The sequence below is a fragment of the Bradyrhizobium glycinis genome, assembly GCF_016031655.1.
Taxonomy (GTDB): Bacteria; Pseudomonadota; Alphaproteobacteria; order Rhizobiales; family Xanthobacteraceae; genus Bradyrhizobium; species Bradyrhizobium glycinis.
The window spans coordinates 56776-170300 of record NZ_JACCHQ010000009.1 but is presented as its reverse complement, the minus strand read 5'-3'; the positions used below and the strand labels follow the sequence as shown (position 1 = coordinate 170300).

At 65.6% G+C, this 113525-nt stretch carries 105 protein-coding genes (2 of these 105 only partly in view); 53 read left to right on the top strand and 52 right to left on the bottom strand.

The features are described from left to right. The 4 genes from HZZ16_RS16135 to HZZ16_RS16120 form a co-directional block, all read right to left on the bottom strand. Positions 1–361, bottom strand: partial view of a hydroxyacid dehydrogenase gene (locus tag HZZ16_RS16135; RefSeq protein WP_197949422.1) — the start only. 617 nt of this gene lie to the left of the window's left edge; 361 of the gene's 978 nt are visible here — the first part of the coding sequence; the start codon lies at positions 359–361; its stop codon lies beyond the left edge, outside the window. A gap of 12 nt (positions 362–373) precedes the next feature. Beyond that, positions 374–2227 carry a TRAP transporter large permease gene (locus HZZ16_RS16130; RefSeq protein ID WP_197949494.1) on the bottom strand — a complete coding sequence of 618 codons (1854 nt, stop codon included), beginning with the start codon at positions 2225–2227 and terminating at the stop codon, positions 374–376. Positions 2228–2234: 7 nt separating this feature from the next. Next, positions 2235–3266 (bottom strand): TRAP transporter substrate-binding protein, encoded by a 1032-nt coding sequence (locus tag HZZ16_RS16125; protein WP_197949421.1) that lies wholly within the window; start codon positions 3264–3266, stop codon positions 2235–2237. A 354-nt stretch (positions 3267–3620) separates the two neighbouring features. Beyond that, entirely contained in the window at positions 3621–4064 is a 444-nt protein-coding gene (locus HZZ16_RS16120; RefSeq protein WP_197949420.1) for a DoxX family protein, read from the bottom strand. Positions 4065–4161: 97 nt separating this feature from the next. Here HZZ16_RS16120 and HZZ16_RS16115 point away from each other — a divergent pair, with 97 nt between their 5' ends. Further along, complete coding sequence (locus tag HZZ16_RS16115) at positions 4162–5082, top strand: LysR family transcriptional regulator (RefSeq protein WP_197949492.1); 921 nt, start codon at positions 4162–4164, stop codon at positions 5080–5082. 147 nt (positions 5083–5229) lie between these two features. Further along, complete coding sequence (locus HZZ16_RS16110; RefSeq protein WP_197949419.1) at positions 5230–6723, top strand: caspase family protein; 1494 nt, start codon at positions 5230–5232, stop codon at positions 6721–6723. Between the two features lie 50 nt (positions 6724–6773). Here the strand turns inward: HZZ16_RS16110 and HZZ16_RS16105 are convergent, their stop codons facing one another. From HZZ16_RS16105 to HZZ16_RS16095, 3 genes are all read right to left on the bottom strand, one after another. Further along, positions 6774–7139 carry a hypothetical protein gene (locus HZZ16_RS16105; RefSeq protein WP_197949418.1) on the bottom strand — a complete coding sequence of 122 codons (366 nt, stop codon included), beginning with the start codon at positions 7137–7139 and terminating at the stop codon, positions 6774–6776. A 34-nt stretch (positions 7140–7173) separates the two neighbouring features. Then, positions 7174–8469, bottom strand: coding sequence for a Spy/CpxP family protein refolding chaperone (locus HZZ16_RS16100; RefSeq protein ID WP_197949417.1), 1296 nt, complete (start codon positions 8467–8469; stop codon positions 7174–7176). A 101-nt stretch (positions 8470–8570) separates the two neighbouring features. Further along, positions 8571–9995: an FAD-binding oxidoreductase gene (locus HZZ16_RS16095; protein WP_197949416.1), complete on the bottom strand. Its 1425-nt coding sequence runs from the start codon at positions 9993–9995 to the stop codon at positions 8571–8573. Positions 9996–10080: 85 nt separating this feature from the next. Here HZZ16_RS16095 and HZZ16_RS16090 point away from each other — a divergent pair, with 85 nt between their 5' ends. Next, positions 10081–10587 (top strand): thioesterase family protein, encoded by a 507-nt coding sequence (locus HZZ16_RS16090; protein ID WP_197949415.1) that lies wholly within the window; start codon positions 10081–10083, stop codon positions 10585–10587. Positions 10588–10760: 173 nt separating this feature from the next. On the opposite strand, the gene HZZ16_RS16085 is transcribed toward HZZ16_RS16090, so the two are convergent. Next, positions 10761–10931 (bottom strand): DUF1328 domain-containing protein, encoded by a 171-nt coding sequence (locus HZZ16_RS16085; protein ID WP_197949414.1) that lies wholly within the window; start codon positions 10929–10931, stop codon positions 10761–10763. 235 nt (positions 10932–11166) lie between these two features. Here HZZ16_RS16085 and HZZ16_RS16080 point away from each other — a divergent pair, with 235 nt between their 5' ends. The 9 genes from HZZ16_RS16080 to HZZ16_RS16040 all read left to right on the top strand — a co-directional run bounded on the left by HZZ16_RS16080 (position 11167) and on the right by HZZ16_RS16040 (position 19530). Then, positions 11167–13761 carry an ATP-dependent helicase gene (locus HZZ16_RS16080; RefSeq protein ID WP_197949413.1) on the top strand — a complete coding sequence of 865 codons (2595 nt, stop codon included), beginning with the start codon at positions 11167–11169 and terminating at the stop codon, positions 13759–13761. A gap of 8 nt (positions 13762–13769) precedes the next feature. After that, entirely contained in the window at positions 13770–14057 is a 288-nt protein-coding gene (locus HZZ16_RS16075; RefSeq protein ID WP_197949412.1) for a type II toxin-antitoxin system HicB family antitoxin, read from the top strand. A gap of 88 nt (positions 14058–14145) precedes the next feature. Further along, positions 14146–14562 (top strand): hypothetical protein, encoded by a 417-nt coding sequence (locus tag HZZ16_RS16070; protein WP_197949411.1) that lies wholly within the window; start codon positions 14146–14148, stop codon positions 14560–14562. Beyond that, positions 14562–15230, top strand: a complete 669-nt coding sequence (locus HZZ16_RS16065) for an OmpA family protein (protein WP_197949410.1) — start codon at positions 14562–14564, stop codon at positions 15228–15230. Before HZZ16_RS16070 ends, HZZ16_RS16065 begins: the two co-directional genes overlap by 1 nt. Positions 15231–15401: 171 nt before the next feature. Next, entirely contained in the window at positions 15402–15920 is a 519-nt protein-coding gene (locus tag HZZ16_RS16060; protein ID WP_197949490.1) for an Mpo1 family 2-hydroxy fatty acid dioxygenase, read from the top strand. A gap of 28 nt (positions 15921–15948) precedes the next feature. Next, entirely contained in the window at positions 15949–16980 is a 1032-nt protein-coding gene (locus tag HZZ16_RS16055; protein WP_197949409.1) for an NAD-dependent epimerase/dehydratase family protein, read from the top strand. 29 nt (positions 16981–17009) lie between these two features. Beyond that, complete coding sequence (locus HZZ16_RS16050) at positions 17010–17636, top strand: methyltransferase family protein (protein WP_197949408.1); 627 nt, start codon at positions 17010–17012, stop codon at positions 17634–17636. A gap of 242 nt (positions 17637–17878) precedes the next feature. Continuing rightward, the gene (locus HZZ16_RS16045; protein WP_025038081.1) at positions 17879–18088 is read left to right on the top strand and encodes a hypothetical protein; all 210 of its coding nucleotides are present in this window, start codon (positions 17879–17881) and stop codon (positions 18086–18088) included. A gap of 137 nt (positions 18089–18225) precedes the next feature. Beyond that, on the top strand, positions 18226–19530 hold the full coding sequence (locus HZZ16_RS16040) for a PQQ-dependent sugar dehydrogenase (RefSeq protein WP_197949407.1): 1305 nt from the start codon (positions 18226–18228) through the stop codon (positions 19528–19530). Positions 19531–19714: 184 nt separating this feature from the next. Here the strand turns inward: HZZ16_RS16040 and HZZ16_RS16035 are convergent, their stop codons facing one another. Next, positions 19715–20539 (bottom strand): aspartate dehydrogenase, encoded by an 825-nt coding sequence (locus tag HZZ16_RS16035; protein ID WP_197949488.1) that lies wholly within the window; start codon positions 20537–20539, stop codon positions 19715–19717. A 35-nt stretch (positions 20540–20574) separates the two neighbouring features. After that, positions 20575–21492: a LysR family transcriptional regulator gene (locus HZZ16_RS16030; protein WP_197949406.1), complete on the bottom strand. Its 918-nt coding sequence runs from the start codon at positions 21490–21492 to the stop codon at positions 20575–20577. 149 nt (positions 21493–21641) lie between these two features. Between HZZ16_RS16030 and HZZ16_RS16025 the strand changes: the two genes are divergently transcribed. Further along, positions 21642–22715 (top strand): tartrate dehydrogenase, encoded by a 1074-nt coding sequence (locus tag HZZ16_RS16025; protein WP_197949405.1) that lies wholly within the window; start codon positions 21642–21644, stop codon positions 22713–22715. A gap of 41 nt (positions 22716–22756) precedes the next feature. On the opposite strand, the gene HZZ16_RS16020 is transcribed toward HZZ16_RS16025, so the two are convergent. Both HZZ16_RS16020 and HZZ16_RS16015 read right to left on the bottom strand, forming a co-directional pair. Next, positions 22757–23698, bottom strand: a complete 942-nt coding sequence (locus HZZ16_RS16020) for a LysM peptidoglycan-binding domain-containing protein (RefSeq protein ID WP_197949404.1) — start codon at positions 23696–23698, stop codon at positions 22757–22759. A 113-nt stretch (positions 23699–23811) separates the two neighbouring features. After that, positions 23812–24531, bottom strand: coding sequence for a hypothetical protein (locus HZZ16_RS16015; protein ID WP_197949403.1), 720 nt, complete (start codon positions 24529–24531; stop codon positions 23812–23814). 286 nt (positions 24532–24817) lie between these two features. Here HZZ16_RS16015 and HZZ16_RS16010 point away from each other — a divergent pair, with 286 nt between their 5' ends. The 4 genes from HZZ16_RS16010 to HZZ16_RS15995 all read left to right on the top strand — a co-directional run bounded on the left by HZZ16_RS16010 (position 24818) and on the right by HZZ16_RS15995 (position 28499). Continuing rightward, on the top strand, positions 24818–25741 hold the full coding sequence (locus HZZ16_RS16010; RefSeq protein WP_197949402.1) for an ABC transporter ATP-binding protein: 924 nt from the start codon (positions 24818–24820) through the stop codon (positions 25739–25741). Continuing rightward, entirely contained in the window at positions 25738–26499 is a 762-nt protein-coding gene (locus tag HZZ16_RS16005; RefSeq protein ID WP_197949401.1) for an ABC transporter permease, read from the top strand. Before HZZ16_RS16010 ends, HZZ16_RS16005 begins: the two co-directional genes overlap by 4 nt. Before the next feature lie 189 nt (positions 26500–26688). Continuing rightward, positions 26689–27465 carry a L,D-transpeptidase gene (locus HZZ16_RS16000; protein ID WP_376707571.1) on the top strand — a complete coding sequence of 259 codons (777 nt, stop codon included), beginning with the start codon at positions 26689–26691 and terminating at the stop codon, positions 27463–27465. 98 nt (positions 27466–27563) lie between these two features. Further along, a complete protein-coding gene (locus tag HZZ16_RS15995) occupies positions 27564–28499 on the top strand; it encodes a glycerophosphodiester phosphodiesterase (RefSeq protein ID WP_246510155.1) in 936 nt (311 codons plus the stop codon). A 170-nt stretch (positions 28500–28669) separates the two neighbouring features. On the opposite strand, the gene HZZ16_RS15990 is transcribed toward HZZ16_RS15995, so the two are convergent. Continuing rightward, positions 28670–30949 carry a fused MFS/spermidine synthase gene (locus HZZ16_RS15990; RefSeq protein WP_197949398.1) on the bottom strand — a complete coding sequence of 760 codons (2280 nt, stop codon included), beginning with the start codon at positions 30947–30949 and terminating at the stop codon, positions 28670–28672. 210 nt (positions 30950–31159) lie between these two features. On the opposite strand from HZZ16_RS15990, the gene HZZ16_RS15985 reads away from it, so the two are divergent. After that, positions 31160–32770 (top strand): phytoene desaturase family protein, encoded by a 1611-nt coding sequence (locus HZZ16_RS15985; protein WP_197949397.1) that lies wholly within the window; start codon positions 31160–31162, stop codon positions 32768–32770. 273 nt (positions 32771–33043) lie between these two features. Here HZZ16_RS15985 and HZZ16_RS15980 read toward each other — a convergent pair whose 3' ends face one another. After that, entirely contained in the window at positions 33044–33199 is a 156-nt protein-coding gene (locus HZZ16_RS15980; protein ID WP_376707572.1) for a Flp family type IVb pilin, read from the bottom strand. A gap of 163 nt (positions 33200–33362) precedes the next feature. Between HZZ16_RS15980 and HZZ16_RS15975 the strand changes: the two genes are divergently transcribed. Further along, a complete protein-coding gene (locus HZZ16_RS15975; protein ID WP_197949395.1) occupies positions 33363–34250 on the top strand; it encodes a 50S ribosomal protein L11 methyltransferase in 888 nt (295 codons plus the stop codon). A gap of 105 nt (positions 34251–34355) precedes the next feature. On the opposite strand, the gene HZZ16_RS15970 is transcribed toward HZZ16_RS15975, so the two are convergent. Continuing rightward, positions 34356–34535, bottom strand: a complete 180-nt coding sequence (locus tag HZZ16_RS15970) for a hypothetical protein (RefSeq protein WP_197949394.1) — start codon at positions 34533–34535, stop codon at positions 34356–34358. A gap of 186 nt (positions 34536–34721) precedes the next feature. Here HZZ16_RS15970 and HZZ16_RS15965 point away from each other — a divergent pair, with 186 nt between their 5' ends. Both HZZ16_RS15965 and HZZ16_RS15960 read left to right on the top strand, forming a co-directional pair. Next, positions 34722–36551 carry an aminopeptidase P family protein gene (locus HZZ16_RS15965; RefSeq protein WP_197949393.1) on the top strand — a complete coding sequence of 610 codons (1830 nt, stop codon included), beginning with the start codon at positions 34722–34724 and terminating at the stop codon, positions 36549–36551. 90 nt (positions 36552–36641) lie between these two features. Next, positions 36642–37916, top strand: coding sequence for a multidrug effflux MFS transporter (locus HZZ16_RS15960; RefSeq protein WP_197949392.1), 1275 nt, complete (start codon positions 36642–36644; stop codon positions 37914–37916). A gap of 98 nt (positions 37917–38014) precedes the next feature. Here the strand turns inward: HZZ16_RS15960 and ppdK are convergent, their stop codons facing one another. Next, positions 38015–40924, bottom strand: a complete 2910-nt coding sequence (gene ppdK / locus HZZ16_RS15955) for a pyruvate, phosphate dikinase (RefSeq protein WP_197949391.1) — start codon at positions 40922–40924, stop codon at positions 38015–38017. 96 nt (positions 40925–41020) lie between these two features. Next, positions 41021–41176 (bottom strand): DUF3096 domain-containing protein, encoded by a 156-nt coding sequence (locus tag HZZ16_RS15950; RefSeq protein ID WP_008562090.1) that lies wholly within the window; start codon positions 41174–41176, stop codon positions 41021–41023. 224 nt (positions 41177–41400) lie between these two features. On the opposite strand from HZZ16_RS15950, the gene HZZ16_RS15945 reads away from it, so the two are divergent. After that, positions 41401–41757: a DUF1236 domain-containing protein gene (locus tag HZZ16_RS15945; RefSeq protein ID WP_197949486.1), complete on the top strand. Its 357-nt coding sequence runs from the start codon at positions 41401–41403 to the stop codon at positions 41755–41757. 263 nt (positions 41758–42020) lie between these two features. Here the strand turns inward: HZZ16_RS15945 and glyS are convergent, their stop codons facing one another. The 6 genes from glyS to HZZ16_RS15915 all read right to left on the bottom strand — a co-directional run bounded on the left by glyS (position 42021) and on the right by HZZ16_RS15915 (position 47653). Beyond that, a complete protein-coding gene (gene glyS / locus HZZ16_RS15940) occupies positions 42021–44120 on the bottom strand; it encodes a glycine--tRNA ligase subunit beta (RefSeq protein WP_197949390.1) in 2100 nt (699 codons plus the stop codon). Further along, positions 44120–45055 carry a glycine--tRNA ligase subunit alpha gene (locus tag HZZ16_RS15935; protein WP_197949389.1) on the bottom strand — a complete coding sequence of 312 codons (936 nt, stop codon included), beginning with the start codon at positions 45053–45055 and terminating at the stop codon, positions 44120–44122. The genes glyS and HZZ16_RS15935 overlap by 1 nt, the downstream gene beginning before the upstream one ends. Before the next feature lie 192 nt (positions 45056–45247). Beyond that, positions 45248–45439, bottom strand: a complete 192-nt coding sequence (locus HZZ16_RS15930; RefSeq protein WP_061878481.1) for a hypothetical protein — start codon at positions 45437–45439, stop codon at positions 45248–45250. Between the two features lie 104 nt (positions 45440–45543). Continuing rightward, positions 45544–46452, bottom strand: a complete 909-nt coding sequence (locus HZZ16_RS15925) for a S49 family peptidase (protein ID WP_197949388.1) — start codon at positions 46450–46452, stop codon at positions 45544–45546. A 216-nt stretch (positions 46453–46668) separates the two neighbouring features. Then, a complete protein-coding gene (locus tag HZZ16_RS15920; RefSeq protein ID WP_197949387.1) occupies positions 46669–47433 on the bottom strand; it encodes a tRNA1(Val) (adenine(37)-N6)-methyltransferase in 765 nt (254 codons plus the stop codon). Further along, positions 47426–47653 (bottom strand): putative signal transducing protein, encoded by a 228-nt coding sequence (locus tag HZZ16_RS15915; protein WP_008562067.1) that lies wholly within the window; start codon positions 47651–47653, stop codon positions 47426–47428. Before HZZ16_RS15915 ends, HZZ16_RS15920 begins: the two co-directional genes overlap by 8 nt. A gap of 133 nt (positions 47654–47786) precedes the next feature. Between HZZ16_RS15915 and HZZ16_RS15910 the strand changes: the two genes are divergently transcribed. The 5 genes from HZZ16_RS15910 to HZZ16_RS15890 all read left to right on the top strand — a co-directional run bounded on the left by HZZ16_RS15910 (position 47787) and on the right by HZZ16_RS15890 (position 52556). After that, positions 47787–48794: a polyprenyl synthetase family protein gene (locus HZZ16_RS15910; RefSeq protein WP_036006386.1), complete on the top strand. Its 1008-nt coding sequence runs from the start codon at positions 47787–47789 to the stop codon at positions 48792–48794. 434 nt (positions 48795–49228) lie between these two features. Further along, entirely contained in the window at positions 49229–49744 is a 516-nt protein-coding gene (locus tag HZZ16_RS15905) for a winged helix-turn-helix transcriptional regulator (RefSeq protein WP_197949386.1), read from the top strand. Position 49745: 1 nt separating this feature from the next. Then, positions 49746–51008, top strand: a complete 1263-nt coding sequence (gene fabF / locus HZZ16_RS15900; protein WP_197949385.1) for a beta-ketoacyl-ACP synthase II — start codon at positions 49746–49748, stop codon at positions 51006–51008. A 44-nt stretch (positions 51009–51052) separates the two neighbouring features. Next, positions 51053–51685: a LysE family translocator gene (locus HZZ16_RS15895; RefSeq protein WP_197949384.1), complete on the top strand. Its 633-nt coding sequence runs from the start codon at positions 51053–51055 to the stop codon at positions 51683–51685. Continuing rightward, the gene (locus tag HZZ16_RS15890; RefSeq protein WP_197949383.1) at positions 51678–52556 is read left to right on the top strand and encodes an alpha/beta fold hydrolase; all 879 of its coding nucleotides are present in this window, start codon (positions 51678–51680) and stop codon (positions 52554–52556) included. Before HZZ16_RS15895 ends, HZZ16_RS15890 begins: the two co-directional genes overlap by 8 nt. Here the strand turns inward: HZZ16_RS15890 and HZZ16_RS15885 are convergent. The 3 genes from HZZ16_RS15885 to HZZ16_RS15875 form a co-directional block, all read right to left on the bottom strand. Then, complete coding sequence (locus tag HZZ16_RS15885; protein WP_197949382.1) at positions 52553–53437, bottom strand: 4-(cytidine 5'-diphospho)-2-C-methyl-D-erythritol kinase; 885 nt, start codon at positions 53435–53437, stop codon at positions 52553–52555. The two genes, HZZ16_RS15890 and HZZ16_RS15885, sit on opposite strands and share 4 nt — an antisense overlap. Before the next feature lie 86 nt (positions 53438–53523). After that, positions 53524–55320: a tetratricopeptide repeat protein gene (locus tag HZZ16_RS15880; RefSeq protein ID WP_197949381.1), complete on the bottom strand. Its 1797-nt coding sequence runs from the start codon at positions 55318–55320 to the stop codon at positions 53524–53526. 289 nt (positions 55321–55609) lie between these two features. Further along, positions 55610–57271: an electron transfer flavoprotein-ubiquinone oxidoreductase gene (locus HZZ16_RS15875; RefSeq protein WP_197949380.1), complete on the bottom strand. Its 1662-nt coding sequence runs from the start codon at positions 57269–57271 to the stop codon at positions 55610–55612. A 141-nt stretch (positions 57272–57412) separates the two neighbouring features. Here HZZ16_RS15875 and HZZ16_RS15870 point away from each other — a divergent pair, with 141 nt between their 5' ends. Beyond that, positions 57413–58228 carry a uracil-DNA glycosylase gene (locus HZZ16_RS15870; protein WP_197949379.1) on the top strand — a complete coding sequence of 272 codons (816 nt, stop codon included), beginning with the start codon at positions 57413–57415 and terminating at the stop codon, positions 58226–58228. Positions 58229–58350: 122 nt separating this feature from the next. On the opposite strand, the gene HZZ16_RS15865 is transcribed toward HZZ16_RS15870, so the two are convergent. The 3 genes from HZZ16_RS15865 to HZZ16_RS15855 form a co-directional block, all read right to left on the bottom strand. Beyond that, positions 58351–59859 (bottom strand): glycosyltransferase family 39 protein, encoded by a 1509-nt coding sequence (locus HZZ16_RS15865; protein WP_197949378.1) that lies wholly within the window; start codon positions 59857–59859, stop codon positions 58351–58353. A 208-nt stretch (positions 59860–60067) separates the two neighbouring features. Beyond that, positions 60068–60928, bottom strand: a complete 861-nt coding sequence (gene rnhB, locus HZZ16_RS15860; RefSeq protein ID WP_197949377.1) for a ribonuclease HII — start codon at positions 60926–60928, stop codon at positions 60068–60070. Positions 60929–61018: 90 nt separating this feature from the next. Then, positions 61019–62182 (bottom strand): PA0069 family radical SAM protein, encoded by a 1164-nt coding sequence (locus tag HZZ16_RS15855; protein WP_197949376.1) that lies wholly within the window; start codon positions 62180–62182, stop codon positions 61019–61021. Positions 62183–62392: 210 nt separating this feature from the next. Here HZZ16_RS15855 and HZZ16_RS15850 point away from each other — a divergent pair, with 210 nt between their 5' ends. Both HZZ16_RS15850 and HZZ16_RS15845 read left to right on the top strand, forming a co-directional pair. Next, positions 62393–64807, top strand: a complete 2415-nt coding sequence (locus HZZ16_RS15850) for a phosphoketolase family protein (protein WP_197949375.1) — start codon at positions 62393–62395, stop codon at positions 64805–64807. 2 nt (positions 64808–64809) lie between these two features. After that, positions 64810–66006 (top strand): acetate/propionate family kinase, encoded by a 1197-nt coding sequence (locus HZZ16_RS15845; RefSeq protein WP_197949374.1) that lies wholly within the window; start codon positions 64810–64812, stop codon positions 66004–66006. Positions 66007–66170: 164 nt separating this feature from the next. Here the strand turns inward: HZZ16_RS15845 and HZZ16_RS15840 are convergent, their stop codons facing one another. Continuing rightward, positions 66171–67010, bottom strand: a complete 840-nt coding sequence (locus HZZ16_RS15840) for an RMD1 family protein (RefSeq protein ID WP_197949373.1) — start codon at positions 67008–67010, stop codon at positions 66171–66173. 251 nt (positions 67011–67261) lie between these two features. Between HZZ16_RS15840 and HZZ16_RS15835 the strand changes: the two genes are divergently transcribed. Both HZZ16_RS15835 and HZZ16_RS15830 read left to right on the top strand, forming a co-directional pair. Next, positions 67262–67837: a glycosyltransferase family protein gene (locus tag HZZ16_RS15835; RefSeq protein ID WP_197949372.1), complete on the top strand. Its 576-nt coding sequence runs from the start codon at positions 67262–67264 to the stop codon at positions 67835–67837. A 63-nt stretch (positions 67838–67900) separates the two neighbouring features. Next, the gene (locus HZZ16_RS15830; RefSeq protein WP_197949371.1) at positions 67901–68860 is read left to right on the top strand and encodes a bifunctional helix-turn-helix transcriptional regulator/GNAT family N-acetyltransferase; all 960 of its coding nucleotides are present in this window, start codon (positions 67901–67903) and stop codon (positions 68858–68860) included. 238 nt (positions 68861–69098) lie between these two features. Here HZZ16_RS15830 and moaB read toward each other — a convergent pair whose 3' ends face one another. Both moaB and ypfJ read right to left on the bottom strand, forming a co-directional pair. Next, on the bottom strand, positions 69099–69662 hold the full coding sequence (gene moaB, locus HZZ16_RS15825) for a molybdenum cofactor biosynthesis protein B (RefSeq protein WP_197949370.1): 564 nt from the start codon (positions 69660–69662) through the stop codon (positions 69099–69101). Positions 69663–69767: 105 nt separating this feature from the next. Beyond that, positions 69768–70706 (bottom strand): KPN_02809 family neutral zinc metallopeptidase, encoded by a 939-nt coding sequence (gene ypfJ / locus HZZ16_RS15820; protein WP_197949369.1) that lies wholly within the window; start codon positions 70704–70706, stop codon positions 69768–69770. Positions 70707–71124: 418 nt separating this feature from the next. Here ypfJ and HZZ16_RS15815 point away from each other — a divergent pair, with 418 nt between their 5' ends. The 3 genes from HZZ16_RS15815 to HZZ16_RS15805 all read left to right on the top strand — a co-directional run bounded on the left by HZZ16_RS15815 (position 71125) and on the right by HZZ16_RS15805 (position 73616). Continuing rightward, positions 71125–72255, top strand: a complete 1131-nt coding sequence (locus tag HZZ16_RS15815; RefSeq protein WP_197949368.1) for a site-specific DNA-methyltransferase — start codon at positions 71125–71127, stop codon at positions 72253–72255. Between the two features lie 227 nt (positions 72256–72482). Continuing rightward, complete coding sequence (locus tag HZZ16_RS15810; RefSeq protein WP_197949367.1) at positions 72483–72809, top strand: hypothetical protein; 327 nt, start codon at positions 72483–72485, stop codon at positions 72807–72809. Positions 72810–72935: 126 nt separating this feature from the next. Continuing rightward, a complete protein-coding gene (locus tag HZZ16_RS15805) occupies positions 72936–73616 on the top strand; it encodes a glutathione S-transferase family protein (protein WP_197949366.1) in 681 nt (226 codons plus the stop codon). Between the two features lie 57 nt (positions 73617–73673). On the opposite strand, the gene HZZ16_RS15800 is transcribed toward HZZ16_RS15805, so the two are convergent. After that, a complete protein-coding gene (locus HZZ16_RS15800; protein ID WP_197949365.1) occupies positions 73674–75683 on the bottom strand; it encodes a methyl-accepting chemotaxis protein in 2010 nt (669 codons plus the stop codon). A 511-nt stretch (positions 75684–76194) separates the two neighbouring features. Beyond that, positions 76195–76638, bottom strand: a complete 444-nt coding sequence (locus HZZ16_RS15795; RefSeq protein WP_197949364.1) for a nuclear transport factor 2 family protein — start codon at positions 76636–76638, stop codon at positions 76195–76197. 91 nt (positions 76639–76729) lie between these two features. Between HZZ16_RS15795 and HZZ16_RS15790 the strand changes: the two genes are divergently transcribed. Next, positions 76730–77647 (top strand): LysR family transcriptional regulator, encoded by a 918-nt coding sequence (locus tag HZZ16_RS15790; RefSeq protein ID WP_197949363.1) that lies wholly within the window; start codon positions 76730–76732, stop codon positions 77645–77647. A gap of 200 nt (positions 77648–77847) precedes the next feature. On the opposite strand, the gene HZZ16_RS15785 is transcribed toward HZZ16_RS15790, so the two are convergent. Continuing rightward, entirely contained in the window at positions 77848–78468 is a 621-nt protein-coding gene (locus tag HZZ16_RS15785) for a glutathione S-transferase family protein (protein WP_197949362.1), read from the bottom strand. 127 nt (positions 78469–78595) lie between these two features. Between HZZ16_RS15785 and HZZ16_RS15780 the strand changes: the two genes are divergently transcribed. Beyond that, positions 78596–79873 carry a flavin-dependent oxidoreductase gene (locus HZZ16_RS15780; RefSeq protein WP_197949361.1) on the top strand — a complete coding sequence of 426 codons (1278 nt, stop codon included), beginning with the start codon at positions 78596–78598 and terminating at the stop codon, positions 79871–79873. 207 nt (positions 79874–80080) lie between these two features. Here the strand turns inward: HZZ16_RS15780 and HZZ16_RS15775 are convergent, their stop codons facing one another. Further along, complete coding sequence (locus tag HZZ16_RS15775) at positions 80081–80503, bottom strand: PaaI family thioesterase (RefSeq protein ID WP_197949360.1); 423 nt, start codon at positions 80501–80503, stop codon at positions 80081–80083. Between the two features lie 65 nt (positions 80504–80568). After that, positions 80569–81657, bottom strand: coding sequence for an A/G-specific adenine glycosylase (mutY, locus tag HZZ16_RS15770; protein ID WP_197949359.1), 1089 nt, complete (start codon positions 81655–81657; stop codon positions 80569–80571). 82 nt (positions 81658–81739) lie between these two features. Here mutY and HZZ16_RS15765 point away from each other — a divergent pair, with 82 nt between their 5' ends. The 10 genes from HZZ16_RS15765 (at position 81740) to HZZ16_RS15720 (ending at position 92126) form a co-directional block, all read left to right on the top strand. Beyond that, entirely contained in the window at positions 81740–82021 is a 282-nt protein-coding gene (locus HZZ16_RS15765) for a type II toxin-antitoxin system RelE/ParE family toxin (RefSeq protein WP_197949358.1), read from the top strand. Then, positions 81996–82316, top strand: coding sequence for a HigA family addiction module antitoxin (locus HZZ16_RS15760; RefSeq protein ID WP_036024868.1), 321 nt, complete (start codon positions 81996–81998; stop codon positions 82314–82316). Before HZZ16_RS15765 ends, HZZ16_RS15760 begins: the two co-directional genes overlap by 26 nt. Before the next feature lie 10 nt (positions 82317–82326). After that, complete coding sequence (locus HZZ16_RS15755) at positions 82327–82824, top strand: DUF721 domain-containing protein (RefSeq protein ID WP_197949357.1); 498 nt, start codon at positions 82327–82329, stop codon at positions 82822–82824. A gap of 127 nt (positions 82825–82951) precedes the next feature. Next, complete coding sequence (locus tag HZZ16_RS15750) at positions 82952–83608, top strand: DsbA family protein (RefSeq protein ID WP_197949356.1); 657 nt, start codon at positions 82952–82954, stop codon at positions 83606–83608. 217 nt (positions 83609–83825) lie between these two features. After that, a complete protein-coding gene (smc, locus tag HZZ16_RS15745) occupies positions 83826–87290 on the top strand; it encodes a chromosome segregation protein SMC (protein ID WP_197949355.1) in 3465 nt (1154 codons plus the stop codon). 112 nt (positions 87291–87402) lie between these two features. Continuing rightward, on the top strand, positions 87403–88380 hold the full coding sequence (locus tag HZZ16_RS15740) for a small ribosomal subunit Rsm22 family protein (RefSeq protein WP_197949354.1): 978 nt from the start codon (positions 87403–87405) through the stop codon (positions 88378–88380). Between the two features lie 138 nt (positions 88381–88518). Further along, complete coding sequence (locus tag HZZ16_RS15735; protein WP_197949353.1) at positions 88519–89079, top strand: LemA family protein; 561 nt, start codon at positions 88519–88521, stop codon at positions 89077–89079. Between the two features lie 146 nt (positions 89080–89225). After that, the gene (locus tag HZZ16_RS15730; protein ID WP_197949352.1) at positions 89226–90434 is read left to right on the top strand and encodes a M48 family metallopeptidase; all 1209 of its coding nucleotides are present in this window, start codon (positions 89226–89228) and stop codon (positions 90432–90434) included. 208 nt (positions 90435–90642) lie between these two features. Next, positions 90643–91395: a P-loop NTPase family protein gene (locus tag HZZ16_RS15725; protein ID WP_197949351.1), complete on the top strand. Its 753-nt coding sequence runs from the start codon at positions 90643–90645 to the stop codon at positions 91393–91395. Positions 91396–91457: 62 nt separating this feature from the next. Then, the gene (locus HZZ16_RS15720) at positions 91458–92126 is read left to right on the top strand and encodes a hypothetical protein (protein WP_197949350.1); all 669 of its coding nucleotides are present in this window, start codon (positions 91458–91460) and stop codon (positions 92124–92126) included. Positions 92127–92144: 18 nt separating this feature from the next. Here HZZ16_RS15720 and HZZ16_RS15715 read toward each other — a convergent pair whose 3' ends face one another. The 5 genes from HZZ16_RS15715 to petA form a co-directional block, all read right to left on the bottom strand. Next, positions 92145–92684 (bottom strand): adenine phosphoribosyltransferase, encoded by a 540-nt coding sequence (locus tag HZZ16_RS15715; RefSeq protein ID WP_197949349.1) that lies wholly within the window; start codon positions 92682–92684, stop codon positions 92145–92147. Positions 92685–92832: 148 nt separating this feature from the next. After that, positions 92833–94998 (bottom strand): anthranilate synthase component I, encoded by a 2166-nt coding sequence (locus HZZ16_RS15710; protein ID WP_197949348.1) that lies wholly within the window; start codon positions 94996–94998, stop codon positions 92833–92835. Between the two features lie 480 nt (positions 94999–95478). Next, the gene (locus HZZ16_RS15705) at positions 95479–96153 is read right to left on the bottom strand and encodes a dienelactone hydrolase family protein (protein WP_197949347.1); all 675 of its coding nucleotides are present in this window, start codon (positions 96151–96153) and stop codon (positions 95479–95481) included. A gap of 233 nt (positions 96154–96386) precedes the next feature. Then, complete coding sequence (gene fbcH / locus HZZ16_RS15700; RefSeq protein WP_197949346.1) at positions 96387–98459, bottom strand: cytochrome b/c1; 2073 nt, start codon at positions 98457–98459, stop codon at positions 96387–96389. Between the two features lie 63 nt (positions 98460–98522). Beyond that, positions 98523–99053 (bottom strand): ubiquinol-cytochrome c reductase iron-sulfur subunit, encoded by a 531-nt coding sequence (petA, locus tag HZZ16_RS15695; RefSeq protein WP_197949345.1) that lies wholly within the window; start codon positions 99051–99053, stop codon positions 98523–98525. Positions 99054–99332: 279 nt separating this feature from the next. On the opposite strand from petA, the gene HZZ16_RS15690 reads away from it, so the two are divergent. The 4 genes from HZZ16_RS15690 to HZZ16_RS15675 are packed head-to-tail and all read left to right on the top strand — an operon-like array spanning position 99333 to position 102091. Then, positions 99333–99800, top strand: coding sequence for a tRNA (cytidine(34)-2'-O)-methyltransferase (locus HZZ16_RS15690; RefSeq protein WP_197949344.1), 468 nt, complete (start codon positions 99333–99335; stop codon positions 99798–99800). 10 nt (positions 99801–99810) lie between these two features. Further along, positions 99811–100443, top strand: a complete 633-nt coding sequence (gene queE / locus HZZ16_RS15685) for a 7-carboxy-7-deazaguanine synthase (protein ID WP_197949343.1) — start codon at positions 99811–99813, stop codon at positions 100441–100443. Between the two features lie 20 nt (positions 100444–100463). Next, the gene (gene hemF / locus HZZ16_RS15680; RefSeq protein ID WP_197949484.1) at positions 100464–101351 is read left to right on the top strand and encodes an oxygen-dependent coproporphyrinogen oxidase; all 888 of its coding nucleotides are present in this window, start codon (positions 100464–100466) and stop codon (positions 101349–101351) included. Further along, complete coding sequence (locus HZZ16_RS15675) at positions 101348–102091, top strand: HAD family hydrolase (RefSeq protein WP_197949482.1); 744 nt, start codon at positions 101348–101350, stop codon at positions 102089–102091. The genes hemF and HZZ16_RS15675 overlap by 4 nt, the downstream gene beginning before the upstream one ends. Before the next feature lie 258 nt (positions 102092–102349). On the opposite strand, the gene HZZ16_RS15670 is transcribed toward HZZ16_RS15675, so the two are convergent. From HZZ16_RS15670 to HZZ16_RS15655, 4 genes are read right to left on the bottom strand one after another with little or no spacing between them, the layout of a single operon-like run. After that, positions 102350–102721 carry a hypothetical protein gene (locus tag HZZ16_RS15670; protein ID WP_246510153.1) on the bottom strand — a complete coding sequence of 124 codons (372 nt, stop codon included), beginning with the start codon at positions 102719–102721 and terminating at the stop codon, positions 102350–102352. A 28-nt stretch (positions 102722–102749) separates the two neighbouring features. After that, positions 102750–105869 carry an efflux RND transporter permease subunit gene (locus HZZ16_RS15665; RefSeq protein ID WP_197949342.1) on the bottom strand — a complete coding sequence of 1040 codons (3120 nt, stop codon included), beginning with the start codon at positions 105867–105869 and terminating at the stop codon, positions 102750–102752. Between the two features lie 6 nt (positions 105870–105875). Continuing rightward, positions 105876–107576 (bottom strand): efflux RND transporter periplasmic adaptor subunit, encoded by a 1701-nt coding sequence (locus tag HZZ16_RS15660; protein ID WP_246510152.1) that lies wholly within the window; start codon positions 107574–107576, stop codon positions 105876–105878. 51 nt (positions 107577–107627) lie between these two features. Continuing rightward, positions 107628–108011, bottom strand: a complete 384-nt coding sequence (locus HZZ16_RS15655; RefSeq protein ID WP_197949341.1) for a hypothetical protein — start codon at positions 108009–108011, stop codon at positions 107628–107630. A gap of 268 nt (positions 108012–108279) precedes the next feature. Between HZZ16_RS15655 and HZZ16_RS15650 the strand changes: the two genes are divergently transcribed. Continuing rightward, entirely contained in the window at positions 108280–109329 is a 1050-nt protein-coding gene (locus HZZ16_RS15650) for a hypothetical protein (RefSeq protein WP_197949340.1), read from the top strand. Between the two features lie 103 nt (positions 109330–109432). Then, positions 109433–109627 carry a YodC family protein gene (locus tag HZZ16_RS15645; protein WP_197949339.1) on the top strand — a complete coding sequence of 65 codons (195 nt, stop codon included), beginning with the start codon at positions 109433–109435 and terminating at the stop codon, positions 109625–109627. A 61-nt stretch (positions 109628–109688) separates the two neighbouring features. On the opposite strand, the gene HZZ16_RS15640 is transcribed toward HZZ16_RS15645, so the two are convergent. From HZZ16_RS15640 to HZZ16_RS15615, 6 genes are all read right to left on the bottom strand, one after another. Next, positions 109689–110042: a cupin domain-containing protein gene (locus tag HZZ16_RS15640; protein WP_197949338.1), complete on the bottom strand. Its 354-nt coding sequence runs from the start codon at positions 110040–110042 to the stop codon at positions 109689–109691. Positions 110043–110158: 116 nt separating this feature from the next. Beyond that, positions 110159–110929, bottom strand: a complete 771-nt coding sequence (locus HZZ16_RS15635; RefSeq protein ID WP_197949337.1) for a sulfite exporter TauE/SafE family protein — start codon at positions 110927–110929, stop codon at positions 110159–110161. After that, entirely contained in the window at positions 110926–112182 is a 1257-nt protein-coding gene (locus HZZ16_RS15630; RefSeq protein WP_197949336.1) for a CCA tRNA nucleotidyltransferase, read from the bottom strand. The genes HZZ16_RS15635 and HZZ16_RS15630 overlap by 4 nt, the downstream gene beginning before the upstream one ends. A gap of 10 nt (positions 112183–112192) precedes the next feature. Continuing rightward, positions 112193–112456: a DUF6111 family protein gene (locus HZZ16_RS15625; protein ID WP_197949335.1), complete on the bottom strand. Its 264-nt coding sequence runs from the start codon at positions 112454–112456 to the stop codon at positions 112193–112195. After that, on the bottom strand, positions 112453–113124 hold the full coding sequence (locus HZZ16_RS15620) for a CoA pyrophosphatase (protein WP_197949475.1): 672 nt from the start codon (positions 113122–113124) through the stop codon (positions 112453–112455). Before HZZ16_RS15620 ends, HZZ16_RS15625 begins: the two co-directional genes overlap by 4 nt. Before the next feature lie 2 nt (positions 113125–113126). Next, positions 113127–113525: the 3' portion of a DUF1285 domain-containing protein gene (locus tag HZZ16_RS15615; RefSeq protein ID WP_197949334.1), read on the bottom strand. The gene runs 213 nt beyond the window's last position; the window shows 399 of its 612 coding nt (coding positions 214–612); the start codon falls outside the window, past its right edge; its stop codon occupies positions 113127–113129.

Here is a 113525-nt window from a genome sequence, read left to right as displayed (position 1 = left end):
AGAGATCGACCATGAAGCCGAGCGCAAGCTCGGCCACGGCCTGCACGAAGCCGGGCCCGGCGCGGGTCACCAGCACACCGGCTTGCGAGGCGGCATCCACGTTGACGTTGCGGATGTCGACGGCGCAGCGGACGAAGGCCCGCAGACGCGGCAATTGCGCAAAGATCTCGCCGCGCCCTTCGGTCATGCGATCGGCGACGATGATGTCGGCATCCCTGGCGGCGCGCACCAGGCTGGCTGCGTCCAGCGGCTCATCCTTCTCGTGCAGGATCACCTCGGCGGCCGCGCGCAGGCCGTTCAGGCTGCGATCGCCGTAATAATTGCGCCGCATCTCCGGGGTGTGCGCGAGCAGGACCTTCACGGCAAGACTCCTTCAATAGCCGAATGCCCGCGGCAGCGCGGTCGAGAGCCATGGCACGAAGGCGATGACGAGCAGGCAGAGGAACAAGAGGCCAAGATAGCCGATGATCGGCTTCACCGTCTGCTCGATCGGCACGTTGCCGATCAGGCAGGCGCCGTAGAGGCCTAGCCCGAGCGGCGGCGCGAACAGGCCGATACCCATCGCGATGACGAGCACGACGCCGAAATGCAGGGGATCGACGCCGAGCTGCACCGCGACCGGCAGCAGCAGCGGCCCGAAGATGATCAGCGCGGCCGCGCCCTCCAGCACCGATCCCATCACGATCAGGACGGCGATCGCCAAGAGGATGAACAGCCAGACGCCGGAGGTTTTGGAGAGACCCAGCATGAAGTCGCCGACCGCATGCGGCACCTGCTGCAAAGTCAGCGTGAACGCCAGCGACTGCGCGGCTGCGACGATGAACAGCACCAGCCCCGCACGCGTCGCCGCCTGCACGAAGCTGTGCGCGGCGTTTTTGAACCCGAGCTCGCGGAACACCACGCTGCCGACGACCAGCGCATAGGCTACCGCGAAGGCCGAGATCTCCGTCGCCGTGGCAAAGCCGCTCTTGAAGCCGAAGAAGATCATGAAGATCAGACCGAAGGATGCGATCGCGCCGCTCCACAGCCCCGACACCGGCATCTGCGGCTCGACATCCTCGACCTTGTCCGGCCGCTTGCCGAAGATGATGGACACCGCGATCAGCACCAGCGCCATCAGCGCCGACGGTAGCAGCCCCGCGACGAACAGGCCGCCGATCGACAGGTTCGCAACGAAGCCGAGAATGATCAGGTTGATGCAGGGCGGGATCGTCTCCGCCATCACCGCGGAGGCTGCCAGCAGCGCCACCGCGCCGCCCGGGTTTTGCTTCGAGCGTCGCGCGGCTGGGATCAGCACCGAGCCGACCGCGGCGACGTCGGCCATCTTCGAGCCGGAGATCCCGGAGAACAGCACCATCGAGGCCACCATCACGACATTGAGGCCGCCGCGCATGCGGCCCACGGCGCGCTGCAACAACTCGATCAGGCGCACCGACATGCCGTTGGCTTCCATGAGATAGCCGACGAGGATGAAGAAGGGGATCGCAAGCAGGACGAAATTGTCGATGCCGCGTGCCATCTGCTGGGCGAAGATCACGCCGGGCAGCGCGCCTTCGACCCAGATGAAGATCAGCGCGGCCAGCGCCAGCGCAAAGCCGATCGGCAATCCGCCGAACAGCGTGGCGAAGAAGCCGATCAGCATCAGGGTGCCTGCCGACGGCACCGAGGACGGCGACAGATAATCCCAGGCGAGGTAGAGGCCCGTTACGACGAGGATCGCAATGAGTCCCCTGACAATATCGGGCAGCGGTCTCGCGCAGAGATGATGGATTGCGAACAACGTCATGAACAACGCGCCAATGCCCATGGGATAGAAGGTCAGCTCCAGCGGCAGACCGGAGCCGGTGGTCTGGCCGGCGGTGAGCGAGCCCAGCTTGATCGCGTTGTAGGCGACATAGCCGGAGATCAGCACGACCAGCAGCGCGCTGGCGGCATCGACCAGCGAGCGCAGCCGCACCGGCAAGAGATCGCGGAAGAAGGAGACGCCGACATTCTCGCCGCGCGCGAGCGCGCTCGCCGCGCCGAAGAAGGCCGAGCCGACCATCAGGCCGCGCGCGACGTCGTCGGACCATTCGACCGGCGCGTTGAAGAAGAAGCGCAGCAGCACGGAGGCGCAGACGACCACGAGATCGGCGGCGAGCAGGACGGCCGCGATCGCGTCGCTGACGCGAAGCAGCAACGTAATGCTGCCATGGCGGCCGCCCGAAAGGGGCACGGCGGCTGACATCGTCATTTCAAGCTTGGGTCGCGCGGATGACGTCGATGACGGCCTTGGACTCCGGCCGCGCCTTCATGAAGTTCTCGTGTTGCGGCGCGACGCGCTTCTTGAACGCCTCGCGGTCGCATTCGGCCACCGTCACGCCCTTCTCGGTCAAGGCCGCAAGCGCCTCCTTCTCGACCGCGAGCCCATGGGCACGGGTGTCGGCCGCGGCTTTCTTGGCGGCATCGAGGAAACCCTCGCGCAGCTTCGGATCCATGCGGTTGTAGGTCATGTCGCTGAAATAGATCGCGAGGGGGGAGAAATTGTGCTGCGTCAGCGCGTAGAATTTCGACGTTTCGAAGAACTTGCTGGCGAGGATCGTCGGCGGGTCGTGCTCCAGGCCATCCAGCACGCCGGCCTGCAAGGCCGTGTAGATTTCGCCGAACGCGAGCGGCGTCGCGGCGGCGCCCATCAGGCGCAGGCATTCGGTGATGACGGGATTGGGCAGCGTCCTAATCTTGAGGCCGGCGAGATCCTCCGGCGTCTTCACCGGCCTCTTCGCCAGCACGCTGCGCGAGCCGAAGTTATAGGCCCAGGCGATGATGCGGATGTTGCCGCCCTTGAGCAGCGCGTCCTCGATCGGCTTGGCGGCGCCCGCGTCGAACGCCTTGGTTTGCTGCGGGAAGCTCGAGAACAGGAAGCCGAGATCGAAGGTGCCGACCAGCGGCACCAGATTGGCCGAGATCGACGAGCCCGACACCATGAGGTCGATGACGCCCAGCTTCACCGAGTTGATGACGTCGATCTCCTGACCGAGCTGGTTGTCGGGGAAGAAAGCGACTTCGATCTGCTCGCCGAGGCCGTTACCCTTCAGGTTCTTGACCAGGTTGTCGCAGTAGACGCGGCCATTGGCGTATTTGGGATCGTTCGGCAGCGAGGAGGAGCATTTCAGCTTCAGCGTCGCAGCTTCGGCGCGGCCGATGATGGCGGGAGAGAGCACGATGCCGGCGGTGACCGCCGACGACGACTTGATGAACGCGCGACGGTTCACGGGCACGATGGTCATGGTGCGGTTTCTCCCCAACTATTCTTCTTGCGGCGCGATCATTGTCGCGTCGTGTTGGCTCAACTGTATGGCCAAAGCGACGACACAGGCAAGGGATGCGGTCGGGGGCGTCGCGACGGCGCGAGTGACAGGCGCTGTACGGAAACCGCGACGAAACGCCTTCATCTATCGGTGTTTTCGCGCATGCCCCACGGCAGCGACAGGCCCTGCCATGCAGGGTTGAGATGAATCGATCCAATTCAGGTATGGATCAATGCCGAACGCATATCGATTGGATTGCACAAAGCAGACGACGAACGAAAGCCGCGGGATCGTGATCCCGCGGCTCGCAACATTTGAGCGAATGCCGTGATGTCAGCGCGAATGCGCGCCGCTGAGCTGGCCGCCCGCCGCGGCGACATCACGCGAGGGACGCAGCGCGTAGGCGCCGTCGCCGAGCAGGGCCTGCGCGGCGAGCGCGATCGCCCAGAAGGCGGGGAATTCCCAGCCCCCCTTCGGATTGCTGAAGAAGAAGCCGGCCGCGCCGTGCACCGAGAAGATCGCGCCGAGCAGGATCGGAATGCCCGCGAGCGCCGCATAGCGGGTCCAGACGCCGAGGATCAGAGCGACGCCGCTAAGCACTTCCACGGTCATGATGAGATAGGCGAGCTCGGGCGGGAAGCCGAGGCTGCCGAAGAACTTTGCGGTGCCGGCCGGGGTGAATACGAACAGCTTCAGGCTGGCATGGGCGAGGAACAGCGCGCCCAGGGTCACGCGCAGCACCAGCGCGGCGTAAGGGGCGGTGCGGGAATCGATCATGGCGGGTCTCCTTTGCGGCGCACCATGATCTATTCTAAAATCGATGATAATCTGCTATTTTCGAAATATACTTCACACTAGCAGAGTGAGATTGACTTTGCTCGACCGTCTGACCAGCCTGGAGGTTTTCGCGAGGGTCGCCGCGGCCGGCAGCCTCTCTGGTGCGGCCCGGGCCATGGGCCTGTCGCAGACTATGGTGACCAAGCATGTCGCCTCGCTGGAGGCGCGGCTCGGCACAAAACTGTTCCACCGCACGACCCGCCGGCTCTCCATCACCGAGGCTGGACGAAGCTATCTGGAATCCGCCGAACGCATCCTCGCCGACATGGAGGCTGCCGACGCCGCCATCGCGCGCGAACGCATCGAGCCGCGGGGGCTGCTGCGTGTCAACGTCCCCGTCGTGTTCGGCACGAGGCAGATTGCGCCTGCGATCGCGGAGTTTTCGGCAGCCCATCCCGAGGTCACCGTCGAGCTCGGCCTCAACGATCGCCTCGTCGACCTCGCCGAGGAAGGCTGGGACCTTGCGATACGCATCGGCAGCCTGCGCGACTCCAGCATGGTGGCGCGAAAGCTCGCACCGAACCGCCTCGTGGTCTGTGCCGCACCTTCCTATCTTGCCAGGCACGGCACGCCGCGCAGCGTCGCCGACCTCGCCGGGCATAATTGCCTCGGCTACACGCTCTCGCAGCAGGCGAGCGCGACGGAATGGCTGTTCGGCGCCGAGGGCGAGATCCGCGTCCAGGTCAGCGGCACCTTGCGGGCCAACAATGGCGATGCGTTGCGCGCGGCGACGCTGGCCGGCCTTGGCCTTGCGCGGCAGCCCACCTTTATCATCGCCGACGATCTTCGCTCGGGCGCGCTCGTCGCGCTCCGGCTCGACCAGCCGGAGATCCAGACGTCGGCAGTGCATGCGGTCTATCTGCCCGACCGCCGCCCACCGGCCAAGGTGCGCGCCTTCATCGACTTTCTCGCCGCGCGCTTTGCGCCTGTGGCGCCATGGGACCGCGGACTGCCGTGACGGGGCACGGCCGGACGCGCGCCAGCTCGGGCAGAGCCACTGCCCGATTCTGTCGCACGCCCAACGTGAGCCAGCGCACAGACAGTGTCATGGCACAGACCTAAAAAAGGTGACATCATCGTGCGCATTGCCGTTGGAGGTGACATCATGCGCCGTCCAGTCTTTTCGAATTTGCTTCTTGCGTCCGGTCTTCTCACACTCACCCAGTTGATGACGCCGACGGATGCGGCCGCCGAAGCGCGGCTTGCGCTGGTGATCGGCCAATCGGCCTATCGCACCGTGCCGGAGCTGCCGAACGCCGCCAACGACGCCAAGGGCATGACGGAGCTGCTCGGCAGCGCCGGCTTCACCGTCACCACGGCGGCCAATCTGGCGCAGACCGAGATGCGCGCGGCGATCTCGGATTTCGCCGGCAAGGTCAGTGCCAGCGGCGCCGACACCGTCGCGCTGGTGTTCTATGCCGGCCACGGCCTTCAGATCGACGGCGAGAACTATCTGGTCCCTGTCGATCTCGACCCCAAGCGCGAGGCCGACATCCCGCTGCAGGGCGTGCGGCTGAACGACATGCTCAACACGCTCGGCGCGGTGCCGACGCGGGCCCGCATCTTCATGCTGGATGCCTGTCGCAACAACCCGTTCCCCGCGCTCAGCGGCGCCGGCCACGGACTTGCGATCGTCGACACCAAGGCCGGTGCGCCCGGCTCCTTCATCTCCTATTCGACCTCGCCCGGCGCCGAGGCCGAGGACGGCAACGGCATCGACAGCCCCTACACCACGGCTGCGCTGACCATTGCCAAGCAGCCGAACCTGCCGATCGAGGAAGTGTTCAAGCGCATCCGCGTCGCCGTGGCGCAATCGACCGATGGCCGGCAGATTCCCTGGGAAAGCTCCTCGCTGACCACCGATTTCAGGTTCTTCGGCGAGAGCAGCGGCAGCACGCCCGCTCTACCCGGCTCATCCGCCATGGCGCTTGCCGGGGGCACGCGCAGCGTCGAAGACTGGCGCAAGACGTTGCGGGGCAAGCCGGCCATGGTTGCCTATGAGCTCGTGATCACCGAGGACACCGTGGAGGCGTATCAGGCCTATATCGAGCTGTACGCCCAGGACACCCGCACCCCGCGCCTTCGCACGGTGCTGGAGCGGCGTCGCCAGATGCTGGCGTGGGAGCGTGCCACCGCCATCAATACCCGCGCCTCGTACGAGGCCTATCTCGCGAACTGGGACAACAGCGATCTCGCGGCAACCGCGCGCCGGCTGCTGCTGCGCGTGCAGAACCGCAACTACGCCGTGCCCGTCGCCGCCGCGACGACGCCCGTCGCGGTCGCGATGGCGCCGACCTGCCCGTGCTCGACGCCCGCGACCCCGGCAACGCCGGTCAACCCCTCGGTCCCGCCCGTGATCAAGAAGCGCGTCGAGGAGGCCCCGCCGAAGCGCAAGGTGGTCGAGACGCCGCCCAAGCGCCGACCGCCGTCCGAGCAAGTGGTCTACGAGCGCGCGCCGCCGGCGGATCGCGGCCCGCCGCCGGAGGCCGTGATGCAAGGCATCGGCATCGGCGTAGGGATCGGCCTCGGCATGGGAATGGGCGGTCGCGGCGGCGACCACAATAGCGGCGGGTACGGCGGCGGATACCGCAGGTACTGAGCCGGTCGGGCACAGCAGCATTCGGCTCGCGCCCATTGCGCGAGCCGAACTTATTGCGACAGGACCGGATGGTCCCGAAGCACGGCTTCTCGAATCCAGCCTGCCTGGATCGCACGCGACAAGATCTGCGCCGTCTTGATGTCCTCAGCCTTCATGCAGAGATCCACGATACGGCGCACCGCATCGTCGCGCATCAGATCGTCGGAGATCTTCATCGCGATCTCCATTGCGGTGCGGGCCGCGCGTTCATAGCGCTCGCGCGTGCTGGTCGGCGCCGAAGCTCCGGCGGCTTCGGCAATCGCCTGCGCAGCCTGGCAGATGTTGCGAATCCGGTCGGCTGCTTCGATGTCGCCGATCGGCGTCCCGATTGGCTCGTCCCAGACGTCTGCCGGCTCTCGCCTCGCGAACCACTTCATTGCCCAACCAATGGTCTTCAATTGCTCGCGGCGTTCAGGACATGCGGCGCGGGCCGATCGCCTCGAACTGCGCCTTCTGCTCGTCGTTGAGCGTGGCGTAAAAATCATCGAGCGCCGCCCGCACCGATTTGATCCCGTCCAGCATGACATCGAGCCGCTTGCGGATCGCGGCCATGCGGGCCGGCGGTGTCATCACCTCATTGGGCTCGCAGGCCGCCTTGAGAGACGTGCTGACTTTGGCGCTGGTGTCCTGGAGCACCTGGAGCGCCGCTCGCTGCGTGTCGTTGGGACGAAGCCTGTCCTCGATCGTGGCGCCGGGCCAATCGAACGCGGCGGGCGCAGCGCAAGTCTGCACCGACGATCCGCTCGCATTGTTCGATGCCGCGGCACGACGCTGATCGTCGGCGAGCGCATTGAAGCGCGCCTTCTGCTCGTCGTTAAGCGAACCATAGAACTGGTCCAGCGCAGGCTGGACCAGTTCGACGGCTTTCTGCATCGCCTCGACACGCTGCTGCATGGCGGCAAGCCGGCCGGGCGCCGTCGCTGCGGCCTGCGTCGGACAGGAGGTGCGGATCAGCGCCGCCGCGTCGATCGAGGCGTTGCCGAGCGCATCGAGAGCGGCGCCTTGCGCACCCGTCGGCTGCACCGCGGCCGCGATCTGATCGATCGGCAGGCCGACGATGGCGCGGCGATCGCTGCCGCAGAGCTGATCGAGCGGCGCACTGCGCGCCCGTCGCCGTCCCTGCGGCTGCTGCGGCAGATAGGCCGACAGACGATCATAGCCATAGGGGCCGAAAATGCCGGCATAGATGTCCGGATAGCCGTAGCCCCAGAAGCCGAGCCCGTCGCCCCAGATCGTGTAATCGTAGAGGTCGTTATAGGCGAACGGCCAGAACAGCGGCCCGACCCAGCCGTAGCCGCCGCCGGGATGTTGCCACCATCCGCTGCTTGCACCGCTCCAGCCGGCGAGTGCTGCCGCCGCGGCGATCTGCGCGCGGGCCGCCGGATTGCTGATCAGCCGGCCGTTGCGGAATGCGCTGGCGTTCCAGGCGTTGCGGAAGTTCGCCGGCCGTATCGCGGCATTGCGGATCTGACCGAAATTCGGACCGCCACGTCGGGCACTGGTTGTGAACCGCATCCCGCGATGATGCCCGCCGCCATGCGCGTGCCCGCCGTGGCCGCGGAAATGGCCGCCGCCATGATGGCCATGGCCGTGCCCGCCTCCGTGGCCGCCGCCATGTCCGCCACCGTGTCCGCCCTTGGCCAGCGCCGCACCCGCCAGCATGCAGGCAAAGGCCATTGCGGCAATTCCAACGACCGGTCGCACCATCGCACCCTCCCGCGCACAGCCCTGCCATTGAGGCATCGGAACTTGGCGGGAATTGGAACCGGCAACATTGCCGAAAGTTCCCGATTCCGGAGCGCGCGCCTTTACGCCTCCGGCACGATCTTGCCGGGATTGAAGATGTTGAGCGGATCGAGCGCCTTCTTCAGGGCCCGCATCGCATCGAGCGCCTCGGGGCCGAGCTCCGCCTTGAGATATTTCTGCTTGCCCTGGCCGATGCCATGCTCGCCGGTGCAGGTGCCGTCCATCGCCTGCGCACGCTCGACCAGACGATGCATGAACTCCTCGCCCCGCGCCATCTCGTCGGCATCGTTGGTGTCGCAAACCAGCGAGCAGTGGAAATTGCCATCACCGACATGGCCGACGATCGGCGACAGCAAATTGAGCCGCTTGAGATCCTCCTCGGTCTCGCTGACGCAGTCGGCGAGCCGCGAGATCGGCACGCAGACGTCGGTCGCGACCACGCCGATGCTGCCGCCGGGCCGCAGCGCCTTCACCGACCAATAGGCGTCGTGCCGCGCCTGCCAAAGCTTGGTGCGGTCCTCCGGCTTGGTAGTCCAGGAAAAATCGCCGCCGCCGCATTCCCTCGCGATCTCGCCGAACGCTTTGGACTGCTCGGCGACCTCGATCTCGCTGCCGTGGAATTCCAGCAGCAGCAGCGGCGTCTCCGGCAGCGTCAGCTTCGAATAGGCGTTGCAGGCCTTCACCTGCGCTGCATTGAGCAGTTCGATGCGCGCGACCGGAATGCCGGTCTGGATCGCCAGGATCACGGCCTGGCAAGCGCCGTGAACGGTCTCGAACGACACCGCGCCGGCCGCGATGGTCTCGGGAATGCCGCGCAGGCGGATCGTCAGTTCCGAGATGATGCCGAGCGTGCCTTCGGCGCCGACGAACAGATGCGTCAGGTCGTAGCCCGCCGCGGATTTCTTCGCGCGCGTGCCTGTGGTGATGATCTCGCCGTCGCCGCGCACCACTTTCAGCGCCAGCACACTGTCGCGCATGGTGCCGTAGCGCACCGCATTGGTGCCTGAGGCGCGGGTCGAAGCCATGCCGCCGAGCGAGGCATCCGCGCCGGGATCGATCGGGAAGAACAGGCCCTGGTCGCGCAGATGCTCGTTGAGCGCCTTGCGGGTGACGCCGGGCTGGATCACGCAGTCGAGGTCCTCGGCATGCACCGCCAGCACCTTGTTCATGTCGCGCAGGTCGATCGAGATGCCGCCGGCGGGCGCGTTGACCTGGCCCTCCAGCGAGGTGCCGGTGCCGAAGGGAATGACCGGCACGCGATGTTTCGCGCAGATCCGCACCACGTCCTGGATGTCGGCGGTCTCCTGCGCCATTACCACGCCGTCCGGCGGCTGGTTGGGAATCCACGTCGTGGTATGGCCGTGCTGCTCGCGCACGGCCTGCGAGGTGATGAGGCGGTTGCCGAAGCGTGCGGCAAGCTGCTCCAGCGTGCTCGCGAGGGCTTTCGGCTCCGGCCGCGGCGGATTATTGGTGATGGTCGTACCCACGGAATTCCTCCCGACAGAAGAACCGTGGCAAAGGACATTAAACCGGTCAAGTCAAGCGACCGGACGCATAGCTTGGGAAGGACACATGCCGGAGACTTCCGCCACAGCGCCCGATGCGGAGCCGTTCCGCTCCTCGATCATGCAGGTCGAGCCGCAATGGATCGACTATAACGGCCATCTCAACATGGCCTATTACAACGTCATGTTCGACCGGGCGATCGACGAGTTCTGGCTCGAACTCGGGATTGGCCCGGTCTACAAGAAAGAGCGCCACGGCTCGACCTTCACCGCCGAGTGCCACGTGCGCTATTTGCGCGAGATCCATATGGGCGATCCCGTGCAGATCTTCGTCTGGCTGCTCGACGCCGACGACAAGCGGCTGCACACGTTCGAGGAGATGCGGCACGCGTCAGAGGGCTGGCTGTCGGCGACGTCCGAGAACATGTCGCTGCACATGGACATGAATGCGCGGCGCGTCGCGCCGTTTCCGCCCGACATCAGCGAGCGTATTGCGGCGATCACCAAGGCGCACGCCGCCTTGCCTCGGCCTGTAGGCATCGGCCGCAGCGTGGCGATGCCCTCGAAGAAATAGCTTTCAGGTGCCGTCTGCCGCTTGTGGTTCACCTCTCCCCGTTGGGGAGAGTTCGGGTTGCGAAGCAATCCGGGTGAGGGGCCGCAGCGCTCACTGAGACTGCAACCCCTCACCCGGATCGCATCTTTCGATGCGATCCGACCTCTCCCTACGGGAGAGGTGGAGACACAGCGCTATACCCTGTTGCGGCGCGCCAGGCCGACGACGGCCGAGACCAGGAACAGAACGACTGCGATGAAGAAGATGATCTTGGCGATCTCGATCGAGGCGCCGGCGACGCCGCCGAAGCCCAGGATGCCGGCGATCAGTGCGATAACCAGAAACGTCACAACCCAGCCTAGCATGGTCAAACCTCGTCTTGATGTTGTCTGCGATCGACGCGGCTGGCCGCGCCACCTGTCCTGACAATCTCGACGCGGGAACGATAGTTCCGGCCCCGACGGGCGCGAAATTCGCTGACTCAGCTGGAACAAATCGGCCTGCCGCGCACGTGGAAAACCCGGCCCGGCGCCCCATATAGGCACCAATCCCTGTTAAGAAGGCTCCCTTCCACCACCCCGCGGTGCCATCGTGGGGCCGATGATTCGCATGACCGAGCCGAGCAAGATCACAGCCGTACCCGACCACCAGCCCGCAGCCGGCGGCATCGCCGCGCGTGCGCGCGCCTCGCTGGGCCCGAAATACCTCGCCGGGCTCAATCCGGAGCAGCGCGAGGCGGTGGAGACGCTGGACGGCCCGGTCCTGGTGCTGGCCGGCGCCGGCACCGGCAAGACTCGCGTCCTGACCACGCGCATCGCCCACATCCTGAGCCAGGGTCGCGCCCGTCCCGCCGAGATCCTGTCGGTGACCTTCACCAACAAGGCCGCGCGCGAGATGAAGCACCGGCTCGGCCAGATGCTCGGCCACGCAGTAGAGGGCATGCCCTGGCTCGGCACCTTCCACTCCATCGGCGGCCGCATCCTGCGCATCCATGCCGAGCTGGCGCAGCTGAAGGCGAACTTCACCGTGCTCGACGTCGACGACGAGGTCCGGCTGCTCAAGCAGTTGCTTCAGGCCGAGAACATCGACGAGAAACGCTGGCCGGCGCGGATGCTGGCCGGCCTGATCGACGGCTGGAAGAACCGCGGCCTGATGCCCTCGCAGGTGCCGTCGGGCGAGGCCGCGATGTTCGCCAACGGCAAGGGCGGCAAGCTCTATGCGAGCTATCAGGAGCGGCTGAAGATCCTGAACGCGGCCGATTTCGGCGATCTCCTGCTGGAGAACATCCGCATCTTCCGCGAGCACCCGGATATCCTGCGGCAGTACCAGCAGCGCTTCAAATTCATCCTGGTCGACGAGTACCAGGATACGAACGTCGCGCAATATCTGTGGCTGCGGCTGCTGTCGCAGGCGCCTGCGACAAGCAAGGCCGCCATTCCGGGGCGCGTTGAAGACGCGAACCCGGAATCTGGAAGTGAGGACTCATCTCGAGATTCCGGGTTCGATGCTGCGCATCGCCCCGGAATGACGGAGCGCGCGGCACTGACGGCGGCTCCTGCAGCTCCCACCAAAAACATCTGCTGCGTCGGTGACGACGACCAGTCGATCTATGGCTGGCGCGGTGCGGAGGTCGACAACATCCTGCGCTTCGAGCACGATTTCCCGGGTGCAAAGGTCATTCGCCTGGAGCGCAACTACCGCTCCACTGGTCACATCCTCGCCGCCGCCTCGCACTTGATCGCGCACAATGAAGGCCGGCTCGGCAAGACGCTGCGCACCGAGGACGTCGAAGGCGAGAAGGTCACCGTCACCGGCTCCTGGGATTCGGAAGAGGAAGCCCGCGGCATCGGCGAGGAGATCGAGCAGCTGCAGCGCCAGGGCGAGAAGCTCAACGAGATCGCCATTCTCGTGCGCGCCTCCTACCAGATGCGCGAATTCGAAGACCGCTTCGTCACGCTCGGCCTGCCCTACCGCGTCATCGGCGGTCCGCGCTTCTATGAGCGCGCCGAAATTCGCGACGCGCTGGCCTATTTGCGCGTCATCAATTCGCCGGCCGACGATCTCGCCTTCGAGCGTATCGTCAATACGCCGAAGCGCGGGCTTGGCGACGCCACGGTGCAGATGCTGCACGACCACGCCCGCAAGCGCCGCATTCCCCTGTTCGAAGCGGCGCGCGCCGTGGTCGAGACCGACGAGCTGAAGCCGAAGGCGCGCGGCTCGCTTCGCGACCTCATTGCGCAGTTCGACCGCTGGCGCGCCCAGCGCGAGGTCACCGCGCATACCGACCTCGCCCAGATCGTGCTCGACGAGAGCGGCTATACCGAGATGTGGCAGAAGGACCGCTCGGCGGACGCCGCGGGCCGGCTGGAGAACCTGAAAGAGCTGGTGCGCTCGATGGAGGAGTTCGAGAACCTGCAAGGATTCCTGGAGCACATCTCGCTGGTGATGGACCGCGAGGGTGGCGCCGAGGACGATGCGGTGTCGCTGATGACGCTGCATTCGGCCAAGGGCCTCGAATTCGACAACGTCTTCCTGCCGGGCTGGGAGGAAGGCCTGTTCCCGAGCCAGCGCACGCTGGACGAGCAGGGCCGCGCCGGCCTCGAGGAAGAGCGCCGGCTCGGCCATGTCGGCCTGACGCGCGCCCGCCGCCGCGCAAAGATCTATTTTGCGACCAATCGCCGGATCCATGGCACCTGGTCGACCACGATCCCATCGCGCTTCCTCGACGAATTACCGGCGGCCAATGTCGAGATCACGGAATCCAAGGGCGGCTCTGGATGGGGCGGCAGCGGCGGCTACGGCGCCTCGCGCTTCGACGACATGGAGGCGTTCGGCTCGAGCTATTCGACCCCGGGCTGGCAGCGCGCGCAGGCGAACCGCAACCGCAGCGGTGGCCGCTCTGGCGGAGGCGGTCACGGCGGCTTCGAGGAAGAGGCCGCCACGTTCTCGTCCTCCTCGTCATCGAGCCCCGATTTCGGCAGCTTCTCCTCGCGCCGCCGCGGGCCGCTGACGATCGAGGGCGAGTTGGTCGCCAAATCGACCGGCACGACGTCCGAATTCTCGCTGGAAGACCGCGTCTTCCACCAGAAATTCGGCTATGGCCGCGTCACCAAGATCGACGGCAACAAGCTCACCATCGCCTTCGACAAGGCCGGCGAGAAGAAGGTCGTGGACAGTTTTGTGCAGCGGGCGTGAGGCCCGATATGGCTCAGTACGTTGCCATCATTGAGAACGCCGACCCGGACGAGGCCGTCGGCGTGTGGTTTCCGGACCTGCCCGGCTGCATCTCCGGCGGCGATGATGTCGACGAAGCCCTCGAGAATGCGCCTGAGGCGTTGGCATTCTATGCGCAGGAGCTGATCGCGGACGGTCGCCAGCTGCCCCCGCCGCGGACGCTGGACGAGCTCAAGGCCGATCCGGAGTTTGCCGAGGACGTCAGGAACCACACGGCCGTCCTGATCGAATGGCCGCCCGCCGCGGACGCGGAGTGAGGACTGTTCGCCGCACTGGCGCAACTCTCGACAGTTCTCGCCCGAACGCCCCTTGACCACCGCGAACTTCCCCGTATCAGATAAACCCATGGTCCGGGGCTCCATCACATTGATCGTGCTTGCATTGGGGATGCCGTCGCTCAGCGCGGCGGAGACCATGAGCTTTGGCGATTCGATCGGGAAGCTGGCGGCGAGCTGCGGCGCGGAAATCGTTGCCAATTGCCGCGGCGTCAACCCGGACTCGACCCGCCTGAAGGAATGCCTGTCGCGCAACCGGGACGTCCTCTCGCCGCAATGCGCGAGCGACTATCTCGGCGTCTTCGACGCCATCCAGAAGCGCGTCGCCGCGCGCGTCACTGTGGCGAATGCCTGCCAGCGCGAGATCGTCAAGGTCTGCGGCGGCTCGACCAAGGAGACCAGCAAGTCGGTCCCCTGCCTGGTCTCGACGCCCAAGGGCATCAGCAACAACTGCCTGAAGGCCGTCGACGACGCGGGGTACCGCTGATGCGCGCGAACGGGCTCGCCACCGCAGGACTGGGCCTGGCGCTGGGTCTCGCTTTGCTTGCGGGTAGCGCCGGCGCGCAGACGGCGGCGCCCACCCGCGACGACATCGTCGCGAAGCTGAACCATTTCGAAGAGTCGGCCGAGGTCGACCTGCCCGCGCTGAAGCAGCAGGTGATGGAGCGCGCCAAGACCAGGATCAAGAACGATCCGGGTCCGGTGAACCGGCCGCTGATCGCGCCTGACCTCGCCAAGCTGCCCGCTTTCAACGCGCAGATCCAGTTCGACGCCGACACGCCGATCATCCAGCCGGCATCCTACCAGACCGTCGGCCGCATCGCGGACGCGCTGGTTCATTCCTCGCTGCTGCCCTACACCTTTCTGATCGTCGGCCACGTCGAATCCAATTCGAAGACGCGCGAGGCCAATGCGATCCTGAGCCAGCGCCGGGCGGATGCGATCCGTGACGTCCTGGTGAACACCTTCAAGATCTCGACCAAGCGGCTGCATCCGATCGGCCTCGGCGAGGAGCAGTTTCTCGACCGGGCCAAGCCGACCTCGGCCGTCAACGGCCAATTGCAGATCCTGACTTATGCCAAGCTGCCGGAGGAGGCGCCGCGTCCGGCTGCAGCCCCTGCGCCTGCGGCGAAAAAGCCCGCCAAGAAGCGCTGAGCGAAGGCGGCTCCGCACCTGACGGAACCCTTTGAAGTGCGGGCTATTTTGCAGCCTGTCCCGGGCGCGCGCAGACGGTTTTGCGCGACAAAAGTGCCGGTTTGTGCACCGCCCGGTCCAGTGCTATAGCCTCTGTTCGCCCTTCCCGACCCCGTGCTGCATGAGACCGAAATGGGTGGCTTTTTCCAGCGCCAACTTGCCGTTTATGTCGAGTACCATCGCGATCCCCGCAACACGGCGATGCATGTGGTCGGCATCCTGCTGCTGTTCACCGGCGCCGTGCTGCCGCTGACGCTGGTCAAGCTTCCGCTGTTCGGATTCCACGTCAGCCTGGCAGTGATCCTGGCCTTGCCGGTCTTGATTTATTGGCTGCTGCTCGACGCGGCGCTCGGGCTCGGCATTCTGGCCGTCTCCGTCGTGCTGTTTTCGGTTGCGACGACCATCGCGGCGCAAGTCAGCACTGCGATGATGTGGGCGATTTTCGCGACGCTGGTGGTGCTCGGCCTCGCCGCACAGAGCATCGGCCACAAGGTTTTTGAGGGGCGCGAGGCCTCGTTGTTCACGTTCCCCTCGCATCTTTTGCTTGGACCGATGTTCGTCATGGCAAAATTATTCATTGCATTGGGCTTCCGTCGCGACCTTGCCGCGATTCTGGCGCCTGTTCCGGCCAATTCCCTTTCAACCCGATAACGTTCGAAGCGAAACAGTAACCTTCTGCATGGCTCTCGTCCTGGTTACCGGTGGCAGTGGCTTCATCGGACATCACCTCGTAGAAGCACTCCGCGCCCGTGGACAGCGGGTCCGCGTTCTCGATGTCCGTGTGCCGAACGCGGCGAACGCAGATGTCGAGCACGTCCACGGCTCGGTGCTGGACTGTGCCGCGGTCGATGCGGCGATCGCCGGTTGTGATCAGGTCTATCACCTCGCCGGCCTGCCCGGCATGTGGGTCGCCAACAAGCAGGACTTTCACGAGGTCAATTGCCGTGGCACCGAAATCGTGCTGGCGGCTGCGATGAAGCGCGGCGTCTCGCGCTTCCTGCACTGCTCGACTGAATCGATCCTGTTCCCCTATTCTGACCTCAAAGGCGTTCCCGCCGAAGAGGCGCTGCAGCCGGCCGAGGCGATGCCCGGCGCCTATACGCGGTCGAAATCGCTGGCCGAGCATCATGCCGCCAATGCGGCAGCCGCGGGTTTTCCGCTGGTGATCGGCACGCCGACCATGCCGATCGGAGCCGCCGACCACAATCTGACGCCGCCGACCGCGATGCTCTGGTACTTCCTGCAGAAGAAAGTGCAGCCTCATCTCAACTTCCTGGTCAACCTGGTCGACGTCCGCGACGTCGCCATGGGCCTCGTCCTCACCATGGAACGCGGCCGCCTCGGGCAGCGCTACATCCTCGGCGGCGACTGTGTCCCGCTCGGCGACATCCTGCGCATGATGTCGGCGATGAGCGGCCGCCGGCAATTTCCGATCGTCGTACCGGGCAAGATCGCCGAGCTCTCCGCGATCATGCTCGAATACATCGCCGACCACATCACGCGCCGGCCGCCGAACGGCACCGCCGAGGGCGTGCGGATCGCGCTCGCCGCCAGCGACCTTTCGATCGGCAAAGCCCGTAACGAGCTCGGCTATTCGCCGCGTCCGATCGAGCCGGTCTTGCGCGAAACCATCACCCATCTGCTCGCCCGCAACGGCCAGCAGCCCTCCGGCGCCCTCAAGCATCACGCGCTGTCCTCGCGCGCGAGCTGACGCCGCCGCTTCAAACGCAAAGAACCTTCATGTCTTTCGATTTCAGCAAGCTTCTCTCTGTCGCCTGGGGTGGCTGGACCACGACCTGGCCGACCGAACTCCTGGCTCTGCTCTGGCTCGCTTTTCTGGCCAGCTGGGTCGGCGCCTCGTTCTGGCAGGGGCAGACCAAGAAGCAGGTCATGACGCTGGAGTCACAGCGCTATCGCCTGCCGATCCTGGTTGGCGGCATCCTGTACACGCCGTTCGTCGCGGAGATCCTGGGCTTGAAGCCGCTCTGGGTGCTCGGTAACACCGGCATCGCGATCGCCGCGATCCTCTCGGCCGCTGGCATTGCCTTCGCCTGGTGGGGCCGGCTGCATCTTGGAAAATTCTGGTCCAACACCATCACCCAGAAGGAAGACCATCGTGTCATCGACACCGGGCCGTACGGCTTGGTGCGCCACCCCATCTACACCGGGCTCATCTTCGGGATGCTGGTGACCGGCGTCGCGATCGGCTTGGTGACGTCGATTCTCGGCGCGATCCTGATCTCGCTCGGCATGTGGCAGAAGGGCCGGATGGAAGAGGTGTTCCTCTCGAAGGAGCTCGGCGAGGACGCCTATGGCGCCTATTGCCGCCGCGTTCCGATGATCATTCCGTTCACGTCGCCGCGGTGACGACGTAGCCCGCCTCACTCGCGTGTCCCGGACGCGCTGCAGCGTGCAACGCTGCTGCGCAGAGCCGGGACCCAGATTGCGACTTGTGCATACCGGTGAGATGGGCCCCGGCTCTGCAGCGCATCGCGAAGACGCGCTGCGCTGCGTCCCGGGCACGAGAGCACGATCCGCCTTCCCAAGGAACCACCGCGCCGCTCGTCCGTTAGCGCTCGATATCTGCCACAGCCGCAGAGCATCGAGCCATGTCGGACGCCTACGATTATTTTCGCGCACACGCGATCGCCGCCGTCCGCAAGGCGCGGGCGCTGCCGCCCGGGCGGACGAAGCAGAAGCAGCGCACGGTGGCGCGGGTCTATCATCTGCTCTCCCGGGAAGCGGCGCTGGCGCCGAACATCCGTCACCTGGACGATTTTCGCGCGGCACGACGGCTGGAGCGGCAGATCGGTCGTTGACCTCCGGGTCAAGCCGCGACTCTCCCATGCAAATTCGATCGGCTGCCATTCCTCGGGAATAGGCCCTTGCGGTGAGCCGCACAGGTTGACGTCTGCCCCGTGAGCCAGTTGGATGCGCGCGCACACAGGGGCTCATCATGACGTTTTCCAGCATCTTCGCGCAGTTCGTCGCGTTCATCGGCGGCATCGCACTGCAATGGCGCAAGATGACGGGCACCGAGCCCGCGCCGGCCTGGGGCGAGAAGCCCGCCATTCCCGAAGCGAAACCGCAAGGCGCGATCCCCACCTTGAAGATGCCGACCGCACGCGGATGGCGCGACGGACAGAAGCCGATCGCTGCACCCGGGCTCAAGGTCAATGCGTTCGCGACCGGCCTCGACCATCCGCGCTGGATCGAGGTGCTGCCCAATGGCGACGTGCTGATCGCAGAGGCAACGCAGATCGCGGGCGCCCCGCGCAGCGTGTTCCACTATGCGATGCAGGCGACGATGCGCCGCGCCGCCGCGCTCGGCGTCTCCGCCAACCGCATCACGCTGTTGCGCGACAAGGATGGCGACGGCGTTGCGGAGGTTCGCGGCGCGTTCATGGAGAACCTCAGCCAGCCGTTCGGCATGGCGCTGGTCGGCGACACTTTCTATGTCGGCAACACAGACGGCGTGATGGCTTTTCCTTACGTTGCCGATGCCGATCGCATCACGGCGCCGGGCAAGCGGCTGACGACGTTCAAGCCCGCCGGCCACTGGACACGCAGCCTGCTCGCCAGTCCCGACGGCAAGAAGCTCTATGCCGGCGTCGGCTCGCTCAGCAACATCGCCGAAATGGGCATGGAGGTCGAGGAAGGCCGCGCCGCGGTCTACGAGCTCGATCTCGTCGCCGGCACGCATCGCATATTTGCGGCTGGCCTGCGCAATCCCGTGGGCCTTGCCTGGGAGCCGACGACCGGCGTGCTCTGGACCGTCGTCAACGAGCGCGACGGCCTCGGCGACGAGACGCCGCCCGACTATCTCACCTCCGTGCGCGACGGCGGCTTCTACGGCTGGCCCTATTGCTACTGGGGCAAGACGGTGGACCACCGCGTGCCGCAGGATCCGGCGATGGTCGCCAAGGCGATTCAGCCGGACTATGCGCTCGGTGGCCACACCGCGTCGCTCGGCCTGTGCTGGATGCCCGCAGGCACCCTGCCCGGCTTCGGCGACGGCATGGTGATCGGCCAGCACGGCTCGTGGAATCGCAGCACGCTGTCCGGCTACAAGCTGGTGTTCGTCCCGTTCGCGAACGGCAAGCCCTCCGGCCCCGGTCGCGACATCCTGTCGGGCTTCCTGTCGCCGGACGAGAAGGAATCCTACGGCCGCCCGGTCGGCGTCGCGATCGGCCCGGACAAGACGTCGCTGCTGATGGCCGACGACGTCGGCAACGTGATCTGGCGCGTGACGGGGGCGTAAGGGCGAAGGAGGCACCACGGGTTCGAAAACCTCTCCCGCGTGCGGGAGAGGTCGGCGCAACGCGCCGGGAGAGGGTTCTATCCTCTTGGTGATTGTCCCGTCGCGGAGACACCCTCTCCCCAACCCTCCCCCGCACGCGGGGGAGGGAGCTCACCGTCGGCGGAGCTAATCGAATCTCAATTCATCACGTCCCCACGCACAGCGTGGCGCGCTGTTTGCGCAAGAGCGCGATCACCGACAGTGCCGTGATCAGGCCGGTTTTGGGATTCTCGGACGGGATGTTCTCGATGCCCATCGAGAAGCGCGCCGAATCCGCCTCGACCTCGATGCGATGAACGTTGCGCGTCACGGTTGGGTCGGCCCAAACCTGAATCTCGGTGCGATCGGGTCCGATGCCCGCTAGCGACAACGCAACCGCGACGTTGACGTTGGCCGGAAAGCCCTTCGCGGCTTCGCGCGCGCTGCCCTCGAACAGTTTCAGCGGTTCGCGCAGATTGTCGATGTCGATCTTGTTCTGAACGATGAACGGCGCGCCCTTCAGCCCGTCGATCGGCTTGCGCGTGACCATCTTCACCGAATGGATGGTGCCGATTGCGGCGGCGTTGACGGCATCGAGACCGATCAGGGCGCCGGTCGGCACGAGGATGCGACCGCCATTGGCGCGGGCGAGATCGACGAGATCGACATTGTCGAGCAGACCGCCGACGCTGACCACGACGACGGCCTTGCCGCGCTTCACCGCCGGCTCGACGATCGCACGCAGCTGGCTGCTTGGCGCGCATTCGACCACGATGTCGGCGGCATCGCCGAGCTGGTCGAGCGGCAGGATTTTCGGCGGGCGGCGCAAGCTGTCGATGAAGGCTTGATGCTTGGCGGGATCCCGCACCGCCACGGCCGCGAGCGACAGGCTCTCGATGCCCTGATCGAGCGCGGTCGCGATCTTGGTGCCGATCGAGCCCAACCCGGCAATGGCCACCCGCAATTCGCTCGAAGTCTTCTGATCCGTCATCATCGTCCCTCTGTCCTGGCCGATGTCATAGCCGCTCACGCCTCCCGCGCATAGCTGCGCAGGCGGGCTTCCAGAACGGCCAACATGGCATCGCGGGTCGGATCGCGCGAGCCACGCAGCCAGGCGGCGGCAAGCGGCAACCGGCCGACCGGCCCACTCTGCCTCAGTCGAAGCGGCACGAAGCGCACACCCGCCACCGCCATCCGTGCGGTCCAGCGCGGCACGATCGCGACCCCAAGCTTCGTTGCCACGAGGTTGATGATGGTCTGCTTCTCGTCGGCGACCTGCACGATGCGCGGCGTTAGGCCGGCCTGCTCGAACAGCTTGACCGTGAGGTCGTGGCTATCCGGTCGCGAGCGGCGGTCCGGCACCAGCATCGCCTCCTGCGCGATATCCGCGAGCGTGATCGCTTTGCGCCCGGCCAGCGCGTGCCGCCGTGGGAACGCAACGATCGCGCTCTCCTGGAGCAGGTCGCGGAATTCAAGCCGCTTGTCCGGCCGGTCAGGCGGACGCACGAAGGCGAGATCGAGCGCACCGGTCAAAATCTTCGGCAGCAGCCGGACAGTCTTGTCTTCGAGGAGCTGCACCGCAATGTCAGGGTGCCTGGCACGAAAATCGCGCAGAAGCGGCGGCAACAGTCCGGCCGCCGCGCTGTCGATGGCACCGACCCGCAGCCGCCGCGCGGTCCCCGCGCGCGAGCGATTGCGGAGGTTGCTCTCGACAGCCTCGACCTTGGCGAGGATGGCACGGGCGTCATGTAGCAGCATCGCGCCGTCCTCGGTGAGCTGCACCGCTCGCGTCGTCCGCGCAAACAGCCGCGTTCCCAAATGCTCCTCCAGCAGCCTGATCTGCCGACCGAGCGCAGAAGGCAACATCTGGAGCTGCTGCGCCGCGCGGCCGAAATGCAGCTGCTCGGCCGTCGCCATGAAGCATCGGAGCTGATGCAATTCCATCCAGTGTCCCTTCGTCTCGCCCCGCGAGGATTATATCATTTTTTTGTATAAATCAGCGCCAATTGAGTATTCCCTGCACCCCCGTCTAGATTCGCCGCCGACGCAGACGGTCAGACCAGCCGGTGCAATCTCTCAAATGGAGCCTTCCCATGCGCACCCATTCGATCGCAGCCATTCCCGCCGACGGCATCGGACCCGAGGTGATCTCGGCCGGTGTCCGCGTGCTGGAGGCGCTGGCCAAGCGCAGCGGCGACATCTCCTTCAACGTCAAGACGTTCGACTGGGGCTCGGATTATTACAAGAAGCACGGCGTGATGATGCCGGCGGACGGCCTCAGCGAACTCAAGAAGTTCGACGCGATCTATTTCGGCGCGGTCGGCGCACCTGATGTGCCCGATCACATCACGCTGTGGGGCCTGCGGCTGCCGATCTGCCAGGGTTTTGACCAATACGCCAATGTGCGGCCGACCAAGATCCTGCCGGGCGTCGCCTCGCCGCTGCGCAACGTCGGCGTCGGCGATCTCGACTGGGTGATCGTGCGCGAGAATTCGGAAGGCGAATATGCCGGCATGGGCGGCCGCGCCCACAAGGGCCTGCCGGAAGAGGTCGGCACCGAAGTCGCCGTCTTCACCCGCGTCGGCGTCACGCGGATCATGCGCTATGCGTTCCAGCTCGCGCAGTCGCGCCCGCGCAAGCTGCTGACCGTGGTGACCAAGTCGAACGCGCAGCGCCACGGCATGGTGATGTGGGACGAGATCGCGGCCGAGGTCGCCGGCGAATTCCCAGACGTGACCTGGGACAAGATGCTGGTCGATGCCATGACGGTGCGCATGACGCTGCACCCGAAGAGCCTCGACACCATCGTGGCGACTAACCTCCACGCCGACATCCTCTCCGATCTCGCCGGCGCGCTGGCGGGAAGCCTCGGCGTGGCGCCGACCGGCAACATCGATCCGCAGCGCCGCTTCCCCTCGATGTTCGAGCCGATCCACGGCTCGGCCTTCGACATCACCGGCAAGGGCATCGCCAACCCGGTCGCGACGTTCTGGACCGGCGCGCAGATGCTCGAGCATCTCGGCGAGAAGGATGCCGCCTTACGGCTGATGGCTGCCGTCGAGCGCGTCTGCGCCGCGGGCGTGCTGACGCCCGACGTCGGGGGCAAGGCGACGACGAAGGAGGTCACGGATGCCGTGATCGACGCGATCCACGGATCGAATGTTTAGTCTTATCGCTCTCCCGCCTGCGAGTGGAGGCGAAGAACGTGCTATTTCCGCCCCGCCGGGGCCACCGGCGGCATTGCCATCGCGGCGGCCGGCTCAGGCGGGGTCAGATGGCGGGGGACGATGATGGTCTGGCCCGGCGTCAGCTGCGCGTTCTCGGGCAGCGAGTTGCTCTGCGCCAGCGTCCACAGCGGCACGCGGTTGGCTGCGGCGATGCTCTCCATGGTATCGCCGCGGCGCACCGGCACCCTCACGCCGCTGTCCCACAATTCGACCAGCGTATCTGCCGGCACGAGATAGCGCAGCGGCACGGCATCGGCCTGCGTTTGCGGCGGAATACGCGGCAGCTGCGTCACCATCTCGACGATCTGACGGTGGATATCGTCGGACTTCTCGATGTTGATGTGGGTGACGCGCGCGTTTTCCTTGAGGTCATAGCTGGCATAATGGCCGCGAAAGCCGGGGACAGTCACGACGTCGCCGCCGCCGAGCACGCTGTCGGACAGGAAGATGTTGATGAAGCGCTCGACGTTGAGGGGGACATCGCCGGTCGCGTGCGCGGGATCGATGGCGATGACGAGGCTGATCGGGATGTTCTCCTTGGCCGCCATCTCGGAGATGACGATCGAGCACAGCCCGCCCATGGAATGGCCGATCAGCACGATCGGCGCCGCCTTTTCCTTGTAGCCGGCGATGGCCCGGTTGCCAATCAGCCGGCACAGGGTGAATTCGTAGACGTCGGCCGAGAAGCCGGCCTGCGTCAGCTTCTCGCCCAGGCGGTCCATGCCGGTCGAGAAGATCGGGCCCATGGCGCCGCGAAACAGGTAGACCTTCGGCAGCGGCAACGGCTCGAACGGCGGAGGCGGCGGCGCGGCGGGGACGGCCGCAATGGTCTTGGACTTGGGCGGCGAAGCCGCGGCCGTGCCCGTGCCGAGGGCGAGCAGCACGATTGCTGCCAGCACGATCAGGCGCCTTGGATCAACCATCCGTCCCGAAGTCCTACCACCGGAGGCGGCGCCTCCCCTTGCGGGCCTTCATGACCGCGGAATTGGCAGATTTTGCGGCGCCGGAGCGTGGCCGTTCCAGACTAGTTCCTTGACTAGTTCCTTGCCGGCGCAGCGGCCGCCGCCGCGCGGGCGGGCCGCGGTGCGCCGGGTTCGGCGACGGGAGCAGCCGGGGCGCGCGAGCGCATGATGGCGGCGTCGATCTCGGCGATGACGCGGCGCTGGATTGCCTCGTTCTTGTCGATCGAGATGTGGCCGACGCCGGTGCCGCGGACGTCGACATTGTCGAGCTTGCCGCGGAAGCCGGCCGCGGCCCGCACCGGCTCGCCGGGGCCGTCGCCGATGTAGATATTGATGTAGCGTTCCGCGCCGGTCGAGAGCTTGGTCTTGAACACGGAGTCCAGGCCGATCGCGAGCTTCACGGGCACGCCGAGCTGGTTGAGCTTGGCGATCATGTCGGGCAGCGCGGTCGCGCCGGAGGAGTGGCCGACCAGGATGATGGTCTTGAGCCGACCGGCCTTGTAGGCAGCCGCCGCTTCATCGGCGAGCGAGGACCAGGACACGAAATTGGCGACGGTCACCGGGATGCCCTGGGCCTGGAGGCGGGCGCCGATCGTGTCGAGGCCGAGCGAGAAGATGTTGAGCACGCCGCGGAGCAGATAGACATGCGTGGTCGCCGCCGCGGCCTGGCTCGGCGCGGCCTTGGCGGTGGTCGGGCTGATGGCAACAGCTGACAGCAGGAGCAGGCCCAGCGCCCACGCACGGAGGGCGGACAGCTGGCTGGCGCCGGCGGTGTGACGGCCGTTCGGTCTCATCGATCTTTTCCCTGGAGACAGTACGCTTCGCGATTGGGCGGAATCGTAGCCACGGCGCGCTCGCAGACGCAACAAAGAGCCGCGTGAGCGCCAATCTTAGCAGCAAGCCGTGACCATCGCGCAACACTTGCCCGGAACATGCCACTGAAGCGTCCGTTTTGAGGCCATTTTTCTCCGGGGAATTGCGGAGAGACAATGGCGTTCCTATTTCAGGGCTCCGCCGACCTGCCCTCCAGGATGGTCCGGCCCCCTTCCCCAGCCTTTGCTCCTCAGCCTTGCGGCCATCATGTCTTCCATCATCTCCGTCGCCAATTTGTCGAAGACCTATGGGTCCGGCTTCAAGGCGCTCAAGAACGTCAATCTCGACATCAAGCGCGGCGAGATTTTCGCGCTGCTCGGACCCAACGGCGCCGGCAAGACCACGCTGATCTCGATCATCTGCGGCATCGCCAATCCGAGCCAGGGCCGTGTCCTGGTCGGCGGCGAGGACATCCAGACCTCCTACCGCAAGGCGCGCTCGCTGATCGGCCTGGTGCCGCAGGAATTGCACACCGACGCTTTCGAGAGCGTATGGGCGACCGTGAGCTTCTCCCGCGGTCTGTTCGGCAAGCCGAAGAACCCCGATTACATCGAGAAGGTGCTGAAGGACCTCTCGCTGTGGGACAAGAAGGACAACAAGATCATCACGCTCTCGGGCGGCATGAAGCGACGCGTGATGATCGCCAAGGCACTGTCGCACGAGCCGCAGATCCTGTTCCTGGACGAGCCGACCGCCGGCGTCGACGTCGAGCTGCGCAAGGGCATGTGGGAGGTGGTGCGCGGACTTCAGCAGTCCGGCGTCACCATCATCCTCACCACGCACTACATCGAGGAAGCCGAGGAGATGGCCGACCGCATCGGCATCATTAATAAAGGCGAGATCGTGCTGGTCGAGGACAAGACGACCTTGATGCAGAAGCTCGGCAAGAAGCGGCTGACGCTGCACCTGCAGAACAAGGTCTCGTCGTTGCCGGAAAGCCTCGCGCATTACGAGCTCGAGCTCTGCGATGACGGCGCGACGCTGGTCTACGACTACGACACCCAAGGCGAGCGTACCGGCATCACCAGCCTGCTCGGCGACCTCCGCACCGCCGGCATCCGCTTCAACGACCTCGACACCACGCAATCATCGCTCGAGGACATCTTCGTCGACCTCGTGAGGACGTCATGAACCACCGCGCCATCCGCGCCATCTATCTGTTCGAAATGGCGCGCACCTGGCGAACGCTGCTGCAAAGCATCGTCTCGCCGGTGGTCTCGACCTCGCTCTATTTCGTGGTGTTCGGCGCCGCCATCGGCTCGCGCATCACCGAGGTCGAGGGCGTCAGCTACGGCACCTTCATCGTGCCGGGCCTGATCATGCTCTCGGTGCTGACACAGAGCATCGCCAACGCCTCGTTCGGCATCTACTTCCCGAAATTCAGCGGCACGATCTACGAGATCCTGTCGGCGCCGATCTCGTACTTCGAGATCGTGCTTGGCTATGTCGGCGCCGCCGCCACCAAGTCAATCATCCTGGGCCTGATCATCCTGGCGACCGCCGGCCTGTTCGTGCCGCTGCATATCCACCATCCGGTCTGGATGCTGGCCTTCCTGGTGCTGACGGCGGTGACGTTCAGCCTGTTCGGTTTCATCATCGGCATCTGGGCCGACGGTTTCGAGAAGCTGCAGATGATTCCGATGCTGGTGGTGACGCCGCTCACCTTCCTCGGCGGCAGTTTCTATTCCATCGACATGCTGCCACCCACCTGGCGCACGGTCGCGCTGCTCAACCCGGTCGTCTATCTGATCTCCGGCTTCCGCTGGAGCTTTTACGAGATCGCGGACGTCAGCGTGTCCGTCAGCATCGGCATGACGCTGGCGTTCCTGGTGGTCTGCTTGATCGTGATCTGGTGGATTTTCCGAACCGGATACCGGCTCAAGAACTGACCGCACGGTGCTCGCGAAAATGTCAGCGCCGCCGGCCGGCGCGGCCCAAAGCGGCCTTGCTTACGCCTGGCATCACGTTAACGATGGACAGGCAGGCCGCTGGAACCAACGCTGGACTGCAGGCATAATGCACGCCGGGGGACGGAGAGCCGCGGCGCCAGCATGAACAGGCCGGAGGCCAGAAGTCAGATGCGTTCGTTTTTGATTGCTTTCACTTCCCTGATGCTTTTGAGCGCGGGCACCGCGCAGGCCAAGGTCGAGATCACCGTCGACAAGGACAATCAGCAGATGACCGTCGCCGTCGACGGGGTCGCGCGCTACCACTGGCCGGTATCGACCGGCATCCCCTCGCGCGAGACGCCGAACGGCGCCTTCCGGGCCTTCCGCATGGAAGAGGATCACTACTCCAAGGAATTCGACGACGCGCCGATGCCGCACGCGATCTTCTTCACCAAGGTCGGGCACGCCATCCACGGCACGGACTCGGTCGGCCGGCTCGGCTCGCCGGCATCGCATGGCTGCGTGCGCCTGTCGCGCCAGAACGCCTCGATACTCTATGCGCTGGTGCAGCAGCAGGGCGTGCTCAACACCACGGTGACGCTTACCGGTTCGGCACAGGTGGCGCTGGCGCGCAATCCGCGCGGCCGTAACAACACTGCGGTGGCCCGCGCCCCGCAGCCGGCTGAGGACCAATACGCCACCACCGGCGCCCCGGTGAACCTGACGCCGCTGGCGCAGCGGCGCTACATGCCGCAGGACGACAACTACATCTACCCGGCCGACGGCAGCGACACCGGCGCGCGCTATCCGGCGCCGCGCTCGGCCACCCGCCCGCTCTACGACGCGCAGGTCTATCAGCAGCAGGCGCGGCCCTACTACGACCAGGGCTATGGCCAGCAGGGCTATTACTATCAGCCGCAGCCGCGGCAAGTTTATCAGCCGCGCGGCTACTATTATCAGAACTGACGCGGCGACCATCAACCGCCTCAAACCGTCGAGGCACCATGCCATCACGTGCCACGACAATCCCGGTGCTGCTCTCGCTTCTCACTGCCGGACAAGCCATGGGATCTGATTTGGCCTTCGACCTCGAGGCGCATCGCGGCGGGCGGGCGCTGCTGCCGGAAAACACCCTGCCCGCCTTCGCCCATTCGCTGACGATGGGCGTGGACACCCTGGAGCTCGACGTTGGCGTCACCGCCGACGGCGAAGTCATCGTCGCGCATGAGCGCGGGCTCAATCCCGATCTCGCACAGCGGCCCGATGGGGCCTACATCACTCCGCCCGGCACGCCTTTCGTCAAGCTGCGGCTCGACGAGGTCAGGACCTATGACGTCGGCCGGATCCGCCCCGATAGCGCCTACTCACGACAATTCCCCGACCAGCATGCGCTGCCGGGGACGCGCATTCCCACCCTGCGCGAGCTGTTCGCGCTGGTGCGCAAGTCCGGCAACACGCAGGTGCGCTTCAACATCGAGACCAAGATCGATCCGAACCATCCGGCTGAGACGCTGGATCCGCAGGCGTTCGTCGCAAAGCTGCTCCGTGTGATCGAGGCCGAGGGATTCTCCGATCGCGTCATGATCCAGTCGTTCGACTGGCGGACCCTGCTGCTCGTTCAGCAGCAGGCGCCGAAGATCCCAACGGTGTACCTGACGCTGCAGCGGGGCTCGGCTCCGACGGTGGCGCTCGACAAGGCGACGAACTGGACGGCGGGGTTCAGCCCGGCCGATCACGGCGGTTCGCTGCCGCGGACGATCAAGGCCGCGGGCGGCGCGATCTGGTCGCCCCATTTCGGCGACGTCACCGCGGCGCTCGTTACGGAGGCTCACGCGCTCGGGCTGCGCGTGGTGGTCTGGACGGTGAACAAGCGTGAAGACATGGCGCGGATGATCGAGATCGGCGTCGACGGCATCATCTCGGACCGGCCGGACCTGCTGCGGCAGGTCGCCGGCGAGAAGGGAATCGCGCTGCCGGCGGGGACGCCGGTGATGCCTTAGGACCGGTCTCGTGTCCCGGACGCGGCGCGGCATGAAATGACGCGACGCAGAGCCGGGACCCAGAATTGTGGGCCCCGGCTCTGCAGCGCACCGCTGACTGGACGATACTTCGCATCGCCAGGGAAGCGCTGCGCTGCGTGCGGGGCACAAGATCACTTGAGGCGCGAAGCCTACTCCCCGTCCTTCCAACGCCGATACAGCGCGCCCAGGATGTTGGAATAATCGTCGGTCCAGACCCGCACCCGGTCGTCGGCTTCGGTCTGCTCCCATTGCTTGGAGGATGCGAGCCTGCCGACATCGGCCTCCTCGCGCGCGGAGATGACGACGTCGGTCGAGAAGATGTAGTCACCATCGCGTCCGGAATCCTCGTTGAAGACCCAGCTCTTGAGATCGTTGGCGTCCGCGATACCGACGACGACGGTTTCGAGATCCAGATGCCGGTTGGAGACGTGCATCACCACGGAACCGTGCGGCGCGAGCTTGTCCTTGTAGATCTTCATCGCCTCTTCGGTCGCAAGATGGATCGGAATCGCATCGGACGAATAGGCATCGACAATGATGAGATCATAGGCGCCGTCGGGTTCCTTGGCGAAGGTGAGGCGCGCATCGCCGATGACAGGCTTCATGTCCGGCATGCAGCTCGAGATATAGCGGAAATTCCTGGGGTCGCGCGCCGCATCAACCATGGACTGGTCGATCTCGAAGAAGGTCCAGTCCTCCCCCGGCTCGGCGGCGCAGGCGAGCGTACCGGAGCCGACGCCGATCGCGGCGACCTTCAGCGGCGCGCCCTTGCGCTCGCGGATCGCGCTGACGGCCTGACCGATGCCGCCGTCCTTGTGATAATAGGTGATCGGCTCGGGCCGGCCGGTCACAGGCGTGCCGTCATTGTTGCGGAAGCGCTCGGCGCCGTGAATGGTGGTGCCGTGCATCAGCACATGGAAGTAGCCGCCCGGCGTCTCCACGATCTTGTGCACGCCGAAGAAGCTGCGCACGGTCGTGACGCGGCCCTCGTCTGCGGGATAAACGCGGATCAACGCCAGCGCGAGCGCAACGGTGGCAAAGATCTTCCAGCGCCCGGCATTGATGATAAGCGCGAGCAGCGCGGCGAGCACGCCGACGGCGCCGGCGACCCAGACGCGATGATCCTCGAACCAGGTCGAGAGGCCACCGGTCGTGTATGACGGCGCGATGAGCGCCATCGCGAGGGCGGCGAGCGCCAGCCAGTACCATTTGACGATGGCGGCCAGCCGCTCGTTCGCGGACGGACGGCACAGCGCGGCAAGCGCGATCAGGATCGGATATTCGGCGATCCACGAGAAGGTGAAGGGCGCAACGAGCCCCGCGAACAAGCCGCCGACCATGCCGCCGAACGATAGCGCCACATAGAAGCCGGTGAGGTATCTGGCAGCAGGCCGCGTCCGTGCCAGCTCGCCGTGGCAAGCCATGGCGATGACGAAGAAGCAGAGTTGATGTCCGCCGAGCGTCAGCAGCAGGTTCTGCTCGCCGCCGAAAGCCAGCAGGACGACGACGCCCGCGATCGCGACCGGCTGGAGCATCAGCATCCATTTGTGCGGTAGCAGCGGCCGCGACTGGAATACGACCACCCAGGTCAAGAGATACAGCGACAGCGGCAGCACCCACAAAAGCGGCGCCGCCGCGACGTCGGTCGAGATGTGCGCGGTGACGGCGATGAGCAGGCCCGAGGGCACGGCGGCGAGGAAGATCCAGCGCAACCGCGTCAAGAGGCCGGGCGCAGGCGCATTCACGTCGTCCACCCGCGCGTCGGTCAGCGCCAGCTTCGGAGAACGCAACAACAGCACGCCGCAGGCGCCGATGAGAAGAATCAACAGGCCATAGAGGCCGGTCCAGAACCGGTTCTGCATCTGCAGTGTGAACATCGGCTCCAGCAGGAACGGATAGGACAGCAGTGCGAGAAAGCTGCCGATATTCGAGGAGGCATAGAGGAAATAGGGATCGTGCGCGGCCGGATGGCCGGTGCGGACGAACCAGGCCTGCAGCAGCGGATTGTTGGCGGCCAGCGCGAAGAACGGCAGCCCGATCGAGACCGCGAAGAGGCCAAGCAGCCAGAGCGCGTAGCCCGAGGCCGGCGGCTCGCCGTAGGCGGAGGCGATGCCGAGCGGCAGCGTGGCGAAGGCGGCGACCAGCAGCACCAGATGCACCGCCACGGGAACGATCCGGCCCCGCGCCTGCATCAGCAAATGCGCATAGGCGTAGCCGGCCAGCAGCAGCGACTGGAAGAACACCATGGCCACCGACCACACTGCCGGCGAGCCGCCGAGCCGCGGCAGCACCATCTTGGTGAACAGCGGCTGCACCGAGAACAGCAGCAGCGCGCTGACGAAGATCGCAGCGGTGTAGACCGTCAGCAGCAGCCGGTTGCGCGACGACGACGGCTGCTCCGTGGCGGCGGGTTGCACGATCGAATCCATGGAAGCTCCGGCTCAAACCCCGGCGGGCGCCGGACCGCGCGCAATGGAGCACAAGGCGCCTGAACGGGCAATAAAGCGTGGCGTGATGTTGCAGCAAGAAATGCCTGATATAGAGATGTCGTTCCGGGGCGCCTCGAAGAGGCGGACCCGGAACATCGAGATTTCCGGATTCGATGCTGCGCATCGCTCCGGAATGACGCCAAGGAAGTCATGACCGATACCGACGTCATCATCATCGGCGCGGGCCACAACGGCCTCACCTGCGCGGCCTATCTCGCGATGGCGGGTCTGCGCGTGCGCGTGGTCGAGCGGCGCAAGGTGGTCGGCGGTGCCGCGGTGACGGAGGAGTTTCATCCCGGATTCAGGAATTCGGTCGCCGCCTACACCGTGAGCCTGCTCAATCCGCAGGTGATCCGCGATCTCAAGCTCGCCGAGCAGGGCCTGCGCATTGTCGAGCGGCGCGCGCAGAATTTTCTGCCCGCGCCGGATGGCAGCTATCTTCTCACCGGCGAGGGGCGGACGAAAGCCTCGGTGGCGCGGCTCAGCGCGCATGATGCGGAAGCCCTCGACGGCTTCGCGCGCGAGCTGGAAGACATTGCCGACGTGCTCAGGGCATTCGTGCTGCGCGCGCCGCCGAACCTGCTCGACGGTTTTGGCACCAATGCGATCCGCGAGGCCGTGAACGCGTTGCAGAGCGCCAACATTCTGCGCGGCCTGACGCTGGAACAATGCCGCAGCCTGCTCGATCTGTTCACCCGCTCGGCCGGCGAGATGCTGGACGAACGTTTCGAGCACGATCTGGTCAAGGCGCTGTTCGGCTTCGACGCCATCGTCGGCAATTATGCCAGCCCCTACGCCGCAGGCTCGGCCTATGTGATGCTGCATCACGCGTTCGGCGAGGTGAACGGCAAGAAGGGCGTCTGGGGCCACGCCATCGGCGGCATGGGCGCGATCACACAAGCCATGGCGCGCGCGGCACGCGAGCGCGGCGTCTTGATCGACACGGATGCCGGCGTGCGCGAGGTCATCGTCGAGCGCGATCGCGCCGTTGGCGTCGTGCTGGAGAACGGCTCTGCCATCCGCGCGAAATATGTCGCGGCCAACGTCAATCCGAAGCTGCTCTACACGCGCCTGATCGCGGCTGACGCTCTGCCTGCGGACTTCCTCGCCCGCATGCGGCATTGGAAGAACGGCTCCGGCACGTTCCGCATGAATGTGGCGCTGGACCGCCTGCCCTCCTTCGCGGCGCTATCAGGAGAGGGCGATCATCTCACCTCCGGCATCATCCTGGCGCCTAGCCTCGGCTATATGGACCGCGCCTGGCTCGACGCCCGCGCGCAGGGCTGGAGCCGCGAGCCCGTGGTGGAAATGCTGATCCCCTCGACGCTCGACGACACGCTGGCCCCGGCCGGCAAGCATGTCGCGAGCCTGTTCTGCCAGCATGTCGCACCAAATCTTCCCGATGGCAGGTCCTGGGACGACCATCGCGAAGAGGTCGCCGATCTCATGATCGCGACGGTGGACAAGTACGCCCCGGGTTTTGGGGCGAGCGTGCTCGGCCGCCAGATCCTGTCTCCGCTCGATCTCGAGCGACAATTCGGGTTGCTCGGCGGCGACATCTTCCACGGCGCGCTGACGCTGAACCAGCTGTTCTCGGCGCGGCCGATGCTGGGCCACGCCGATTATCGCGGGCCGCTGAGAGGCCTCTACCATTGCGGCTCCGGCGCTCATCCCGGCGGCGGCGTCACCGGAGCCCCCGGTCACAACGCGGCGCAGGCGATCCTGCGGGATCACCGCTCCCTGTTCGGAAGCCGTGGATAGGGCTGTGGATGGGCCGTGGACAGGCTGTCGAAAGATCGGTGACCGGCCAGGGGATGCCTAGGCGAGACCGTCGGGAGCGATCCTGGGGAAAGCCGGTGGAAAATCGGCGGGGCGATCCCGGGAAAAGTGGTGGATAGGGGCCGGACAAACAGGAGGATAACCTGTGGAGTCAGGCGGCAAATATGACCTCGCCCGCCAGGGGTATCCCTAGCGGGCGGTGATCAGGAACAGCCTCTGAAGAAAAATAGCCCCCGCTGGGAAAGCCGGCGGAAATTACTTCAAGGAGCTGCTAATCGAATTGAACTTCTCGTTCAAGCTGGTGCCCAGGCCGTTCACCACGGTAATGATCGCCAGGGCAATACCCGCGGCGATCAGGCCGTATTCGATCGCGGTTGCACCGGACTCGTCCGACCAGAACTTCTGAATCATACGCTTCAAGACTCGCCTCCGTTTCAATTGCAAGCTGCGTGGAATTGCTTGTACATCCGCAAATATACGTGGCACACGCTACAGGCGCGTTAACGCGGGGACCTTAACTTGTCCGGAAACTAGGCGTTAAAAGTTCCAAAAATTGAATTCAACGGACCCCCCGATGCAGCCTTCCCCGACCCATCGCGCCAGCTTTTCGATCGGCAGCGAAGCCGACGCCAAGCGCGTCGTCGACGTGCTCACCGAGGTCTTTTTCGATGGCGATGCGGCGGTTGCCGCGTTCGAACGGCCCGACGGACAATGGGACGTCACGTTGCATTTTGCCGCGGCGCCGGATCAGGCATGGCTGCGCGAACTCGTTGCAACTTCAGCAGGAAATGAGATCGCGGCGACGCTTGCCTTCGACACCGTCGAAGCCAAGGACTGGGTCAAGGCCAGCCTTGAAGATCTCGTCCCGGTGCCAGCCGGCCGCTTCGTCGTGCACGGCAGCCACGATCGCGACCGTGTGGCGCCGAACAAGCTTGCCATCGAGATCGAGGCGGCGCTCGCCTTCGGCACCGGTCACCATGGCACAACGCGCGGCTGTTTACTTCTGCTTGACCATGTCCTGAAGAGTTCCCGCCCGAGGAACCTGCTCGATCTCGGCACCGGCACGGGCGTGCTGGCGATCGCGGCGGCGAAGGCGCTGCATCGCGCGGTGCTGGCCTCCGACATCGATCCGCCATCGGTACGGGTGGCAGCCGAGAACGCCACGCTGAACGAAGTTGGCAACCATGTGCGGGTCATCCGCGCGACCGGCTTTGCCGCGCCGGATTTTGCGCGTGCAGGCCCGTTCGACCTGGTGCTCGCAAATATCCTTGCCAATCCGCTACGGCAATTGGCGAGCCCGATGGTGCGGCACCTTGCGCCTGGCGCTCGCGTCATCCTCTCCGGCCTCTTGACGCACCAGGCGCCCGCTGTGATCGCCGCCTACCGTGCCCGCGGCCTCGTGCCGGTGAAGCATCTGCGCATCGAGGGCTGGAGCAGTCTGTTGCTGAGGAAGATATCGTAGGGTGGGCAAAGCGAAGCGTGCCCACGAACTCCATTTGCAAACGAATGATGGTGGGCACGGCGCAAGAGCGCCTTTGCCCACCCTACGGCATGATCCGATGCCGCGCTACTCCACCGGCTTCTCGTCGCGGCGAATAACGCGATCATCGCGCAAAGCGCGCCTGGCGCGGCGCTCGGCGAAACGGTCGATCATCTGGCTGATGAGGCCGCGCGGCTTCTTCGGTACAGCCGCTGTCGGGGCGCGGCGCGCCGGCGGCGAAATCTTCTCAAAGGTGAATGCTGGCATCGTGTGTCCCCTCGCCGTTGAGATGAACCACCCGCTCGAATTTCCCTGTTATCCGGACGAAGCGCAACTGCCGCATCCTTTACCCCACCCAATTCGAATGGAACTATTCAAGCACAGTCCATGCCAGATGCGACGCAAATGCGTCTAGATTGCGGACCAATCCCCATGATCCTAAAGTGATCCACCATGTTCGAAGCGCACTTCCAGACATTCGAGGAGCCGGAGGCCGGCGTCGCGTTGGCGGCACGATTGGCCGCACTTCGCGAAGAACTTGCCCGTCGCAAGTTGACCGGCTTCGTGGTGCCACGTGCCGATCAGCAGCAGAACGAATATGTGCCGCCATCGGAAGAGCGGCTCGCCTGGCTGACCGGCTTTACCGGCTCGGCGGGACTAGCCGTGGTTCTGCCGCATGAGGCTGCGCTGTTCGTCGACGGCCGCTACACGCTGCAAGCGGCCAAGCAGGTCGACGCCAAGGCATGGACGGTGGAATCGCTGATCGACCCGCCGCCGGAGAGCTGGGTGGCGGCGCATCTGAAAGCCGGCGACCGCCTCGGATTTGATCCTTGGCTGCACACTTTTTCGGCAGCCGAACGATTGGCCGCCGCCTGCGCCAAGGCCGGGGCCGAGCTGGTCGCCACCGACAGCAATCCGATCGACGCGATCTGGCAGGACCGGCCGCAGCCGCCGCTCGCCCCCGTCGCGGTGCACAGCCTCCAGCATGCCGGTGTTACTGAAGCCGAGAAGCTGACGCAGATCAGGGCCGAGATCGCCAAGCTCGGCACCGATGCCTTGGTGCTGTCGGACAGCCACGCAGTGGCCTGGACCTTCAACATCCGCGGCGCCGACGTCGCCCATACCCCGCTGCCGCTGTCCTACGCGCTGGTGCCGAAGGACGGCCGTCCTACCATCTTCATCGACCACCGCAAGCTCTCCAACCTCACGCGCGACCATCTGGAGCAGTCCGCCGACGTGCGCGAACCGGACGCCATGGCGCCGACGCTGATGGCGCTGGCCAAGACTGGTGGATCGATCGCGCTCGACAACGCCACCGCGGCCGACGCACTCAGCCGGCTGATCACGGGCGCCGGCGGCAAGCCGGTGCGCGGCAGCGATCCTGTTGCACTGCTCAAGGCGGTCAAGAACGCGACCGAGATCAAGGGCACCAAGACGGCTCATTTGCGCGACGCCGTGGCGCTGGCGCGCTTCCTCGCATGGATCGATCGTGAGGCGCCAAGCGGCAAGCTCACCGAGATCGACGCGGTCGAGGCGCTGGAGACCTTCCGCCGCGATACCGGTGCGCTCAAGGACGTCTCGTTCCCGACCATCTCCGGCACGGGACCGAACGGCGCCATCGTGCATTACCGCGTCACCCGCAAGAGCAACCGGCGGATCGCGCCCGGCGATCTCCTGCTGATCGATTCCGGCGCGCAATATGAAGACGGCACCACCGACGTCACGCGCACCATGGCGGTGGGCGAGCCGACGGATGAGATGCGCGACCGCTTCACCCGCGTGCTGCGCGGCCACATCGCGATCGCGCGCGCCGTGTTTCCGGACGGCACCACGGGCGCGCAACTCGACACGCTGGCGCGGCAATATCTCTGGGCCGCCGGGCTCGATTTCGAGCACGGCACCGGCCACGGCGTCGGCAGCTATCTCTCGGTGCACGAAGGACCGGCGCGAATTTCGAAGCTCGGCACCACGCCGCTGAAGCGCGGCATGATCCTGTCCAATGAGCCCGGCTACTACAAGACCGACGGCTTCGGCATCCGCATCGAGAATCTCGAGCTGGTCGTCGCCGCCGACATCAAGGGTGCCGAGAAGCCGATGAACGCGTTCGAGACGCTGACCTTGGCGCCGATCGACCGCCGCCTGATCGATGTCGCGATGCTGAGCCGAGACGAGCTCGATTGGCTGAACGCGTATCACGCGCGCGTCAGCGCCGAGGTGCGGCCAGCGCTGGACGAGGCGACGAAGGCCTGGCTCGATCAGGCCACGGCGGAGCTGAAGCTCTAGATCCGTCAAAAGACGGCTTGACGCCTCGCGCATAGCCGTATGCCGAAATGAGCGTATTCGTTCGTGACGCGATGCAGCTAGTGTCCGACGATGCACGGCATGATCAGCAAGCCGCCGGAAATGGCCAGCAACATCGCGACGTCTCGTCTGGTGTTGCTGCTGCTGGTCGTGATGACCGGGGTCGCACCGATCTCGCTCTACATCCTGGTTCCGGCGCTGCCCGTGCTGGCGACGCATTTCGGCAGCGACATCTCGATCGCGCAAATGACGGTCTCGCTCTACATGGTCGGCATCGCGCTGTCGCAGCTGATCATGGGTCCGCTGTCGGACCGGTTCGGCCGCCGTCCGGTGCTGCTCGGAGGACTTGCACTGATGGTGGCGGCCAGCGTCGCCTGTATCTTCGCGCAGACCCTGCCGCAGCTGATCGCCGCACGCTTCTTCCAGGCGCTCGGCGGCGCATCGGGCATGGTGATCAGCCGGGCCATCATCCGCGACATTTACGAGCGCGACCGCGTCGCCTCCATGATCAGCCTCGTGGTCGCGGCATTGATGATCGGGCAGATGGTCTCGCCGCTCACCGGCGGCCTGATCGAGACCGCGTTCGGCTGGCGCGCGATCTTCTACGCCATCACCATCGCCGCCATCGTTGTTGCCGTCGGGATCGCCTTGGCGCTGCCCGAGACCCGCCGTAGCCGCGCCGCCGGCAGCGGCTTCCGCGGCGATCTCGGCATGCTGATCCGCAATCGCGCCTTCGTCGGCTATGTGATGTGCCAGGTGCTCGCGTCCCAGATCATCTTCACCTTTGCCGGCGGCGGGCCCTACATCGTGGTGACGCAGATGGGCCGCAGCAGCGCCGAATACGGCGCCTGGTTCGCGACGACGGGCTTTGCGTTTCTGGTCGGCAACCTGCTCTGCGTGCGCTTTGCGCCGCGCCACTCGCTGGAGAAGCTGATCTGGTTCGGGCTCGCCCTGCAGCTCTGCGGCAGCCTTGCGAACCTGCTCTGGAGCTTGGTCGGCTGGAACGAGGCGCCCGCCTGGCTGTTCGGCACCCAGATGATCGTGATGGCCGGCAATGCCTTCGTGATGGCCAATTCCGCCGCAGGCGCCATCAGCATCCGTCCCGAAGCAGCGGGCACCGCCTCGGGCGCGATGGGCTTCCTGCAGCAGGGCATTGGCGCGCTGATGTCGCAGTTCGGCGCCTATCTCGGTGGCCACTCCGCAACGACGCTGCCGCTGACCTCAGCGGTGCTCGCGATCTCGATCCTTTGTGCCTGCGTGATGATGTTCGTCGTGCCCCGCCGCGAGGCGGTAGCGAGCGCGGCGCTGATCGGGCAGGCCGAAGAGGACGAGACGGGGATGATGTGAGCGGCGCTGCGCGCGCCCCGGCCCATTTTGCGAAGAGCTGAAATAAAAGAGGCGGGGCTGGACCCCGCCTCTTTCAAACTCCGTATCTGTGCTTCGGCTTACGCCTGGCTCGCGATCGCCTTGCCGAGCGCGGCCTGCGCCGCTGCAAGCCGCGCGATCGGCACGCGGTACGGCGAGCAGGAGACGTAGTCGAGACCGATATGATGGCAGAAGGCGACGGAAGCGGGATCGCCGCCGTGCTCGCCGCAGATGCCGACCTTGAGCGAAGTGCGGGTCTTGCGGCCGCGCGCAACGCCGATCTTGACGAGTTCGCCGACGCCTTCCTGATCGAGCGAGATGAAGGGATCGACCGAGAGGATGCCCTTTGCGACGTAGGGACCGAGGAAGCTCGCCGCGTCGTCGCGGCTGATGCCGTAGGTCGTCTGCGTCAGGTCGTTGGTGCCGAACGAGAAGAACTCGGCCGACTGCGCGATCTCGCCCGCGAGCAGGCAGGCGCGCGGCAGCTCGATCATGGTGCCGACCTGATAGGCCAGCTTGGTGTTGGTCTCGCGCATCACGGCCTGTGCGGTGGCATCGATCCGCGCCTTCACCAGGTCGAGCTCGGCCTTGGTCGCGATCAGCGGCACCATCACCTCGAGGCCGACGGCCTTGCCGGTGCGCTTCTGCGCCTCGACCGCCGCCTCGAAGATCGCGCGGGCCTGCATCTCGGCGATCTCGGGATAGGCGATCGCGATGCGGCAACCGCGGAAGCCGAGCATCGGGTTGAACTCCGAGAGCTCGCGGGCGCGGTCGGCGAGGCGCCGCGGGTCGGTGTTCATGGCACGCGCCACTTCCTCGACCTCGGCATGGGTGTGCGGCAGGAATTCATGAAGAGGAGGATCCAAAAGCCGGATCGTGACGGACAGGCCCTTCATGATCTCGAACAGCTCGACGAAGTCGGCGCGCTGCATCGGCAGCAGCTTGGCCAGCGCGGCGCGGCGCGACTGCTCGTCCTCGGAGAGGATCATCTCGCGCACCGTGCGGATGCGCGTCTCCTCGAAGAACATGTGCTCGGTGCGGCAGAGGCCGATGCCTTCGGCGCCGAACTTGATCGCGGTGCGCGCGTCGTCCGGCGTGTCGCCGTTGACGCGGACGCCGATCTTGCGGACCTGGTCGGCCCAATTCATCAGCGTGCCGAACTCGCCGGACAGCTCCGGCTCGATCATCGGCATGCGGCCGGCGAGCACCTGGCCGAGCGAGCCGTCGATGGTAATGACGTCGCCGGTCTTGAAGGTGCGCGAGCCGATGCTCATGGTGCCGCGGCCGTAATCGACGCGGATGGTGCCGCAGCCGGAGACGCAGGGCTTGCCCATGCCGCGCGCGACCACCGCCGCGTGCGAGGTCATGCCGCCGCGGGTGGTCAGGATGCCTTCGGCGGCGTGCATGCCGTGGATGTCTTCCGGGCTGGTCTCGATGCGGACCAGGATCACTTTACGTCCGTCGCCCTGAAGCTTGGCCGCCTCGTCCGAGGAGAACACGATCTCGCCGGAGGCCGCGCCCGGCGAAGCCGGCAGGCCGGTCGCGATCACGTCACGCTTGGCGTTGGGATCGATGGTCGGATGCAGGAGCTGATCGAGCGAGGCCGGATCGATCCGCGTGACCGCTTCCTTCTTCGAGATCAGGCCCTCATTGGCGAGCTCGACCGCGATGCGCAGCGCAGCCTTGGCGGTGCGCTTGCCGCTGCGGGTCTGGAGCATCCAGAGCTTGCCCTGCTCGACCGTGAACTCCATGTCCTGCATGTCGCGGTAGTGCTTCTCGAGCAGCGTGTAGATCCGCGTCAGCTCCTTGAAGGCTTCCGGCATCGCCGCTTCCATCGAGGCCTTGTCGGAGCCCGACTCCTTCCGCGCTTCCTCGGTGATGTCCTGCGGCGTGCGGATGCCCGCGACCACGTCCTCGCCCTGCGCGTTGATCAGGAACTCGCCGTAGAGCTTGCTCTCGCCGGTCGAGGGATTGCGGGTGAAGGCAACGCCGGTGGCCGAGGTCTCGCCCATGTTGCCGAACACCATGGCCTGCACGTTGACCGCGGTGCCCCAGGATTCCGGAATGTCGTGCAGCTTGCGATAGGTCACCGCGCGCGCATTCATCCAGGATGAGAACACCGCGCCGATCGCGCCCCAGAGCTGGTCGTGCGGATCCTGCGGGAATTCCTTGCCGGTTTCGCGTGCGACCGCGTCCTTGTACTTGCCGACCAGCTCGACCCAATCCTCAGCGGACAGATCGGTGTCGAGCGTGTAGCCCTGGCTGTCCTTGAAGGTGTCGAGGATCTCCTCGAAGTGATGATGCTCGAAGCCGAGCACCACGTCGGAATACATCGTGATGAAGCGGCGATAGCTGTCATAGGCGAAACGGCGGTCGCCCGACAGTTCGGCCAGCGCTTCCACGGTCTGGTCGTTGAGGCCGAGATTGAGCACGGTGTCCATCATGCCCGGCATCGAGGCGCGCGCGCCGGAGCGCACCGAGACGAGCAGCGGGTTCCTGATGTCGCCAAACACCTTGCCGGTCAACTTGCCGACATAGTCGAGCGCCTTCTCAACCTGCGACTTCAGTTCCTTCGGGTAAGTCTTGTCGTGCTCGTAGAAATAGGTGCAGACCGATGTCGGGATGGTGAAGCCGGGAGGCACCGGCAGGCCGAGATTGGCCATCTCGGCGAGGTTGGCGCCCTTGCCGCCGAGCAGGTCGCGCATTTCCGTCCGGCCCTCGGCCTTGCCGTCACCGAACGTGTACACCCATTTGCCGGCCTTGGCCGCTGCCGGCTTGGCGGGCGCAGCCTTCTTCGGCGCGGGCTTCGCGGCGACCTTCGGCGGAGCCGCCTTGGTCACAGGCTTTGCCGCCGGCTTGGCAACCGGCTTCGGCGCGCTCTTGGCCAGCGCCTTGCGGGCGGGCGGCGCTGCCTTAGCTGCGGCAGAGGGCTTTGATTTCGCTGGCATTTTCGCTGGAATTTTCTTGGGCTTCGAGGCGGCTTTGGCCATAGCTTGCACACAACCTGCGAGAGGAATGGGAAATCGCGGGCCTTACACCATTTTGGGCGGGCCCGCGCAAGACGGACAGTTCCGAAAAGTGAACGCCTAGAAGCGGAGCCACTTCAGGAGCCCGAGCCCGATCGCGCCGTTGACGATGAGGAAGATCGCGACGATGAGGTTGAGAAGCCGCGGCATGATCAGGATGAGCACGCCCGCAATCAACGACAGGATCGGCGAAATGTGGGCGACGGTGATGTGCATGAATTATCTTTCTGTGAGGTGAGGCGAATCGCGCGCGGATCATAGCCGGCTGGGTTCCGGGAGTAGAGATGCGCAAGACCTGCTGCGAGTTCCCGGCCTCACGAAAACTGCCCGAAATTGCCGCGAATGCGGCGGGCCTTTTCCCGGAACATTGGCTTGAGGCACGCATTGGCAACCCGTCGCGCCGCTGGCGCGTCCGCAGATTCACGTCGAAGGAGTTGTCCATGCGCAACAGGATTTTTGCTCTCGCAGCGCTCGCGGCCGCGACTGGCGCGCCCCTTCTTGCGGCGCAGGCGCAAAGCGATGTCACGATCGGACGCGCGCCCGCAATGGTCGACGGCGCGCCGACCATTGCCGTCGAACAGCGGCCCGCCTTCCGCGAATATGTCATCGAACAACGTGTGCCGGCCTTCCGCATTCCGGATCGTGTCGTGGTCGGCACCACCTTACCCGAGGCAGGCGTCACCTATTATGACGTGCCGCAACGTTTCGGCGCCACCACCTATCGGTACACCGTCGTGAACGGCGAAACCGTGCTGGTCGAGCCGCGCTCGCGCCGCATCGTCGAGGTGCTGGACTAAAGACGCTGCCGCTCCATTCGATGTCCGGCGCGTCACATCAGGCTGGCGCGAGCAGTGTTAAATCGGACATCAGGCCCCGCCCGGTCCTCCCCCCGCCGGGCGGGGCTTTTTTGCGCAAGCCACATCAGCAGCCGTCATTCCGGGGCGCGCGAAGCGCGAGCCCGGAATCCATCGTGCCGCGCGTGAGGAGGAGAAATGGATTCCGGGCTCGCGCCAAGCGGCGCGCCCCGGAATGACAGCGGTGTTGGCCGCGCGGCCGCGCCTCAATCCTGGATCTTCGAGAAATCCGCCACCGCGCGCGTGGCGCTGCGGATCTCGTTGAGGAGCTTCAGGCGGTTCTCGCGCACCTTCGGATCGTCGTCGTTGACGCGCACCTTGTCGAAGAACGCATCGACCGGCGGACGCAGCTTTGCCATCGCGCTCATCGCCGCGGCAAAATCTTCCTTGGCCACGGCAGCGCTGGCTTCCGCCTTGACCTCGCCGATCGCCTTGGCCAGCGCCCTCTCCTCGCCAAGGCTGTAGAGCGCGGCATCGGGCGCGCCGTCGAAGCTGCGCTTATCCTTCTTCTCCTCGATCGAGAGGATGTTGCTGGCGCGCTTGGTGCCGGCGAGCAGGTTCTTGCCGTCATCGCTGTCGAGGAATTTTCCGAGTGCCTCGACGCGGCGGACGATCATCAGAAGATCGTCCTGACCGCCGAGCGCGAACACGGCATCGACGAGATCGTGCCGCGCGCCCTGCTCGCGGAGCTGTACTTTGAGGCGGTCGGCGAAGAAGGCGAGTAGGTCGCTCGGAAGCTTCGAGGCATCGGCCGGCTTCACCGACAAGCCGGCGAGCGCCGATCCCGCCACCTTCATGAGCGACAGACGCAGCGCGTTCTCGGCAATCAATCGGATCACACCGAGGGCTGCGCGCCGCAACGCATAGGGGTCCTTGCTGCCTGTCGGTTTCTCGTCGATCGTCCAGAAACCGACGAGCGTATCGATCTTGTCGGCGAGCGCCACGGCAACGCTGACCGGATCGGTCGGCACGCGATCGGCAGGGCCCTGCGGCTTGTAGTGCTCCTCACAGGCTGCGGCGACGGAGGCGTCCTCGCTCTGCGCAAGCGCGTAATACTTGCCCATCAGGCCCTGAACTTCCGGGAATTCGCCGACGACTTCGGTCAGCAAATCTGCCTTTGCCAGATGTGCGGCCCGCGTCGCCTTGGGACCGTCGGCGCCGACCAGCGGCGCGATCTCCGCGGCGAGGCGCTCGATACGCTTGATCCGCTCAGCCTGCGTTCCGAGCTTCTCGTGGAACACGATCTGCTCGAACTTCGGCAGCCGGTCCTCGAGCTTGGTCTTGAGGTCGGTCTCGTAGAAGAACTTCGCATCGCTCAGCCGCGCGCGGATCACGCGCTCGTTGCCGGCGATGATGGTCGCACCTCCATCGGTCGCGTCGATATTGGCGACCAGAATGAATTTATTGGCGAGCTTGCCCGTCTTCGGGTCGCGCACCACAAAACACTTCTGGTTGTTGCGGATGGTGGCGCGGATGACTTCGTCGGGCGTCTTCAAAAACTCCGGCTCGAACGAGCCCATCAGCACGATTGGCCATTCGACGAGACCGGCGACCTCGTCGAGCAGGTTCTGGTCCTCGACGAGCTCAAAACCTTGCGCGAAGGCGAGCTGCTTGGCGTCTGTGAGGATGGCGTCCTTGCGCCGTTCAGGATCGAGCACGACCTTGGCCTCGAGCAGCTTTGCCTCGTAGTCCTCGAAGCGGCGCACGGAGATCGGCGCCGGCGCGAGGAAGCGATGGCCGTAAGTGGTTTGGCCACTCTCGATGCCGTCGACCTCAAACTTCACGACATCGGGCTCTTCGGTCTCGAGTCCGAAGGTCGCGGTGATCGCATGCAGCGGACGCACCCAGTTCAGCGAGCCGGGCTTGCCGGAGCGCGCGCCCCAGCGCATCGATTTCGGCCAGGGGAAGGTGCGGATGATGACGGGCAGGACTTCCGCGAGCACGTTGATCGCGTCGCGGCCGGGCTTCTCGATCAAGCCGATGTAGAAATCACCCTTGGGGTCGCGCTGGATTTTTGCTTCGTCCAGCGACTTCAATCCAGTCGCCTTGAGAAAGCCCTGCACGGCCGCGTCGGGCGCTCCGACCTTGGGTCCGCGGCGCTCGGTCTTCAGATCAGGCTGGCGCGCAGGGATGCCGTGCACGGTGAGCGCAAGACGGCGCGGCGTCGCGAAGGCTTTTGCGCCCTCGTAGACCAGGCCTTCGGCAACCAGCTTGTCGGTGACCATGCGGCGCAGATCGTCGGCCGCCTTCGCCTGCATGCGCGCGGGGATTTCTTCCGAGAACAGTTCAAGCAAAAGGTCGGGCATCAGGCCGCTCCGCCCGCTTCAGTGTGGATCCACGCCTCGCCACAAGCTTTTGCCAGCTCGCGCACGCGCAGAATGTAGCTCTGCCGCTCGGTCACGGAGATCACGCCGCGGGCATCGAGCAGGTTGAAGACGTGGCTCGCCTTGATGCACTGGTCATAGGCCGGCAGCGCCATCAGATGCTCTTTGCGATTGCCTTCGCGCCAGCCGGCGTCGAGATATTTGCGGCAGGCCGCTTCCGCCATCTTGAACTGCTCGAACAGCATCCCGGTGTCAGCATGTTCGAAATTGTGCCGCGAATATTCCTGCTCGGCCTGCAGGAACACGTCGCCATAGGTGACCTTGGCCTCGCCCTCGCGACCGTTGAAGTTGAGGTCGTAGACGCGGTCGACGCCCTGCACATACATCGCAAGGCGCTCGAGCCCGTAGGTGAGCTCGCCCGCGACCGGCGCACATTCGAAGCCCGCGACCTGCTGGAAATAGGTGAACTGGCTGACTTCCATGCCGTCGCACCAGCACTCCCAACCAAGGCCCCAGGCGCCCAAGGTCGGGCTCTCCCAATCGTCCTCGACAAAGCGGATGTCGTGCACGGCGGAATCGATGCCGATCGCGGCGAGCGACTTCAGGTACAGCTCCTGAAGGTTCGGCGGCGAGGGCTTCATGATCACCTGGAACTGGTAATAGTGCTGCATCCGGTTCGGGTTCTCGCCGTAACGGCCGTCCTTCGGCCGGCGCGAGGGCTGCACATAGGCGGCATTCCAGGGCTTTGGCCCGAGCGCGCGCAGCGTGGTCGCCGGATGGAAGGTGCCCGCGCCCATCTCCATGTCGTAGGGCTGCAGGATCACGCAGCCCTGCTCGGCCCAGAACCGCTGGAGCGCGAGGATGAAGCCCTGGAACGAGCGTTCCGGGCGCATATGGGCGGGCAATGAGGCGTCCATCGTCAGATCAGGCTCTCGCGGGGGGTTTGAATCGCGCGGGACCGTATCGACGGCGGGGATGGGAATCAAGGCGAAGGGGTTAATTGGGCAGTCATTCCGGGGCGATGCGCAGCATCGAACCCGGAGTCTCGAGATTCCGGGTCCGCCCTACGGGCGTCCCGGAATGACGCTGCGTGTGAAGGTCAGCACCAATTAACCCGGCCGGTAAGCTCCGGTCACGGGGTCACGCTTCAGCGTCTGGATATCCCCCATGCGGGCGGCTTCAGTGACGCGCGACAGGCGCATCTCCTCCAGCTCCTGGTTGATCCGGACAGCGGTCTTGTAGGCCCAACGGACCACGGCAAGCCCGCCCAAGACGCCCGCGAAAGCGACGAACGGCGGCATCGGTCGATCCTCGTCTCATGCTCAGCCCCCACACGCATTGTTGCGCAGATGGACCCGCGCCGCAATTGGCGCCGCCCGGACGAAATGGCGCGGGAGCGCGAGCCCTAGAACCCGAATTTCGCCCAAATCGCCCGCGTCTCGACCGCCGAGATCAGCTCGTCCGGCAGCCCGGCCATTGACTCCAGGGCCGAAAGCTGCCCCGCGCCGGGCGATTTCCGGCCAAAAAGGCCGGACAGCAGCCCGGTTGGCTGGGCGATCACGGGGGTGAGAACCTTGTCGCCATAGCGGGCACGAAGAGTTGAGCGGAGATCGCCGATGCTGTCGGCGAGCCCCAGCGCGATCGCGCTATCCCCCGCCCAGTATTCACCCGTGAACAGCGCGTCGTCGGCTCCCTTTAGCCGGGCGCCGCGACTCTCCTTGACCAGCGAAATGAAGATCTGGTGGATCTCGCGCTGGATCGCCTTCAGCCTCATGACGTCATCCGGGTTTTCCGGAAGGAACGGGTCGAGCATCGCCTTGTGCTCGCCCGACGTGTAGAGGCGCCGCTCGATGCCGAGCCGCCTGATCGCCTCCTGAAAACCAAAACTGCCGCCGACCACGCCGATGGAGCCGAGGATCGAGGAGGGATCGCAGATGATCTCGTCGCCCGCGCAGGCGATCATGTAGCCGCCGGAGGCCGCAACGTCCTCGACGAACACGAGCACGGGCAGCTTCTTCTCCGCGGCGAGTTGCTTGATGCGCAAGTAGATCTGGCGCGACTGCACCGGCGAGCCGCCGGGCGAGTTGATCACCAGCGCCACCGCCTTGGCGTGCCGATAGGAAAACGCCCGCTCGAGCACCCGCGCGACGCCGGCAAGCGTCAGGCCCGGACGCAGCGGCGTCACCGCACCGATCACACCGGACAGCCGCACCACCGGCACGACCGCCGTGCCAGGACGAAACCGCGCCGGCAGATATTGCATGAGCTTGTCGGCCAGGCCGGAACTCTCACGATCGTTCAATTTTTCGGCCATGGCCTTACCTCTGGTTAACCATTTCTTATCACGCGAGTGTCATTGAAAGTGCCTGGAACGTGTTTTGCAGAATCCCCGTTGGGAAGCTGCAATAGGCAGCGGAAGGAAACGCCATGAAGATCTATCTGCTGTTGCTGCTGATCGGTGCGCTTTTCACCGCGATTCGCTTTACGTCCCCGCAAGAGCAGCAGACGGAATCGCTTCCGCAGTAAGTGGTCACGGCTCCCCCAGCGGCAACGCCGCCCTCCCCTCCAGAATATCCCTCACCTCTTTTTTGGGCAGATTTAACTCGTCGTTAAGCACGAGGCCCGGCAGCAATCGCGTCGGTGCCCGCCCGCCTTTGACTGCGCGCACCAACACGCGGATCGCGGGCTTTCCTGTTCCACCATGAACCGGCATGATCGCAAGGCTGCCGAATCCGCGTGACAGCGCTGCCATGACATCGCCGATTCCGTCCGCGCGCCAGATCAGGGTCAACACGCCGCTCGACCGGAGAATGCGCCGGGCTGCATGCACCCACGCATGCAGCGTCTCCTCCCTCGCCACATGCGCGGTGTGGCGCGCCTGATCCGGTGAGCCGCGATGGCGTGTGGGATCGTTGAAGGGCGGGTTCATCAATACGGCGTCGGCACTGTCGGGCAGGAGTCCGTTCGCGGCAAACGCCTGCGCGTCGGCGGTAACGTCGAGCACGATGGCCTCGGCGGCGATCGTGTTCGCGGCGGCGTTGGCCTGCGCGAGCTGCGCCAGTTCCGGATCGATCTCGACCAGGCTGAGCCTGATCCCCTCGACGCGCCGCGCAAGCGCGAGCCCCGCCGCGCCGACGCCGGCGCCAAGCTCGACCACGCGGTCACCCGCCTGGGCGTCGGTCGCCGCTGCGAGCAGGACGGCGTCATGCCCGGCGCGGTGGCCTGACCGCTTCTGCATCAAGCGCAACCGCCCGCCGAGAAACGCGTCCTCGGTAATATCCGCGGCCTCAATCATCGCCGCGCAGTTCGTGGCTGAGGCCTGCCTCGGTGAGGAGCGCCCTCGCCTCCTCGGCGTCGTCCTCATGAACCAGGATCCGCCGCGGCAAGATGCCGAGAGACCCCTCGATGATGCTCATGTTCTGGTCCAGCACCAGATGATGGATGTTGGCGCCGTCGAGCAGCGCGCCGATCGCCGACACCAGCACCATATCGTTGGTCCGAACCAGTTCACGCAAAACGGAGGTCTCCTGCCTGAAAGTGGCTAACGCGGCAAATGTCAATGGTTCCGCGGCCCTTGCCGCATCCGCCGCCAGTTTCTATTGTCTTTCCATCAGAATAGCCCTTCTGGGGCAAATATTGGAGACCGGCGTGGCCGTCATCGTACCTTTCGAAACTCCCGGCGCGTCGATCGAAGAGCTGGTTGCCCTTGTCGCCCCCGATATGGAGCGCGTCAATGCCACGATCCTGTCGCGGACTGGCTCCGACGTGACCATGATCCCGGAAGTGGCCAACCACCTGATCTCCTCCGGGGGCAAGCGGCTGCGCCCGATGCTGACGCTCGCCATGGCCAACCTCGCCGGCTACACCGGCGACGGCCATATCAAGTTAGCTGCCTCCGTCGAGTTCATGCACACCGCGACGCTCCTGCACGACGACGTCGTCGACGAGAGCGAGATGCGGCGCGGCAAGCTGTCGGCGCGCATGCTCTGGGGCAACGAGGCGAGCGTGCTGGTCGGCGACTTCCTGCTCGGCCAAGCCTTCCGCATGATGGTCGAGGTCGGCTCGCTGCGCGCGCTCGACATCCTCTCCGCGGCGGCCGCCACCATCGCCGAGGGCGAGGTGATGCAGCTCGCCGCCGCCAAGAACACCGCCACCACCGAGGACGAATATCTCGCCGTGATCCGCGGCAAGACCGCCGAATTGTTCGCCGCCGCCTGCGAGGTCGGCCCCGTGATCGCCAACCGCCCGAAGGCGGAGCAGACCGCGTGCCGCTCGGTCGGCATGAATCTCGGCATCGCCTTCCAACTCGTCGACGACGTGCTCGACTACGGCGGCAAGAGCGCCAAGCTCGGCAAGAACACCGGCGACGATTTCCGCGAAGGCAAGATCACGCTGCCCGTCGTGCTCGCCTTCCGCCGCGGCAACGACACCGAGCGCGCCTTCTGGATCCGCGCGCTCGAGCGCGGCGAGATCGGCGATTCCGATCTCGATCACGCCATCGGCCTTATGAACAAGCACCGCGCGCTGGAGGACACGCTGATCCGTGCCCAGCACTACGGCGCCATGGCCGTGGATGCGCTGGCGCTGTTCCCGCCCTCGCCGATGAAGAGCGCGCTGGAGCAGGTCGTGGCGTTTTGCTTGGCAAGATCGCATTAGGCGACTGACGCCCCTCTCGCTTCCGTACCGTTGTTGGTCCTGTCATCGCCGCGCAACGGCGAAGCCGTTGTCGCTGGAGGCGCGAGTGGCGCGATGCGTTGCATCGCGCCGGGAGCCCTGAAGGATGCACGGCAGAGCTGCAGCCGGGCCGTCGCCGTTCGAGGCTCGCCGAACAGGCGAGCAGGGTGACGGTGTTGGATAAGTGCGCGCTGCCTCGCCCCGTCATTGCGAGCGCAGCGAAGCAATCCAGCATGCCGCCGCGGAAACGGTCTGGATTGCTCGCTGCGCTCGCAATGACCGAGGGTGGCGCGAGATCACTGTTCGCCAACTCGCATTTCGAAACGCGGCCATAGCTCCGTGATCGCACAGATCACACACTGGCACCGGCCAGTAGTTACTTGCATTTTGCAAGTAACTACCCTACCTTACCCGCCATGCAGCCCAAATCCTCTTCCATCCTGGAATGCCCGGTCGGCCGCGCGGTGGAGACGGTCGGCGAATGGTGGAGCATCCTGATCCTGCGCGATGCGTTTCAGGGTGCGACCAAGTTCGACGAGTTCTCGCAAAGCCTCGGCATTGCGCCGAACATCCTGTCGCGGCGCCTCACGCACCTCACAGAGACCGGCATGTTCGTGCGTCGCCGCTATCAGGAGCGCCCGCCGCGCTACGAATATGTGCTGACGGACAAGGCGCGGGATTTCTTCCCGGTGATCGCTACGCTGCTCGCCTGGGGCAACAAGCATCTCGCGCCGAAGGGCGAATCCATCCTGCTGGCGAACCGGAGCGACGTCCGCCCGCTCGAGCCGATCGTGGTCGATGCCGCCGACAAGCGCCCGATCACGCTCGCCAATGCGGTCGTCGTCGCAGGTCCCCGCGCCAGCCGCGGCATGCGCGCACGGCTCGCTTCGCTCAAGGCCATGAACCCGGCCGTCGCGCCGGCTGGAGACTGACATGCGTCGTATCGTCGTGACGGGAATGGGCGCGGTGTCGCCGCTTGGCTGCGGCGTCGAACTGACGTGGCGGCGGCTGCTCGCCGGGCAAAGCGGGCTGCGCCCGTTGCCAGAATGGGCAGAGGCGCTGCCGGCGCGCATCGCAGGCCTCGTGCCCGACAAGACCGAAGATGACAAAGGCGGTTTTGATCCGGCGCAGGCTGCCGCACCCAAGGATCAGCGCAAGATGGACCGCTTCATCCTGTTTGCGCTGCTCGCCACGGCAGAAGCTGTCGGGCAAGCCCAATGGACGCCGCAGGACGCGAGCGCGCTGGAGCGCACCGCGACGATCATCGCTTCCGGGGTCGGCGGCTTTCCCGCCATGGCGGAGGCGGTGCGCATCACCGCGCAACGCGGCGCGCGCCGGCTGTCGCCGTTCACGATCCCCTCGTTCCTCGCCAATCTCGCCGCCGGCCACGTCTCGATCAAGTACGGCTACAAGGGCGCACTGGGCACGCCCGTCACGGCCTGCGCCGCCGGAGTGCAGGCGATCGGCGATGCCGCGCGCATGATCCGAGCGGGCGAAGCAGACGTTGCGATCTGCGGCGGCGCGGAGGCCTGCATCGACATCGTCAGCCTCGGCGGCTTTGCGGCGGCGCGCGCACTGTCGAGCGGCTTCAACGACGAGCCTGGGCGCGCCTCGCGTCCGTTCGATCGCAACCGCGACGGTTTCGTCATGGGCGAAGGCGCAGGCATCCTGGTGATCGAGGCGCTGGAGCATGCGCAGGCGCGCGGCGCGACGCCGATCGCCGAGATCGTCGGCTACGGCACGACTGCGGACGCCTATCACATGACGTCGGGCTCGCCCGATGGCGACGGCGCCCGCCGCGCGATGGAGATCGCGCTGCGGCAGGCCAAGCTTGCGCCCGCGGATGTGCAGCACCTCAACGCGCATGCGACCTCGACACCGGCCGGCGACGAGAGCGAGCTTGGCGCCATCGCTGCGCTGTTCGGCCGCAACCGCGGCATTGCGGTCAGCGCGACCAAATCGGCCACGGGTCATCTGCTCGGCGCCGCCGGCGGGCTGGAGGCGATCTTCACCGTGCTCGCTCTGCGCGACCAGATCGCGCCGCCCACGCTCAATCTCGAAAACCCTGATTCCAGCGCTGACGGCATCGATATTGTCGCAGGTAGCGCGCGACCGATGCCGATGCGGCATGCCATCTCCAACGGCTTCGGCTTCGGCGGCGTCAATGCCAGCGTGATCTTCCGCCGAATGGATTGAACGAAGGGCCTTGCAATCGCGATCCGCTGCGCTACGAAAACAGGATGATCGAAACGAATTTCTGGCTGTTCCTGGCCGCAGCTCTCCTCATTGCCGCCATTCCCGGCCCCGGCATTTTTTACGTCGCGGCGCGAACCTTGTCGGAGGGGCGTGCCAGCGGCTTTGCCTCGACCGCGGGCACGGCGTTGGGCGGATTGGTTCATGTGGTCGCGGGCAGCCTCGGCATCTCCGCCATCATCTTGGCGAGCGCGGAGCTGTTTGCCGCCGTGAAATTCGTGGGCGCGCTCTATCTGGTCTGGCTTGGCATCAAGACCTTTCGCAGTGCCGGCAGCAACCTGTCGCTTGGGAGCGAGCCCATCGGCGACAAGCGCGCGTTCCGCGACGGCGTGCTGGTCGAAGCACTGAATCCGAAGACCGCGGCGTTCTTCCTCGCCTTCATTCCTCAGTTTCTCGATCCATCGGAATCGAACCCGACGCTGCAATTCATCCTGCTGGGTGCGATCTCGGTGGCACTGAACACGCTCGCCGATGTCGTGGTGGTGCTGATGGCCTCCGCGACGCGCGCGCAGCTGACCGGACGGCCGCTTCTGATGCGTCGTCTCACGCAGGGCTCCGGCGTCTTCATCGCGAGCCTCGGCCTCTCGCTCGCCCTGGCGCGGCGGCCGGCAAATGGCTAGCGCCCCGCGAAGCCGCTTCTATGAATCGCACGGCCTGCGGCTGCACTACGCCGACTGGGGCAACGAGGGTGCACCCGTCGCCGTCCTGGTGCACGGCGGTCGCGATCATTGCCGCAGCTGGGATCACATCGCACGCTCGCTGCAACCGCATTTTCGCGTCGTCGCGCCCGACCTGCGTGGTCACGGCGATTCCGACTGGACGAAGGGCGGCAGCTACGCTCTCACCGAATATGTCTACGATCTCGCGCAGCTGGTTCGCACCTTCGGCACGCCTCAGGTCACCCTGATCGGCCATTCGATGGGCGGCATGGTGAGCCTGATCTTTTCGGGCGCATTCCCCGAACAGGTCACGAGCCTCGTCGTCCTCGACGGCGTGACCATGTTGCCCGGTGCACCGAAGCCGCCGGCGCATGAGCGCATCGGCAAATGGATCGGCCAGCTCGACAAGCTGCACGACCGCACCCCGCGCCGCTATGCGACGCTAGAAGACGCCGCTGCGCAGATGATGCTTCACAACAAGCGCCTCGCCCGCGACCTCGCGCTGCATCTCGCCACGCATGGCGCGCGGCAGAACGAGGACGGCAGCTACAGCTGGAAATTCGATCCCTATCAGCGCGTCTCTGCGCCGCACCGGCTCTGGCCCGACGATCACATCGAGCTGTGGTCGCGCATCACCTGTCCGACGCTGCTGCTCAATGCCGGCGAAAGCTTTCTGGCAGGCGCCAGGGCCGCGGGCCTGGAGCGGTACTTCCAGAACGCGCGCGTTAAGACCGTCGCCGGGGCGGGACACTGGCTGCAGCACGACAAGCCGCAGGAGGTGTTGGGTGAGATCCGGCGGTTTTTGGGGCTTGATGAGAGCGGAAGCGGCTAGCTCAAGGTGCCCGCATGCACCCACCAGCCGGGGCGATCGTGCCGGATCTTCTCGGCCGCGGCGTGCGCCTCGGCAGGCGCGCCGTAGATCGCAAAGCACGTCGCGCCCGAGCCGGACATGCGGGCGAGCTTGACCCCGGCGGAGGAGCGCAACGCGTCCAGCACCTCGCCGATCACAGGCTCGATCCGCAGCGCGGGCGCCTCGAGGTCGTTGGCCACCGTGTCGAGCACCTCGACCCAATCGGAAATGGAGGCGCCCTCCTCCGGCCAGGCCGGAGCGCGGATGACGTCGGTGACGCCGACCAGGAGCTCGCCGTTGCGCAGGCCCAGCGCCTGGAACACGTCCTTGGTGGCGACCGGCACGCGCGGATTGACCATGACGCAAGGCATGCTCGGCAGCGCGAGCGGCAGCAGCTGCTCGCCGACGCCGGTCATGTCGCAGGCGCGCGAGAGCAGGCACACCGGCACGTCGGCGCCGGTCGCGAGCGCGACCTTCTGAATGCGGGGGTCGTCCAGCGACAGATCGTTGAGACGCGCCAGGAGCCGCAACGCGGCCGCGGCATCCGCCGAACCGCCGCCGATGCCGGCGGCAACGGGGAGCACCTTGTCGAGCGCGAAGGCGCCCAGCTTCAGGTCAGGGACAGCCTCGGCAAGTAGCTTGGCGGCCTTGAGCACGAGATTGTCGGCATTATCGCCGCAGGCGGCAGCCAGCGGCCCGGTCGTGGTCAGCTTCAGCTCCCCGGCCGGCTCCAGTGTGAGCCGGTCGGCACAATCGGCAAACGCGACCACGCTTTCGAGATCATGATAGCCGTCGGCGCGACGGCCGACGACGCGAAGGCTCAAATTGACCTTCGCCCGCCCCTCTTCAATCAACGCCGACATTGGCGATCAGCCCCCAAAAGACTCATTTGTTTGCGCATGATCTGATCGGAAAACCGCTACACACTTTTCCGGATCATGCGCCTAGCTTAGCCGCCCTTGCCGTCGTCCTTCTTCTTCTCGGCCTGCGCCGCAGAAGAATTCGAATTGTCCTCGGTGAGACCGCCAGCGATCTTGGCCTCGATCTTCGGCAGCTCCTCCGGCTCGGGCTTGAGATCGCGCGCATGCGACCACTGGAATTTTGCCTCCAGCGTGCGGCCGACGCGCCAATAGGCGTCGCCGAGGTGATCGTTGATGGTGGGATCCTCGGGCTTGAGGTCGATCGCGCGCTCGAGGTTCTTCACCGCCTCCTCGTAATTGCCGATGCGGTAATAGGCCCAGCCGAGGGAATCGACGATGTAGCCGTCGTCGGGACGCTGCTCGACGGCACGCTTGATCATCTTCATGCCTTCGTCGAGATTCACGCCCTGGTCGATCCAGGAATAGCCGAGATAGTTGAGGACGTGCGGCTGGTCGGGTTGCAGCTCCAGCGCCTTCTTCATGTCGGCCTCGGCCTTGGCCCATTGCTTGGAGCGCTCCTCGCAGATGCCGCGATAATAGTACCAGACGCTGTTGGCCTTGTCGTTGCCGGGCGGCAGGACGTCGATGCCTTTCGAATAGGTCGCGCCACAATCGCCGAACCGCTTGCGGCCGCGCTCGATATTGCCGAGCGCCATGATGGCTTCGAGGTCCTTGGCATCCTCCGAGGTGACGCCCTTGAGGATCTTGATCGCCTCGTCGGTTCGGTCGGCGGAATCGAGGTCAATGGCGAGCTGGATCTGCGCGTTGCGCTTGAGCGGCGAGGTCGCGGGCACGCGCTCATAGACCTTGATCGCCATCTGCGGCCGCTTCACCGATTCATAGAGATCGGCGAGCGAGAGCAGCGCCAGCGGATGGCTCGGCTGCAGGTAGAGCGAGAGCTGGAGATAGACCAGTGCCAGATCCTCGCCGCCGCGGCGGGTCAGCGTCGCACCGATGCCGTAGAGTGCTTCGGCGGCACCTCCTTGCGCGGAATCGACCAGCGGCGGCATCTTCTTGCCGGCCTTGGTCTCCCGCAGGCCTTCCTGGATCAGCGGATGGCGTGCGAGTTTCTTGTCGAAGGCCTGGTAGACATTGGTGGCCGCGGCGGAATCCTTGTTGCGCGACAGCCAGCGCGCATAGGCCTCGGTCACGCGCAGCATGGAATCGTCGAGCTTGTAGGCGCGCTCGAAGCGGGTGCCGGCGTCCTTCTCCTTGCCGGAGAGCTCCAGGATCATGCCGGTGTGGAGGTCCTTGAACAGCGGATACCATTCCGGACCCGCCAGCTTGTCGATGGCGGCGACACCGCCCTTGGCATCGCCCGCACCATAAGCGGCCCAGCCCGACAGCAGCGTGGCGACGAGATCGGTGATCGGACCGCGGATCGACTGGTTGATGTTGGTCTGCGCCGCGACGTACTTCTTCAGCTTGAGATCGTGCACGCCGACCACGAGACGCGCGACGCGATTGGTCTTGTCAATGGTGAGGATGCGCTCGGCGAGCTTGACTGCCTCGTCGATGTCGCCGTCGGCGACCGACGAGATGAAGGCACGGTCGAGCAGCTCGTTGTTCTTGGGATCGGTGCGAAGCGCCGAACGGTAGAATGCGGCGGCCGAGGCCGCGTCGCGCTCGACGCTGGCGTGACGGGCGGCGAGATAGCTGCCGGCGCCGGTGAGCGACTTCAGATCGTTTCGCGTCGGAAACTGCGCCGCCGTGTTCTCCGGATGATCCGGCGTCTGCGCCAGGACCGTGCCGGGGACCGTCGCAATCGCGGTGCCCATGAGGGCGATGGCGGCAGCAGTCCAGCGGTTGAAACGATTTGAAAACATCAGGGCTCGCCTTGAGTTGGGTGGTGCCTGGGTTTGCAGCAAAAGGCCGGGTCGCGCGCGAACGCGGCCGGTGATATCCGGACCCGGAACCGTCGGGCCGACAATGCCGCTTTTGGCGCTTCGCCGCAAGGATTCGGACCGGGAAGATCCCCTCCGCCGCCCAAACCGGCCGAATGAATCCGCCAAGAGAGCCCAAGACGCCGCTACTATGGCCTTATCGTGGCCGCGGCGGGTCGCCGCAGCCTGGTCCTCACGGGAACGTGCGCCTTTTCACCCCTGCGATGCGCCCTCACATCGCCTCGTAGTTCGGGCCGCCGCCACCCTCCGGCGGAACCCAGGTGATGTTGCCGTTGGGATCCTTCACGTCGCAGGTCTTGCAGTGGACGCAGTTCTGGGCGTTGATCTGGAAGCGCGGACCGGAGCCCTCCTCGATCCATTCGTAGACGCCGGCCGGGCAGTAGCGATTCGAGGGACCGGCGAAGACGTCGTGCTCGGAGCTCTTCTGGAGGTTCATGTCGGTAACCTTCAGATGGATCGGCTGGTCCTCTTCATGATTGGTGTTGGACAAAAACACCGAGGACAGCTTGTCGAACGTGATCTTGCCGTCGGGCTTCGGGTAGTTCCTGGGCGCGTGGCTCTTGGCCGGATCGAGCGTGGCGCGATCGGGCTTGACGTGCGACTGCGTGCCAAATAGCGAGGCGCCGAACAGCGTGTTGCACCACATGTCGAAGCCGCCCAGCGCGACGCCGAGCACGGTACCGAACTTCGACCACAATGGCTTGACGTTGCGGACCAGGAACAGGTCCTTGCCGACCGATGAGGAGCGCCAGGCGTTCTCGTATTCGACGAGCTCGTCATTGGCGCGGTCGGCGGCGAGCGCGGCCGCAACATGTTCGGCAGCCAGCATGCCGGTGCCCATCGCATTGTGCACGCCCTTGATGCGCGGCACGTTGACGAAGCCGGCCGCGCAGCCGATCAGCGCGCCTCCGGGGAAGCTCAGCTTCGGCACCGACTGATAGCCGCCCTCGGTGATCGCGCGTGCGCCGTAAGCGAGCCGCTTGGCGCCTTCGAAGGTGCCGCGGATCGAGGGATGGGTCTTGAAGCGCTGGAATTCGTCGAACGGGGATAGATAGGGATCGTCGTAATTCAGATGCACGACGAAGCCGACGGCGACGAGATTGTCGTCATAATGATAGAGGAACGAGCCGCCGCCGGTCTTCATGTCGAGCGGCCAGCCGAACGAATGCTGGATCAAGCCCTTCTGGTGCTTGGTGGGATCGATCTGCCAGACTTCCTTGAGGCCGATACCGAACTTGGGCGGCTCGGCCTTGGCATCAAGTGCGAACTTGTTGATGAGTTGCTTGGTCAGGCTGCCGCGGGCACCTTCGGCGAACAACGTATACTTGCCCAGCAATTCCATGCCGCGGGTGAAGGAATCCTTCGGCTTGCCGTCGCGGCCGATGCCCATGTCGCCGGTGGCGATGCCCTTGACCTTGCCGTCCTCGTCATAGAGCACTTCGGCCGCCGCAAAGCCCGGATAGATCTCGACGCCGAGCGCCTCGGCCTTGCGCGCCAGCCAACGGCAGACGTTGCCGAGCGAGCCGATGTAGCAGTGATGATTGTCCATCAGCGGCGGCATCATGAAGTTCGGCAGCTTGATCGCACCGCCAGCCGTCATCCAGTAGAAGCGGTCGTCCTTCACCTGCGTCTTCAGGGGACAATCGGCATCCTCGCGCCAGTCCGGGATCAGCTTGTCGAGGCCGGCCGGATCGATCACGGCGCCGGAGAGAATGTGCGCGCCGACCTCGGAGCCTTTCTCCACGACGACGACGTTGAGATCGGCGTTGAGCTGCTTCAGCCGGATCGCGGCCGACAGACCCGAGGGGCCGGCGCCGACGATGACGACGTCGAATTCCATGGATTCGCGCGGGGGAAGTTCTTCGGTGCTCATCTGATCTCAGCCCTTGAGACGGTCCTCGGTCGTTTGCGCCCCCTTGTTTCCGATTTTTCCGGGTAGGACAACCTCGGAATCGCGTTCCGCCAGGATGCAAGGCCTCCTTAGGTGATATAGATATAAAAGTCAGACTTTCCCATGATCCCCGAACCCGCACCCACCGTCCGAGAGCTGCTCGCCTTCTATCTGGAGGCCGGTGTCGATTGCGCGCTTGCGGAGGAGCCGATAGACCGCCTGGCGGAAATCGATGCGCCGCCACCCACGCCGCGCGCGGCTCCGCCCGCGGAGGCGCCGCGCCCCGTCGCCGCGCCCGCGGTCATGCGCGGCGAAGCGGCGCCTGCACCGGAGGTCGCCATCGCCTCGGCGCGCGAGGCCGCGCGCACCGCGCCGAGCCTGGAGGCGCTGCGCGAGCTGATGCAGAATTTCGAGGGCTGCGCGTTGAAGCACACTGCGACACGGCTGGTGTTTGCCGACGGCAATCCGCAGGCGCGCATCATGTTCGTCGGCGAGGCGCCCGGCCGCGACGAGGACATCGAGGGACTGCCCTTCGTCGGGCGCAGCGGCAAGCTGCTCGATCTGATGATCGGAGCCATCGGCCTCAACCGCAGCACCGCCTACATCGCCAACGTCATTCCCTGGCGGCCGCCCGGCAACCGCACGCCGACGCCGCAGGAGACGCAAATCTGCCTGCCCTTCATCCAGCGCCAGATCGAGCTGGTGAACCCGGACGTGCTGGTGACGCTCGGCAATCCCTCGACACAGACGCTGCTGGGAACGCGCGAAGGTATCATGCGCACGCGCGGGCGCTGGTTCGACTACGACACCGGCCAGCGGGTGATCCGGGCGCTGCCGACGTTTCACCCGGCCTATCTCTTGCGCTCGCCGGCGTACAAGCGGCTGGCCTGGCAGGATCTGCGGGCGATCGCGAAGGCGCTGGCGCAAGGCGTCGTGTAACCACACTCACGCCGTCATTCCGGGGCTCGCGAAGCGAGAGCCCGGAATCCATCGAGCGGCAGAGTCAGCCGATGAATGGATTCCGGGCTCGCGGCTCCGCCGCGCCCCGGAATGACACTGACCTACGCCCCCTTCGGCCGCACGATGGCCCAGCCGATGCGCAACAGCTGCTGGCGGCCGGTCACCAGCCATTCGAATGCGCGCGGGACTTCCGGCACGATGCCGGGGAAGCGCTTGAGGATCTCCGGCGGCGGTGTTCCGGCAGTGTCGGAGGCGCGCCAGACCACGACGCCGCCGGTCTCGCTGAACTTGATCTGGTTCATCCACGGCGTACGCGTGGGGTCGGCGTCGATGAACAGATGCGGCCGGCCGGAATGCAGCGCGATCAGGCTGGCGAGTTGGGTCTCGCCGGCAACCGCCCGCAGGCGAAGGTTGGTGCGGCGGGCGAAGCTCTCGTCGAAGAAGTCCGAGATCGCGCGCGCCGGCATCGAGGTCGCAATTTCGTTGGCGCCTGTCCAGGGCAGGAACAGGACGGCGAGCACCACGCCGGCGGCCGGCGCGGCAACGGCGGCGGCCCAGACCATGCGCAGCATGCGCGCGCGGCGCATCGCAATGAGATCGCCGGCCGCGACGACCACGGCAAGCCCCGACATGATCAGCACGACACCGGGGCCGCCGACGACCGAATCGAGCCCGAGCAGGCCGGAGATCAGCACCGCGCCGAATGGCAGGGCGAACGCGAAGAAATAGACGAAGTTGCGCGCGAGCGGCTCGACCGGCGGGCGGTAGATGATCGGCGGCTCCTCGCCCTTGCCGGCGAACATTCCGGTGTTGAGAAAGGTCAGCGCCGGGATCGCAGCCGCCCCGAGCACGAGCCCACCGAGCAGCCAGGCCGCATGCAGCGCGCGGGCGCTGAGCTCGGCGGTTTGCGGCAAGGCCGGCCAGGTCAGCGTCTCGGCACGCATCAGCCAGACCGCATAGGGCAGCGCCAGCACGGCGACGACGATCAGCGCGAACAACGGATCGAGCCCGCGCAACGTCCGGCGGCCACCGGCGGTCGAAACCGCGAAGACGACGATCAGCAGCAGCAGGAAGATCGCGGCGGGCGTCGTCAGCAGCAGGAGGCCGGCTTCGATCGACCAGCCGAACCAGGCATTGCCACGGCGCTGGCCGATGATCTGCCAGGAGTGCAGCAGCAAGAGCGCCCAGAGCGGCCGCGCCAGGATCAGCGGGCCGAAGTCCAGCGCCGAGGAGGAGAAGGCCAACACCGTCATGGTCAGGAGGACGGCGAGCACCGCCTGCTGCGAGCCGACGACGGCACGCGAGAGATGATACAGCGCGATGAAGGTCGCGATCTCGCAGAGCTCGGCAAGCACATAGACGCCGAGCATGTGGCCGCCGGCGGCGCGATAGGCGATGTCGGCGAGCCAGACCGCGAGCGGCGGGCCGAGATCGGTACCGACCTGGTATTCCCTGCCGAAGGCCAGAAGGGTCGCGAGAGTGCCGGGCGGGCTGCGGTAGAACGCCAGCGCCACGAACAGCCACATCGCGGCCTGGAGCAGCACCGCAATCCAAACGATCAGCCGCGGCCGGGCGCGAATGAGCTCGATGACCAGGGAGGTAAACCGCATGCAACGTCCGAAGGTGCAGCCAACCCGTCCAGCCGGCCCTATTCGCTCACGCCTATTTTGATAAAGGGCGCTGCACGTCGTGGCAACGATGGTTTACTCGTCATGCCCGGGCTTGTGCCGGGCATCCACGTTCTTCGTGCCGCGGGTGAGACGTGGATGGCCGGGTCAAGCCCGGCCATGACGGATTAGAAGGCTGGAGAGGGATCAGCTAGAGATTCGCGGAGGCATCGATTCCGATGGCCTCCTCCACCTGCACCTCGACCTCGGTGACCGAGAACAAGTCCTGCACCGGCTCGACGGTCCAGGGCATGTGCTTGGCGCGGGCGGCGGCGACGGGGGCGAAGAAGCTGCGGTGGTGGATGGAGGGGCCGAGGCGATCGAGCGCGTCGAGATGCTCGGGCACGGCGTAGCCCTTGTGCTGCTCGAAGCCGTAGCCGGGGCAGTCCTGCGCCAGCGCACACATCAGCCGGTCCCGGGTGACCTTGGCGACGATGGAGGCCGCGGCAATCGAGAGCACGATACCGTCGCCGCCGATCACGGCTTCGCAATCGCACGCGGTGTCGAGCCGGTCGCGGCCGTCGACGAAGACATGCCTGGGCGCCTCGGGCAGGGCCACCACGGCCCGCTTCAACGCCCACAGCGAGGCACGCAGGATGTTGTCGCGGTCGATTCGCGCCGGCGACGCGACCGCGACCGAGACCTGCGCGGTGGCGCAGATCTTGTCGAACAGCTTTTCGCGCTCCTCGGCGGTCAGGCGCTTGGAATCGTCGATGCCGCGCGGAATGCGGTCGGGATCGAGAATCACCGCGGCGGCCACCACGGGCCCGGCGAGAGGGCCGCGGCCAGCCTCGTCGCAGCCCGCGACCGGCCAGACGCCGCGCTTGATCAGCGCGCGCTCGCGGCGGAAGCTGGGGGGAGCGACGGCGATAATGCCTTTCTTGCCGGCAGCAACCTTCGCAACCGTGACTACAGGCGTCTTGGCCACAGGTGCTTTAGGCGCAGCCTTGTTCGCGGCCCGCTTCTTGGGCGCGTCTTTGGCTGAGGTGTTGGCGGACTTGTCCCGAATCATGCCCGGGATCGTGCGCCAGGGGGCTTCGCCAGCGCAACCGGGAACCCAGGATATTCCCGTTATTCAGGTCGCCCACCTGCCCGCCGCCAATCAGAACAGGCTGAGCTGATCGCCGTTCCGCTTCGGCCGCGCAAAGTGGTCCGTCGTCAGCTTGGAGCGCCGCTTGTTGAGACCGAGCCTGTCGCAGGCGATCTCGAAACGGCGGCCGATGGTCCAGGCCATCGGTCCGGTGCCCTTCATCCGCTCGCCCCATTTGGCGTCGTAATCGCGCCCACCCCGCATGTCGCGGATCAGGGTAAAGACGTGGCGATAGCGGTCCGGATAATTCGCCATCAGCCATTCGCGGAAGAGATCGCGCACCTCCAGCGGCAGCCGCAGCAGCACATAGGCGGCTTCCTTGACGCCGGCATGGGCGGCGGCATCGAGGATGCGCTCGATCTCGGAATCGTTCAGTGCCGGGATCACGGGCGCGACCATCACCGTGGTGGGAATGCCGGCCCCCGAGAGCTGCTTCAGCGCCTCCAGCCGCTTCGGCGGGGTCGAGGCGCGCGGCTCCATCGTGCGCGCCAGCTTCGGATCGAGCGAGGTGACCGAGATCGCGACCTTGGCGAGGTTGCGCTTGGCCATCCGCTGGAGAATGTCGATGTCGCGCACGACCAGCGCCGATTTGGTGACGATGCCGACGGGATGCGAGGTGCGCTCCAGCACCTCCAAAATGCCGCGCATGATTTTGCGCTCGCGCTCGATCGGCTGGTAGGGATCGGTGTTGGTGCCGATCGCGATCATCCGCGGCTCGTAGCCTGGGGCGGCAAGCTCCTTCTCGAGCAGCGAAGGCGCGTCGGGCTTGACGAACAGCTTGGATTCGAAATCGAGCCCGGGCGACAGACCTAGATAGGCGTGGGTCGGGCGCGCGAAGCAATAGACGCAGCCGTGCTCGCAGCCGCGATACGGATTGATCGAGCGGTCGAAGCCGATGTCGGGGGAATCGTTGCGGGTGATCACCTTGCGCGAGGTGTCGATGGCGATACTCGTCTTGAACGGCGGCAGCTCGTCCAGGCTCTGCCAGCCGTCATCGAACGCGACTCGCGCCTCGGCCTCGTAGCGGCCGCTGGCGTTGGATTGTGCGCCCCGCCCTCGCCTGCGCGCGCGGTCGATGGCGACGCCAAGCTCGGGGAAATCTGAAGGCGCACCCGCCGGCTCGGAGGGCGCCGTGACCGGCGGGTGCTTGAGAGCATGAGAGGATGCTGGACTCATGCAGCCAAGATAGCATGACACAGGAACAAATCAAGAACACAAACAAAAAACGTGAAAACAACCCCATGCACAGTAGAGCTGCCCAAACTTCGCGCGCCCGCCTTTGACCTCACGCAACACCCGCGTCACGCCCATCCCGTTTCATGCGCGACGGATCGATCGCCCCGGAACCGGGTTGGTGACGATCGCTAAGTGAAGGTCGGCAGGAACATGACAATCCAACAAAAAACGGCCGAAGCGAGCAGCGACCTCGATCTGCTCGACCGCTATTGGAGCGCCGCCAACTACCTCTCGGTCGGGCAAATCTACCTGCTCGACAATCCGCTGCTGCGCGAGCCGCTGCGGCCCGAGCACATCAAGCCGCGTCTGCTCGGACATTGGGGCACGACGCCAGGCCTGAACTTCATCTATGCCCATCTCAACCGCGTCATCCGCGCGCTCGATGTCAGCGTGATCTATGTCTGCGGTCCCGGCCATGGCGGTCCCGGCATGGTCGCCAACACCTATCTCGAAGGCAGCTACAGCGAGATCTATCCCGATATCGCCCGCGATGCGGACGGATTGCGCAAGCTGTTCCGGCAGTTCTCCTTCCCGGGCGGCATCCCGAGCCACGCCGCGCCGGAAACGCCGGGCTCGATCCACGAAGGCGGCGAGCTTGGCTACGCGCTGGTGCACGCCTATGGCGCGGCGTTCGACAACCCTGACTTGATCGTCGCCTGTGTGGTCGGCGACGGCGAGGCCGAGACCGGGCCGCTCGCGGCGTCCTGGCACTCCAACAAGTTCCTGAACCCCGCCAATGACGGCGCGGTGCTGCCGATCCTGCATCTCAACGGCTACAAGATCGCGGGCCCCACCGTGCTCGGGCGGATCCAGGACGCGGAGATCCGCGACCTCTTCCGCGGGTTCGGCCACGAGCCGCTGTTCGTCACGGGCGATGATCCCAAACTGATGCACCAAGCCATGGCCGATGCGCTCGACCTCGCATTCGCCAGCATCCGCTCGATCCAGCAACATGCCCGCCTCGGCCGCCCAAGCGTCGAGCGGCCGCGCTGGCCGATGATCGTGCTGCGCAGCCCGAAGGGCTGGACCGGCCCGAAGGAGGTCGACGGCAAGAAGGTCGAGGGCTTTTGGCGGGCCCATCAGGTGCCCGTCGCAGGCTGCCGCGAGAACCCGGCGCATCTCAAGGTGCTCGAAGACTGGATGCGCAGCTACGAGCCGGAGACGCTGTTCGATAGCAACGGCGCGCTCATTGCCGAGCTCCAGGCGCTCGCGCCCGACGGCATCAGGCGCATGGGCGCCAATCCGCATGCCAATGGCGGCCTGTTGAAGAAGGAGCTGAAGCTGCCGGACTACCGCAGCTTCGCGATCGAGGTGCCGCAGCCCGGCGAGGTCGTGGCGGAAGCGACGCGCGAGCTAGGCAAATTCCTGCGCGATGTCATTCGCCTCAACGCGGAGGCGCGCAATTTCCGCATCATGGGCCCGGACGAGACGGCATCGAACCGGCTCGACGCCGTGTTCGAAGCCACCGAACGCGTCTGGATGGAGCCGACCGAGCCTTACGACGTGCACCTCGCCCAGGACGGTCGCGTGATGGAGGTGCTGAGCGAGCATCTCTGCCAGGGCTGGCTCGAAGGCTATCTGCTCACCGGCAGGCACGGCTTCTTCTCCTGCTATGAAGCTTTCATCCACATCGTGGATTCCATGTTCAACCAGCATGCCAAATGGCTGAAGGTGACGCGGGAGCTGCCGTGGCGGCGTCCGATCGCCTCGCTCAATTATCTCCTGACCTCGCATGTTTGGCGCCAGGACCATAACGGCTTCAGCCATCAGGACCCCGGTTTCGTCGATCTCGTCGCCAACAAGAAGGCCGACATCGTCCGCATCTACTTACCGCCGGATGCCAACACGCTGCTCTGGATCGCCGATCATGCCTTGCGCACCTACAACCGCATCAACGTGATCGTCGCCGGCAAACAGCCGGCGCCGCAATGGCTGTCGATGCGGGACGCCGCGACGCATTGCGATGCCGGAATCGGCATGTGGACCTGGGCGGGAACGGAGGACGGAAAAGGCGAGCCCGACGTGGTGATGGCCTGCGCCGGCGACGTGCCGACGCTGGAGACGCTCGCCGCCGTCGACCTCTTGCGCAAGGCGCTGCCGGACATGAAGATCCGCGTCGTTAACGTGGTCGACCTCATGACGCTGCAGCCGAGGGAGCAGCACCCGCATGGCCTGTCCGACCGCGACTTCGACAGCCTGTTCACGCGCGACAAGCCTGTCATCTTCGCCTATCACGGCTATCCCTATCTCATTCACAGGCTGACCTATAACCGCACCAACCATGCCGGCATGCATGTGCGCGGCTTTGCCGAGGAGGGCACCACGACGACACCCTTCGACATGGTCGTGCTCAACGAACTCGACCGCTACCATCTCGCGATCGAGGCCATCGAACGCGTGCCGGGACTCGCGACCAAGGCCGCGCAGGTGAAGCAGCAATTCCGCGACAGACTGATCGAACACTCCCGTTATGTCCGCGAGCATGGCGAGGACATGCCTGAGATTCGTGACTGGGTTTGGCAGAACAGCGCCGGCGGCAACACGCCGGCGGAAGCCGGCGACTAGCGATGTCGGACACGGTCCTCGTCCTCAACGCGGGATCGTCGAGCATCAAGTTCGGCCTGTTCGATGTCGCGGCGGCCGAGCCCGCCCTGCTCTGCAAGGGCCTGCTGGACGAGCACGAGGCCAAAACCCGGCTGGTGGTGAAGGGCCCTGCAGGCGAAGACCTGTTCGAGACAAGCAAGCAGGCGCCTGACGGAGCCGGCGGCCATCTGTTGCCGGACGTGCTCGCCTTCATCGAGGACCGGTTCGGTGGACGCAGCCTGCGTGCCGTCGGCCACCGCATCGTCCACGGCGGGTCGGATCATTCAGGCCCGGTGGTCCTGACCGACGACATCATTGCGAAGCTGGAGGCGTTGACGCCGCTCGCACCGCTGCACCAACCGCGCTGCCTCGCGCCGGTGCGCACGCTTGCGGCGATCCGGCCCGGGCTGACGCAGATTGCGTGTTTCGACACCGCCTTCCACCACAGCCTCGCGCCGCCGGCGAGCCGCTTCGCCATCCCTGGGCGATTCGACGCGCGTGGGGTCAGACGCTACGGCTTTCACGGCCTCTCGTTCGAATATGTCGCCGCACGCCTGGCCGAGATCGCGCCGGAGCTCGTCGCCAAGCGCACTGTCATCGCGCACCTCGGCAATGGCGCCAGCCTCTGCGCCTTGCGCGATGGCCGCAGCATCGATACCACGATGGGGCTGACGCCGCTCGACGGCCTGATGATGGGCACGCGTTGCGGTGCGATCGATCCGGGCGTGCTGCTCTATCTGCAGCAGCACGAGAACATGTCGGTCGAGGAGGTCCAGCACCTGCTCTATCACGAGTCAGGCCTCTTGGGCGTCTCCGGCATCTCTGCGGATATGCGCACGCTGCTGGCCAGCCGCGAGGCTGCGGCGCGTGAGGCCGTCGATCTCTTCACGTTCCGTGCGGCGCAGCAGGTCGCGATGATGGCGACCACGCTCGGTGGCCTCGACTGTCTGATCCTCACGGGCGGCATCGGCGAGCATGCCAGCGAGATCCGCGGCGCGATCGGCGAGCGCCTCGCCTGGATGGGCGTGCGCATCGATGCCGCAAGCAACGATGCCGCACGCGAGCGCATCAGCCGGGGCGATAGCGCTGTCGAGGTGTTCGTCATTCCAACGAATGAGGAACTGCTAATCGCGCGGCATTGTGCGGCGGTGCTGCAGGCGCTGAAGCGCTCATCCGATTAGCGCGCGATATCAACCAAGCCGTCATTGCGAGCGAAGCGAAGCAATCCAGACTGGATCGTGCGGCGGGATGCTGGATTGCTTCGCTTCGCTCGCAATGATGGGGAATGCGGCGGCAGCGCGTATCAAACGGACCTTGCAAATATGCGGACACAGATCCTCACGGCTCAGTGCGTTCCCGACCATATCTGAAAGCAGCCGATCGCGACCTCGATCACGATCAGCACCACGATCGCGATCTCCAGGCGCAGCGAGCGCTCGGTGTCGATGATGTCGGTCAGCGCGTTGGCGGTCTCCGACACCGCGGCAAGCTTGCGCTCGAGCGTGTCGAGGCGCTCCTTCAGCTCGTACTCGTCCTCGAGACGGGAATAGAGCCGGTCGAGCTCGGGCTTCTCCCAGAGCACGTCGGGCTTCTCCGCGACCGCGACGCGGCCGGCGACGCGCTGCTGCACCAGCAGTGCGTTGCCGATCAATTGCAGAATGCCCTTGCGCCGGCGCGGCGTGCGGCCGTGCTCCGCGAGCTCGCGTGCAAACGGCTCGATGACGTCGAACACCGCGGCGACGCGGCGCTCGTCGCGCGCCAGCGACGTGCTCTTGGCGAGCGCATCCGCAACCAGCAGCAGCCGGTCGTCGGAGAATTTGGAAAGGCAGATCGGCCCTCCCGGCTGGATCGCCTCGCTGCTTTCATCTTTGCACAACTGCGCCTGCGCGATCTCTTCCTCATAGGGGCTGAACTCGCCGATCACGCGCGGCTTGAGGCTGTCGATCAGCACCTTTTCCTCCGACGGCAACAGCCCGATCAGCACCACGACGCCGTAGCGAAAGATCACGGCAAAGCCGGCATGAACGCGAAAGGCGGCCGGCGTCGAGGACACCAGTGTGCCGATCTCCAGGCCGGACGCATTGATGCGGTCGCCCAGCATCAGCGCCCGGATCCGCAAGGTCGGCGCGGCCTCCTGCTTCGGCGATGTTGGCGACGTGCCAACGGCGAGGTGATCGGCGTTCATGCAAGGACTCTCCCGGGCAACGAAACGTCGCCACGAAGCTTCGAGTTAATACCGTCAGGATCGGCTTGTGCCGAAACATTCGGCAATATTACCAGCCCGCGCCTGACACATTTGGTCGCGATGAACCGGCGGCAGTTTACCATCGCACGCCGTAGCCCCTTCCGAAAGTTGCACTCGGCAGCGCGACGGGTTTATGACAACATCATGCAACGCTACGCTTCTCCCGAAGTGCGGACCCTGAAGCCTCAATCATGCTGAGCGTCATCATTCCGACCGAAGGTGTCGAGCAGACGGCGGTCGCAACCCTCGCCGCGCTGGTGCCCGGCGCGGCCGCCGGCGTGATCCGGGAAGTGCTTCTGGTCGACGGAACGCGCAACGGCGTCATCGAGCGTGTTGCCGACGTCGCAGGCTGCCGTTTCATCGGCTTCGAGGGACATTCGCAAGGCGCTGCGCTCGCTGCCGGCGCGCTCCAGGCCCGATCGCCATGGCTGATGTTCCTGCCTGCGGGCGCGGTGCTGGAAACCGGCTGGATCGAGGAAACCACCCAGTTCATCCAGGCCGTCGCCACCAGCGGCCGGGATCGTGCTGCGGTGTTCCGCTATGCCCGCTCGCCTTATGCAAATACCGCAGTGCGCGACGTCCTCTGGGCGGTGGCGCGCAAGCTCGTCGGTCCGCTCGGCGATCAAGGGCTGCTGATCGCGCGTGATCATTACGACCGGATCGGCGGCTATCCGCCGCACGCCCGGCATTCCGAGGCGCGGCTGCTCCGGCGGCTTGGCCGGTCGTCCCGGACCATGCTGCGCAGCCGGATCGTCATGGTCGGCTGAAGCGCCTAGATACTTGCCAACGTCAATCAATTAATTGACAATGGCAAATATCGAGGTGATCCCATGCTATCGAAAGCTTCGTCGTCAAGCGCCGTGGCCGAACAGGCCGTCGACGACCATGTCGCAGCAGTCCGTGCCTTCAACCGCTTCTACACCCGCAAGCTCGGTGTGCTCGACCAGCACCTCGGCAAGAGTCCGTTCTCGCTCAGCGAGGCGCGGGTGCTCTACGAGCTCGCCCATCGCGACGACCTTGCGGCAAAAGAGATCGGAAACGAGCTCGGTCTCGATCCCGGCTATCTCAGCCGCATCGTCCAGAGCTTCGACGAGAAAGGGCTGATCACGCGAAAGCCCCTGCCCGCGGATCGCAGGCAATATCAGCTCAGCCTGACCGCCAAGGGCCGCCAGGCGTTCGCCAAGCTGAACCAGAGCTCGCAAAACGAGGTCGCCGCGATGCTGGCTCAGCTTTCGCCCGGCGATGCGACGCGGCTCACGCAGGCCATGGCGACCATCGAGGCCGTGCTGGAGCAACGCCAAAGCCCGCCCGCGGCTTTCATCCTGCGCAGCCATCGCGTCGGCGACATGGGTTGGGTCGTCTCCCGGCAGGCTGCCGCCTACGCCGCGGACTACAATTGGGACATCAGCTACGAGGCGCTGGTCGCCGAGATCTGCGCGCAGTTCATCAGGAACTACGACGCCGCGCGCGAGCACTGCTGGATCGCGGAAGTCGGTGGCGAGCCGGTCGGCTCGGTGTTCCTGGTCAAGGCCACGGACGAGATCGCAAAACTCCGCCTGTTGCAGGTGGAGAAGAAAGCACGCGGCCTCGGCGTCGGCCGTGCACTCGTGGAGCAATGCATCCAGGGGGCCCGCGAGCGCGGTTACAGCAAGATGACGCTGTGGACGCAGAGCATCCTGGTCGCCGCACGCGGGATCTACAAGAGCGCGGGATTCAAGCTCGTCGCGACAGAACCGCATCACAGCTTTGGGCAGGATTTGATCGGGGAGACGTGGGAGCTGGATCTCTGAGCTTGCTCCCGGCGAATGCGCATCGTGGCGAGATGCACATTGATATGCCCTCTCCCCTTGTGGGAGAGGGCGTCTCCGCTGGCTGACACAGATTCGCTTGGGTGAGGGGTATGGCTCCTCGAGCGTCAGTGCATGTGGGTAGCACCCCTCATCCGGCGCTTCGCGCCACCTTCTCCCACAAGGGGAGAAGGGAAGAAGTCCATGCCTCGATCAGCCAGACGTTATCCGCAACAACGCACTACACCGTCGCGCCCTGCGCCTTTGGCCTGCGCAGATGCTCGTCCAGCCGCGGCATGATCTCGACGAAATTGCAGGGACGGGTGCGGTAGTCGAGCTGAGCCGCCAGGATGCCGTCCCAACCGTCGCGGCAGGCGCCGGGCGAGCCCGGCAGGCAGAAGATGTAGGTCGCGCCAGCCACGCCCGCGGTGGCGCGGCTCTGGATCGTCGAGGGCCCGATCTTGGCGTGACTCAGCAGGTGGAATGCGATCGAGAAGCCGTCCATGCGCTTCTCGAACAGCGGCTCGATTGCCTCCGGCGTGACGTCGCGTCCGGTAAAGCCGGTACCGCCGGTGGTGATGACGACGTCGATGCCGCTGTCGGCAATCCAGCGGCGGATGACGGCGCGGATCGCTTCAACATCGTCGGTGACGATCTCGCGCGCGGCGAGATGATGGCCCGCAGCGGTGAGACGATCAGCGAGCGTCTGGCCGGACTTGTCATCCGCAAGCGCACGCGTGTCGGACACCGTGAGCACCGCGATGTTGAGCGGGATGAATTGCTTGGATTCGTCGATGGAGGCCATTCTCACCCTCACTCGCCGTTCCGGGGCTCGCGGAGCCAGAACCCGGAACCTCGCGCAATCACATTGGGATCCGGGTTCGCGCTCCGCGCGCCCCGGAATGACGCATTACAACGCTCCCGCGCCGAACGTGTTGCAGGCCTGGACCGTGCCCTGCTGGTAGCCGATCATGAACCATTGCTTGCGTTGCGCCGCCGAGCCGTGCGTGAAGGAGTCAGGCACGACGCGGCCGGTGGCCTGACGCTGCAGCGTGTCGTCGCCGATCGCGCTGGCCGTGGTCAGCGCAGCCTCGATGTCGCCGGGCTCGAGGAAGTTCGGACGCTTCTTCGCCTCGCGATTGACCCAGACGCCGGACAGACAATCGGCCTGCAGCTCCACCTTGACCTGGAGCGCATTGGCCTCGGCCTTCGAGCCGACCTGCTGCTGCAGCCGCGTCACGCGCGGAATGATGCCGAGCAGGTTCTGGATGTGATGGCCGGCTTCATGCGCGATGATGTAGGCCGTGGTGAAATTGCACGCCGACTTGCCGGAGCAGCCGCGGAAGCGGGTCTCGACCTCGCGGAAGAAGGCGGTGTCGAGGAAGATGGTCCGGTCGGGTGGACAATAGAACGGTCCCATGGCCGACTGCGCCATGCCGCAGCGCCCGCCATTGGTGGCGTTGCGGAACAGCACGATCTTCGGGCCGGTATAGGTCTGGCCATTGGCCTGGAAGATCTCGCTCCAGCGATCGTCGATCTCGCCGAGGATGCCGGAGATCATGCTGCCCATCTCGTCGGTCGGCGCGCCGCGCTTGCCGGAGGAGGCCTGGCGATCGGTCTGGTAGCTCGGCGCATGGCCGCCGCCGGTGAGGATCTCGGCGCCGCCGATCAGGATGCGGGGATCGATGCCGAAGGCATAGCCGACCAGGCCGAGGATGATGATGGTGCCGATGCCGAGCCCGCCGCCGCCCATCGGCAGGCCAAACCCGCCTCCTCCGCCGCCAAAGCCACCACCTTCATCGCGACGATCCTCGATGTCGTCGCTGCGGCGGAAGTCATCGTAGCGCATGGCGGCCTTTCCTCTGGGGTCCCTGATTTGAGTTTCGACGGCGCACAGAAACGCGAAAGCTCAACGCGCCACATACGTAAAATTTCCGTTGCTTTTATCAATATCGTGGCCGGCAAAAATTGCCTAGTGCGACAGCCTGTCGATGCCAGCAAATTTTTCCGAGGGCCGAGCAGTTTTTTCCGAGAGAAATTTACAGCCTTTTTCCCGCCACGATCGTTTCAGCGAGCTGCGCAAGCGCGGAATACCCTGCAAAACAAGGCGAATGCGCGCAACAACGTGTGCGTGAATTACGATGAGAGGACTGCTCACGAAAGCGGCGGGTTAAGTCGATTTTTACTTTGCCCGTTCAATGTAACGGCCAGTCGGTTGTTTGGTCCCGCGTCGCCGACAGCGTCGCCTGAGTCAGAGTTCTTGAGTCATGGTAGAGTCGCGTCGCGGGGCGTCTGCAAGGGCGCCCCGCACAAATTTTGAGTCCCCATCGCATCGCATCATCGTCGGCGATTGCGTCGCCGAGATGTCGAAGCTCCAGGCAGGCAGTGTCGACCTGGTGTTCGCCGACCCGCCCTACAATCTGCAGCTCAAGGGCGACCTCAAGCGCCCCGACGAATCCCATGTCGATGCGGTCAACGACGACTGGGACAAGTTCGATTCGTTTGCCGCCTACGACGATTTCACCCGCGCCTGGCTGCTCGCCGCACGCCGCGCCATGAAGCCGTCGGCGACGATCTGGGTGATCGGCTCCTATCACAACATCTTCCGCGTCGGCGCCATCATGCAGGACCTCGGCTTCTGGCTGCTGAACGACATCGTCTGGCGCAAGACCAATCCGATGCCGAATTTCCGCGGCCGCCGCTTCACCAACGCGCACGAAACCATGATCTGGGCCGCGCGCGACGAAAAAGCCAAGGGCTACACCTTCAACTACGAGGCGCTGAAGGCCGCCAACGAGGACGTGCAGGCGCGGTCCGACTGGCTAATCCCGCTCTGCACCGGCGAGGAGCGCCTCAAGGGCGCCGACGGCAAGAAAGTGCATCCGACGCAGAAGCCGGAGGGCCTGCTGGCGCGCGTGCTGCTGTCGTCGTCCAAGCCCGGCGATCTCGTGATCGACCCGTTCAACGGCACCGGCACCACGGGCGCGGTCGCCAAGCGCCTCGGCCGCTCCTATATCGGCTTCGAGCGCGACAAGACCTACGCCAAGGCGGCCGAAGCGCGCATCGCCAAGGTCGAGCCGTTGCCGGAAGAGAGCCTTGCCCCGTTCATGACCGCGCGCGAGGCACCGCGCGTTGCGTTCTCCGAGCTGATCGAGCGCGGCATGATCATGCCCGGCACCAAGCTGTTCGACGCCAAGAAGAAGTTAGGGGCGCTGGTGCGCGCCGACGGCGCCATCATGCTTGGCGACAAGGTCGGCTCGATCCACCGCATCGGCGCGGTGGCGCAAGGCGCGCAGGCCTGCAACGGCTGGACCTACTGGCACGTCGAGACCAAGATGGGGCTCAAGCTGATCGACGAGCTCCGCGCCGAGATCCGCGCCGGCATGGCGGCGGAGTAGGCCTCCTCCTCCATCATTCCGGGGCTCGCCACCGGGTCCGCGCGCAGCGCGGCCCGATGACAGGCTCGGCGAGAACCCGGAATCCATCGAGCACGTCCCATCCCGCCCAATGGATTCCGGGCTCGCGCCAAGAGGCGCGCCCCGGAATGACACGGGCGTGAGTTGAAAGCCGCGCCAGCCGGGACTAGATTCGTCCGATCAGCCCCCTCCTAATCGGTTGGGCTCCCATGCGACGACAGTCCGAGACATTGCTGCTGGTGCCGCTGCTGCCGATCTTCCTGGTCGGCATGTTTCCGATGTTCCTGATCGCGCTGCTCGGATTTTTCGGCCTGGCGCTGTTCGGCGTGCTCGTGATCTGCGTCGGGCTGGCGAGCAGCAACGAGGCGCACGACAATTTCAACCACGACGTCATCGTACACGGCTATGCGCGCGGTTCGGAGCGCGCGGCGCGCGCCTCCGACATGCATCTCGCCGCGCGGCTCGGCCTGCGGCTGGAAGCTGTGGGCGCGGCCATGGTCATTGCGGCGGCAATCGGCCTCTGTTACGTCGCCTGATCTGCGTACCGCGCAGATACCGCCCGGCAAACTCGCCGGTTGCTCTCTCCGACGAGGTTCAGGCAAGACAAGGCTCGCCCAAGGACGCCGCGTCCGCGCGCGGCAAGACACACCGGGAGATGCTTGATGCTCAAGTTCTATTTCAATGGATCACCGAACCCGACCAAGGTCGCGCTCTATCTCGAAGAATCCGGCCTGCCTTTCGAGCCGGTGAAGATCGACACCCGCAAGGGCGAGCAGTTCACGCCGGAATTCCTCAAGATCAATCCGAACGGCAAGGTGCCGGCGATCGACGATGGCGGGACCATCGTGTTCGACTCGAACGCCATCCTGCTTTATCTCGCCGAGAAGACCGGCAAATTCCTCCCCTCCAATCGCGCCGAATTGCTGTCGTGGCTGATGTTCGTCGCGAGCGGCCTCGGGCCCTTTTCAGGCCAGGCCGTGCACTTCAAGCATTTCGCACCGAAGGACCAGAATCACGACTACGCCCACAACCGCTATCAGTACGAGACTGACCGCCACTACAAGGTTCTCGACGGTCACCTGAAGGACCGCCGCTACATGGTCGGCGACAGCTATTCGATTGTCGATATGGCGCTGTGGGGCTGGGCGCGGATGGTGCCGTTCAAGCTCGGCGACGACGCCTTTGCGCGATACCCGAATGTGAAGCGGCTGGTCGACGAAATCTCGGCGCGCCCGCCGGCGGCGCGCGCCATCGCCCTGAAGGACAAGTTCACCTTCAAGGCCGAGATGGACGACGAAGCGCGCCGCCACATGTTCGGGCACATGACGACCAAGGTGGCTTGATCGCGCCGCGCCGCTTCGAGGCCATGCGCATGCGCGTGGCCTCTTGCGTATGAGACTTCAGGCGGCGTGGACCGAGGTCAGGAACTTGGCGACTTCCTGCTTCAACCGGTTGCTGTCGGCAGAGAGCGAGCGCGCCGCCGATAACACCTGCGCGGAGGCCGAGCCGGTCTCGGAGGCGCCGCGCTGCACGTCGCCGATGTTTGTCGAGACGAGCTGCGTGCCCTGGGCCGCCTGCTGGACGTTGCGGGAAATCTCCTGCGTCGCCGCGCCCTGCTGCTCCACGGCCGCGGCAACCGTCGACGAGATCTCCGACAGCCGCTCGATGGTGCCGCTAATTTCCCGGATCGAGCCGACGGACTCCTCGGTCGCGGCCTGGATGCCGGAGACCTGCTGGGCGATCTCGCCGGTCGCCTTCGCCGTCTGCTCGGCGAGCGCCTTCACCTCGGTAGCGACCACCGCAAAGCCGCGTCCGGCTTCGCCCGCACGCGCCGCCTCGATCGTGGCGTTCAGCGCCAAAAGGTTGGTCTGGCCGGCGATGGTGCTGATCAGCTCGACCACATCACCGATCCGCGCGGCGGCCTTGGAGAGCGCGCCGACGCGCTCGTTGGTCCGGCTCGCCTGACCCACGGCCTCGGTGGCGATGCGGGCGGATTCCTGCACCTGGCGGGCGATCTCGGAGACCGAGGAGGAGAGCTCCTCGGTCGCCGAGGCGACCGCCTGCACATTGGCCGAGGCCTCCTGCGAGGCGCTGGCGACCTCCGTCGAGAGGTCCTGGGCGCGCGCGGCCGTCATGGTCAACGTGCCGGCGGAGGCTTCGAGCTCGCTCGATGCCGACGACACCGTGTTGACGATCTCGCCCACGGCCTGCTCGAATTGATCGGCGAGCCTGGCCATGTCTTCCTTTCGGGTCTCGGCCTGCCGCGCCTCGAGCGCGGCCTGCTCGGCGCGCATGCGCTCGGTTTCGATCATGTTGTCCTTGAACACCTGGATCGCCTTGGCCATGTCGCCGATCTCGTCGGCCCTGCCGCGGCCGGGAATCTCGACCTCGAGATTGCCACCGGCAAGCCGCCCCATCGCCTGCGTCATCGAGGTCAGCGGACCGACGATGCTGCGCGCGATCAGGAACGCAACGATGCCGCCGAACAGAATGGCGAGGATGCCTGCGATCTCCTGAACGGTCGTCGTTCCCGCAAGCACGGCTTCGGCATTGTTCCGCGAGTCCCGGTAGTCCTTCTTCAGGGTCGTTTCCGCGGTCTTGAGCTTGCCGATGCTGTCGACGATGAGGGGCGCGAGGTTCTTGTGGTAGATCTCGTCGGCCTGAAGCATCGCGGCCGACGTCGCCTCGAACGCCGTCTTGTAAGTTTCAAGCGAGGTCTTCACCGGCACCAGCGTGGCGCGCAACACCGCCGCCTGCGGGCTCTTTTCGAGTGCGCCGAGCCGTTGTAATGCCCTGTCGACGTTCGCCCTGAAGGTCGCAGGGCCCTGTACATCGCGAAGGGCCAGAAAACGCCAGTTTACGATCCTCACGAGCAGGATTCGCGATTCGAGATCGGCGACGAGGGAAGCGGTATCTTCATCGACGGCGGCGCGCGCCACGTCGACGAGCTTGTTCGTCTTGTTGGCCAGGTCCTCGCCGCTCGGCAGCAGCGTCGCCTTGCCCGTTCTCGTCTCGTTGACGGCGTCGCCGAGATTGTCACGCAGGCGTCGCATCCTGGCGATGTCGTCGATCAGGCCGTTATAGAGCGCACGCCGCTCCTCGGAGAGCGTCCCCTGCGCGCCGACCCGGAGCAGCTCGCTCGCCGCGGTCTCCCGCTCTTGCGCCTCCTTCATGGCGGATTCGTTGGCGTCGTAGACGTAGCGCAAATTGGCCCGCTGAATCGCTTGCAGATGGGCCGATATTTCCAGCACCCGCGCCGTGCTGTCCGAGAGGGCGGATTGTCTTGCGACCTGATCCTGCACGTCCCGCAAATTCCAGACGGCAACCACCGCCATCACGAGACCAACCGCCACCAGGGCCATGAAGCCTGCGTACAGGCGTCCCCTGATCCGCAAACGAAATTTCGACATTCCCACTGTCCACCCAGATGCATGTGAATTCGAGGGACCGAACAACTCCGGCGATCGTCACGGCCACTCCGGCAGCCGCGCGCCGCGTCCTGGCGGCCTACGCTGCACCGCGACACAATGGGGGACACTTCTTAATTGAACCTTCAAATTCCTCGCGCGCCCGGTCTCGGCCCGCACCAAATCTGCTGATTTTGTCGGCAGCTATGCAAAGCCGCATGCGAATCCGCCGGACCATGCAGGCCGATGCATGGCGCCGACGTCGGTGGTCCGAGGCTGCATCCCTTATTGCTCTACTTCCATCGGAGAGGCTTCTTCAGCTCATACTCAATTTCCGCCCGCGTCATTCCGAAATCCAGAAGCTCCCGCTCGCTCATGGCGGCGAGCTGGCAATGGATCCGCGCGTGCTCTCGCCGCAGCCGGATGATCTCCGCCAGCTTGCGCCAGACCGATGCGCCCCTCGCAGGTCGAAACGAAGGGCGCCAGCCGGCAGACCAGATCGTGCTCAAGCCGGTCAGCTCGCCGCTCTCGCGGAAGCTTGCGGAAACGGGCCGAGCGCCTTCTCGGTCAGGACCGAGTCGCAATATTCCCTGATCTCCTTGATCTTCCCGTCGGCGAGCCGAAACACCAGGCAATAATCGTTGTCGTAGCGTGCACCCTCGCGCGTGACGTTGTCGCCCTTGGCTTCCACGACGACGATGTCGCCATCGGCAATGAAGCGATGGGCGATGGTGCGCGTGCGGTCGCGCAGGCGCGTGCGCACATAACCGTGCAGTTCGCCGAGGATCGCCTCCTTGCCCGAGAAGGTGCGCGACCAGGAATATTGGCCGGTGACGACCCATTTGGCGTCGTCGGCGAGGCTCGCCGTGAACAGGGCGCGGTCGCGCGCGGCGGGATCGGGATTGGCGGCCGCGGCAAAGATATCCTGCAGCAGTTTCTTGTTGGCGCTCGCGTTCATGGCGGCATCTCCTTGTGGTGACAACGCGGAGATCATCGCCCGGCCGACAGCATTCTTCAAATCGATATGGAATATGATATATATTCACTTCATGAATTTGAATTCGCTCGACCTCAACCTGTTGACCGCACTCGATGCGCTGCTGCGCGAGGCCAATGTCAGCCGCGCGGCCATGAGGATCGGCCTGTCACAGCCGGCAACGAGCCACGCATTGCAGCGCCTGCGCGACATCTTCAGTGACCCGCTGCTGGTACGCACCGGCGCACGGATGGAGCTGACGCCGCGGGCCCAGGCCCTGCGCGCGCCGCTGGCGCAGGCGCTCGACCAGGTGCGCGGGCTGTTCGTGCCTGACGACTTCGATGCCGCGCGCAGCGAGCGGCAATTCCGCCTGATGATGCCGGATCTCGCAGTCGAGCTGTTGATGCCGCCGTTGATGGCGAAAGTGACGCGCCTTGCCCCTAATGTCCGCATCGACGTGGTGCCGTGGCGGGGACCGGCGATCTTCCACGCCGAGTTCGCCCGCACCATCGACCTCGTGATCTCGATCGGCAATGCCTTCAAGGGCTTTCATCGCCAGCTGCTCTACACCGACAGCGACGCGCTTGCGGTCCGGCGCGGCCACCCCATGGCCGCGAAGCTGAAGCGGCGCGAGACCTTCCTCGCCGCGCGCCATGTCGGCGTCATCATCCGCGGCCAGCCGGAGGACCTGATCGACACCTGGCTGCGAGCCAAGGGCATCGAGCGGCACATTTCGCTGGTCGTGCCGGGCTATCTCGAAGCCTTGCACGTCGCCGCGCGCACCGATCTCGTCGCCTTCGTGCCGCGCCGGCTGATCGCCGCGCTGTCGAAGCAGCTCGGCCTCGTCACGGTGATGCCGCCGTTCGATCCCGGGATCGACGAGCAGTTCATGTTCCATCCGACGCGCGCGCAGATGGACCCCGGGTCGATCTGGCTGCGGTGGCTGATGCTGGAGACGGGGCGGGAGCTGGAGAGGTGGAAGGCCGGTTAGGACGCAGCTTCAACAAATTCGATGTCGTCCCGGACAAGCGCGCCCCAAGCGCGCGCCGATCCAGGACCCATAACCACGGGAGGTGATTTGGCGAAGACTCGTGGTTATCGGCTCGCGCCACAACTTGTCCCTGTGGCTATGGGTCCCGGGTCTGCGCTGACGCTTGCCCGGGACGACAGTAGAATATGTGGTCGGCGCGCTTACGCCTTCTGCGCCGCCATCACCTTGCTCACCGCGGGGCGATCGGACATGCGCTTGAAGTGATCGGCGATCTTCGGCGTCGCATTGATGTCGACGCTGTCGCCTTCGAGCCAGGTCGAGAGCGTGTAGAGATAGGGATCGCAGATCGTGTACTGATCGCCCATCACCCACGGTCCCCTGAACATCTTCTGCTCGATCAGCTTGAAGCAGGCGGCCATGGTCTTCGGCACCATCGCCTTCATGTCAGCGAACGAGCTCTCCTCCGTCGCCCAGCGCGCGCCGCGCATCTTGTGGGCGTGGTTGATGTGCACGGTCGAGCAGAGATAGGAGTTGAACGACTGCACCTGCGCGAAGTCGAAGGGATCGTCGAGCGGCGCGAGCTTCGCCTTGGGGAAGGTTTGCGCGAGATAAGCCAGCATCGCCGGCGTCTCGGTCAGGACGCCGCGGTCGGTGACCAACGCCGGCACCCGGCCCTTCGGGTTGATGGCGAGATAGTCCGGGCTGTTCTGCTGGTTGTCCTTGAAGCTCAGCCGTTCGGCCGTGTAGTCGGCGCCGGCTTCTTCCAGGGTGATGTAGGTGGCGAGCGCGCAGGTGCCGGTGGCGTAGTAGAGCTTGAGCATGTCGGACCTCATGGGAAAGCTGAAAGTTAACGGCTGTCGGCCCCGCCGTCCATATACGACATCCTCTTCGCAGTTGCCCACATCCGCCCGGCTGTGCCAAGACGCCTCCCATCGGAGGGGTTTTCTCATGACGGTACTCATCGCCGGTGGCGGCATCGGCGGGCTCACGCTTGCGCTCAGCCTGCACGGAATCGGCGTTCCCGTGAAAGTGTTCGAGAGCGTGGCGGAACTGAAGCCGCTCGGCGTCGGCATCAACGTGCTGCCGCATGCGGTGCGCGAGCTGATCGAGCTCGGCCTGCTGGACAAGCTGGACGCCAGCGGCGTGCGGACGCGCGAGCTCGCCTATTTCTCCAAGCACGGCAAGCCGATCTGGAGCGAGCCGCGCGGCCTGGAGGCCGGTTACAAATGGCCGCAATTCTCGATCCATCGCGGCACCCTGCAGCAGATCCTGCTCGACACCGCGCTCGAACGGCTCGGCCGCGACAACATCCTCACCAGCCATCATCTGACCGGCTGGACCGAGACGGCGGGCGGCGTGCGCGCCGACTTCGTCGACAGGGCGACCGGCAAGGCCGCCGGCACATACGAGGGTGCGATCCTGATCGCCGCCGACGGCATCCATTCCGCCGCGCGAGAGAAGCTCTATCCGAACGAAGGCCCGCCGATCTGGAACGGCCGTATCCTCTGGCGCGGCGTCACGCCGGCAAAGGCCTTCCTCACCGGCCGCACCATGATCATGGCCGGCCACGAGATCCTGAAATTCGTCTGCTATCCGATCTCGAAAGAACCAGACGCAAACGGCAACCACCTCATCAACTGGGTCGCGGAGCGCCACATGCCGCCGACTTATCAGTGGCGGCGCGAGGACTATAACCGCACCGCGCGGCTGGAAGAGTTCCTGCCCTGGTTCGAAAGCTGGAGGTTCGACTGGCTCGACGTGCCCGCCCTGATCAGGAACTGCCCGCACGCCTACGAATATCCGCTGGTCGACCGCGATCCGGTGTCGCAATGGACCTTCGGCAAGGTCACGCTGATGGGTGATGCCGCGCATCCGATGTACCCGATCGGCTCGAACGGCGCCTCGCAGGCGATTCTCGATGCTCGCGTCATCACCCGCGAGATTCTCGCGCACGGTCCGACGACCGCGGCGCTGCTCGCCTATGAGGCCGAGCGGCGGCCCGCAACCACCGATCTCGTCCTGCTCAACCGCAAGAACGGCCCCGAGCAGGTGATGCAGCTGGTCGAGGAGCGCGCGCCTGACGGGTACAAGGTCGTCACCGACGTCTTGTCGCAGCAGGAGCTGGAGGACATCGCCGCCAACTACAAGCGGGTTGCGGGATTCCAGGTCGAGGCGCTGAACGCCAAGCCGCCGATCGTGAGCGCGGGTGCGCGCGCGAAGGCGTGAGGCTTCGAAGCGAGCTGCCCATTGATGTGCCCTCGCCCCTTGCGGGAGAGGGCAGCGCCGCCGGAAGACGCAGGCTCACTCGGGTGAGGGGTATTCTCTCCGCGATTCCACTCGCCGTTTTGGACTCGCGGAGACATACCCCTCATCCGGCGCTTCGCGCCACCTTCTCCCGCAAGGGGAGAAGGGATAGCAGTGCGCGCCGCTCGACTATTTTCCCACCACCCTCGCCGCCTCCAGCAATCGCTCGCTCGCGCTTGCCGTCGCCAGCACGGTGCCGTCCTCCGCCATCAGCTTGGCTTCGACGAAGGCGATGGTCCTGCCGAGCTGTGTCACCTTGGCTTCACCGGTGATCGGCCCCGGCTTTGCGGGGCTGAGGAAATTCACGGTCATGCTGATCGTGGTGGTGTAGAGCCGGCCCTCGCTCATCACCAGCACCGCCGGGCCCATGGTGTCGTCGAGCATGGCCGAGAGCATGCCGCCCTGGATGAAGCCCGCGGGGTTGCAGAATTCCGGCTTGCCGTCGAAGCCGAGCTTGATCCAGCCCTCCTGCGGGCGGGCATCGAGCAGACGCCAGCCCAATAGCTCGGCGCAGGGTGGCCGTCGGAAGTTATCGAGCGCGGTCTTGACCATGCGAGATCTCCTTTGCGCCCTATTAGCGCAGGTCTGCTGACAGCCTGTTGTCAGCAGGGCGGATCCTAAAGGCCCAATCCGTGCGCGATGACCTTGCGCATGACGTTCGGCAGCGCTTCGCCGGCCAGGGTTGCGATCGGCACCCAGCGCATGCCGTCGGGGGCGCGGGTGCGCACCTCCACCTTCGCCGTGTAGACCACCAGCTCGAGCGGGAAATGCGTGAAGACGTGGGTGACGACGCCCACCTTGCGCTGCCAGCGCGACAACCCCTTCAGCTGCGGCGCCTGTTGCTTGGCCGTCGCATCGTCCTGGCCGGCGAGCCAATCCGAGCCCGGCACCTCCGTCATGCCGCCGAGCAGGCCCTTTTCGGGCCGCGAGCGGACGAGCAATTCGTCGCCACGCGTGACCACGAAGGCGGCACCGCGCCTGAGCGTCCCGTTCTTCTTCGGCGCCTTGCGCGGGAACGTCTCCTGGGTGCCTTGCGCGCGCGCCGTGCAGTCCTCATTCAGCGGACACAGCGAGCAGGCCGGCTTCTTCGGGGTGCAGATCGAGGCACCGAGGTCCATCAGCGCCTGCGCGCTGTCGCCGGCGCGGGTGTCCGCCAGCAGCGTCGCGGCGAGTTGCTGGATGAGCAGCTTGGCTTGCGGCAGCTCCTCCTCGACTGCGAACAGCCGCGACACCACGCGCTCGATATTGCCGTCGACCGGCATGGTGCGGCGGTCGAACGCGATTGCCGCAATCGCCGCCGCCGTGTAGGGCCCGATCCCCGGCAGCGCACGCAGCCCCTCCTCGGTATCCGGAAACACGCCGCCATGCTCGCGCGTCACGGCGACCGCGCAGGCATGGAGATTGCGTGCGCGCGAATAATAGCCGAGCCCCGCCCACATCCGCAGCACGTCATCCAGCGAAGCCCGCCCCAGCGCCGTGACATCCGGCCAGCGCGCGACGAATTTTTCGAAATAGGGGCCGACCGCCTTCACCGTGGTCTGCTGGAGCATGATCTCCGACAGCCAGACGCGATAGGGATCGGACGCCTCGCCGGGCGCCGCGCGCCAGGGCAATCGGCGCCGATGGCGGTCGTACCATTGCAGGAGCGCAAGCGGACGGTCAGACGACGTGCTCTGCTCCTTCTTGCGCGCAGTCGTAGAGGGCATGCGCCTTTACTAGAGGAGGATTCCGCCTGTGGCCAGCGCGACGCGTCGTTGCGTGCTATAACGCATTGCGTTATACACAGGCATGATCCAGAGCTTCGCCGACCTCGAGACCGAGTCGATCTGGTCCGGCCGGCGAAGTCGAAAACTGCCGCCTGACATTCAGAATGTGGCTTTGCGAAAGCTGCGCTTGTTGAACCAGGCACGGATATTGGCCGATCTCAGGGTCCCTCCGGGCAACCGGCTGGAAGCCCTGAGAGCCGACCGCGAAGGTCAGCACTCGATCCGGATCAACGATCAGTGGCGCATCTGTTTTGTGTGGGATGAAGGAGGACCGAGAGATGTCGAAATCGTCGACTACCACTAGGAACGGGTTCCTCCGCAATCCCCATCCCGGCGAAATCCTGCTCGAAGAGTTCTTGAAGCCGATGGAGCTCAGCCAGAACGCGCTGGCGCGCGCCGTTCACGTCCCGCCGCGGCGGATCAACGAGATCGTCCTCGGCAAGCGCGACATCACCGCCGACACTGACCTGCGGCTCGCCCGCTATTTCGGTCTGTCGGAGGGCTTTTTTCTGGGTCTGCAGATGGACTATGATCTGATGCAGCGGCGACGCGAGATCGATCGCGACCTCAAGGCCATCCGGCCTCGCGCCGCGGCATAACGGGCGGCCCATGTCCAAATCCGGACCCATCTTCAAGCCCGGCCCCGTCAGCGCCAAACCGCTCGGGATCCTGCTCGACGACGTCTTTGCCGAGGCCTATGCCAAGCAGGGCTTTGCGGCGCGCGAGCTGGTGACGCGGTGGGTGCAGATCGCGGGGCCGGAGATCGCGGCCCATGCCGAGCCGCTCAAGATGCAATGGCCGCGGCCGGTCGAGGGGCAGCCGCAGGAGCCGGCAACCCTGGTGCTGCGGGTCGAGGGGCCGATGGCACTGGAGATCCAGCACTCGGCCGACGTGATCCTGGAACGGGTCAACCGTTTCTTCGGCTGGAGCGCGGTCGGCAAGCTCGCCTTCCGCCAGGCGCCCCTGTCGCGGCCGCAGGCCCGGAAGCGGCCTGGCCCGCCGGACCCCAAGGCCGTCGCCAAGGTGGCGGAGAACCTGACCGACATCGAAGATGAAGAACTGAAGACGGCGCTGGCGCGCCTCGGGGCCGCCATCAAGCGAAATTGAGCCTCATTCCGCGGCCAAACTGGACCTGTCCGTAGCGCCTACCATTGCCTCAAACGACGTTTCAAGCTAGCGACAGGCCGTCCGAAGGGGAACCTCGGGCGAACCTTGCCAATCCCGGGAGCCGACCTTGATCATCACCCGCCGCGCCTTCACCACGATGCTGTCGCTGACTGGGCTTGCCGCGTTCGCCGGGCTCTCGCCGCTGCGGTTCATCTCGGACGCGATGGCGCAGTCGGCTGCCGATGTGGCCAAGCCGGTGTCGCTGCCCGACATGGCGCTCGGCCCGAACGACGCCGCCGTCACCATCACCGAATACGCCTCGATGACCTGCCCGCATTGCGCCGCCTTCAACGAGCAGGTGTTCCCGAAGATCAAGAAGGAATACATCGACACCGGCAAGGTGCGTTACATCTTCCGCGAGTTCCCGCTCGACATCAAAGCCGCCGCCGGCTCGATGCTGTCGCGCTGCATCGCCAAGGACGACGCGCCGAAGTACTTTGCGGTCACCGACATGCTGTTCCGCCAGCAGAACGATTGGGTGATGAAGAACACCACCGAGACCCTGACGCGGATCGGCAAGCAGGCCGGCCTCACCCAGCAGCAGGTCGAAGCCTGCCTGAAGGATCAGGCGCTGCTCGACAAGATCGCCGCCGACCAGAAATATGCCAGCGACGTGCTCAAGGTGGATTCGACGCCGACCTTCTTCATCAACGGCGAGAAGATCAAGGGCGAGGCCTCGTTCGAAGAGTTCGCCAAGAAGATCAACCCGCTTCTGAAGAGCTGATTCGCTCGTCAAGATCCTGATTCGCATCTCGAAAGCCGTATCTTTCCCGGCATAAATCCCTTGGGAAAAGCGGCTTTCGCCGGTTGCCCTCGCGGCGCACCACGGCCATTGTCCAGCCGCATGAGCCGCCTCGCGCGACTCACCCAGACAGCGACATTGCCTTCCATGGTATTGTCCCGGCAGGGGGATTCGCGCCTGCCAACAGAGATGCGTGCTTATGAAAATCACCCGCCTGCGCCTTCACGGTTTCAAGTCCTTCGTTGAGCCCACGGACTTCGTCATCGAGCCCGGCTTGACCGGCGTGGTCGGCCCCAACGGCTGCGGCAAGTCGAATCTCGTCGAGGCGCTGCGCTGGGCGATGGGCGAGACCTCCTACAAGTCGCTGCGCGCCGCCGACATGGATGCGGTGATCTTCGCCGGCTCCGGCAACCGTCCGGCGCGCAACCATGCCGAAGTGACGATGACGATCGACAATGCCGATCGCACCGCGCCGGCGGCGATGAACGACAGCCAGATCCTCGAAATCTCCCGCCGCATCGAGCGCGAGGCCGGCTCGGTCTACCGCATCAACGGCCGCGACGTGCGCGCCCGCGACGTGCAGATCCTGTTCGCGGACGCCGCCACCGGCGCGCGCTCACCGGCCCTCGTCCACCAGGGCAAGATCGGCGAGATCATCCAGGCCAAGCCCGAGCAGCGCCGCCGCGTGCTGGAAGATGCCGCGGGCGTCGCCGGCCTGCATGCCCGCCGCCACGAGGCCGAGCTGCGGCTCAAGGCCGCCGAAACCAACCTCACCCGCGTCGAGGACGTGATCGGACAGCTGTCCGGCCAGATGGAAGGCCTGAAGAAGCAGGCCCGCCAGGCCGTGCGTTACCGCGAGGTCGCGGCCAAGGTCCGCAAGGCGGAAGCCACGCTGTTCCATCTGCGCTGGATCGGCGCCCATGCCGACGTCAACGAATCCGGCCAGACCCACGATCTCGCCGTGCGCGAGATGGCCGAGCGCACCCAGCACCAGGCCGAAGCCGCCCGCATCCAGGCGATCCGCGCCGCCGAGATGCCGGCGCTGCGCGATGCCGAAGCGCGCGCCGCGGCCGGCCTGCAGCGCCTGACCAATGCCCGCGAGCAGCTCGACCGTGAGGAAGAGCGCGCCAAGGAGCGCGTCGCCGAGCTCGAGCGCCGCCTCGCCCAGTTCGAGGGTGACATCTCGCGTGCCCAGCAGCAGACCATGGACGCCGACGTCGCGCTGCAGCGGCTCGATGCGGAAGATGCCGAGCTGAAGGAAGAGATCAAGTCGCGCGTCGAGAAGCGCTCGGGCGTCGACGAGCGCGTCGCCGAGGCCGAGGCGGTGCTGACCGAAACCGAGCAGCGCTTCGCCGAGCTCACCACCGCGCTCGCCGACCTCACCGCCAAGCGCAATCAGTTAGAGGCCAACGTCCGCACCCATCGCGACAAGCTCGCCCGGCTCGATCAGGAGATCGCCAACGTCGCCGCGGAAGAGCAGAAGCTTGCCGCCGAGACCGGCGGCTTCGGCGATCTCGACGAGCTGACCGCACTGGTCGAGACCGCGGAGCAGACGCTGGCGGCTTCCGAAGCTGCGGCGCAGGCCAGCGAAGCGGCGCATGTCGCGGCACGCCAGACGCTGGAATCCTCGCGCTCGCCGCTGGTCGAGGCCGACAAGCGCGTGCAGCGGCTCGAGACCGAGGCGCGCACGATCTCCAAGATCGTCAACGGCGAGACCAAGAATCTGTGGCCGCCGATCATCGACGGCATCACCGTCGACAAGGGTTTTGAAAAGGCGATCGGCGCGGCACTCGGCGACGATCTCGATGCGCCGATCGACCCGTCGGCGCCGATGCGCTGGACCAATGTCGGACACACCGAGGGCGATCCGGAGCTGCCCGAAGGCGCCGTGCCGCTCGCCAACCATGTGCAGGCCCCGGCCGAGCTGGCCCGCCGCCTCGCCCAGATCGGCGTCGTCCCGCGCGAGCGCGGTGCCGAGCTGGTGTCGCAGCTCAAGACCGGCCAGCGCCTGGTCTCGCCCGAGGGCGATGTCTGGCGCTGGGACGGCTTTGTCGCAGCGGCGCATGCGCCGACCGGCGCCGCACGGCGCCTGGCCGAGCGCGCCCGCCTCGTCGACATCGAGAACGAGCTGGAGCAGGCCCGCATCGATGCGCAGATCAAGCGGCAGGCGCTGGAGAACGCCGAGTCCGAGCTGCAGATGGCGGCGAGCACCGAAGCCGCGAGCCGCGAAGCCTGGCGTGCCGCGCAGCGCGAGCTGAACGTCGCCCGCGAGCGCCATGCCAATGCCGAGCGCGAGATCAGCCGCCATGCCACGCGCAAGGCGACGCTGTCGGAAGCGCACAGCCGGCTCGCCGCCGACCGCGCCGAAGCCGAAGCCGCTTACGAATACGCCCAGGCCGGCATCGGCGAGCTGCCTTCGAGCGAGGACACCGAAACCCAGCTCGCCGCCGTCCGCAGCGATATCGAAGGCCATCGCCGCATGGCCGCCCAGGTCCGCGCCGAGGCGCAGGCGCTGGCACGCGAAGCCGAGCTCGCCGACCGCCGCGTGCAGGCGATCCTCGCCGAGCGCACCGAGTGGCAGAACCGCAAGGAGAGCGCGGCCTCCCACATCGACACCATCCAAGCCCGTATCGCCGAGCTCACGATCGAGCGCAGCGAGCTCGAAAACGCCCCGGCCGTGTTCGCCGAGAAGCGCAGCGCGCTGATCACCGAGATCGAATACGCCGAGAACGACCGCCGCATGGCCGCCGACGCGCTCGCCACCGCGGAGACCGCGATGGCCGAGACCGACCGTGTCGCCAAGCTGACCCTCGAAGCCCTGTCGAGTGCCCGCGAGGCCACCGCGCGCGCCGAGGAGCGCATGGAAGGCGCCCGCCGCCGGCTCGAGGACATCGAGCGCGAGATCCGCGACATGCTCGAGGTCGAGCCGCAGGCCGTCGCCGGCCTTGCCGAGATCGAGCCCGGCGCGGAGCTTCCGCCGCTGCACGAGATCGAGGAAGATCTCGAAAAGATGCGCCGCGACCGCGAGCGCCTCGGCGCCGTCAATCTGCGCGCCGAGGAAGAGTTGCGCGAGGTCGAGACCCAGCACACCGGCCTCGTCACCGAGCGCGACGACCTGGTCGAAGCCATCAAGCGGCTGCGCCAGGGCATCCAGAGCCTCAACAAGGAAGCCCGCGAACGGCTGCTGACCTCGTTCGACGTCGTCAACAACCACTTCAAGCGCCTGTTCGTCGAGCTGTTCGGCGGCGGCGAGGCCGCGCTGCACCTGATCGAGAGCGACGACCCGCTGGAGGCTGGTCTCGAAATCATTGCCAAGCCGCCGGGCAAGAAGCCGCAGACGCTGTCGCTGCTCTCGGGCGGTGAACAGGCGCTGACCGCGATGGCGCTGATCTTCGCGGTGTTCCTCACGAACCCTTCGCCGATCTGCGTACTGGACGAAGTCGACGCGCCGCTCGACGACCACAACGTCGAACGGTACTGCAACCTCCTGCACGAGATGACGGGCTCGACCGACACGCGCTTCATCATCATCACGCACAACCCGATCACGATGGCGCGGATGAACCGCCTATTCGGCGTCACCATGGCCGAGCGTGGCGTCTCGCAGCTGGTATCGGTGAGCCTGCAAGAGGCGGTGGACATCCTCGACCAGAACGTGGCGTGAGATCGCTTGCGTGTCATTCCGGGGCTCGCGCAGCGAGAACCCGGAATCTCGCGCTACAATCTCGAACTTCCGGGTTCGCGCTACGCGCACCCCGGAATGACGGTGGGTACACATGATCTCCCCCACCCTTCCTGCCGAACTGAGAGCGGCTCTCGACGCCAGGCTCCAGGGTTTTTCTCGCACCGAGGCGGCCCAGCGCTCGCAGAAGATCTCGACCACGTATCGCGCCGGTGGCGGCTCCGGCACGATCAAGTCGGAGGCTGATGCGCTCGCTTATGCGCTAGCGCGCATGCCCGCGACCTACGCGGCGGTGGCGGCCAGCCTCAATGCGCTCACCGAGATCGCGCCTGATCTCGCGCCCGAAACATTGCTCGACGTCGGCGCTGGCCCGGGCACCGCCAGCTGGGCGGCCGCCGAAGCCTTTCCCTCGCTGCAGGATTTCACGCTGCTTGACGCCAACGCCACGCTGAGCCGGCTCGCGCTCGAACTGGCACGCGACAGCACCCGCCTCGCGGAGTGCCGCTATCTGCCCGGCGATGCCAGCGGCAATCTCGCCGAGGTCTCACAGGCCGATCTCGTCATCGCCAGCTACATCATCGGCGAGCTCAGTGAGGCCGATCAGCGCAAGCTGACCGAAGCGATGTGGGCCAAAGCGCGCCACGCACTGGTGGCGATCGAGCCCGGCACGTCCGCCGGCTATGCCCGCATCCTCGCCCTGCGCGAGCAGTTGATCGCAGCTGGCGGTTACGTCGCCGCGCCCTGCCCGCACGAAAGGACCTGCCCGCTCATCGCGCCCGACTGGTGCCATTTCTCCCAGCGCCTGCCCCGGTCGCAGGCGCACCGCCAGATCAAGGGCGCCGAGGTGCCGTTCGAGGACGAGCGCTTCATCTACGTGGCCCTGACCCGCACCCCGCCCGCGAGCCGCGCCGCGCGCGTGCTGGCGCCGCCGGACATCGGCAAGGCCGAGATCGCAGCCAAGCTCTGCACCGAGGCTGGGGTCGCGCCGGTAAAAGTCCCGCGCCGCGACAAGGCGGCCTATGCCAGCGCGCGGCGCTGGCGCTGGGGCGATGCCATCATGTCCGAAAGTTAATTTCGCTGGCCGTGCCTGCCTTGAACTCGGACGGTTCCTGATCCGACCAAGCCTTACCTTCCCTCCGCGCCGGGCTCTCATCCTGCGTCAATTTCGTCTACCCTAGCGCCCGCCTTCTTCCCTCTTCAGGAGTTCTCCATGTCGACCGGCTGGATCGTTCTCGGCGTCATCGTCGTCCTCGCGCTGTTCGCTTTCAGCGCCTACAACCGCCTGGTGGCCCTGAGCCAACGTGTCGGCCAGGCCTTTGCCGACATCGACGTGCAGCTCAAGCAACGCCACGACCTGATCCCGAACCTGGTCGAGACGGTGAAGGGCTACGCCTCGCACGAGCGCGGCACGCTCGACGACGTCATCAAGGCGCGCAATTCGGCGATGTCGGCGCAGGGCCCGGCGCAGGTGTCCGCGGCCGAGACCCAGCTCTCCGGCGCGCTGGGCCGGCTGATTGCGCTGTCGGAAGCCTATCCCGACCTCAAGGCCAACGCCAATTTCCAGCAGCTCGCCTCCGAGCTCTCGGACCTCGAAAACAAGATCGCGGCGAGCCGCCGCTTCTTCAACAACGCGGTGCAGGAATACAATACCGGGATCCAGCAGCTGCCTGCCGCCTTGTTCGCCGGCATGTTCGGCTTCACCAGAAAGGACTTCTTCGATCTCGGCGCCAGCCGGACCGACGTTGAGACCGTGCCGCAGGTGAAGTTCTGATTGTTGCGTGACCGGCTTCTCACCCTTGTCGTTCCGGGGCGCGTCGAAGACGCGAACCCGGAACCTCGACCGAGGCACTAAGCTCCAGATTCCGGGTTCACGCCGTTGGCGTGCCCCGGAATGACAAGGAGCAAACGGAAGCAGCCATGGCCGCGTATGGTCTCTACACGCATATCGCCTCGAACAAGCTTCGTTCGATGCTGCTGCTCGCCGGCCTGTTCGCGCTGGTCTATGTGCTGGTCTATGCCGGCGCACTGGTCGCCGAAGTCTTCATCGACGACAATGGCACGGTCGCCTACTATCTGAGCCGCGCCTTCGCTGACCTGCTCAAGGCCGCGCCCGTCGCAACCGTTGTGGCGGCGGTCTGGATCGCGATTGCCTATTTCTTTCACCAGTCGATGATCGATGCCGTGACCGGCGGCCACGACGTCACCCGGCAGGAGGAGCCGCGGCTCTACAATCTGCTCGAGAACCTCTGCATCTCGCGCGGCATCACCATGCCGAAGCTGAAGATCATGGAGAGCCCGGCGCTGAACGCGTTCGCGACTGGCCTCAATCCGCGGCAATATTCCATTACGGTCACCAGCGGCCTCCTCGATGCGCTCAACGACAAGGAGATCGAGGCGGTGCTGGGCCACGAGCTGACCCACATCAAAAATGGCGACGTGCAGCTTATGGTCGTCGCCGTCATCATCACCGGCGTGGTCGGCTTCTTCGGCGAATTGTTCTTCCGTCTGTTCACGAATCTGAACTGGAGCTCCGGCTCCGGCGGCTCGTGGTCATCAGGCTCGTCCTCGTCGTCGCGGTCGTCGTCTTCGAGCGACAGCAAGAGCTCCGGCGGCGGCGCGATCATCGTCATCATCATCGCAATCGTGCTGATCGTGCTGGCCTGGCTGCTGTCGCAGGTGGTGAAGCTCGCGCTGTCGCGGTCGCGCGAATATCTCGCCGATGCCGGCTCGGTCGAGCTGACGAAAGATCCCGACGCGATGATCTCGGCCCTGCGTAAGATCGAGGGCCGTGGCGAGCTGCCGGGCGCCACCTCGGCGGTGATGGAGCTCTGCGTCGACAATCCGCGCGAGGGCTTTGCCGACCTGTTCGCGACCCACCCTTCCGTGCAGTCCCGGGTCGACGCGCTGATCAAGTTCGCCGGCGGCCATGATCCGGGCCCGCTGCCGGACCCCGCCGAAGAGACGGCACAACTCGAGACCGAACAAGCCGGCGCGCAGGACGGGCCGCCGCCGCTCTCGCAGGGGCCGTGGGGCGATGCAGCCGCTCCCGCCAACCCGCCCGTTCCCGCGCCCAGTCCCTCAGGAGCCCCGGCAGCCAATCAGATGGGACCGTGGGGCCGTCACTAGTGGCGCGATTTGCTGCTTCATGTGGCGGGTTTCCCGGCAATCGGGAAAAACCTCGGGAATTGCCGTAAGTGGAGCGCAAGGAATTGAATTCTCCCTTGTTTCTGCCATGTTCGCGCCCAACAGCAGACTCGGGACGTCCTTTGGGACATCGATTTGGGGCCCGGCCGATTGCGACCTCGCGATCGGGGGCGCGCGTTAGGGGACAGCAATGGCAAAGCCGGCAGTGGTTGTGGTGGGCGCGGACAAGGGCGGGGTCGGCAAGACCACTGTATCGCGCACCCTGCTCGATTATTTCTCGGCCAACAACGTGCCGACGCGGGCGTTCGACACAGAGTCGCCGCGCGGAACCCTGAAACGCTTCCACCCCGACATCACCGAGATCGTCGACATGACGACGACGGCCGACCAGATGAAGATCTTCGACACGCTCAACGCTGTCAGCCCTTCGGTCACCGTGATCGACGTCCGCGCCGGCCTGCTCTCGCCGGCGCTGGCCTCGCTCCGCGACATCGGCTTCCTCGACGCCGCCAAGGCCGGCCAGATCACCTTCGCCGTGTTCCACATCCTCGGACCCTCAATCGCCTCGCTGGAGGAGATCGCGGAGACCGCGGGCTTCATGTCCGGCGCGAAATATTTCCTGGTGAAGAACTTCATCAATGATACCCAGTTCTTCCAGTGGGACCAGGCGACCTATAATTCCTACTTCCACCGCATCAAGGACGCGACCGAGCTGACCATCCCCAAGCTCAACGAAATGGCCTATGAGCAGGTCGAGGTGTCCTCGGTCCCGTTCCTGAAATTCGTCGCCAACAAGGGCATCAACGACGAGGGCGCGAACTATTCCTTCGTGCTGCGCGGCTATGTCCGGCACTGGCTCGCCAATGTCTGGAGCGAGTTCGACCGCATCCGCCTGACCGACATCGTTGGTTCGAAGCCGGTGACCCGCAACAGCGAAAAATAGTTGCGCGAGCCGGGCTGATACGGCTGGATTGGGCGGTGAGTTGGCCCAGATAATAGCTGTCGATGCCTGCAACGCCCGTCTACATCATCTGCTCGCCTCGCCCGCAGGTCGGCAAGACCTTGCTGGCGCGGCTGCTCACGGAATTCCTGCTGCTCAAGAACGGCAACGTCGCGGCCTTCGACGTCAACCTGAAGGAGCCGTCGCTGCTCGATTACCTGCCAAAGGTGACCGAGACCGCCGACGTGATCGACACCTACGGCAAGATGCAGCTCATGGACCGCGTCATCGTCGATGACGGCCTTGCCAAGGTGATCGACCTCGGCTTCCACGCCTTCGACGAGTTCTTCAAGATGACCGACGAGATCGGCCTGTTGAAGGAGGCGGCGCGCCGGCACGTGGCGCCCATGATCCTGTTCGTCGCCGACACCGACCGCGTCTCGGCGCGCGCCCACGAGATGCTGCGCGGGCAGATCCCGCGGATGAACCTGGTCACGGTGGACAACGAATATGTCGTCCGCGGCGAGCTGCCGCCCGCGATGGGAGGCGGCCGGCTGTTCCGCCTTCCGGCGCTGCCGGGTTTCCTGAAGACCTATATCGACCGGCTGAATTTCTCCTTCACCGGCTATCTGCGCCAGGAAAAGGACTCCTCGACCGAACTGCACCAGTGGACCCGGCGCAACTACATCGCGTTCCGGGAGCTGGAGCTGAGCCTGATATTGCAGCGGTCGTAGGCGAAACGACCAGGACGCTCAATGCCCTTCGAACGACATCAGCGTGCGCACCGGCACGTCCATGGCGCGCAGCTTGGCGGCGCCGCCGAGCTCGGGCAGGTCGATGATGAAGCAGGCGGCAACCACGTTGGCGCCGATCTGGCGCAAGAGCTTTACCGCGCCTTCCGCGGTGCCGCCGGTGGCGATGAGGTCATCGACCAGGATCACGCGCTCGCCGGGCTGAATCGCGTCGACATGCATTTCCATCTCGTCGATGCCGTATTCGAGCGAATAGGCGATGCGCACCGTGGCGTGCGGCAGCTTGCCCTTCTTGCGGATCGGCACGAAGCCCGCCGAGAGCTGGTGCGCCACGGCGCCGCCGATGATGAAGCCGCGCGCCTCCATGCCGGCGACCTTGTCGATCTTGTTGCCGGCCCAGGGATTGACGAGCTCGTCCACCGCGCGCCGGAACGCGCGCGCATCCGCGAGCAGGGTGGTGATGTCGCGGAACATGATCCCGGGCTTGGGATAGTCCGGGATGGTGCGAACGCTCGCCTTGATGTCGTGGTCAAAGGTCATGGTTATCTCGCTCTGGCTTTTCCACCGTCATTGCGAGCGAAGCGAAGCAATCCAGATCTTCTCCGCAGCAACAATCTGGATTGCTTCGTCGCCAGCGCAAAAATTGCTTCGCAATTTTTCGCGGGCTCCTCGCAATGACGGTCCATGGTCAATTCGCTCCAGCATCCAGCCGGAACGCATTTTCGACAATACGTAACCCTACCTCGCCGCCGAGCGACATCAGCGATTCCGGATGGAATTGTACGCCGGCGACCGGCAGGGTCTTGTGCTCCAGCGCCATGGCGACGCCGTCCTCGGTGCTGGCGGTGACGCTGAGCACCTCCGGCATGCTGTCGCGCTCGACGAAAAGCGAGTGATAGCGGCCGATGACGATCTCGTTCGGCAGGTTGCGCATCAGGCGGCCGCCGCGCACCTGCACCCGCGAGGGCCGGCCGTGGGCGGGATGCGTGAGCTGGCCGAGCTCGCCGCCGAAATATTCGCCGATCGCCTGCACGCCGAGACAGACGCCGAACACCGGCAGCTTCTTCTCCAGTGCCGCATCGATGGTCTTCTTGATCCCGAAATCCTCGGGACGCCCCGGGCCGGGCGACAGCACCAGCAAGTCCCACCTCTTCTGCTTGAGCATGTCGAGCGCATGCACATAGCGGACCACGGTGACGCTGGCGCCGACCTGGCGGAAATAATCGGCGAGCATGTGCACGAAGCTGTCGTCGTGATCGATCAACAGCACCTGCTTGCCCGAGCCGGTGGCATCGGGCGCGAAGGTCGACAGCGGCTTCGGAGGGTCGCCGCGCAGCGCCTGGAATAGCGCGGCGGCCTTGACCTGGCACTCGCGGTCTTCTGCGGCCGGATCGGAGTCGAACAGGCAGGTGGCGCCGACGCGCACCTCGGCGAGGCCATCCTTCATGCGGATGGTGCGGATGGTGAGGCCCGTGTTGATGCTGCCGTCGAAATTCACCGCGCCGATCGCACCGGCATACCAGCGCCGCGGCGAGCGCTCGTGGTCCTCCACGAACTGCATCGCCCACAGCTTTGGCGCACCCGTGACGGTGACCGCCCAGGCATGGGTGAGGAAAGCATCGAGCGCGTCGAAGCCGGGGCGCAGCATGCCCTCGACGTGATCGACGGTGTGGAACAGCTTCGAGTACGTCTCGATCTGGCGACGCGCCAGCACCTTGATGGTGCCGGGCACGCAGACGCGCGCCTTGTCATTGCGGTCGACGTCCGTGCACATGTTGAGCTCGAACTCATCTTTCTCCGAGTTCAGGAGCTGGCGGATCTGCTCGGCATCGCCGATCGCATCGATGCCGCGCGCAATCGTGCCCGAGATCGGACAGGTCTCGACGCGGCGGCCGTCCGAGCGCACGAACATTTCGGGCGAAGCCGAAACCAGGAATTCGCCCTCGCCGAGATTCATCAGCGCGCCGTAAGGAGACGGGTTGATGACGCAGAGGCGCTGGAACACTTCGGCCGGCGAGCGGTCGCAGGGGTCGGCAAACAGCTGGCCGGGCACGGCCTCGAACAGATCGCCGCGGGCGAAGGCGGCGCGCGCGGTCTCGACCGTGGCCTGATATTCGCCGGGTGCGTGATCGGCAAAGCCCTGGCGCGGCGTCTTCAGATAGGGGCTATCGGCGGTCTCGCGCGGCAGGCCTTCGGTCGACTTCCCCTTCCAGGCGAAATCATAAGAGAGCACCACGCCGCGGCCGGTGGCGCGGTCGTAGGCCAGCAGGCGATCGGGCACGTAGAGCACGATGTCGCGCTGGTCGGCCTCGCGCGGCCGCTTCTGCACGAGGTCCTCGATCTGGAAGACCAGGTCGTAGGCAAAGGCACCGTACAGGCCGAGCAGGCCGTCATCGTTGGCGGAGAAGGCGGCGACGAGATCGCGCACCAGCGACATCACGCTGGCGCGCCGAGTGCGCTGGTCCTCCTCGACCGGCGCATCGCCGCGGATGATGTGGCCGGCAAGGCGCGTCGCCGTCTTTTCAGAGATCACCACGCAAGGTTCGCGCAGGACGTCGCCGAGGAAGGCGATCAGCACCTCTCCGCGTGCGTTCAGCGCCTCCAGCTTGAAATTGACGCCAACGGTCTCGAGCTTGAGTGGCGGATCGGAGAAGCCGAGGTCGAAGCTCTCGTAGCGGCCGGGCACGGTCGTCCCTGAGGACAGCACCACGCCGCGGCGGCGGTCGAGCAGGCTGACGAGATCGTCGAGCCGGTTGGCGCCGCCGGTGAATTGCTCGGCCACGCGCGTGATCGCCAGACCCGCGCGGGTCACGTAGTCGCTTCGAGCCGGGAGGGCAAAAACTGTCCTGTTCATGTGATCCTCTTGGGGTCCTCTTACGAGACTTGCCGAGGGAACGCCACACAGGACAAACGATCAGGCCGCCGCGCTGTGCTGGCGACCTCGAGCGATCTTGGGAAAAGAAAGCGCACCGGCCACCTCGTCAGGAGGTGCGCCACCAAAGACGGGCTGGGCGGACGGCGGTGCTCATGGGCGGATACTCACCATGGCGCAGGGGCGGCGTCAAGGGTGGGTCCGGTGCCGTAGTTCGGATGGAGCGCAGCGCAGTCCGGGGTTCGTCCACAATGGGAAAGTCCCCGGATTACGCTTCGCTCCATCCGGGCTGCGGGCTAGAGGCCGCACCGCTTCCAAAGCGCGGCCATCTCTGCATCGGTCGCGTACTCGCCTCGATCCGCCTCGCGGAGGCCCCTGAGAATGGCTGCTCGGTGATCCTCCGGGACCTTGAAGACCTCACGCTGCGACTGCGCATCGGCTTCAGATTTGTCCTTCACGCCCCTACCCCAGATGCTTCCTGAAGAACTCCGTTGCCCGGCCCCAGGCGAGCTCGGCGGCTTCGCGGTCGTGCACGGCCTGGCGCTGCTCGTTGACGAAGGCGTGCTCGGCGTCATAGCGGAACAGCTCCAGCGACTTGCCGGCGGCCTTCATGGCCTTCTCGAAGCCGCCCACCAGCTCCGGTGTGCACCAATCGTCCTTGTTGGCGAAATGAGCCTGGAGCGGGATCTTGACGTCGGCGGGCTTGGCTGCCTGCTCGGGCGGGATGCCGTAGAACACGACGCCGGCCGCGAGCTCCGGGATCTTGGTCGCCCCGATGATGGTCACGGCGCCGCCGAGGCAGAATCCTGTCAGCCCGACTTTCGCGCCGTTGCGTGACAGATATTGCGCGGCGCCGCGCACGGTCTGCGTGGTGGCGTCCATGAAGTCGAGCGAGTTCATCTCCTTGTTGGCGCTGTCCGTGTCGTGATACGGCACCACCTTGCCCTTGTAGAGATCGGGCGCCAGCGCGTCGAAGCCGGCCAGCGCGAAACGGTCGCATAGGCCCTTGATCTGGTCCGACAGGCCCCACCATTCCTGGATCACGACGACGCCTGGCGCATTGCCGCGCGCGGCATTGGCGAGATAACCCGAGGCGTCCTTGCCGTCCGGGCGCTTGAAGGTGATGCTGGTTCCCATGGTGGTCCTCCGGTGAGTTTCTGGGGGATCGGTTGAGGGTATTTTGGCCGGTGCATGCGGATGACGCAATCCACACTCCCGTCATTCCGGGGCGATGCGTCAGCATCGAGCCCGGAATCCATTCATCCACCAACTCTGTCGCGCGATGGATTCCGGGCTCGCGCTATCGCGCGCCCCGGAATGACAAAAAAAGCCCCCTCGCGGGGGCTTTTTCATTTGTCGTCTCGCGCCGCTCAGTGCGAGTCGGCCCAGACCCTCTTCTTGGTGAAGTACATCAGGCCCGCGAAGACGATCAGGAACACGAAGACCTGGAAGCCGAGGCGCTTGCGCGCTTCCATGTGCGGCTCGGCGGTCCACATCAGGAAGGTGGTGACATCCTTGGCGTATTGCGCGACCGTGGTCGGCGAGCCGTCGTCGAACGTCACCTGGCCGTCGCTGAGCGGCTTCGGCATCTTAATGGCGTGACCGGGGAAGTACTTGTTGTAGTACGAGCCCTCCGGGATGGTGACGCCCTCCGGCACCTTCTCCTCATAGCCCTGGAGCACCGCGGCGACATAGTCAGGCCCCTGCTCCTGGTACTGGGTGAAGGCGTCGAAGATGAACCAGGGGAATCCGCGCTTGTAGGAGCGCGCCTTGGTAATCAGGGACAGGTCCGGCGGCGCCGCACCGCCGTTCGCGGCACGCGCGGCCTGCTCGTTCGGGAACGGCGAGGGAAAATAATCCGCCGGCCGGCCCGGCCGCTCGAACATGTCCCCCGCATCGTTCGGACCGTCCTTGACCTTGTACTCGGAAGCAAACGCAGCGGCTTGCGCCACCGAATAGCCGGGCCCGCCGGGCTCGGCGAGGTTGCGGAAGGCGACGTAGGAGAGGCCGTGGCAACTGGCGCAGACCTCCTTGTAGACCTTGAGGCCACGCTGCAGCGCGCCGCGATCGAACTTACCGAAAGGGCCCGAGAACGACCATTTGTTGCCCGGCGGCGTATCGCTGCCTTCGGACGCCTTCGCGCTGTCGACCGAGCCCGCGAACAGCGAGCCGGCGAGCGCCAGCACGATCGCGGTCGAGACCATCGGCGTCGACCGGCTGCCGGTCTTGGCCAGCACCGCATCCGAGATCGAGTTCGGCACCGGCCGCGGCTTCTCGATGCGCGAGAGCAGCGGCAGCACGATTAGGAAGTAGGCGAAGTAGCAGACCGTCAGGACGCGGCCGGCGACCACGTAGATGCCCTCCGGCGGCTGCGCACCGAGATAGCCGAGCAGGATGCAGACCACGACGAAGATCCAGAAGAACTGCTTGGCGAGCGGACGGTACTTCGACGACTTCGTCTTGGCGGCATCGAGCCAGGGCAGGAAGCACAGGATGATGATCGCCCCGAACATCGCGATGACGCCCGCGAGCTTGTTCGGGATCGAGCGCAGGATCGCGTAGAACGGCAGGTAGTACCATTCCGGCACGATGTGCGGCGGCGTCACGCCCGGATTCGCCGGAATGTAGTTGTCGGCGTCGCCGAGATAGTTCGGCATGTAGAAGATGAACCAGGCGTACAGCAGCATGAAGCAGGTGACGCCGAACATGTCCTTGATGGTGGCATGCGGCGTGAACGGCACCGTGTCCTTTTCCGTCTTCGGCTCGACGCCGTCGGGATTGTTCTGGCCGGCGACGTGCAGCGCCCAGACGTGCAGCACGACGACGCCCGCGATCACGAACGGCAAGAGATAGTGCAGCGAGAAGAAGCGGTTCAGCGTCGGGTTGCCGACCGCATAGCCTCCCCACAGCAGCGTCACGATGCTCTCGCCGATATAGGGAACGGCCGAGAACAAATTGGTGATGACGGTGGCGCCCCAGAAGCTCATCTGGCCCCAGGGCAGCACGTAGCCCATGAAGCCGGTCGCCATCATCAGGAGGTAGATGATGACGCCGAGGATCCACAGCACCTCGCGCGGCTCCTTGTATGACCCGTAGTACAGGCCGCGGAACATGTGGACGTAGACGGCGACGAAGAACATCGAGGCGCCGACCGCGTGCATGTTGCGCAGCAGCCAGCCGTAGTTCACGTCACGGACGATCAGCTCGACCGACTTGAAGGCAAGATCGGCATTCGGCGTGTAGTGCATCGCCAGGATCACGCCGGTCAGAATCTGCATCCCCAGCATGAAGGAGAGAATGGCGCCGAAGGTCCACCAATAGTTCAGGTTGCGCGGGGTGGGATAGGCGACGAAGGAGGAATGGATGAGACCAAAGATCGGCAGACGCCGCTCGATCCATTGCAGGGCCGGATTGCTCGGCTGGTAGTCGGATGGTCCGCTCATGATGCGATCCTGAGGAAATAGTACGACGAGACGGCGCGAAGCTTCGGACTTTTAGTCCGAAGCTCAGCCGATCTGGATTTTGGTGTCGGAAACGAACTGGTACGGCGGCACTGCCAGGTTCGAGGGCGCAGGGCCCTGGCGAATGCGGCCGGACGTGTCGTACACCGAACCATGGCAGGGACAGAAGAACCCGTCGTAGCTGCCTTCATGAGCGATCGGGATGCATCCGAGATGGGTGCAGATGCCGATCACGACCAGCCACTGCTCGTGGCCGGACTTGACGCGGGCCTCGTCGGATTGCGGATCCGGCAGGCTCGCCACGTTGACGGCGCGCGCCTCGTCGATCTGCTTCTTGGTGCGGTGACTGATGTAGATCGGCTTGCCGCGCCAGAACACCTTGATGTCCTGGCCCGCGGCGATCGGGCTGAGATCGACCTCGATCGGCGCACCAGCGGCGATGGTCGAGGCATCCGGATTCATTTGGGAGATGAAGGGCCAGAGCGCAGCCGCGCCCCCTACTGCTGCAGCTGCCCCCGTTGCAACGAATAAGAAATCACGGCGTGTCGGATGGTCCGCCGAAGACGCTGTCGTCACGATTCCAACCCTTTCTTCTTGCGCTACCGGTGGAACCGCTCCGAGGGGCGCCCAAGAGGTCCCCGGAAAGGCTGCCGGCGCCCGCGGCCCCCCGCGGCGGCAGAACTTGGCTTGTTCACCTCTAAACGGGTGAAACAGCAGTCCAGAATCGTTCTATTGGCACCCTTGCCGGGCGAGCGCAAGCCCGCTAACGGCGTGGGAGCGTGCCATGCACGAATTCCCGGGCGGGCGATGTTTTATTGAGACATTTTGCGCCCGCAAGCCAACTCGCCGCCGCCCATGCAGATCGCGCTTTTCCAGCCCGACATCCCCCAGAACACCGGCACGATTCTTCGCCTCTGCGCCTGCCTGGGTATGGATGCCCATATCATCGAACCGGCGGGCTTCCCCGTCTCCGACCGCCTGTTCCGTCGGGCGGGAATGGATTACCTCGACCATGTCAGGCTGACCCGCCACGTCTCCTGGGCGGCGTTCGAGGACTGGCGCTCAGGCCAGGGCCACCGGCTGTTGCTGTTCACCACCAAGGCCGCCACCGACTACCGCGATTTTCATTACCACAGCTCGGACATCCTGCTATTCGGGCGTGAGAGCGCTGGCGTCACCGATGCGGTGGTCGAGGCCGCCGATGCGCGCCTGGTGATCCCCATCAAGGCAGGGCTGCGGTCGCTCAATGTGGCCATGAGCGTGGCCATGGCCGCCGGCGAGGCGCTGCGGCAGATCCGGAACCCGCAAGGTGTGACAGATTGAGGAGAGAGGCTTGAGTTACGCGGTCAAGGAAATCTTCCTGACCCTGCAAGGCGAAGGCGCCCATGCTGGGCGCGCCTCGGTGTTCTGCCGCTTTGCCGGCTGCAACCTCTGGAGCGGCCGGGAGGCCGACCGCGCGGATGCGACCTGCAAGTTCTGCGACACCGATTTCGTCGGCACCGACGGCACGCTCGGCGGGCGCTACAGCTCGGCCGCGGAACTCGCCGATACCATCGCCGCGCAATGGACCGCGGCTGCCGCCAATCGCTACGTGGTGCTGACCGGGGGCGAGCCGCTGCTCCAGGTCGACGCCGCGCTGATCGAGGCGCTGCACGAAAGAGGCTTCGAAATCGGCGTCGAGACCAACGGCACGATCGCAGCTCCCGAGGGACTCGACTGGATCTGCGTCAGCCCCAAGGGCGGCAGCGAGCTGGTCCTGCGGCGCGGCCACGAGCTGAAGCTGGTCTATCCCCAGGCGTTGGCGATGCCCGAAGCATTCGAGGATCTCGCCTTCGAGCGCTTCTCGCTGCAGCCGATGGACGGGCCCGAAATCATCGAGAACACCGCGCGCGCGATCGACTATTGCCTGCGCCATCCGCAATGGCGGCTCAGCGTGCAGACCCACAAATCGCTCGGCATCAGATAGGACGCGACCCGCGAATGCAGATGGACGTCACGACGATCGAAGCCCGCAAGGCCCGCGCCCGCGCCTGGTTCGAGCGCTTGCGCGACGACATCTGCGCGAGCTTCGAGCGGCTCGAGGACGACGCGCCGCAACGCCTCTATCCGGGCGATGCCGGCCGCTTCACGCGCACGCCGTGGCAGCGCACCGACCATTCCGGCGCGGCCGGCGGCGGCGGCGTGATGTCGATGATGCATGGCCGGCTGTTCGAGAAGGTCGGCGTGCACTGCTCGACGGTGCACGGCGAGTTCGCACCCGAATTTCGGGCCCAGATCCCCGGCGCTGCGGAGGATCCAAAATTCTGGGCTTCCGGCATCTCGTTGATCGCACACATGCGCAATCCGAACGTGCCCGCCGTGCACATGAACACGCGCTTCGTCGTCACCACGAAGGCCTGGTTCGGCGGCGGCGCCGACCTGACGCCGGTGCTGGAGCGAAGGCGGACGCAGGACGATCCCGACAGCATCGCCTTCCACGCCGCGATGAAACAGGCCTGCGCGCAGCCGAGCGGCGTTGCCGATTACGACAAGTACAAGAAATGGTGCGACGAGTATTTCTACCTGCCGCATCGGAAGGAGGCGCGCGGCATCGGCGGCATCTTCTACGACTGGCACGACAGCGGCGACTGGGACGCCGACCTCGCCTTCACCCAGGACGTCGGCCGCGCCTTCCTGAAGGTCTATCCCGAGATCGTACGGCGCAACTTCGCGAGCGCCTGGACGGCTGCGGACCGCGAGGAGCAATTGATCCGCCGGGGCCGCTACGTCGAATTCAACCTGCTCTACGACCGCGGCACCATCTTCGGACTGAAGACCGGCGGCAACGTGGACTCGATCCTGTCGTCGCTGCCGCCGGAGGTGAAGTGGCCATGAATGCCGTGCTGCCGCCGCTGCCGCGCGCCATGCTGATCGACATGGACGACACCATCCTGTCGGCCTATGGCCGGCCCGAGATCGCCTGGAACACGATCACGGCCGAATTCGCCGAAGAGCTCGCCCCGCTGCCGCCGCCGATGGTCGCAACCGCGGTGCTGGCCTTCGCGCGAAACTTCTGGGCCAATGCGGAAGCAGCGTGGCGGATGAAGCTCGGCGAGGCGCGGCACCTGACGGTGAAGGGCGGCTTCGCCGCGCTCGCGGCCGCAGGCCACCGCGCCCTGCCCGACGACCTCGCCATTCGCATCGCCGACCGCTTCACCGCCTACCGCGAGGAGGAGATGTTCGTCTTTCCGGGCGCGCACGAGGCGATCGACCAGTTCAAGGCGCTCGGCATCAAGCTCGCGCTGGTCACCAACGGCGCCGCCGACATGCAGCGCGCCAAGGTCGAACGCTTCGAGCTGGCGCATCGCTTCGATCACATCCAGATCGAGGGCGAGCACGGCTTCGGCAAGCCCGAGGAGCGCGCCTATCTGCACGCGATGCAGGCGCTCGGCGTCACGCCTGCGGACACCTGGATGATCGGCGACAATCTGGAATGGGAAGTCGTGACGCCGCAGCGCCTCGGCATCTATGCGATCTGGATGGACGTGCATGGCGAGGGCCTGCCCGAAGGCTCGACGGTCAAGCCCGACCGCATCATCCGCTCGCTCGGCGAGCTGCTGCCTGACCGGGCGTGATCGAGCCCCCAAAACAAAAACTGCGAAAACAACCCCATGCACAGTAGCCGGCGGCTGCAAAATCAAGGGCTTACGGATTTTACGAAACGGATTTGCTCCGTCGGGCAAAACAGGGGCATAATGTCATCGTCGCGATCTCCGCGGTGGTGCGCACAGAGGCGGCCTTCCCGGCCGGCGACGGAGGAGCCGCTCCGCCTCTCGATGGGCACGGAAGACGATCCCCTTCCGTCGCCGCCCGGCGCGCCTTTCACGTCCCCATTATTGCGCAGCATATCTCGCGGTCAGCGAATGACCGTGCAAGCTGCCGGAGAACACCACGATCGCCTTCGGCGACAGCTCGGCCTGCAGCTTTCCCGTCATCATGTTGGGAGTGGCCGGCGCAAGCGGAACGGTGACCGTCTTGCCGCCATCCTGAATCGTTGCGCGTCCCCGCATATCCTTGGTCGACAGCGGCGATCCATCGTCGTCCCCAACGTAAAAGACGATGTCCGTCCCCTTGCTGACAAATTCGATCGGATGCCCTTGCGATTTGACGACGGGGCCGCCGTTGCTGCCTTTCGTCTGCGCCGCGGCAACATCCAGCGTCGCGATCGTCACAGCCGTCATGGCGAGGCCGATATAGGTTCTCATTGTAGGCTCCTCGGTGGTTATCCGCGCGTCAATAGGCTTCCGCGGGGGTGAACGTTGCCGCGTGTCCGGCCACCAGCCGCTGCAGCGGCTGCTTGCCGAACATCAGAAACAGAATCGGGGTCACGATTGTGTCGAGGACCGTGGCGCTGAGCAGGCCGCCGAAGATCGTCACGGCTACCGGGTGCAGGATTTCCCGGCCCGGCTCGTCCGCGCCGATCAAGAGCGGCGTGAGCGCTAGTCCTGCGCAAAGCGCCGTCATCAGCACCGGACTGAGGCGCTCCATGGTGCCGCGAACGACCAGCCCGGCCCCGAAACGCTCGCCTTCGTAGATGGCAAGATTGATGTAGTGCGAGATCTTCAAGATCCCGTTGCGCGCCGAGATGCCGGCCAGCGTAATGAAGCCGATCATCGAGGCCACCGACAAGGGCTGCCCGGAGATTTTCAGCGCGGCGACGCTTCCGATCAGGGCGAGCGGAATACCTCCCATGATGATCAATGCCAGTGCGATCGACCTGTAGCGGCTGTAGAGCACGACGAAGATCATCGCCATCGAGGCCAGCGACAGAATGCCGATGCGCCAGGACGCCTCCTGCTGGGCCTGGAACGCGCCTTCGAGGCTGGTGGTGTAGCCTTGCGGAAAATCGAGCTCGCGAACCGACCTCTGGATGTCGGCAGCGATATCGGCGATGTCGCGGCGTCCGTCCCCGTTGCCGTAGACGACGATCCTGCGCTGAGTTCCCTCCCGCTGAATCTGGTTGGGCCCGTCCGTCTCGACGATGTCGGCCAAAGCGCTCAGCGGGATGAACTCCGATCCGGTCGGGATGAGCAGGTTGTGCAGTCCCGTCGTCGAACGGTCTTGCTCCGACAGGCGCATCACGACGTCGAAACGGCGATTGCCGTCGACGATCTGGGAGACCTTCCGGCCATTGGACAGCGCGTCGAGTGCCTGGGTGACCGCAGCCGGCGTCAGGCCGTGAAGCGCGGCGCGGGCGTGATCGATTTGAACCCGCACTTGCGGAATCAGCACCTGCTTCTCGACCTGGAGATCGACGAGACCCGGGATCGTCGATAGACGCTGGCGCACCGTTTCGGACAGCCGCCGCAGCATCTCGATGTCCTGGCCGAAGATCTTGAGCACGATCTGGGCACGAATACCGGACTGGAGATGATCGAGGCGGTGGCTGATCGGCTGTCCGATGGCCACCGACGCCGGCAGCGCGGACAGGGCTTCCCGGATGCTCGCATAGATGTCCGCCTTCTGGCGCTTGGATGGGGTGAGATCGACATCGATCTCGCTGTAGTGCACGCCTTCGGCGTGCTCATCGAGCTCGGCACGGCCGGTGCGGCGTCCGACCGATTTCACCTCGGGCACCTTTGCGAGCAACTGCTCCGCCAGCAATCCAAGACGGTTGGATTCAGCGAGCGAAATGCCTGGATTGTACTGCAGCGACAGGACCAGCGTCCCCTCGTTGAAGGGAGGAAGAAAGCTGCGGGGCATCTGGCTCGCGGCATAGCCCGCGACCGCGACCGCGGCGGCGACGAAGACCAGCACCAGGCCCTGCCGCTCGAAGGCCCAGCCGAGCACCCGCCGATTGGCCTGCTTCAGCTTCGTGACGACAAAGCTCTCGCGGTCGCCTGAATGAGCTCGTCCCGAAAGCAGATAGGAAGACAACACCGGCGTCACAGTGATCGAGGTCAGCAGCGAAGCGAGGATCGAGACCACATAGGCGACGCCAAGCGGCGTGAACAGCCGCCCTTCGATTCCCGGAAGGGCGAACAGCGGCACGAAGACGAGAACGATGATCATCGTTGCATAGACGATACTGGAACGAACCTCCTGGCTCGCGCCGGAGATCACGTCGAGGACAGGACGCGGCGTGCTCGACGCTGCGTTCTCCCGCAGGCGCCGCAGGATGTTTTCGACGTCCACCACGGCATCGTCGACCAGCTCGCCGATCGCAATGGCGAGGCCGCCCAGTGTCATTGTGTTGATCGTGAGGCCGAAGGCGCGAAACACCAGGACGGTCACCAGGATCGATATTGGAATGGCCGTCAGCGACACGAACGCGGCGCGACCGTTCATCAGGAAGACGAACAGGACGATTGCGACGACGATTGCGGCCTCGACCAGGACGTGCTCGACATTGCCGATCGAGGTCTCGATGAAGGTGGCCTGCCGGAACTGCACGTTGGTGACGCTGATGCCCCCGCGCATGGTGCGCTGCAGGTCCCGCAGCGTGGACTCGACATCGCGCGTCAGTGCCACAGTATCCGCAGCCGGCTGCTTCATGACGCTGACGATGACGGCAGGCCTGCCGTTGTAGCCGGCATCACCGCGCTTGGTCCGCGCGGCAAAATCCACCGAGGCAACCTGCTTCAGCAGGATCGGCTGCTCTCCGCGGTTGAGGACGACGGTGTTGCGGAGATCCTCGATACGCCTGGTGAGGCCGACATTGCGGATCAGATATTCGCGGCCATGCTGGTCGACGAAGCCGCCGCCGCTGTTGGTGCCGAATCTGGCGACCGCCTGCTCGATCTGATCGTGGGTGACGCCGAGCGCCTGCATGGTGGCCACGTTCGGCGTCACGCGGTATTGGCGGACCTCGCCACCGATGGGGATCACCTGGGCGACGCCGGGAATGGCGAGGAGTTGCGGCCGGACGACGAAGTCGGCGATCTCGCGCACGTCCATGGGTGAAGCCGTGCCATCGCTCGTCAGCGCGATCAGCATGATCTCGCCCATGATCGAGGTCACCGGGCCCATCTGGGGATTGGCCGCAGACGGCAATTGGTCGCGGATCAGCGCCATCCGCTCCGAGACGAATTGCCGGGCGCGGTAGACGTCGACGCCCCAATCGAACTCGACATAGACGACCGACAGACCAACGCCCGAGACCGAGCGTACCCGGATGACGCCGGGCATGCCGTTCATCGACGTCTCGATCGGGAACGTCACCAGCTGCTCGACTTCCTGGGGCGCCAATCCCTCTGCCTCGGTCAAGATATTGACGGTCGGGCGGTTGATGTCCGGCAAGACATCGACCGAAACGCTCGGCAGGACGAACAGGCCGTAACCGACCAGGACGGCGGCGACCGCCAGCACGAACAGGCGATTGCGCAAGCTTGCCTGGACGATGAGCTTGAACATGGTCGGCTACCGGATCTGGTTGATGAGGTCGGTGCCGCGAACGACGATATGTTCGCCTTCGTTGACACCGGCGGCCACAATCACGCGGGCTGCGTCCACCGGCACCACGCGAACCGGCCGAGGCTCGAAGCGCTCGGGCTCGGTGTGCAGCCAGACGATATTCTCGCCATTGCCGCTTCGAACGACGGCATTGCGCGGCACGACCAGGCCGGACACGGGCGCTCCGGTCTGGACCATCACATTCAACGGCTGACCGATGTTGAGACCTGCTGGTGGCTCCGGAATGGCGAACTGAACCACGGACGCATGCTGGCGCAGCGCCCGGCTCGTTCCGACGAAGCTCAGCGCAATCTGCTGCCCGTTCGGGGCCATTGCCGTTGCGGCTTCAGGCTGCTTCAAGCCTATTTCGTCATAGGCGAGTGCCTCGACCCAAAGACTGCGAGGGTCCGCGATCTGAAACAGGACGTCTTGCGGCTGTATGACCTGGCCCGGCGCGACCTTGGCCGAGGTGATGATGCCGTCGGTCGATGCCCGCAGCTCCTCGAAGCCGGTGCGGGAATTGCGAACGGTTTCGCGGCGCGCCCGCAGGCCTTCCAATTCGCTTTCGAGGTCGTTGACCTGCCCTTGCGGCACCGCGCCGCGTTCGGCCAGCGGCCGGAGACGCCGCAGCTTGTTTTCCGTGATCGTCATCAGCTGTTCGATCTCGCCGACCTTCTCGAGGATCGTCGTGCGATCGGCGATTGGCAGATGCGGCTCGATCCGGATGAGCAGATCGCCCTTGCGGACGGCTTGTCCGATGCGGGGGATGCCGTCATCGGTGGGAACCACGCGGCCGCCGTAGATGCTCTGCACGATGCTGCTGCGGTTGGGGTCGGCCATGACGCGGCCGATCAGGGTGACGGCGGGATGAATCGACTGCGGCTCGGCTGCAGCGGTTCGTACCTCGAGCAGACGCTGCGTCGGCTTGGCCGCGAAGACCGTGCCGTCTTGCAGGCGTCGCGGGGCATCGCTCAGCGCGGGAACATCCGGCGGATTTGGTTGCGTTGCATTCGTCCTGCCCTCGCCGAACATGATGGCGGCGAGAACGACGAATGCCGCCGCCATCACGACGGACATGAAGGCCGCCATGAAGCGGCCACGCCGCTTCCAATGGGCGAAGAGAAGGCCGAAGCCCAAGGCGGCGAGCACGGACGCGGCGATGGCCGCTCGCTTCGAGAGAAGCCAGCCGGGCTCGTGCTTCTGCTCCGCGGGCCGGGCCTCCGCACGCGGTATGAACGAATCGACCAGCAGATCATTTCCCCTGGCAGCGCTGATCGAGAAGATGACCTCAACCGATCCGGACGGTGTGCCGTTCGGCATGGGGGCGGTGTAGACGCCGTCCTCCCGGCTTGATGCCTCGATCGGGGCAGACTCGCCGATCGTGACCAGCAAGGCGGCGTCCAAAACCGGCTCGTTCGTCACTGCATCATCAATGAAGACAGACAGCCTGCCGTCTTTCAGGATGCCGACGACTTCGTAGAGCTCGGAGCGCGCGGCAATCCTCGGATAGGCCGAGGACACGACCGCCGTCTTCTCGGCGTCGCCGTGATCGTGCCCCTCATGGGCAAAGGCCCCCGAGACACCAAGGAACAGGCCCGCCAACCAGACAGCGCCGGCCAGCCCAAGAGCTGCGAGCCGCCCCTTCGGGCAGCGCTGATTCATCAACATCGAAAGATCCTTCAGACATGCGAAAGGGCGGCGGCCGAAGCGCCGCCGGGACTACGCGATGCTGAAGGTACTTGGTGGCCGGACGAGTCCCTCGGGCCGCACCCCGACAATGGCCCGCGCAAGCGGCAGGTCCATGGCGCCGAGCACTTCGAAGACGCTGAGCAGGTGAACGACCTGCGCTGAGGCAATCGAGGTGCCAAACATGTCCCAGGCCACGCCGGGAGCGCCGTCGTCGTCGTGATCCGGCCCGTCATGGACGTGGCCTTCCGCGTCGTCGCCGGCGTGGGAATGCACGTGCCCTGCCAACTGATCGTGGAAATGCAGGGAACCGCTGAGCGTGACGGATGGCGTCGGCATGGCACCAACAGCCGCCTTCAACTGCGAGACCGAAATCAGGGCCGCCTGAAGCACAAACGCGGATATCGCCACGAACATGGCCGTTCTGGCGAGTTGACGAACATGGTGGAGGGCACCGTGCAGCACGCCGAAAAACTAGATGATGCCGACCGTGAATTCAAGGCGACGTTCCGCGCAGGCGCATCGCGTGGGAGGTGGTCCAGACACCCTCGCCGCTCGCTCGCCAAGCTGCCGCCGCCTGAGATCCGGCAGCCCACCTGCCTCACTTGAAGTGAAATGCTTCACAAGCCGCAATCCGGGATTGCGGTAGCCTCGCGCCATGGGGCGTGGTGAGTTGGAGGCGACAATGGAGCAGGACCTTCCAAAGCAGGCAGCGCGCACGCGATCCCCGGTGAAGACGGCGGGCATCTGGCAGAGAATTCAATCCTGGGACAGCCGCCTCTCGGTCACCAAGGGACTGACGGCCGTGACCCTGCTGACCGGCTTCCTCGGCGGATATTTCCAGTACTTGAATTCCTATGAGCAGAAGGTCGGCGAGCAGGCCAAGGCGGACATGCAGAAGGCGACCGAGACCTTCATCGAGATCTCGGATGCCTTCGCCGACGTGCAGATCCAGCAGGAGATCATGCTGCGCGAGCAGTTCGGCTCGCTGAAGGCGCAGGCAAGCCCTGCTTTCGTTCCGGTGGACTCCAAGACGCTCGACTCGCTCTCGGACTATTGGAAGGCGCGCACGTCGCTGCGGCGGAACGGCGCCATCTTCGCGCGCAAGGCGGAGATCTACATCGACTGGCCCAGCGACCTCGGGCGCGATCCGGCCGCGGAGCACACGCTCGACCAGGATCCCCTGACGGCAACGCAGCTCACCAAGTATAATTTCGATTGCGATTCCGAAGCCAACCTTCCGCAGTTCAAGGGTGCGATCTACAATGGCGCCGATCCGGGACGCCCCAGCGACGAATTGTGCAACGACCCGACGGCCAACGGGCTCAAATCCTACGTCAACCTCTGTGCCAGGCGGGCGGATGGCGAGATCGATGCGTTGCAGAAAGTCCTGGTCATCAACTGGTGGAGCGCCAAGCACCACGTCCTGGTGATGCACCATTGCTTCGAGGTGCTCCGCGGCCAGCCGAATGCGTTGCAGGCGCCGGCCTCCGGCAACGATGGCGCCAATGATCGCAAGCTCGAGAAGCCGCGCGACACTAACGAGCACCGGCTGCAGCTTCAGGCCCGCCGGCTGGACGCGTTCATGACACTGACCATGGCGCAGCTGGATCGCATCAGGGTGCGATACCGTCCCACCGGCTTCTTCTGCCATGTTCCGTTCGCGCGCGATGTCATCGGCTATTTCAGCAACCAATGCCTGCCGAACCAGCCGGTCACGAGCGAGCGCAGCTGAGCCGTACCGCGGAGACACCTTTCGGCACCGGCAGCCGGCGTGATCGGCCTGTCATGACGGGCTGTTAGCGTCGGCCTCGTCGATCAACTCGAAAGGACAATCCATGGATCTGAAGGCCGGCGATGTCGTCATGCTGAAATCCGGCGGTCAGCCGCTGACCGTCGCGGAGGTGAAGGACAACGAGGCGCTGTGCCTGTGGATGGGCATGGAAGGCGACCTGTTCCGCGAGACGCTGCCGCTCGCCGTGCTCGTGCAGGTGGAAGAGGACGACGAAGACGAAGATGATGACGAGGAGTAGGCACTTCTCGGAGTGCATTCTCGCGAGAGCCGAGCGCTTCCCTGATGACGGGCGCGGTTGATCAGACGAGGATACGAGGCGCCGCCGTAGTCTTGTCTCCCGAATTCGGCGTCCCCGTCGGCTCGATCAGGAGGATGTGCACTTCCCCATGCGCCACCGGTCGGTGCTCAACGCCCTTCGGCACGACAAAAACCTCGCCGGGGTTGAGGGTGACCGTGCGGTCCCGCAGTTCGATGTCGAGCGTCCCGCTGAGCACGAGAAAGAAGTCGTCCGTGTCCTCGTGCTTGTGCCAATGAAATGGCCCCTCGAGCTTGGCCACCATGATGTCGTTGTCGTTATAGGTCGCGACCGTGCGCGGGGAGAAGCGATCGGTGAACGTTGCAAGCTTCTCGGCGAGATTTGCGGGTGCTTTCATTGCGTTTCCTGGAGGTGAAGATTTCCAGCCCGCATATGGTGACAGGCTAACCTCCTGGAAGGGGATAGCACGACCTGGGTTTGGGAACACGAGACTGCGCCGCGGCGGAATGGAATCTACACGACCAGCTGCCTCGCCGCCGCCGCGGTCATCACCAGCCCGCCGGTGATTACGGCGGCATCGAGGATCGCCGTGTGAATCTGCACCGGCATCCGTTCGACGAAAGCCTTCGCCAGGAACGCGCCGGGCACGGCCATGCCGCCGATCAGCAGCGCCAAGGCGAGCACCTGCGCGGTGACGGCGCCGGCGAGGCCGAACACCGAGATCTTGATCAGGCCGGTGCCGAGCGAGATCATCGCATCGGTCGCGACCACGGCGGCGCCTTCGAGCCCTGCGGCCATCAACAGCGAGAGCAGGATCACGCCGGAGCCCGAGGTGCCGCCGACCAGGACGCCATAGCCGACCGAGCCGGCGGCAAGGCCGGCGTCGCCGATCTTCACTGCGCGGCGGCGGAGCACGCGGCGCAGCGGCACGCTCAGGATCAGCATGGTGCCGATCACGAGCGCCGCGCCGGCATTGGTGAGGCGGGTGTAGCCATAGGCGCCGAGGGCGGTGGTCAAGCCTGCGCAGGCCAGCACGATAGCTGCGCGGCGGCGGTCGGCATGGCGGACATAGGCAAGCGCGCGGCTCGCATTGGTCAGCATCGCGGAGATCGCGATGATCGGTACGACGGGCTCGGCGCCGACCAGCGGCACCAGCACCAGGGGCATCAGCGCGCCGGTGCCGTAGCCGGCGAGACCGCCGATGATCGAAGCAAACAACGCCATCGCGGCGACCAGCAGAAGCTGGACAAGCGAGATATCGGCGAAGCCTGAGACGATGGTCAATCTTTCTGGTCGCGCTTGACGCGGGCTACGGCTTGATCGGCGATGGCAGCGAGTGCGGCTTCCTCTAGTGGGAAATCCGCCGCGAGCCAAGCGTCCTCGGCGAGCGTCAGCACATGGCCGAGCGCAGGTCCTTCGGCGAGACCGCGGGCGATGAAGTCGGCGGCCTTCAGCGGAAATTTCGGTGCGGTCCAGCGCTGCGGCAGCTCGGCGAGCGCGCGCCAGCGCGGCGAATGCACGTCAGCGGCGGCGCGCGCCCAGCCCAGCAATACGCGGTCGTGATAGCGCTCGGGCCCGAGCCGGTACAGCAACCGCCGTGCCTTGGCTTCGTCCTTGGTGGCAAAGCGCCACCAGCGGTGCCCCATCGAATCCAGCGCCTTGGCCTCGGCATTGGAGAGCCGCAGGCGCACGGCGAGGCGCTTGGCGTCTTCGGTGACGGCGACCGAGAGCGCGGCCAGGCGCCGCGTGCTGCTGGGGCTGAGCCCGAGCTCGCGCTCGATCGCGATCATCGTGTCCAGGGGACCCGTATAGACGACGCCGCCGATCAGCGTTTGCAGTAATCCGCCCTCGGCCATGGCCCGCACGGCCGCAGCCGCACCGCCGGCGACCAGCAGCTTGAGCATCTCCATGCGCACCCGCTCGGCCGACAGGCTGGCAAGGCCCGCGCGTCCCCGAATGCAGGCAAGATAGCCCTCGCGGTCGGGCTCGCCGGCGCCGAAGGCGGCGTGGATGCGGAAGAAGCGCAGGATGCGCAGATAATCCTCGGCGATGCGCTGGTCGGGATCGCCGATGAAGCGCACGCGCCGCGCTTTGGCGTCGTTGATGCCGCCGACATAGTCGTAGACGACGCCGCGCACATCGACCGACAGGCCGTTCATGGTGAAGTCGCGCCGCTCGGCATCCTTGACCCAATCGCGGCCGAACGCGACCTTGGCCTTGCGGCCGAAGGTCTCGGTGTCCTCGCGCAGCGTCGTGACTTCATAGGGGTGGGCATCGATCACCAGCGTGACCGTGCCGTGGTCGATGCCCGTCGGCACGCTCTTGATGCCCGCAGCCTTGGCACGCCGGATCACCTCGTCCGGCAGCGCCGTGGTCGCGATGTCGATGTCACCCGGCGCAAGGCCGAGCAGTGCATTGCGCACGGCGCCCCCGACCACCCGCGCCTCCTCGCCATCGGTGCCGAGCAGCGCCAGGACGCGCGCGGTCCCGCCTGCGGTCAGCCAGGGCGCATCGGCGAGTAAAGGCTCCGCGCTCATCGGCCCGCCCCTATTTTTCCACGCCCGGCACGAGCTTGCCGTTCTCGATATGGGCGGGGACGTAGGTCGAATCCGGCGGCGCGCCGGAGAAATGCGCCAGCCCGATCAGGCCGACGATGACAAGCGCGAGCGCGACCAGCAAGAGACGTGCGACGATCGCGACCGGCCAGGACGAGCGTGCGAACAGGCCGGAGCGCGTGGCGGCCAGGAACAGCGCATAGACGGCAAAGGGGATGAGGAAGATTCCGATCTCGGTCAGAACCGCCCGGATCATGATGAATAGATCCGCTCATACAGCACACGCAGCATTCCGGCCGTCGCACCCCAAATGTAGCGTTCCGCGAACGGCATCGCGTAATAGGACCGCGGCGTGCCGCGGAATTCCTTGCTGTGCACCTGGTGGTTCACCGGATTCATCAGGAAGGATAGCGGCACCTCGAATGCATCATCAACCTCGGAATGATTGATGCTGAGCGAAAAGCCCGGCCTGACCTTCGCCACCGTCGGCAGGATGCGGAAGCCGAAGCCGGTGCCGTAGAGATCGAGATAGCCGAGCGGCTCGACGAAGTCGCGCGACAGCCCGACCTCCTCCTCGGCCTCGCGCAGCGCCGCATCCAGCGGCGAGGCATCGGTCGCGTCGATCTTGCCGCCGGGAAAGGCGATCTGGCCGGCATGGTCGTTGAGATGCGCCGAGCGCTGCGTCAGGAGGATGGTGGGCTCGGGATGATCGACCACCGCGATCAGGACCGCCGCCGGGCGCACCGGCTGCTCGCGCGCGATGATCTCGAGCATCTTGTCGGTGCCGGGATCGCCCGAGGTGGGGATGATGTTGGGATCATAGAGGCCGGGCGGCACGTCGAAGCCGAGCCGCGCCCTGGAGCGGGCGAAGAAATCCGCAGCGCCAAGCGCGACCGGCTCGTTCGTCAGGATGGGGTTGTTCAGATTCAAAGCGCCGCCCTCACCTGCTCCGCATCGGCCATGGCGAAGAACTCGCCGGCCGATTCGACACCGAACATCGGCTGGCCATCGACCATCCGCTCCTCGCCCATGTCAACCAGATCGTAATAGAGCGCGCGCGTCACCTTGGCCCAGAGGTCGGCGCGGACGTGCAAGTAGGGCGTCAGCGCGCCATCCTCGGCCTGCTCGAAACGCAGCCGGTGTGCCGCGTCGCAGGTGACCCAGTCGTCGACATTGGTGCGGAAGCGCAGCACGCGATGGCTGCCCTCGCCGTCCGTCTGCATCTCGACCGCCATGAACGGCGCATCGTCGACGCGGATGCCGACCTTCTCCACCGGAGTGACCAGGAAATGCTTGTCGCCCTCGCGCTTGAGGATGGTCGAAAA

Excerpts from the sequence above, each read along its gene's own strand:
- HZZ16_RS16130 (WP_197949494.1), bottom strand. The coding sequence starts at position 2,227 with ATGTCAGCCGCCGTGCCCCTTTCGGGCGGCCGCCATGGCAGCATTACG.
- HZZ16_RS16125 (WP_197949421.1), bottom strand. The coding sequence starts at position 3,266 with ATGACCATCGTGCCCGTGAACCGTCGCGCGTTCATCAAGTCGTCGTCG.
- HZZ16_RS16120 (WP_197949420.1), bottom strand. The coding sequence starts at position 4,064 with ATGATCGATTCCCGCACCGCCCCTTACGCCGCGCTGGTGCTGCGCGTG.
- HZZ16_RS16110 (WP_197949419.1), top strand. The coding sequence starts at position 5,230 with ATGCGCCGTCCAGTCTTTTCGAATTTGCTTCTTGCGTCCGGTCTTCTC.
- HZZ16_RS16105 (WP_197949418.1), bottom strand. The coding sequence starts at position 7,139 with ATGAAGTGGTTCGCGAGGCGAGAGCCGGCAGACGTCTGGGACGAGCCA.
- HZZ16_RS16100 (WP_197949417.1), bottom strand. The coding sequence starts at position 8,469 with ATGGTGCGACCGGTCGTTGGAATTGCCGCAATGGCCTTTGCCTGCATG.
- HZZ16_RS16090 (WP_197949415.1), top strand. The coding sequence starts at position 10,081 with ATGCCGGAGACTTCCGCCACAGCGCCCGATGCGGAGCCGTTCCGCTCC.
- HZZ16_RS16085 (WP_197949414.1), bottom strand. The coding sequence starts at position 10,931 with ATGCTAGGCTGGGTTGTGACGTTTCTGGTTATCGCACTGATCGCCGGC.
- HZZ16_RS16080 (WP_197949413.1), top strand. The coding sequence starts at position 11,167 with ATGATTCGCATGACCGAGCCGAGCAAGATCACAGCCGTACCCGACCAC.
- HZZ16_RS16075 (WP_197949412.1), top strand. The coding sequence starts at position 13,770 with ATGGCTCAGTACGTTGCCATCATTGAGAACGCCGACCCGGACGAGGCC.
- HZZ16_RS16070 (WP_197949411.1), top strand. The coding sequence starts at position 14,146 with ATGGTCCGGGGCTCCATCACATTGATCGTGCTTGCATTGGGGATGCCG.
- HZZ16_RS16065 (WP_197949410.1), top strand. The coding sequence starts at position 14,562 with ATGCGCGCGAACGGGCTCGCCACCGCAGGACTGGGCCTGGCGCTGGGT.
- HZZ16_RS16060 (WP_197949490.1), top strand. The coding sequence starts at position 15,402 with ATGGGTGGCTTTTTCCAGCGCCAACTTGCCGTTTATGTCGAGTACCAT.
- HZZ16_RS16055 (WP_197949409.1), top strand. The coding sequence starts at position 15,949 with ATGGCTCTCGTCCTGGTTACCGGTGGCAGTGGCTTCATCGGACATCAC.
- HZZ16_RS16050 (WP_197949408.1), top strand. The coding sequence starts at position 17,010 with ATGTCTTTCGATTTCAGCAAGCTTCTCTCTGTCGCCTGGGGTGGCTGG.
- HZZ16_RS16045 (WP_025038081.1), top strand. The coding sequence starts at position 17,879 with ATGTCGGACGCCTACGATTATTTTCGCGCACACGCGATCGCCGCCGTC.
- HZZ16_RS16040 (WP_197949407.1), top strand. The coding sequence starts at position 18,226 with ATGACGTTTTCCAGCATCTTCGCGCAGTTCGTCGCGTTCATCGGCGGC.
- HZZ16_RS16035 (WP_197949488.1), bottom strand. The coding sequence starts at position 20,539 with ATGACGGATCAGAAGACTTCGAGCGAATTGCGGGTGGCCATTGCCGGG.
- HZZ16_RS16030 (WP_197949406.1), bottom strand. The coding sequence starts at position 21,492 with ATGGAATTGCATCAGCTCCGATGCTTCATGGCGACGGCCGAGCAGCTG.
- HZZ16_RS16025 (WP_197949405.1), top strand. The coding sequence starts at position 21,642 with ATGCGCACCCATTCGATCGCAGCCATTCCCGCCGACGGCATCGGACCC.
- HZZ16_RS16020 (WP_197949404.1), bottom strand. The coding sequence starts at position 23,698 with ATGGTTGATCCAAGGCGCCTGATCGTGCTGGCAGCAATCGTGCTGCTC.
- HZZ16_RS16015 (WP_197949403.1), bottom strand. The coding sequence starts at position 24,531 with ATGAGACCGAACGGCCGTCACACCGCCGGCGCCAGCCAGCTGTCCGCC.
- HZZ16_RS16010 (WP_197949402.1), top strand. The coding sequence starts at position 24,818 with ATGTCTTCCATCATCTCCGTCGCCAATTTGTCGAAGACCTATGGGTCC.
- HZZ16_RS16005 (WP_197949401.1), top strand. The coding sequence starts at position 25,738 with ATGAACCACCGCGCCATCCGCGCCATCTATCTGTTCGAAATGGCGCGC.
- HZZ16_RS16000 (WP_376707571.1), top strand. The coding sequence starts at position 26,689 with ATGCGTTCGTTTTTGATTGCTTTCACTTCCCTGATGCTTTTGAGCGCG.
- HZZ16_RS15995 (WP_246510155.1), top strand. The coding sequence starts at position 27,564 with ATGGGATCTGATTTGGCCTTCGACCTCGAGGCGCATCGCGGCGGGCGG.
- HZZ16_RS15990 (WP_197949398.1), bottom strand. The coding sequence starts at position 30,949 with ATGGATTCGATCGTGCAACCCGCCGCCACGGAGCAGCCGTCGTCGTCG.
- HZZ16_RS15985 (WP_197949397.1), top strand. The coding sequence starts at position 31,160 with ATGACCGATACCGACGTCATCATCATCGGCGCGGGCCACAACGGCCTC.
- HZZ16_RS15980 (WP_376707572.1), bottom strand. The coding sequence starts at position 33,199 with ATGATTCAGAAGTTCTGGTCGGACGAGTCCGGTGCAACCGCGATCGAA.
- HZZ16_RS15975 (WP_197949395.1), top strand. The coding sequence starts at position 33,363 with ATGCAGCCTTCCCCGACCCATCGCGCCAGCTTTTCGATCGGCAGCGAA.
- HZZ16_RS15970 (WP_197949394.1), bottom strand. The coding sequence starts at position 34,535 with ATGCCAGCATTCACCTTTGAGAAGATTTCGCCGCCGGCGCGCCGCGCC.
- HZZ16_RS15965 (WP_197949393.1), top strand. The coding sequence starts at position 34,722 with ATGTTCGAAGCGCACTTCCAGACATTCGAGGAGCCGGAGGCCGGCGTC.
- HZZ16_RS15960 (WP_197949392.1), top strand. The coding sequence starts at position 36,642 with ATGCACGGCATGATCAGCAAGCCGCCGGAAATGGCCAGCAACATCGCG.
- ppdK (WP_197949391.1), bottom strand. The coding sequence starts at position 40,924 with ATGGCCAAAGCCGCCTCGAAGCCCAAGAAAATTCCAGCGAAAATGCCA.
- HZZ16_RS15950 (WP_008562090.1), bottom strand. The coding sequence starts at position 41,176 with ATGCACATCACCGTCGCCCACATTTCGCCGATCCTGTCGTTGATTGCG.
- HZZ16_RS15945 (WP_197949486.1), top strand. The coding sequence starts at position 41,401 with ATGCGCAACAGGATTTTTGCTCTCGCAGCGCTCGCGGCCGCGACTGGC.
- glyS (WP_197949390.1), bottom strand. The coding sequence starts at position 44,120 with ATGCCCGACCTTTTGCTTGAACTGTTCTCGGAAGAAATCCCCGCGCGC.
- HZZ16_RS15935 (WP_197949389.1), bottom strand. The coding sequence starts at position 45,055 with ATGGACGCCTCATTGCCCGCCCATATGCGCCCGGAACGCTCGTTCCAG.
- HZZ16_RS15930 (WP_061878481.1), bottom strand. The coding sequence starts at position 45,439 with ATGCCGCCGTTCGTCGCTTTCGCGGGCGTCTTGGGCGGGCTTGCCGTG.
- HZZ16_RS15925 (WP_197949388.1), bottom strand. The coding sequence starts at position 46,452 with ATGGCCGAAAAATTGAACGATCGTGAGAGTTCCGGCCTGGCCGACAAG.
- HZZ16_RS15920 (WP_197949387.1), bottom strand. The coding sequence starts at position 47,433 with ATGATTGAGGCCGCGGATATTACCGAGGACGCGTTTCTCGGCGGGCGG.
- HZZ16_RS15905 (WP_197949386.1), top strand. The coding sequence starts at position 49,229 with ATGCAGCCCAAATCCTCTTCCATCCTGGAATGCCCGGTCGGCCGCGCG.
- fabF (WP_197949385.1), top strand. The coding sequence starts at position 49,746 with ATGCGTCGTATCGTCGTGACGGGAATGGGCGCGGTGTCGCCGCTTGGC.
- HZZ16_RS15895 (WP_197949384.1), top strand. The coding sequence starts at position 51,053 with ATGATCGAAACGAATTTCTGGCTGTTCCTGGCCGCAGCTCTCCTCATT.
- HZZ16_RS15890 (WP_197949383.1), top strand. The coding sequence starts at position 51,678 with ATGGCTAGCGCCCCGCGAAGCCGCTTCTATGAATCGCACGGCCTGCGG.
- HZZ16_RS15885 (WP_197949382.1), bottom strand. The coding sequence starts at position 53,437 with ATGTCGGCGTTGATTGAAGAGGGGCGGGCGAAGGTCAATTTGAGCCTT.
- HZZ16_RS15880 (WP_197949381.1), bottom strand. The coding sequence starts at position 55,320 with ATGTTTTCAAATCGTTTCAACCGCTGGACTGCTGCCGCCATCGCCCTC.
- HZZ16_RS15875 (WP_197949380.1), bottom strand. The coding sequence starts at position 57,271 with ATGAGCACCGAAGAACTTCCCCCGCGCGAATCCATGGAATTCGACGTC.
- HZZ16_RS15870 (WP_197949379.1), top strand. The coding sequence starts at position 57,413 with ATGATCCCCGAACCCGCACCCACCGTCCGAGAGCTGCTCGCCTTCTAT.
- HZZ16_RS15865 (WP_197949378.1), bottom strand. The coding sequence starts at position 59,859 with ATGCGGTTTACCTCCCTGGTCATCGAGCTCATTCGCGCCCGGCCGCGG.
- rnhB (WP_197949377.1), bottom strand. The coding sequence starts at position 60,928 with ATGATTCGGGACAAGTCCGCCAACACCTCAGCCAAAGACGCGCCCAAG.
- HZZ16_RS15855 (WP_197949376.1), bottom strand. The coding sequence starts at position 62,182 with ATGAGTCCAGCATCCTCTCATGCTCTCAAGCACCCGCCGGTCACGGCG.
- HZZ16_RS15850 (WP_197949375.1), top strand. The coding sequence starts at position 62,393 with ATGACAATCCAACAAAAAACGGCCGAAGCGAGCAGCGACCTCGATCTG.
- HZZ16_RS15845 (WP_197949374.1), top strand. The coding sequence starts at position 64,810 with ATGTCGGACACGGTCCTCGTCCTCAACGCGGGATCGTCGAGCATCAAG.
- HZZ16_RS15840 (WP_197949373.1), bottom strand. The coding sequence starts at position 67,010 with ATGAACGCCGATCACCTCGCCGTTGGCACGTCGCCAACATCGCCGAAG.
- HZZ16_RS15835 (WP_197949372.1), top strand. The coding sequence starts at position 67,262 with ATGCTGAGCGTCATCATTCCGACCGAAGGTGTCGAGCAGACGGCGGTC.
- HZZ16_RS15830 (WP_197949371.1), top strand. The coding sequence starts at position 67,901 with ATGCTATCGAAAGCTTCGTCGTCAAGCGCCGTGGCCGAACAGGCCGTC.
- moaB (WP_197949370.1), bottom strand. The coding sequence starts at position 69,662 with ATGGCCTCCATCGACGAATCCAAGCAATTCATCCCGCTCAACATCGCG.
- ypfJ (WP_197949369.1), bottom strand. The coding sequence starts at position 70,706 with ATGCGCTACGATGACTTCCGCCGCAGCGACGACATCGAGGATCGTCGC.
- HZZ16_RS15815 (WP_197949368.1), top strand. The coding sequence starts at position 71,125 with ATGGTAGAGTCGCGTCGCGGGGCGTCTGCAAGGGCGCCCCGCACAAAT.
- HZZ16_RS15810 (WP_197949367.1), top strand. The coding sequence starts at position 72,483 with ATGCGACGACAGTCCGAGACATTGCTGCTGGTGCCGCTGCTGCCGATC.
- HZZ16_RS15805 (WP_197949366.1), top strand. The coding sequence starts at position 72,936 with ATGCTCAAGTTCTATTTCAATGGATCACCGAACCCGACCAAGGTCGCG.
- HZZ16_RS15800 (WP_197949365.1), bottom strand. The coding sequence starts at position 75,683 with ATGTCGAAATTTCGTTTGCGGATCAGGGGACGCCTGTACGCAGGCTTC.
- HZZ16_RS15795 (WP_197949364.1), bottom strand. The coding sequence starts at position 76,638 with ATGAACGCGAGCGCCAACAAGAAACTGCTGCAGGATATCTTTGCCGCG.
- HZZ16_RS15790 (WP_197949363.1), top strand. The coding sequence starts at position 76,730 with ATGAATTTGAATTCGCTCGACCTCAACCTGTTGACCGCACTCGATGCG.
- HZZ16_RS15785 (WP_197949362.1), bottom strand. The coding sequence starts at position 78,468 with ATGCTCAAGCTCTACTACGCCACCGGCACCTGCGCGCTCGCCACCTAC.
- HZZ16_RS15780 (WP_197949361.1), top strand. The coding sequence starts at position 78,596 with ATGACGGTACTCATCGCCGGTGGCGGCATCGGCGGGCTCACGCTTGCG.
- HZZ16_RS15775 (WP_197949360.1), bottom strand. The coding sequence starts at position 80,503 with ATGGTCAAGACCGCGCTCGATAACTTCCGACGGCCACCCTGCGCCGAG.
- mutY (WP_197949359.1), bottom strand. The coding sequence starts at position 81,657 with ATGCCCTCTACGACTGCGCGCAAGAAGGAGCAGAGCACGTCGTCTGAC.
- HZZ16_RS15765 (WP_197949358.1), top strand. The coding sequence starts at position 81,740 with ATGATCCAGAGCTTCGCCGACCTCGAGACCGAGTCGATCTGGTCCGGC.
- HZZ16_RS15760 (WP_036024868.1), top strand. The coding sequence starts at position 81,996 with ATGTCGAAATCGTCGACTACCACTAGGAACGGGTTCCTCCGCAATCCC.
- HZZ16_RS15755 (WP_197949357.1), top strand. The coding sequence starts at position 82,327 with ATGTCCAAATCCGGACCCATCTTCAAGCCCGGCCCCGTCAGCGCCAAA.
- smc (WP_197949355.1), top strand. The coding sequence starts at position 83,826 with ATGAAAATCACCCGCCTGCGCCTTCACGGTTTCAAGTCCTTCGTTGAG.
- HZZ16_RS15740 (WP_197949354.1), top strand. The coding sequence starts at position 87,403 with ATGATCTCCCCCACCCTTCCTGCCGAACTGAGAGCGGCTCTCGACGCC.
- HZZ16_RS15735 (WP_197949353.1), top strand. The coding sequence starts at position 88,519 with ATGTCGACCGGCTGGATCGTTCTCGGCGTCATCGTCGTCCTCGCGCTG.
- HZZ16_RS15730 (WP_197949352.1), top strand. The coding sequence starts at position 89,226 with ATGGCCGCGTATGGTCTCTACACGCATATCGCCTCGAACAAGCTTCGT.
- HZZ16_RS15725 (WP_197949351.1), top strand. The coding sequence starts at position 90,643 with ATGGCAAAGCCGGCAGTGGTTGTGGTGGGCGCGGACAAGGGCGGGGTC.
- HZZ16_RS15720 (WP_197949350.1), top strand. The coding sequence starts at position 91,458 with ATGCCTGCAACGCCCGTCTACATCATCTGCTCGCCTCGCCCGCAGGTC.
- HZZ16_RS15715 (WP_197949349.1), bottom strand. The coding sequence starts at position 92,684 with ATGACCTTTGACCACGACATCAAGGCGAGCGTTCGCACCATCCCGGAC.
- HZZ16_RS15710 (WP_197949348.1), bottom strand. The coding sequence starts at position 94,998 with ATGAACAGGACAGTTTTTGCCCTCCCGGCTCGAAGCGACTACGTGACC.
- HZZ16_RS15705 (WP_197949347.1), bottom strand. The coding sequence starts at position 96,153 with ATGGGAACCAGCATCACCTTCAAGCGCCCGGACGGCAAGGACGCCTCG.
- fbcH (WP_197949346.1), bottom strand. The coding sequence starts at position 98,459 with ATGAGCGGACCATCCGACTACCAGCCGAGCAATCCGGCCCTGCAATGG.
- HZZ16_RS15690 (WP_197949344.1), top strand. The coding sequence starts at position 99,333 with ATGCAGATCGCGCTTTTCCAGCCCGACATCCCCCAGAACACCGGCACG.
- hemF (WP_197949484.1), top strand. The coding sequence starts at position 100,464 with ATGGACGTCACGACGATCGAAGCCCGCAAGGCCCGCGCCCGCGCCTGG.
- HZZ16_RS15675 (WP_197949482.1), top strand. The coding sequence starts at position 101,348 with ATGAATGCCGTGCTGCCGCCGCTGCCGCGCGCCATGCTGATCGACATG.
- HZZ16_RS15670 (WP_246510153.1), bottom strand. The coding sequence starts at position 102,721 with ATGAGAACCTATATCGGCCTCGCCATGACGGCTGTGACGATCGCGACG.
- HZZ16_RS15665 (WP_197949342.1), bottom strand. The coding sequence starts at position 105,869 with ATGTTCAAGCTCATCGTCCAGGCAAGCTTGCGCAATCGCCTGTTCGTG.
- HZZ16_RS15660 (WP_246510152.1), bottom strand. The coding sequence starts at position 107,576 with ATGTTGATGAATCAGCGCTGCCCGAAGGGGCGGCTCGCAGCTCTTGGG.
- HZZ16_RS15655 (WP_197949341.1), bottom strand. The coding sequence starts at position 108,011 with ATGTTCGTGGCGATATCCGCGTTTGTGCTTCAGGCGGCCCTGATTTCG.
- HZZ16_RS15650 (WP_197949340.1), top strand. The coding sequence starts at position 108,280 with ATGGAGCAGGACCTTCCAAAGCAGGCAGCGCGCACGCGATCCCCGGTG.
- HZZ16_RS15645 (WP_197949339.1), top strand. The coding sequence starts at position 109,433 with ATGGATCTGAAGGCCGGCGATGTCGTCATGCTGAAATCCGGCGGTCAG.
- HZZ16_RS15640 (WP_197949338.1), bottom strand. The coding sequence starts at position 110,042 with ATGAAAGCACCCGCAAATCTCGCCGAGAAGCTTGCAACGTTCACCGAT.
- HZZ16_RS15630 (WP_197949336.1), bottom strand. The coding sequence starts at position 112,182 with ATGAGCGCGGAGCCTTTACTCGCCGATGCGCCCTGGCTGACCGCAGGC.
- HZZ16_RS15625 (WP_197949335.1), bottom strand. The coding sequence starts at position 112,456 with ATGATCCGGGCGGTTCTGACCGAGATCGGAATCTTCCTCATCCCCTTT.